Genomic DNA, 110860 nt, shown 5'->3' with positions numbered 1-110860 from the left:
TCGTAGCTGCGTCCGACCTCGATCCAGTGCTGCCAGTCGTCGGCTTCGGAAAAGAACACCGCGACCGCGGAGGAATGCCGGATGTGCTTGCTGTCCTTGTCGTTCTGGCTTCGCGCGGAAAGCGTCAGGCGCATGGCCAGCGAGCCAAGCCAGCGCGGCACGCTGGGGTTGCCCATCACCGGCCCGTACAGTCCGTCGCCCGTGCGCCGGGCCTCCGCGGCACTGAAGCGCACCCAGTCCTTGAGCTCTTCCCGCCAGGCGGGATCGCACAATTGGGTGTCGTTGCCCTGGGCCACGTATTCGGCGACGGCCTCCAGCGCGCTGCTTCCGGTCAGCCACAGCAGCGAAACACCCGTACCCTGCGCCGCGTCTTCCAACAGCCGCAGCTGGTCACCGGCCATGACGGACCCGTCATAGTCGCTGCGGCAGCACTGGCGATGGGGGATGGCCTCGAACAGCGGCGATTGCGACGGGGCTGATCTTTCGAAGTGGATATGTGCGCCTGGTTCGCCCGGGCTGCATGAGAAATAGCCCTGGAGGCCCACGGCCGCCGAAGCGTGCAGCAGGTTTTCCGCGGCGCAGCCCAGGCTGGCGAACAGGTGGTGGTCGTCGGGATCCACCACCGGCAGGCGCCGGGAAAAATCGGGAAGGATGTCCATGCCGTTGGCCAGCAGGCGGAACTTCCAGGGCTGGGTGTTGTGGCTGGAGGCGGCCAGCGTGGCCTGGCGGACCAGATCCGGGTAGGCATCGTTCATACGAACCTCGAAAGTACGTCGGCCACCCGCGCCATGTCGCCGCTGGCGACGTGCAGGTGCGGGGCGATGCGCAAACGGCCGTGGCGGCAGGTGCAGGTGATATTGGATTCGCGCAGGGCGGCGTCCGCTGCGGCAATGACCGCGGTGGGCGGCGTCAGCGCCATCAGGTGCGGCGCGTGGCCCGGGCTGGCCCAGGCCGACAGTCCGGCGGCATCGAGCGCGGTGTGGAGCGCGGCGGTGCGTTCGCCAAGGGCCGCGGCGATCTTCGCCGGTCCCCAGGCAAGCACCTGCTCCAGCCCTGCGATAGCAACGGCCAGCCGCACCGGGTCGTCCAGGCCGCCGGCATCGAAGCGGCGCGCACCGTCGGCGAAGGGCGCGGCGGCTTCAACGGCGAAGCGCCATTCCGGCCCGCCGTCGTGCGCGATCCAGTGCTGTTCGATCGGCCGGCCGCCTTCGCGCCAGCGCGGCGAAGCCCACAGGCAGGCCAGGCCGCGCGCGCCCAGCAGCCACTTGTAGCCCACCGACACGATGAAGTCGGGTCGCCAGCGCTCGACATCTGGCGCCACGATGCCCAGGCTCTGGCTGAGGTCGAGAACCAGCGCGGCCCCGCGTTCCTGAAGCGCGGCGCTGATGCGGTCGAGTTCGAGCAAGGCGCCGTCGTCCCAGCGCACTTGGGGCAGGGCGGCGATGCGCAGGTTCGGTTCTTCGGCCATCGCGGCCAGCACGGCTCCGGTCCAGTCCTGGCCGGGTTCGCGCGAGACGCCGCGCAAGGTCGCGCCGGTGTCGGCGCAGCGCTGCTGCCAGCACAGCAGGTTCGAGGGGAACTGGCCCTCGAGCACCAGCACCGTGTCGCCGGCGTGCAGCGGCAGGCTGTTGGCGGCGGTGGCCAGGCCGAAGGCGGCGGAGGGCACCAGCGCGACGCCATCGGCGTCGCCGTCGAACAGGTGCGACAGCAGCCTGCGCAATGTCTCGCGCTGTTCCGGCGGCGTGGGCGACACGTGTTGCCAGGGCCGCGCCACCGCTTCGAAGGCGGCCAGCCCGGCGGCATGGGCGGAACGCAGGCGCGGGCCTTGCGCCGCGCAGTCCAGGTACAGCGCGTCACCCTGCATCACGAAGGCATCGGCCGCGCGCGCCAGCGGCACGGTGGCCGTGTGGGGCAGCGGCGCGGCGGGTGTTGCGGCGTGGGCCATGCCGGCACTTTACGACAGGGCGGCGCGTCGGTCCCGCGCCGGCCAGATGGCGTGAATCATGCATCGTTCACACGGTGGCGCTATTCTTCGTGCCAATGCGAGTTATTTCGTCCCAGGCCGCAGGAAACCGGGAACCCCCACCCGCGGAACAGGCGCTGGCCACGCGCTACCGGGACGTCCGCGCCTGCAGCCTGGCTCTGGCCGCGCCGCTGTCGGCCGAAGACGCGATGCTGCAGTCCATGCCCGACGCCAGTCCGGCGAAGTGGCACCTGGCCCACACCACCTGGTTCTTCGAGACGTTCGTGCTGGGCGCCGATGACGCCTATGTGCCGGTCGAACCGCGCTGGGATCTGCTGTTCAACAGCTACTACAACAGCGTCGGCCCCTTCCACGTGCGTGCGCAGCGGGGCCTGCTGTCGCGGCCGACGCTGGCCGAGGTGCTGGACTACCGCAGCGAAGTGGACGCCCGCCTGCTTGAAAAACTCCACGCGGGCGACATACGCGACACCACGCTGCAGGTGCTCGAGCTGGGCACGCACCACGAACAGCAGCACCAGGAGCTGCTGCTCACCGACATCAAACACGCCTTGTGGTGCAACCCGCTGGGCCCGGCCTACCGCAAGGACCTGGCCGCCACGCCCGGCGAACCCCGCCTGGTGCACTGGAACGGCGCCGAAGAACAGGAGCTGGGCATGGGCGCGGCGCCCTGGCCCGATGCCGGGCGATTCGCCTACGACAACGAATCGCCGCGCCACCGCGTGCTGCTGCCGGCGCATGCGCTGGCAAGCCGCCCGGTAAGCAACGCCGAGTTCCTTGAATTCGTCGCCGAAGGCGGTTACGAAGACCCCAGCCTGTGGCTGAGCGACGGCTGGGACCGCGTGCAGGCGGAACATTGGCAGCGCCCGCTTTATTGGCACGAAGACGGCGCCCGCGAATTCACCCTGGCCGGCTGGCGCGAACGCGATCCGAACGCGCCGGTCTGCCACATCAGCCTTTACGAAGCCGACGCCTTCGCGCGCTGGGCCGGCGCCCGTCTGCCGACCGAAGCCGAGTGGGAACACACGGCCGGCGGGCAGGCGGTGTCCGGCAACCTGCTCGATGCCGACCACCTGCATCCGCAGGCAGGCACCGGCGAAGGCCCGGGCCCGCACCAGCTGTTCGGCGATGTCTGGGAGTGGACGAGTTCGGCTTACGTTGCCTACCCGGGTTTCAGGCCCTTGCCCGGTTCACTGGGTGAATACAACGGCAAATTCATGAGCGGCCAGAACATCCTGCGCGGCGGCAGCTGCGCCACGCCGGCCAGCCACATCCGCGCCACCTACCGAAATTTCTTCCCGCCCCACGCCCGCTGGCAGTTTTCCGGACTGCGCCTGGCCAAGGACCTGCCATGAACTCCGTAAGTGCCGATCCCGTTGAACTGACCGACCTGCACCCCAGCCGCGACGACCTGCTGGGCGACGTGCTGGCCGGCCTGTCGGGCACGCCCAAGCGCCTGCCTTCCAAATATTTCTACGACCGGCGCGGCTCCGAGCTGTTCGAGGAAATCACCCGCCAGCCCGAGTACTACCTGACGCGCGTCGAGCTGGCGCTGCTGGAAGCCGAGTGCACCCACATCGCCGCCGTCGTCGGCCCGCGCGCGCATGTCGTGGAATACGGCAGCGGCAGCGGCCGCAAGACCCGCCTGCTGCTGGACGCGCTGCAGGACCCGGTGGCCTACACGCCGGTCGAGATTTCGCGCAGCGCGCTGGTGGGCAGCGTCGAGCGACTGGACCGCGAGTTCGGCCCGGTGCAGATGCTGCCGGTGCTGGGCGATTTCACCCAGCCCGTGCCCTTGCCCGAACCCGAGCGCGAGGCCCGCCGGGTGCTGGTGTTTTTCCCCGGCTCGACCCTGGGCAACCTGACCCACACCGAATCGGTGCGCCTGCTCACCGCCATGCGCGAAACCATGGGCCCCAGGGGCGCCGCCCTTATCGGCATCGACCTGCAGAAGTCGCCGGTGCTGATCGAAGCTGCCTACAACGACGCCGCCGGCGTCACCGCCGCCTTTACCTTGAACCTCCTGGTTCGCCTGAATCGCGAGCTGGGCGCCAACTTCGACCTTGACGCCTTCCGCCACCGTGCGGTCTACCTGCCGGAAACCGGCCGCATCGAAACCTTCATCGATAGCCAGCGTGCGCAAACCGTCACCGTGCAGGGCAAGGCGTTCGAATTCGCCGCCGGCGAGGCCATGCAGGTCGAGTACAGCCACAAGTACACCGACGAAGGTTTCTCCGCGCTGGCCGCCCGCGCCGGACTTGCCGTGGTGCAGGGCTGGAACGATCCGAAGGACTGGTTCGGGCTGCGCTTGCTGCAGCCGGCCTGAGCTACCCCACCGACAGGAGGCCGCCATGGCCAGCAAGGAGCCAACGCCGCCCGCGCGCTACGACGACCTGCGCGCCCTGTTCCTCAACTGCACGCTCAAGCCCACGGGCCAGGATTCGCACACCGAACGCCTGGTCCACGTGGCCGCCGGCGTGATGCGCGCCAACCAGGTGGACGTCGAGGTGCTGCGCCCCGTCGACCTGGTGCTGGCGCCCGGCGTGCAGCCGGACATGACCGAACACGGCGCCGACCGCGACGACTGGCCGGCGCTGTCGAAGAAGGTAATGGCCGCCGACATCCTGGTGCTGTGCACGCCCATCTGGCTGGGCGATCCCAGCTCCGTATGCCGGCGGGTGGTCGAGCGCCTGTACGCGGAGTCCGGAAAGCTCAACGAACAGGGCCAGTACGCGTATTACGGCCGCGTTGGCGGCTGCCTGGTGACCGGCAACGAGGACGGCATCAAACACTGTGCGATGAACCTGCTTTATTCGCTGCAGCACCTGGGCTACGTGATACCGCCGCAGGCCGACTCCGGCTGGATCGGCGAGGCCGGGCCCGGCGATTCCTACGGCGACAACGGCGCCGGCTACGACAACGACTTCACCCAGCGCAACACCACCTTCATGGCCTGGAACCTGATGCACCTGGCCCGCCTGCTGAAAGACGCCGGCGGCATCCCCGCGCACGGCAACCAGCGCAAGGCTTGGGACGCGGGCTGCCGCTTCGACCACCCAAATCCCGAATACCGCTAGTCCAGCGCCTCGCTGCCCATCGCCGGGCAGTTGGCCAGGTCGCTGCGGTCCGGGCTGTCGTCCACCTGCTTGCCGGCATCGCGCAAGGCGGTGCGCAGGCCTTCTTCCAGCACCGGGTGGTAGAAGGGCATGCGCAGCAGGTCGAAGACGGTGAGCTTCTGGTCCACGGCCAGGGCCAGCAGGTGGGCCAGGTGGTCGCCCGCGGGCGTGCACAGTTCGGCGCCAAGGATGCAGCCGGTGTCGTGGGCGGCGTAGACGCGCAGCAGGCCGTCGTTCTTCTGCGCGGCGCGGGCACGGCCCTGGCGGCTGAAGTCCACTTCGCCGACCACGGTGTCGTCGGGCAGATCGGACCGGCGCTGGCCCACGTGCGCGGTCACCGGGTCGGAGAACACCACGCCCAGGGGCGTGCGCCGCTGGTAGCAGATGGGTTCGTCGGCCATGGCATTGCGGCCGGCGATGAAACCCTCGTCCGCCGCTTCATGCAGGATCGGTGCGTGCGTGTTGACGTCGCCGGCGATGAACACCGGCGTGTCGCCGATGCGCAGCAGGCCGGGTTCAAAGGGCGGCAGGCCCTTTTCATTCAGATCCACGCCCAGGGTTTCCAGGCCGACGTCGTCGAGGTTGGGGCGGCGGCCGATGGCGGCCAGCACGGCGTCCACCTCGACGCTGGCCTTGCCGGCGCGCACGCGCACGCCGTCGCCGGCGGCTTCGAGCTCGACCTCGTGGCCGGTGTGCACGGCGAACTCCTGGTCGAGCAATGCGCGCAGCGTCGCGTTCACCTTCTTGTCGTGCAGCCCGGCCAGGCGGTCGCTGCTGCTGAAGGCGCTGACCTCGATGCCCAGCCGTGCCATGGCCTGCGCCATTTCCACGCCGATGGCGCCCAGGCCGATGATGGCGATGCGGCGAGGCAGGTCGGGGCGTTCGAACAGCGAATCGGTGGTGAACACGCGCTCGCCGAGTTCCGCCCAGGGCCCCGGCAGCACGGGCCGCGAGCCGGTGGCCAGGATGATGCGGCGGGCGGAAAACTCCCGGTCGCCCACGGCCACCCGGTCGGGCCCCAGCAGACGGCCGCGGCCGGCGAGGTTGCGTTCGCCCAGGCCTTCGGTGGCCTTGAGCACCCCAGACACGTAGTAATCCCGCAGCTTGCGCACCCGCGCCAGCACCGCCGGGATGTCCACGGCCAGCTGGTCGGCCCCGCTGACGCCGAACTCGCCCAGCTTGCCGCGGGCGTGGAAGGCATTGGCCGCCTCGATGAACACCTTCGAGGGCATGCAGCCCACGCGTGCGCAGGTGGTGCCGTAGGGGCCGTCGTTGACCAGCAGGAAGTCGTCGGTGCGCTTGCGCACCTCGCGCAGGGCGGCCAGGCCGGCGGTGCCGGCGCCCAGGATGATGGTGTCGTAATCGGTGGCCATCGGCGGTCCTGGTGAAGGCGGACCCCCATCCTCGCGCACGCCGGCCACCGGACGCAAAGGCAAAGCGCCGCCGAATCAGGGAAAATGCCCGGCATCCCCTCCGGCAGCCCGCAAGCCATGGCCACGAACCAGATCAACCTCATCCGCCCCGACGACTGGCACCTGCACCTGCGCGACGGCGACATGCTGGCGCGCGTGCTGCCCGACACCGCCCGCCAGTTCGCGCGCGCCATCGTCATGCCCAACCTGGCGCCGCCGGTGACCACCGTGGCCCTGGCCGGCGCCTACCGCGACCGCATCCTGGCCGCGTTGCCGGCAGGCATGGTGTTCGAGCCACTGATGACGCTGTACCTGACCGAGCGCACTTCGCCGCAGGACATCGCCGAGGCCAAGGCCAGCGGCTTCGTGCACGCGGTGAAGTGGTACCCGGCGGGCGCCACCACCAATTCCGATGCCGGCGTGTCGAACATCGAACGCTGCGCCGACACCCTGCAGGCCATGCAGGACCACGACCTGCCGCTGCTGGTGCACGGCGAAGTCACCGACCCCGGCGTCGACGTCTTCGACCGCGAGGCCGTGTTCATCGAGAACCTGCTCAAGCCCCTGCTGCAGCGGTTCCCGAAGCTGCGCGTGGTGCTGGAACACATCACCACCCGCCAGGCCGCGGAGTTCATCGCCACCGCGCCGGCCAACGTGGCCGCCACCATCACGCCGCACCACCTGCTGATGAACCGCAATGCGCTGTTCACCGGTGGCCTGCGCCCGCACCACTACTGCCTGCCCGTGCTAAAGCGCGAAGAACACCGCTTGGCGCTGGTGGCCGCGGCCACCGGCGGCAGCCCGAAGTTCTTCCTGGGCACCGACAGCGCCCCGCACACCCGCGGCGCCAAGGAATCGGCCTGCGGCTGCGCCGGCATGTACAGCGCGCACGCGGCGCTGGAGCTGTACGCGGAAGTCTTCGAGGTCGAAGGCGCGCTGGACAAACTCGAAGCCTTCGCCAGCTTCCACGGCCCCGACTTCTACCGCCTGCCGCGCAACACCGGCCGCATCACCCTGGTGCGTGAGGCTTGGATGCTGCCGGCGGAACTGGGCGAGGGCACCATGGCGTTGGTGCCGCTGCGCGCGGGCACCGAGCTGGCCTGGCGGCTGCAGGCCTGAGCGCAGGCCGACGCCCATGGCCACCTTGTCGGCAATCCACGTCTACCCGGTGAAATCCTGCGCCGGGCTGGCGTTTGAAAGCGCCCGGGTGCTGCCACGCGGCCTGGAACACGACCGCCGCTGGATGCTGGTGGACCCGGACGGCAAGTTCCTGACCGCGCGCCAGCTGCCGCCGCTGCTGCAGGTGCGAGCGGTGCCCGCGGGCGACGGCCTGCACCTGCAGGCGCCCGGCATGCCGCCGCTGGAGCTGGGTGCCGGCGACCTGGCCGAAGCCCTGCCCGTGCAGGTCTGGAAAAGCCACGTGGTGGCCCGTGCCGCCGGGCCCGGCGCGGACGCCTGGTTTTCCCGCTACCTGGGCCGGCCGGTGCGCCTGGTGCACATGGGCCCGGGCGAGGTGCGCCAGGTGACGTCGTCGCGCGGGCAGGCCGGCGACGAAGTCAGCTTCGCCGACGCGATGCCGCTGCTGCTGGTGTCGCGCGCCGCGCTCGACGCCCTGAACCAGCGCCTGGACCAGCCCGTGCCGATGAACCGCTTCCGGCCCAACCTGGTCGTCGACGGCGTGGACGCGCACGCCGAAGACGGCTGGAAGCAGGTGAGCATCGGCGACGTGGTCTTCGACGTTGCCAAACCCTGCACCCGCTGCGTGCTGGTGACCATCGACGCCGACACCGGCCAGCGCCACGAGGGCGGCGAACCCCTGCGCACGCTAACCCGCTATCGCCGCGGCGAGGACGGCGTGACCTTCGGGCAGCTGCTGATTCCGCGCTCGCGCGGGGTCGTGCGCCGCGGCGATGCGGTGGTCGTGCGCGCGCAGGCCTGAGCCAAAAAAGAACCCCGGCCGTGGCCGGGGTCCTGGTTTGCAGCGTACTACCCGTGGATCAGAACGTGACCGACCAGCTGTTGATGTAGCCCGTGTCGCCGCCGGCGTTGTCGTTCACCCGCAGCTTCCAGGTGCCGTTGAGCGCTTCCGAGGACAGGTTCACCGTGTAGGTGCCGACGATGTTGTCGGCACTGCCGCCGCTGCGGTTGTGCAGGTTGTAGGTTGAACCATCGGGCGCCACCAGGTCGACCTTCAGGTCACCCTTGTAGGTGTGCACGATGTTCACCGCCACCGACGCGTTCGACGGGGCGTTGCCGCTGCGTCCGGACACCGAAATCGGGCTTTCGACCGTGGCGTTGTCGCGGATCTGGTAGTCGGCGGTGTTGCTGTAGGTCTGCGGCGAGCTGCCGCCACCGGCGGTGTAGTTGCCCACCAGGCTGACGCCCGAGAAGCCCGAGTAGGCCTTCACGCGCACGTGGTAGGTACCGGCCGACGGGGCCGCGATGGTGCAGGTTTCGGTGTTGCCGCTCAGGTACGGGCGGCAGACGTACGCGGTGTCGGTCGGCTGGCTGCCGAACTGCACGTACAGGTCGGCGTCGCCGGTGCCGCCGGACATGTTGAAGACCAGGTTGCTGGAACCGGCCGGCACCGACAGCGTGTAATACAGCGAGTTGCCCGTGGTGGCCGCCAGGCCGGTGACGGCAACACCCTTGGTCAGCGAACCCCCGGTCGGCGGCGGCGGGGGCGGCGTGCCGCCACCACCGGCCAGGTCCACCAGGGCCCGGGCGTCGATGATGCCCGCACCGCAGCCACCCGAACACGCACCCGACAGCGGGTACGCGGTCGACTTGAGGTTGGCTTCCACCTGCGCCGGCGTCCACAGCGCCAGGCCCAGGGCCAGGCGGCGGCTCTGCGCCAGCGCCACGGCGCCGGCCACGTGCGGGGCCGCCATCGAGGTGCCGTTGTAGGACACGTAGTTTTCGGTGCCCGGACCCTGGGTGCCGCTGTTGAGCGTGGACAGGATGTTCGAGCCCGGCGCCGACACGTCGATGGACGTACCGTAGTTCGAGAAGCTCGAACGCGCGCTGGCGCTGGTGACCGAGGCCACGTTCACCACGTTGTTGCAGCTGGCCGGGGTGAAGCCCGAGGCGTTGGCATTGCTGTTGCCCGCTGCCACCACCACGACGGTGCCGCGGCCAACGGCGCTGTTGATGGCGTTCTGGGTGGTGGTGTCGCAGGACCCGCTGCCGCCGAGCGACAGGTTGATGACGTCGGCCGCGTTGGCCGCTGACAGGGTCGGCACGCCGCTGACGCTGCCGCCCGAGGCCCAGATGATGGCGTCGGCGATGTCCGACGTGGAACCGCCGCCGCGGCCGAGCACGCGCACCGGCATCACCTTCGCGCCCCAGGCGGTACCAGCCACGCCCTTGGCGTTGTTGGTGACCGCGGCCACCGTGCCGGCCACGTGCGTGCCGTGCCAGCTGGACGGGTCGCCGCCGTAGTAGTCGCCCGGGTCGGAGGCGTCGGAATCACGGCCGTTGCCGTCACCGGCGGTGGTGGTGTTGGAGATAAAGTCGTAGCCGGCGACGATGTTGGCCGCCAGGTCGGAATGCGCCACGTAGCCGGTGTCGAGCACCGCCACGATGATGCCCGAGCCGTTGGCCAGGTCCCACGCGGTGTTGGCGCGGATGCCGGCGTCGGCGTCGGTGTAGCCCCACTGCTGGCTGTAGTTGGTGTCGTTGGGCGTCAGGGTGTGCTTCATCACGCGGTCGATCTGAACGTACTCGACGTTCGGATTGGCCGCGATCTGGCGCATCAGGGTTTCGGCTTCGGCCGCGTTGAGCTTCTGCGAGCTGGCCACGACGTCGGCGCCCAGGGACATGCGGCGCACGTGGCTGGCGGCCAGCGGCTTGCCCGGCGCGGCGCGGCCGGCCTTCTGCAGGCGGGCGGCCTGGACCAGCTGGTTGGCGTTCACCGAAGCGACCTGCAGCGCGCGGCTGAGTTCGGCCGGGTTGGACGCTTCCGGCGTACCCGCCTTGTACTTGACGATGAAGCGGTCGAACTGCGTGTCCGATGCGATCGCGCTCAGGTCAACCCGCGGTGCGGGCTGCGCGCCCGCGGCGAAGGCCGCCTGGGCTGCAAGGGCGAAGGAAGTAGCCACGACGATACCGCGCAAACGAAGCTTGCGAGTGTTGTTGCTCACGTTGGTGGATCCCCGAAAAAGGAAAACAGCGATTGCCGCAAAGCGGCCGTGTTTTGCATCCCTGCCCCGGGTCCCCTGGGTGCATATCCCCCTTACGCGAGCCTTTAGGCTTCTCGTGTCAGCAGAAGGTTGCACGCCACCCGGACGTGTGACGCAGAGCACATCTGCATGACACTTCGCCGACGCTAGCCTTACGGTTTTTTGCCGTCAAGCGGCAACGCCACATAACCGGGCGGGATGGCCCCGGCCGGGGGGTGGTCAAAAATTGACCGCATAAAACAAGCCGTTTTTTGTAGGCGGCCGGCGCGGCGGCAAGGTGGCCCGAAGGCGCCCCGGGGTGGCGCCGGGGCAAACTGCGCAAACCCGGGCCGACGAACGGTCGTGCCGGGCGCCGCGGGGGACGGACATCGGTGGTCGGCTTCCTGCCGCGGCGGGATTCGGAGATAGTTCGGACATCATTTGCAACGAGCCATGGAGAACCCGTTGGACGAGAAGTCTTTCCCCGCGCCATGGCGACACGCCTGGCTGCTGAGCCTGGTCGCCGTGGTGTCCTGTAGTTCGGATGACCTTCCGTTCGTTTCCGGGCCCTTGCCCGAGCCCTCGCTGGCCACGCCTTATAAAGGATGCACGATCGTCAGCGTCTCGCCCGCCGAAGCCCTGCCGCCCCATTCGGACGGCGCGGGTGGCCAGGGCGGCCGCCGCGCCATGCTGCGGCACGAAGCCGACTGCCTGCCGGACGCAGGCCCGCCCTCGGACTGGTACCAGCCCTACCGCATCGCCTTCGAGCAGGAGTTCACCGAAGTGCGGCAGTACCCGGGCGGCGTGGATACCTGGGTGGGCGGCGAAACCCGCTTCCTCGACGACTCGGCCGGACCGAACCGACAGGTGCAGGCTGCTGCCGAAGGCATGGGAAAGAATTGCGCCGTGTTGCTGGAGAAGCTGCAGGCCGAAGCGGCACCGTGCATCTCTTCGATCGACCCGGACACTGGCCGCCAGTTCCAGGCGGCGATTGACGACTTCCGTGGAAAACTGAACTTCCACATCAGCGCAAATGGCGAAACGCAACTTGCGGCGATTCGCATGGGGCGCGACCAGTTCTGCCTGGAACATTGGCGAATGGTGCAGCGTCAGTTGGAGGGGCGGTTTGACGGGTGTGTCGTCAAGTGAGCGGCCATCCGACTGCTACGCAACGGCAGTCAGCAAGCCACAAAAAAACCCGCAAAAATGCGGGTTTAGTGATGGTGGCTATGGGTGGACTCGAACCACCGACCCCGTCATTATGAGTGACGTGCTCTAACCGGCTGAGCTACATAGCCATCGGCCGCTATCCGTTGCGGATAGGGCCGCGTATTGTCCGGGCAGCACCTCCCTGTGTCAATCCGGCCCCGCCAGGGGCTGCGCGCCGCGCTTGTGGCGGCTTCCGGGGCTGTGGCAGTCTGGCCCCAGTAGATTTTTTGGAGTCCGTCCCGTGGTCGATCCGGACGGTTTTCGCCCGAACGTGGGCATCGTGCTTATGCACGGCGACGGCCGGCTGTTCTGGGCCCGGCGGGTCAACCGTGACGGTTGGCAATTCCCGCAGGGCGGCATGAACACCGACGAGACGCCGCTCGAGGCCATGTACCGCGAGCTGCGCGAAGAGGTGGGCCTGGCCCCCGAACACGTGGAAGTCCTGGGCGCCACGCCCGGCTGGCTGCGCTACCGGCTGCCCAGGCGCTGCATCCGCCGGGGCAACCGGCCGGTGTGCATTGGCCAGAAGCAGGTGTGGTTCCTGCTGAAGCTGGTGGGCCAGGAAGCCGACCTGCGGCTGGACCTTACCGAGAAGCCGGAATTCGACTCCTGGCGCTGGGTGGACTTCTGGTACCCGGCCGAGCATGTGGTCAGCTTCAAGCGCGAGGTTTACGTGCGGGCGCTGGAGCACCTGGCGCCGCATGCCCGGGAAGTGGCGGGGGAGGGCGCTGTCCCACCGGCGGGTGAGACGGTGCGGGCCCTGGTGGCGGCGGCCGGGGGCAGGTGCCGCTAAGGCAAACCGGGGCTGAAGCCCCACGAAGGCGTCCGGGGAAAGCGGTTGACAATGATTCGCATTCGGGGTTGAATGCGAACAGTTCCCATTCATGGACCGTACGCCATGTATGTCTGCCTCTGCCATGGAGTCACCGACCACGACATCCGCCGGGCTGCCGAAGCCGGGTGTTCGTCCGTGTCCGAGCTGACCATGCGCACCGGCCTGGGCAGTGGCTGCGGCAGCTGCGGCGAACTCGCCGCCGAAATCCTGGGTGAAGCCCGCCCGGCGCAGGTGTTCCCGCTGCCGGTGTTCGCGGCCGCCGCCTAAGCGGCACTGAAAACGCTAAGCATTCCCGTTCCGGCATGGCCCGGCGCGAAGCGTTAGGCTGCCTGTTGCACCCACGGAACAGGAGGCCAGCCATGAAAGGCGACGCCAAGGTCATTGAGCACCTGAACAAGGCGCTTTACAACGAACTGATCGCGATCAACCAGTATTTCCTGCATGCCCGCATGTTCAACAACTGGGGCCTGAAGGAGCTGGGCGAACACGAGTACAAGGAATCGATCGACGAGATGAAGCATGCCGACATGCTCATCGAACGCATCCTGTTCCTTGAAGGCCTGCCCAACCTGCAGAACCTGGGCAAGCTGCGCATCGGCCAGACCCCGAAGGAAGCCCTGGAATGCGACCTCAAGCTCGAGCACGACGCCGTGCCCGACCTCAAGGCCGGCATCGCCCACTGCGAACAGGTGGCCGACTACATCTCGCGCAAGGTCCTGGCCGACATCCTCGAGTCCGAGGAAGAACACATCGACTGGCTGGAAACCCAGCTTGAACTGATGGGCCGCGTCGGCGAGCAGAACTACCTGCAGTCGAAGATGGGCAGCTGAGTCTGACGAAAAGAACCGGGGTCAGGGTCAGCTTTTCGGTAACTGCGAAAAGCTGACCCTGGCCCCGGTTTTCTATTTCAGCAGGGCGTTCAGGGCCAGCGCCGCGCGCCGGAACTCGCTCTCCAGCACCGCCACGGCCACCGCCGGCCGCGGCAGCACGCCCTGGCGGGCGCCGAGTTCGATGCGCTTGGCGGCGGCCGAAAGCGCCATGGCGCCCAGGTTGGCGCTGGCCGACTTGAGCGTGTGCGACGGCGCCACCATGGCCTGCATGTCGCCGGCGGAGGCGGCCGCTTCCAGGGTGCTGACGTGCTTGGGCGCGTCTTCAAGGAACAGCCGCACCAGGCTCAGGTATTCGCTGCCCATCACCGCGCGCAGCTCGTCCACCACTTCATTGGCCAGCACCGGCGGCGGCGTCACCGGCGTGTCGCCGCGCAGCTGGGCCGACATCGGCTCGGGCCGCGGCGCTGGTGCGGCAGGCGCCGGGGCCCGCGAAGGCGGGGGCGCCACCGGCTGCGGGGCGCGTGGCGCTACCGGACCCGCGGCCGGTACGCGCGCCGGCGAGGCGGGCGGCGGGACCGGGGCCGTGGGCCGCGGCGGGAAGGGCGAAGACGGCCGCGGGATCGCCGGTGCCGGCGGGCGTGCGGCCATCGCGGGCGGGGGCATCGAAGGCGTCGGCGCCGGCAGTTCGTCGCTGGAAACGGGCCGCGCCGCCAGCCAGCGCGCCAGCGTGGCTTCCAGCAGGCGGCGGTCCACCGGCTTGGACAGGTAATCGTCCATGCCGGCGTCCAGGCACTTCTGGCGGTCGCCGGCCATGGCGTTGGCGGTCATGGCGATCACCGGCAGGCGCGGCAGGTTGTTGGAGGTTTCGAACTGGCGCCATTCGCGGGTGGCGGTGTAGCCGTCCTTCACCGGCATCTGGCAGTCCATCAGCACGATGTCCAGGTTGCCCTGCATCATCCGGTCCAGCGCCTTTTCGCCGTTGTCGGCGGTTTCGCAATGCAGGCCCAGCAGGCCCACCAGGCGCTGGGCCACCATCAGGTTCACCGGATTGTCCTCGACCAGCAGCAGGCGGCCGCGCAGGCGGCCCTTGGGCGGGTCGGGGTCGGGCACGGCGCCGGGCACCACCAGTTCGCGTTCCGACAGCGCCTGGGCTTCGTCGCTGAGGCTGGGCTGCACCGGCCCGGCCGACAGGAAACCCATCAGCGCGTTGCGCAGTTCGCCGCCGCCGATGGCGCGCGGCAGCACCAGCGCATGCGGGCCCTGCACCAGTTCCGCGGCCACCGCTTCTTCGCCGTGCAGGTAGGCCACGCGCAGGTCTTCGAGCTCGGGCGAGCGGCGCAGGTTGCGGTGCAGGGCGATCGCCGTGCTGCGCACGCTGTGCAGGTCCACCAGCATCAGGTCGAAGCTCCAGTTGGCCCCGCGCTGCAGCGCGCTGCGCAGCTTGGTAAGCGCGTCCTGGGTGGTTTCGGCCTGGGTGAGGTTGGCGCCCCAGTCGGGCGCGGCCTGGCCGATGCGCTGGCGCAGCGCCGCGTCGGTGGACAGCAGCAGCACGCGGGCGCCGTTGAGGTCGGTGCGCTGGCCCTGGACGTCGCCGGCGGCCTTGAGCAGCGGCACTTCGAACCAGAACGTGCTGCCGCGGCCGGGCTCGGATTCCACGCCGATGGTGCCGCCCATCAGGTCGACGATGCGCTTGCAGATGACCAGGCCCAGGCCGGTGCCGCCGTAAAGCCGCGTGGTGCTGGCGTCGGCCTGGCTGAAGGCGCGGAACAGGCGTGCGTCCTTGGCGATGCCGATGCCGGTGTCGACGATCTCGAAGCGGAGTTCGTGCTGGCTGCGGGTTTCGCCGCGGCGGCTCACCGACAGGCTGACCGAGCCGCGTTCGGTGAATTTCACTGCGTTCGACAGCAGGTTGGTCAGCACCTGGCGCAGGCGCACCGGGTCGCCGCGCACGGCCAGGCGCACCGACGCGTCGATCTGCAGGTTCAGGCGCAGGCCCTTGGATTCGGCGGGTTTTTCCATCAGCCGGATCACCGAATCCAGCAGCTCGCGCAGGTTGAAGCTGGTGGTTTCCAGCGTCACCTTGTTCGCCTCGAGCTTCGAATAATCCAGGATGTCGTCGACGATACGCTGCATCTGCCGCGCCGACGTGTAGGCGGTGCGCACGATGTCCTGCTGGTCGGGCTGCAGGCGGCTGCTCATCAGCAGGTCCAGCATCGGGATGATGCCGTTGAGCGGCGTGCGGATCTCGTGGCTCATCGTCGCCAGGAATTCGCCCTTGGCCATCATTGCCGACTCGGCGGCCTGCTTGGCTTCGGTCAGTTCGCGTTCCAGGCGGCGGTGCAGGGCCAGTTCTTCCTGCAGCGCGTTGACTTCGCGCGTTTGTTCGCCGGTGGCCTGGGCCGCCTGGTGCAGGGCGCGGCTGCGCAGGGTGTAGGCGCGCCAGACGCCGGCGGCGCCGGCGAAGGCCAGCAGCGCGGCGATCAGCGCCGCCGACTGCCACAGCCAGTTTTCACTGAAATGCCCCATCGCGGCGGCGATCGCCGCTCCCAGTGCGCCCGCGATCGCCAGCCAGCGGACGATCAGTGCGTCGTTCGGGTTGGGCGTCATCTAGAGCACTGCCTGTTGGAAGTCGAAGTCCATGTCGCGGTCGGCCTGCTGGACCAGGTTGCCCTGGATGAAATCAATGCCGCTCATCCACAGCGTGGCGGCGGCCTGCGCGTCCTCGACGCCGTGGCCGATCACTTCCAGCCCACGGCGGTGGGCGCGGTCGATCAGCATCTTCAGCTCGTCGCGCATGTTCGGCGACAGCGCGGTGGAGGTGTACTTGCGCGCCAGCTTGACGAAGCCCAGGGGCAGTTCGTCGAACAGGCGGTCGGTGTCGTTGCTGGTTTCGAACTGGCTAAGGCAGAACTGCAGGCCGTCGGCCACCATGGCGTCGCAGAAGGTGCGGATGGTGCCGGCGTGGATGGCGGCGTCCTCCATGCGCAGTTCGACCACCAGCGACGTGCCCGGCACGTCGTGGGCGGCCAGTTCGGCCTTGAGCCACGTGGCCTGGCCCGGGTCGGCCAGCGTAAGCGGTGACTGGGTGACGAACAGGCGCAGCGACTTGCCCTGGGCGCGGCGGTCGCCCACCAGCTTCATCGCGGCCTGCATCACCCAGCGGTCGATGTCGGTGATGAAGTCGCCGCGTTCGGCCAGCGGCACCACTTCGGCGGCCGGCAGCAGCTTGCCGTTGCCGTCGCGCAGGCGCAGCAGCACCTGGTACTGGCTGTCGTCGCTGCCGGCCACGGCCACCACCGGCTGGTAGAGCAGTTCCAGGCTGTTGCGGGCGATGGCTTCGCGGATTTCGTTCACCAGCGCGACTTCGCGCGCGGCTTCGGTCGGCTGGGCCGGCTGGTAGCGGCGCACGCCCTTGTCCTGCGTGCGCGACTCGCGGGCCATGCGTTCGGCGGTGTCCAGCAATTCGGACACGTCGGTGAAACGGTGCCTGAAAGCACACACGCCCACCGATACGCGCAGGCGCAGCGGCCGGCCCTGCACGGTGAACGGGTGCTGCACCATGACGGTGCGCAGCTGGGTGGCGAAGGCTTCCAGGCCGGCTTCGTCGCGTTCGGTGTCGAGCACCACGAAACTGCCGTCGCCGAAGCGCGTGGCCGGGCACCGGCCGGCCTGTTCGCCGACCAGCTTGCCAACGGCCGACAGCAGCTGTTCGAGCACGGTCAGGCCCAGGCGGTCGCGCAGCAGGTTCACGCTTTCGACTTCCAGGAAAAGCACGCCGCCGGTGCTGTCTTCGTGCGCGGCGGCCAGGGCGTCGGCCACCTGTTCGCGCACTTCGGTGCGGTGCATCAGGCCGGTTTCCGGGTGCCGGCCGGTGCGCCGGGTCTGCCGGGCCAACGAGGCGCGGTGGCGCGCGACGCGGTTGCTTACCGCGGCGATGAGGTGTTTCGGCCGCACCGGCTTGGAAATGAAGTCGTCGCCGCCGGCTTCCAGGGTCTCGAACTGGCGGTCGGTGTCTGCTTCGCCCGACAGGAACACGATGGGCGTGTGCAGGAAGGCGTCCTGGTCGCGGATGAGCACCGTCAGCTCGATGCCGTTGGCGTGCGGCATGTGCAGGTCCATCAGGATCAGGTCCGGGTTGAACCGGATCAGGGCTTCCAGCACGTCCAGCGGGTCGAGCACCACGTCGGTCTGCATGCCGGCGTTGCGCAGGATGCCTTCGGCGAACAGGGCCTGGTTGCGGTCGTCTTCGACGATGAGCACGCGGAAGGGTTCGCCGCCGCCGGGGCTGACCAGCTGGCCCAGGCGCTTGAGCACTTCGGCGGCATTGGGTTCGACCAGCAGCAGGTCGACGCCGGCGCGCTTGGCGTTCAGGCGCAGGTTGATGTCGTCGGCTTCGCTCAGGGCGACCAGCTGGATGGGCTGGCTGCTCAGCTCGCGGGCGGCGCGCACGGTGGCGCCGATCTCGTCGAGCTGGCTGCTGAAGCCGGCGTCCACCAGGGCCAGGCGCGCGGGCAGGGCGCCCAGCAGTTCGCTCAGCTCCTCGGGGCTTTCCAGCAGTTCCACTTCGTAGCCGGCGGCCTCCATGCGCTGGTCGAGCTCGAGCGACAGCGGGCCATGTTCGGTGAGGTGGTAGACGCGGATGCCGGTGACGTCCACGGGGGCCTCGGCCGGTTCGGGTGCCGGCGGCGGCGCGGGTGCCGGCTTCGCGGCCGGGCGCGGCGTGGCGGTGATTGGCGGGGCCTGCTTCGGGGCGGGTTTGGGGGCCGGTTTCGGCGGGGGTGCGGGCGCGGGTACCGGTGGCGGCGGCGGTTCTTCGGCCATGGCGGTGGCGGTGGCGTCGGGTGCGTCCTCGCCCCAGCGACGCCAGTAGTTGGCGGGCGGGGTTTCGGCGCGGCCGCTTTGCTGCACCACGCGCTGGGGCACGTTGGGGTCGGCGCCGGCTTCGGCGCCCATCGGCACCGCCTGGCCGATTTCCTCGACCAGGGTCCACAGGCGTTCGCCGGTTTCCGGGTCGGGCAGGGCCTGCTGCTGCAGCGTCTCGTGCAGCAGTTCGTGCAGGTGCAGGAAATGCTGGCCGGCCTGGTCCAGGCCATGCTGGCGGCAGGCGTGGCCCAGGCTCAGCGCGTCTTCGTTGAGAAGGGCCAGGCCGTTGATGTCCCAGCCGTCCTGCAGGAAGTGGTGCAGGCGGCGGCCGATCTTCTCCACGCGCCGCGGAAGGTGGCGCAGGAAGGCGGGTCGGTGTGCGGCGAGTCGTGACTCGTCGTGCGGATTCATCGCGTGGCCCCTGTTTGGCCTTGGATTATGCCCTGAAGGTTAACGGCCGGCAGCCGCCCTGCCGGACAGGCGCCAGACCCACCTCGCCAGCCAGGCCACGAACAGCGCGCCGGCCAACAGTACGCCAAGCAGCAGGGCCAATGCCGCCCAGGGATAGACGAAGACCAGCGAAATCGCCGCCAGCGCCGCGGTGTCCTCGCTGGCCGAGGCCGTCCAATTCGATACCGGCTCGGGTGAAGCATTGATGAGGGCGCGGGTGCCGGACTTGAGCAGGTGCGTTCCCAGCGCCGCGCCACCGCCCACGGCCAGCGCGCCGCCCGACAGCTGGCCGTCGTCGGACAGCGTGGCCGCCGCCAGGAAAGCGCCGGCCGGAATGCGCGCCAGCGTCTGCAGCAGGTCCCAGCCCGAGTCCACGCCCGGGATCTTGTCGGCGGCGAACTCCACCACCGCCAGCGCGCCGGCGGTGCCCATCACCCAGGGCGACGTGGTGACTTCCAGGGCGCTGGGCAGGTCCACCCAGCCCATCAGCCCGGCCAGGCCGACGCCGAAAACGGTGAAATAGGCGCGCACGCCGGCCAGGCAGGCCAGGGCCAGGCCCAGTGCGAAGATATGCGCTTCGGTCATGCCGGCCTCCGGAACGTGACGTGGTTCACAGTATAGTGGCCCTGCGCCTTGACGCTGGCAGGGTGCGCCCGCTTAAGTTGGCCGGCTCCGCGTCCCGACGCGACCCCCTAAGGTCATGAATACCCCCGCCCCCGACAAGCACCGCTTCGTCATCGTCCCCCATCGCCCCTATGTGCGGGTGCTGCTGGCGATCGGCCTGGCGCTGTGGGTGGCAAGCCTGGTGGCCGTGTGGATGCTGGCTTCCGAACGCGCCGCCCCGGGCCGCGACCAGCTGCGCCAGGAACTGAAACTGACCAGCGAGCGCGCCGCGCGGTCGGAAGACGTCGCCCGGCAACTGCGCCAGAACGTCGCCACCCTGCGCCGCAGCGACCAGATCAGTCGCGCCGCCAACACCGAACTGCAGGCCACGCTGGCCGAGCGCGAGGAAGAAGTCTCGGCCCTGCGCGCCGACGTCGCCTTCTACGAACGCCTGGTCGGCGCCACCGGCCAGCGCCGTGGCCTGAGCGTGCACGACGCCGTTTTCGCCCGTGAATCGGGCGGCACCTGGCGGTACACCGTCACCCTTACCCAGAACCTCAACCGTGGCGCCATCAGCAAGGGCGAAGCGCGGATGTCGGTCGAGGGTGTCAGCGAAGGCCGCCTGGTCAACCTGGGCTGGGCCGAGCTGCTCCAGAAGCCGGATGCAACCGGACAACCGTTCTCGTTCCGCTATTTCCAGCAGCTCGAAGGCAGCGTCATGCTGCCCGAGGGCTTTACCCCCCAACGCGTCCGCGTGCAGTTGCGCTCGGGCGGCAGTACCGTGGAACAGGCCTTCCCCTGGGAAGCCCGTGCGCCGCGAGGAGACTAGACATGTTCGGCAGTGACAAAAAATCCCCCCGCCACGGCAACGCCGTGGAAACCCTGGTCGGTCCGCGCGCGGTCATCCGCGGCGACATCAATTTCTCCGGCGGCCTGTACGTCGAAGGCACCATCTACGGCAAGGTGGTCGCCGACGACGGCTCGGCCGCCGTGCTCACCCTGTCCGAGGACGGTCGCATCGAAGGCGAAGTGCGCGCGCCGGTGGTGGTGATCAGCGGCACCATGACCGGCGACGTCTACGCCAGCGAACGCGTCGAACTGGCCGCCAACGCCCGCGTGCAGGGCAATATCCACTACAAGGTGGTGGAAATGGCCGCGGGCGCCATGATCACCGGCCGCCTGATCCACGCCGAGGCGCCGCTGGCCCAGCTGACCGGCCCGGCGGCTGAATCGGCGCCGGCGGCGGTGCCCCTGCGCGGCAAGGCCAGCAAGGCCGAGGCCCAGGAAGCTTGAAAGCGGGGCCTGCAGGCCCCATCTTGCCGCCATGGAAATGCATCCCAGCTACCAGCAGCTCGACGCCCCGCTCGAGTTCACGCCCGCCGCGGCCGCCAAGGTCGCGTCCCTGATCGCCGAAGAGGGCAATCCGGGCCTGAAGCTGCGGGTGTACATCACCGGCGGCGGCTGTTCGGGCTTCCAGTACGGCTTCGAGTTTGATGAACAGCAGGCCGAGGACGACCTGGCCCTGCAACGCGACGGCGTCACCCTGCTGGTGGATCCGCTGAGCCTGCAGTACCTGATGGGCGCGGAGGTCGATTACCGCGAAAGCCTTCAGGGCGCGCAGTTCGTCATCCGCAACCCCAACGCCAAGACCACCTGCGGCTGCGGCAGCAGCTTCTCGGCCTGATCGGCCGGTGAGCGCCGTGCCCCCCGGTTTCGCCTTCCGCGGCCCGGGCCTGGACCGCGCCGAGCTGCTGCGGGAAAACCCCGAAGAACTCAACGCCCGCTGGCCCAACGCCCGCGTGCTGGTGGTCGATGCCGAGGGCCAGGCCCGCTTCCACCGCCCGTCCAAGGAAACCGCGCCGGCCACCGGCGCCGAAGCCTCGCCCGAGGACGTCATCTGCACCGGCGCCCGCCTGGCCGCCGTACGGCCGGCCACGGCCAGCCTGCTGGGCCTGGACGGCGACACCGCTTGGTTCGTGCTGCCGCACGAAGCCCTCGACGAGCCCCTGCCGGGCCGCCTGGGCGTGCGCGAGGCGGCTGCCACCTGGCCGGCGCTGCCGGCCTCGGCCCTGGCCCAGGCCCGCGCGCTGGTGCACTGGCAGCAGCGCAACCGCCACTGCGGCGCCTGCGGCGAAGCCGTGGTCTTCGGCAAGGCCGGCTACGGCGCCCGCTGCCCGGGCTGCGGGCTGGAACACTACCCGCGCACCGACCCGGCGATCATCGTCGCGGTCAGCGACGGCCCGCGCCTGCTGCTGGGCCGCCAGGCCAGCTGGCCGCCGGGGCGCTGGTCGGTGCTGGCGGGATTCGTCGAACCGGGCGAATCGCTGGAACAGGCCATCGCCCGCGAAGTCATGGAAGAAGCCTCGGTGCCGGTGCATTCGAGCTGCTATTCCGGCTCGCAGCCCTGGCCCTTCCCGGGCTCGCTGATGGTGGGTTTCCACGCGGTGGGCGAGGCGGTCGAACCCCAGGTCAGCGACGAACTCGAGCAGGTGCGCTGGTTCTCAAAGGCCGACATCCAGGCCGCGGTCGCCCGCGGCGAACTCAAGCTTTCGCCCCGGCTTTCGATCGCGCGCACGCTGATCGAGGAATGGCTGGCCCAACAGGGCTAGAATCCCCCCATGTCCGCCGCCCTCATCGCCGTCGTCGTCGCACTTCTGCTGGGGCATGTCTTCCCCTCGCTGCCGCTGCTGCGCCGCTACGACTGGTTCATCGGCTGGCTGCACTGGCTGGGCCGGCAGGCCGGCGGCGACTGGCCCAACAAGATGGGCCTGCTGCTGGCCGTGGGTTTGCCGCTGCTGGCGATCGGCGCCGTGCAGTTCGCCATCGACGACCTGTTCTACGGGCTGCCGGCCTTCGTGTTCGCGCTGCTGGCGCTGCTTTACACCTGGGGCCCGCGCGACCTCGACCTGGACGTCGAGGCCATCATCGAAGCGCGCACACCCGATGCCCGCTGCGAAGCCGCGCGGTCGCTGTTCCACACCGGCGGCGAGCCGGTCTGCGAAGGCCCGGCCCTGGTCGAGGCGGTGTTCCGGTGCGCGCTGTGGCGCTGGTTCGGGGTGCTGTTCTGGTTCCTGGTCGGCGGCGCGGTGGGGGCCATCGGCTACCGCCTGGTGTCGCTGTGCGCCCAGGGCGAGGCCCGACGCAGCCTGCCGGCCGGACAGCGCGGCGTCGCCCGCACGGCGCTGGCGGTGCTGGACTGGCCGGTGGCGCAGCTGATGACCTTCGCCATGGCGCTGGCGGCCGACTTTGATCGCGTGGTGGGCGCCTGGCGCGATTGGCACGCGGCCGGTGGCCTGCGCCTGGACGTGGGTTTCCTGGGCGCCGCCGCACGCGCCTCGGTGGCCAGCGAACTGGCCGAAGAAGAAGCTTATGCCGTCGATGGCCCCGCACAGGCGTCCGACCTGCTTGAGCTACGCGACGCGATGAGCCTGGTCTGGCGCATCCTGTTGCTGTGGCTGGGCGTGCTGGCCCTGCTGGTGCTGGCCGGCTGGGCGACCTAGCCCTTCAGTAGCCGCCCGTCAGGGCGCCCAGGCCCAGGCCCATGGCCAGCAGCAGCAGGTAGGCCACGATGCCGATGACCGGGGTGAACAGGGACAGCAGGCTCCAGAAGCGCGCCTTGTCCGAAGCCTCGCGCGCCGCGTCGTACAGCCCGGCGGCCACCAGCGAATCCACGCGCGACGCATAGACGATGGCGACGATGCCGCCCGGCAGGCAGCAGAACAGCGTGGCCAGGATGGCCCACACCAGGTGGTTGGGAATCGGGGCCATCGAGGCCATGGTGTTTCTCCGGAAGTCTTGGGGCCGGCAGGCTTCAGCCCGGCGCGAGCCAGGTGAAGGGTTCCCAGGGCAGGTTGCGCAATACGGCGTAGCTGATCAGCACGACGGCCCAGGGCCGGGCGTCGCCGATGCGGCGGGCCAGGCTGCGCCCGCCGGCCGGCAGCGCGAACAGCTGGTTGGCCAGCAGCAGCGCGACCAAGGGTAGCGAAAGCACCAGCAGCGGGTTCATCGCCAGCGCGCCGGCGATGTCCAGGTGCAGCAGGGCGTGCAGGGCGCGGGTGGTGCCGCAGCCGGGGCAAAACAGCCCGGTCAGCCATTCCGACGGACACGGCGGCAGCGGGCTGCCGGCCTGGCGCGGGTCCACGTGCCACAGCACGACGGCGCCGGCCGCGGCGGCCAGGCCCAACAGGGCCAGGCCAACCGGGTGGCGCCGATATCCCGGCAGGGGATCAGTAGTTGCCGGCATCCGCGAGGGCGCCCAGCATCACCAGGCCGAACCAGGCGACGATGGCGAACAGGCCGACGCCCAGCGAAATCCAGCACCACAGCTTGGCGTTGTCGGCCGACTGCTGCGCGCCGGCGTAGTCGCCCGCGGCGGCCTTGCCGTCGACCTGGGCGGCGTAGACGATGGCGACGATGCCACCCGGCAGGCAGCAGAACAGCGTCACCAGGATCGCCCACACCAGGTTGTTGGCAATCGGAGCGCGCGGGGCGTTCATGGCCGGCGCGGTGGCCTGGGGCGGCGGGGTGCTCGGGCCGGCCGACATCGGCGGGACCGGCGGGGTGGTGGGCAGCGCGGCCCCGCATTGTTCGCAGGCGCTGGCGCCGGCCGTGTTCTGGTGGCCGCAGTTGGTGCAGATCATGGTGTTCCCCTGGAAAGTGGTGGCGGTGCATGCAAGGGCACCACGAAGGGGAAACTAGCGGTTGCGCGCGCGTCCCGTCAAACCTTTCAGGGGCGGTCACCGCGCAGCTGGCGCACGCGCGCCTCCAGCGACGCCGCGCTGGCGCTCTCGCCGGGCACCGGCGCGTCGGCCACCAGGCCCACGGCGGCGCGCAGGCGCCGGGGCACGCGCAGGCGGCCCAGGCGGCTGTCGCGGCGCGACCACATGCTGTCCCACAGGCCGGTCAGGGCCATCGGTACCACCGGTACCGGCGTCTGTTCGAGGATGCGTTCGACGCCACCCTTGAACTTGGCGATCTCGCCGTCCTTGGTCAGCGCGCCCTCGGGGAAGATGCAGACCAGCTCGCCCGCTTCCAGCGCCGCCTTCACTTCGGCGAAGGCGGCGTCCATCACGGCCGGGTCTTCGCGGGCGCCGGCGATGGGGATGGCGCGGTGGGCGCGGAACACCCAGTTCATGCCCGGGATGCGGAAGATCTTGTAGTACATGACGAAGCGGATCGGCCGCGGCACCGCGGCGCTGATCACCAGCGGGTCCATGTAGCTGACGTGGTTGCACACCAGCAGGGCCGGGCCTTCGTCGGGCACGTGTTCTTCCACGCCGGTGATGGTGACGCGGTAGAACACCGATACGTAGATCCAGGCCAGGAAGCGCAGGAAGAATTCCGGCACCAGGGTGAAGATCAGGATCGACACGCCGGCGTTGGCGATGGCCAGCGCCAGGAACAGTTCCGGGATGGTGAGGCCCGGCAGCGGCAGCACGATGCCGCCGATGGCCAGCGATTCGCGCTGCAGCAGCACGCCCAGCATCGCCGCCAGCACGATGAAGCCGGCATTCTGGATGTTGAGCCCGGCGATGACGCGCGACAGTTCTTCGCGCGGCGTGCGGCTTTGCACCAGCGCGAACAGCGGCACGATGAACAGGCCGGCGAACAGGCCGATCAGGGTGAGGTCGGCGATGATGCGCCAATTGCCGGCGGCCACGAACTCCCGCACCGTCAGGCCGCTGGCGGTCGCCAGGTCGGGCCGGGCGAAAAACAGGTCGGCGCAGAAGACCGTCATGCCGATCGCGCCCAGCGGCACCAGGCCGATTTCGATGGTGCGCCGGCTGAGCTTTTCGCACAGCAGCGAACCCACGCCGGTGCCCACCGAAAACAGCACGAAACAAAAAAGGTACAGCGTGCTGCCGCCGCCCAGGTAGGTTTCGGCATAGGTCGGCAGCTGCGCGGTAAGCACCGTGCCGACGAACCAGAACCAGGAAATGCCCAGGATGGCGTTGCGCACCGCCAGCTGCTTGCGCGCCAGGCGCAGGGCCTTGAGGGCTTCGGGGAAGGGGTTCCAGTTGATCTTCAGGTCCGGCGCCGAAGCCTCGACGCGTGGCACCAGGCGGCTGATCAGGTTGCCGATGATCGCCAGGGCCACGATCGACGCCGCCGCCGCCTCCGGCCCGTACTGGCCGGCGACCACGAAGATCAAGCCGCCGAAGATCATGCCCAGCAGGATGGACATCGAAGTGCCCATCTCGACCAGGCCATTGCCGCCGGTCAGTTCTTCGGGCTTGAGCACGCTGGGCAGGATCGAATACTTCACCGGCCCGAACAGCGTGGATTGCAGCCCGGTGCCGAACAAGGCCACCAGCAGCAGCGGCATGTTGCTGGTCAGGAAGCCGATGGCGGCGACCGACATGATGCCGATCTCCATCGCGGTGGTGATGCGGATGAGCCGCTGCTTCTCCAGCTTTTCGGCGATCTGCCCGGCCAGCCCGGAAAACAGGAAGTACGGCAGGATGAACAGCGCAGGTGCCAGGTTGGTGTAGAGCGTGCGCTCCTGCGCCGAGACGCCAAGGAAGAACAGCAGCGCGATGATCGACTGCCGGTAGACGTTGTCGTTGAAGGCGCCCAGCGACTGGACGAGGAAAAACGGCAGGAAGCGCCGCTGGCCGAGCAGTTCGAACTGGTTATGCCCCATCACCCCTCCCGGGTCCCCATTTGTTCAGCGCTGCAGGGCGCGCCAGCCGATGTCACTGCGGTAGAAGACGCCATCCCAGTGGATGTTGTCGGCCGCGGCGTAGGCGCGGCGCTGGGCGTCGGCGATGTCGTTGCCCAGGGCGCAGGCGCAGAGCACGCGGCCGCCGGCGGTGACCACCTGGCCGTTCCTGATCGCGGTGCCGGCGTGGAAGACCTTGGCGTCCGCGCCGGGGTCGGTGCCCAGGCCGGCGATGGCGTCGCCGGTGCGCGGCGTGCCGGGGTAGTTTTCCGCGGCCATCACCACGCCCAGGCTCGGGCGCGGGTCCCAGTCGGCCTGCACCTGGTCGAGCCGGCCTTCGACGGCGGCTTCGACCAGGTCCAGCAGGTCGCTGCGCAGGCGCAGCATCACCGGCTGGGTTTCCGGGTCGCCGAAGCGCACGTTGAATTCGATCACCTTCGGCGCACCGTCGGGTGAAATCATCAGCCCGGCGTACAGGAAGCCCGTGAAGGGCACGCCGTCGGCGGCCATGCCGCGCACGGTGGGTTCGACCACTTCGCGCATGATCCGCGCATGCACCTGCGGCGTGACCACCGGCGCCGGCGAATACGCGCCCATGCCGCCTGTGTTAGGGCCGGTGTCGCCGTCGCCCACGCGCTTGTGGTCCTGGCTGGTGGCCATGGGCAGCGCGGTCGCGCCGTCCACCAGCGAGATGAAGCTGGCTTCTTCGCCGTCCAGGAATTCTTCGATCACCACGCGCGCGCCGGCCTCGCCGAAGGCGTCGCCCTCGAGCATGTCGGTGATGGCGGCTTCGGCCTCTTCGACCGTCATCGCCACCACCACGCCCTTGCCGGCAGCCAGGCCGTCGGCCTTGATGACGATGGGCGCGCCGTGGTCGCGCACGTGCTGCAGGGCCAGCGAGGCATCCTCGAACACGGCGTAATACGCCGTCGGGATGCCGTGGCGGGCCAGGAAATCCTTGGCGTAGGCCTTGCTGCCCTCGAGCTGCGCGGCCGCGGCGGTGGGACCGAAGACGGGCTGGCCGGCGTCGCGGAACCGGTCGACGACGCCCAGCACCAGCGGCGCCTCGGGGCCCACGACCGTCAGGCCGACGCCTTCGGTTTCGGCCAGGTTGAGCAGGCCGTCGAGGTCGGTGGCGCGCACGTCCACGTTGCGGCACTTGGCTTCGGTGGCGGTGCCTGCATTGCCGGGTGCGACCAGCACTTCCTGCACGCGCGGCGACTGCGCCAGCTTCCAGGCCAGGGCATGTTCGCGACCGCCGGAACCGATCACCAGGACTTTCATGTGTTTTCCCCGAAGCTGAAGTGTGGGCCCGGACTCAGCGCGCGCAGTCGGCCGAGGTGAGCGTGATCTCGAAAAAACGCCGGTTTTCGGCGTCGATGAAACGCCGCGTGATGACCACGCCGCGCGCCAGCAGGTACAGCACGTCGGGCTGGTCGCACAGCGGCAGCATCAGGGCCTTTTCCGCCTGCGCCACCTGCGCGATCAGCGGGTCGTCCGGGTTGGCGCGGCGCTTGAGGCTGCGGATGGTCATGACCAGGTTCTGGCCCTCGAAGCCGACCTCCTCGAGCATCAGGCCGGGCGCGTATTCCTGCGGCAGGCCGCGGCGGAACTGTTCCAGCACCGCCTGCACCTCGCGCACGCCTTCGCTGTCGCGGCGCTCGGCCCGGATGCGCTGGTCGACCCGCCACCAGCTGGCGGCGAGGAGGGCCAGGCCCGCCACGACGGCAAGCGCCACCATCCAGCGCTGGCTGGCCTTGCCCGGCATCAGTGGCGGAAGTGCCGGCGGCCGGTGAAGACCATGGCCATGCCATGTTCGTCGGCGGCGGCGATGACTTCGGCGTCGCGCATCGAGCCGCCCGGCTGGATGACCGCGGCGATGCCGGCCTGGGCGGCGGCATCGATGCCGTCGCGGAAGGGGAAGAAGGCATCGGAAGCCATCACCGAACCCGGGACCACCAGGCCGGCTTCTTCGGCCTTGATGCCGGCGATCTTCGCGCTGACCACGCGGCTCATCTGGCCGGCGCCGATGCCGACGGTCTGCAGGTCCTTCGCGTACACGATGGCGTTGGACTTGACGTACATCGCCACCTTCCAGGCGAACAGCAGGTCGCGCAGCTGGCCTTGCGAGGGCGCGACTTTCGACACGATCTTCAGGTCGGCGGCGCCCAGTGCGTCGGTGTCGGCGTCCTGCACCAGCAGGCCGCCGGCGATGCGCTTGTATTCCAGGCCGCCGGCCGTGCGCAGCTCGCCGCAGGCAAGCACGCGCACATTGGGTTTCTTCGCAAAAGCCGGCAGCGCGTCGGCGGCGATGGACGGCGCGATCACCACTTCGACGAACTGGCGCTTGAGGATTTCCGCGGCGGTGGCGGCGTCGAGCTCGCGGTTGAAGGCGATGATGCCGCCGAAGGCCGAGGTCGGGTCGACGGCGAAGGCGCGGTCGTAAGCGTCCATCAGGTTTTCCGCGACGGCGACGCCGCAGGGATTGGCGTGCTTGACGATCACGCAGGCCGGCGCGTCGAAGGCCTTGACGCATTCGAGCGCGGCATCGGCGTCGGCCAGGTTGTTGTAGCTCAGCTCCTTGCCCTGCAGGAAACGCGCGGTGGCGACGATGCCTTCGCCGGCGCCGGCTTCGAGGTAAAGCGCGCCGCGCTGGTGCGGGTTTTCGCCGTAGCGCAGGGCCGAGGCCAGCTGCAGCGAGGCGTGGAAGGTCCTGGGCCAGGCTTCGGGTTCATCGGGGTTTTCGGCGCGCGGCGACAGCCATTGGGCGATCTGGCCGTCGTAGGCGGCCGTGTGCGCATAGGCCTTGGCCGCCCAGGCGCGGCGCATGGCGGGCGTGGTGCCGCCGGCCTGCAGCGCTTCGAGCAGGGCGCCGTATTCGGACGGGTCGACCACGACGCTGGTGCGGGCGTGGTTCTTGGCGGTGGCGCGCAGCATGGCCGGGCCGCCGATGTCGATGTTCTCGATGGCGTCGTCATACGTGCAGCCCGGCTTCGACACCGTCTGCACGAAGGGGTAGAGGTTGACCACCAGCAGGTCGATCGGGGCGATGCCGTGTTCGGCCATCACCGCGTCGTCCACGCCTTCGCGGCCCAGCAGGCCGCCGTGGATCTTCGGGTGCAGGGTCTTGACCCGGCCGTCCATGATTTCCGGGAAGCCGGTGACCTCGCTGACGTCCCTTACGGGCAGGCCGGCGTCGCGCAGCGCCTTGGCGGTGCCGCCGGTGGACAGCAGGTCGACGCCCAGCGCATGCAGGCCGCGGGCCAGTTCGACCACGCCGGTCTTGTCGGAAACGGAAAGCAGCGCGCGGCGGACGGGTTGGCGGTCGGCAGTCATCGGGCACCTCATGGGGAGGGCCGCGATTATACCGGCCTCAGGCCAGGCCGTAGGCCTTGAGCTTCTTGCGCAGGGTGGCGCGGTTGATGCCCAGGCAGGCGGCGGCGCGGCTCTGGTTGCCTTCGCAGTGGCGCATCACTTCGGCGAACAGCGGCAGTTCGATCTCGCGCAGAACGACTTCGTAGAGGTCGTCGGGGTCGCAGCCATTGAAGTCGTGCAGGTAGCGGCGCACCGAGCGGGAAACGTGCTCGCGCAGGGGCGTATGGCCGCTGGGCGTCGTCTGGTTGGTTTCCGCTCTGGCGGCGGTCGGGACATTCACTTCGGGTGCGCTCCACTGTTCTTGTCCGCTTCCGTGCGGAACCCGCCGGCCGGGCGACGGGGGAGAGGAGTCTACGTCAAACCTGCTGACGTCGCGACTGCCTTTTAGTACGACGTCAGTGGAAGTCGAACGTAAAGGCCACGGCCCGCTGGCCGGGGTCGAGTATTTCCAACGTGGCGCTGGCCGACTGGCCCGGCGCGATCAGTCCGGTCGCCGGTGGGCTGCCCAGGTATTCGTGCGGCTGGAAGCGGCGCAGGCCCAGTGCATTGCCATCGATGTCGTGCAGTGCGACTTCCATCACCGGCCAGGGCTGGGCCCAGCGGGCGTCGTTGCGGAAGCTGGTGCTGATGAGCAGGGCGCGGTTGTCCTGCGGATGCCGGCGGACTTCGCGGCTGGTCACGCGGAAGGCGCCGGGCTCGTGCCAGGCCGGCAGGTCGCAGCCAAGCAGGCCGCACAAACTTTCCAGCCGGGGCCGCCAGCCCGGGTCGGTGGCCAGGCGGGCGCGGTCGGCCAGCATCAGCTGCAGGGTCAGTCCGGCCGCCAGCGCGACGGCCAGCGCCCACCATCCCCACGGGCGCGGCGTACGGGGTGCGGGGGCCTCGGGGACGGCGAAACGCGGGGGGCGGGGCGGCATGGTGCGAAGGATACCGGCTCAGCCGGCGCGGCGGCGGCCGGTGATGCGCATCCAGTCGCCTTCCTGCACGGCTTGCAGGTCGTCGAACCAGGTGGCGTAGCGTTCCAGCAGCGCCGTCTCCTGCCCCTGCAGGATGCCGGACAGCGCGATCACGCCGTCGGGCTGCACGCGGGCAGCCAGCGTGTCGGCCAGGGCGTCGAGCGCCACCGCCAGGATATTGGCGACGACCACCGGATACGTCGCCGGTGGTTCGTCTTCGGGCGCGTACACGGCCAGCCGATCGCCGACGCCGTTGCGTTCGGCGTTGTCGGCGGTGGCGGAAAGGGCCTGCGGGTCGTTGTCCACGCCGACGGCGCGGTCGGCGCCCAGCTTCAGCGCAGCCAGGGCCAGGATGCCGCTGCCGCAGCCGAAATCGAGCACCGTCTTGCCGGCCAGGTCGAGCGAATCGAGCCAGGCCAGGCACAGGGCGGTGGTCGGGTGCGTGCCCGAACCGAAGGCCAGGCCGGGGTCGAGGCGCACGATGGCGCCGCCTTCCGATTCCGCCGGCGCATCCATGTTCCAGGGCACGATCCAGGTGCGGCGGCCGAAGGCCAGCGGTTCGTACTGGTCCATCCAGGCGCGTTCCCAGTCCTGGTCGGCGACCTCGCGAAACTGTGCGCCGGCCAGGTCGAGCCCGCTGTCGAAGGCGTCCAGTGCGTGCAGCACCAGTTCCGGCACGGTGTCGCCGGGAAACAGCGCCAGCAGGGTGATCTGCGGCCACAGGGGCTGTTCGCCGACGCCGGGTTCGAGCACCGCGCGTTCGTTGGGCGTGCTGGCATCGGCGTCGAGCAGGGTGACCGACAGCGCGCCGATGTCCGACAGCGCGTTCTCGGCGCGGGCTTCGTCCTCGGCGCGGACGGTCAGGGCGAGTTCGAGGAAGGGCATGGCGGCCGGGATCAGCCCAGGCCGATCGCTTTTTCCTTGCGCTCGGCCAGCCGCTTTTCCAGGTAGTGGATGTTGGTGCCGCCCTGCTGGAAACCGATGTCAGCCATGATGCGCTGCTGCAGCGGCACGTTGGTCTTGATGCCGTCGACGACCATTTCGCTAAGCGCCACCTTCATGCGCGCAATCGCGGTGGCGCGGTCGGGGCCGTGCACGATCAGCTTGCCGATCATCGAATCGTAGTTCGGCGGCACCTTGTAGCCTTCGTAGATGTGGCTGTCCACGCGAACGCCGGGGCCGCCCGGGGCGTGGAAGTGCCGGATCAGGCCGGGGCTGGGCAGGAACGATTCCGGGTCCTCGGCGTTGATGCGGCACTCGATGGCGTGGCCATTGATGCGGATGTCTTCCTGGCGGATCGAAAGTTTTTCGCCGCTGGCGATCAGCAGTTGCTCCTTCACCAGGTCAATGCCGGTGATCATCTCCGTCACCGGGTGTTCGACCTGGATGCGGGTGTTCATTTCGATGAAGTAGAAGCGGCCGTTTTCGTACAGGAACTCGAAGGTGCCGGCGCCGCGGTAGCCGATGCGCACGCAGGCTTCGGTGCAGATGCGGCCGATTTCGGCGCGCTGCTCGTCGGTGATGCCCGGCGCGGGCGCTTCTTCGACGACCTTCTGGTGCCGGCGCTGCATCGAGCAGTCGCGTTCGCCCAGGTGCACGGCATTGCCCTGGCCGTCGGAAAGCACCTGGATTTCCACGTGGCGCGGGTTTTCCAGGAATTTTTCCATGTAGACCATGTCGTTGGAGAACGCGGCCTTGGCTTCCTGGCGCGTGGCGGCGATGGCCGTCAGCAGCGCACCTTCGGTGTGCACCACGCGCATGCCGCGGCCGCCGCCGCCGCCGGCGGCCTTGATGATCACCGGGTAGCCGATTTCGCGGCCGTGCGACAGGCACTCGGCGTCGTCTTCGGGCAGCGGGCCGTTGGAGCCGGGCACGCAGGGCACGCCCGCGTCCTTCATGGCGCGGATGGCCTCGACCTTGTCGCCCATCATGCGGATCACGTTGGCGGTCGGGCCTATGAACACGAAGCCCGATTTTTCAACGCGTTCGGCGAAGTCGGCGTTTTCGCTCAGGAAGCCGTAACCCGGGTGGATGCCCTGGGCGTCGGTGACCTCGGCCGCGGCGATGATCGCCGGGATGTTGAGGTAACTCTCGGACGAAGGCGCCGGGCCGATGCAGACCGACTCGTCGGCCATGGCCACGTGCTTGAGGTTGCGGTCCACCGTGGAGTGCACCGCCACCGTCTTGATGCCCAGGGCATGGCAGGCGCGCAGGATGCGCAGCGCGATCTCGCCGCGGTTGGCGATGACGATTTTTTCCAGCATGGGCCGGGTCCTCAGCTGATGACGAACATGGGCTCGTCGAATTCGATCGGCTGGCCGTTTTCGACCAGGATCGCGCGCACCGTGCCCGAGACGTCGGCCTCGATCGGGTTGAACATCTTCATGGCTTCGATGATGCCCAGCGTCTCGCCGGCCTTGACCTGCTGGCCGACCTTCACGAAGGCCGGCTTGTCGGGCGCGGGCGATTCGTAATAGGTGCCGACCATGGGCGAGCGCACCGTATGGCCGTCGGGGATGTCCTTGGTGGACTTGCCTACGGCTTCGGCCGACAGCGTGGCCGGGGCGGCCGGGCGCGGGGCCTCGGCGTGGTGGGCTGCCGGCGCGGGCGCCGACATCACGGTGTAGCCGCCCGCAGGTGCACGTGCCAGGCGCACCGATTCCTCGCCCTCCTTGATTTCGATCTCGGAGAGGTTGGATTCCTCGAGCAGGTCGATCAGCTTCTTGATCTTGCGAAGGTCCATGACGGCCTCGTCTTGTTGGTGATGTGGATGGGAGTGGGCTCAGAGCCGCGCGATGGCGGCTTCAAGCGCGTAGGCGTAGCTGTCGGCGCCGAATCCGCTGACCAGCCCGACCGCCAGGTCGGTGAAATAGCTGGTGTGGCGGAACGGTTCGCGCGCATGCGGGTTCGACAGGTGCACCTCGATGAAGGGCAGGGCGGCCGCCGCCAGGGCGTCGCGCAGGGCCACCGAGGTGTGGGTGAAGGCGGCCGGGTTGACCAGCACGAAGGCGGTGCCGTCGTTGCGGGCGGCCTGCACCCGGTCCACCAGCGCGTGTTCGGCGTTGGACTGGAAGGCCTCGAGCCGGTGGCCGGCTTCGCCGGCGCGGGCGGCCAGGCGGGCATTGATGTCGTCCAGGCGCGCATGGCCATAGATGCCCGGCTCGCGTTCGCCGAGCAGGTTCAGGTTGGGACCATGCAGTACCAGGATGTTCGCCACGTCTCGCCTTCCCCCGGGGGACGCACAGTCTGGGGGCAGGGCGGGGCGGTTGTCCAGACGATCGCCGCGACTTCGCGGATGTTAACGGGCGTTTGAATTCCGTTGGCCCAGGCGGCGGCGCCTGGCCGGCCCGCCTAGTCCCGCGCCCATTCGCGCACCGATTCGGCGTCGGGGAAGGCGCCGTAGTGGGTCTTGAGCAGCCGGCCCTCGGCGTCCAGAAGCACCGTGTAGGGCAGGATGCCGCGCCGGTTGCCCAGCTGCACCGAGCTGTCGCCGGGTCCAGGGTTTTCCACCAGCAGCTGGAACGCCACGGGCACGTCCTCGATGAAGGCCAGGGCTTCGTCGCGGCTTTCCAGGGCGATGCCCATCACCTTGATGCCGTTGCCGCCCTGTTGCCGGGAGAAGGCGTCCAGCACCGGCATTTCCTTGCGGCAGGGGCCGCACCAGCTGGCCCAGTAGTTGATCAGGCGGGTCCGGCCCGGGCCGGTGACGGCCACCGGGCCGCCGCTGCGCAGGTCCGGCAGGGTCAGCGGCGGCGCCACCTGGCCGACCTCGGTGATGACCATGCCCGGCGGCGCGGGCTTTTCCTCCGGCCACAGCGCCCGCTGGCCCAGCCACCAGCCCAGCCAGGCCGAAAGCCCGCCCAGCACCATGATCGCGCCCCAGGTGAAGACGGCCTCGCGCTTCATCGCGCCGCCTCCGCCAGGGCCTCGTCCACGATGCCCTGGGTCAGGATGGTCGGCAGCACGCGCGGTTCGCCCTGGCGCGGATAGACCACGTACAGCGGCACGCCGACGGCCTTGTGGGTTTCCAGGAAGGCGGTGATTTCCGGGTCCACGTCGGTCCAGTCGCCCTTCATGTACACCGCGCCGGCGCGTTCAAGCGAGGCCTTGAAGGCGTCCCGCCCCAGCACGGTGCGTTCGTTGGCCTTGCAGCTCACGCACCAGTCGGCGGTCATGTTCACGAACACCACGCGGCCGTCGCGGCGCAGCTGTTCCAGGCGCTGCGCGGAATATTCGACGGCGCCGTCGGTGGACGCCTCGGCCCGAACGGGTACCGGCATGCGCTGCACCGCCACCACCGGCCACAGCGACAGGGCGATGACCAGCGCGGCCAGGGTCTTGGCGGCCACGCCCTTCCAGCGCGCCTTTTCCCACAGCCACAGGCCCAGGCCCAGGCCGACCACGCCGACCAGGGCCAGGCCGATGGCGTCGGCGCCGCGCTGCTTGGCCAGCACCCACAGCAGCCACACGGCGGTGAGGTACATCGGGAAGGCCAGCAGGTGCTTGAAGGTTTCCATCCAGGCGCCGGGCTTGGGCAGCCGCGCCGCCAGCGCCGGCACGAAGCCGATAAGCAGGAAGGGCAGGGCCAGGCCCAGGCCCAGCGCCAGGAACACGCCGATGGCGACGGCCGGCGAGGCCGCGAAGGCAAACGCCAGCGCCGAGCCCATGAAGGGCGCCGTGCACGGGCTGGCGACCACCACCGCCAGCACGCCGGTGAAGAAGTCGCCGGCCGGGCCGGACTTTTGCGCCAGCGACTGGCCGGTGCCGGCCAGGGTGGCGCCGAAGGCCACCACGCCCGACAGCGACAGGCCGATGGCCACCATCACCAGCGCCAGCGCCGTGATCACGCCCGGCTGCTGCAGCTGGAAACCCCAGCCCAGGGCCAGGCCGGCCTGGCGCAGCGCCAGCGCCGCGGCGCCGACCGCGGCGAAGCTGGCCAGCACGCCCGCCGTGTACCACAGCGCCTGCGAACGGGCCTTGCGGCGGTCGCCGCCGCCCTGGGCCAGCGACAGCGCCTTGAGCGACAGCACCGGCAGCACGCAGGGCATCAGATTGAGGATGACGCCGCCGCCCAGGGCCAGCAGCAGGGCCAGCCACAGGGCCGGCGTGGTGCCGGGGGCCGTTCCGGCCGGCGCCGGCGCCAGCGCGACGCGGCCGCCGGCGGGCAGGTCCAGGGTGACTTCGCGGGTCATCGGCGGGTAGCAGATGCCGTCGGTCTGGCAGCCCTGGAAGGTGGCGACCACGGTGACCACCACCGCGTCGGCGTGTTCGCGACGCAGTGGCAGCGGCGCGTCCACGGTGTCGAAATAAACCTGGACGTCGCCGAAGTGTTCGTCGAAATGCGAGGTGGCCGGTGGCCAGCCGATCGGGCCGGCCGACACGCCGTCGCCGCGCACTTCGACGCCGCTGCGGTCGCGGTAGAGGTAATAGCCCGGCGCCGGCGTGAAGCGCAGCAGCAGCTGGTCGGCGCTGTCGACGATGGCTTCGAAGCGGAAGGCTTCTCCCTCGGGCAGCGGCAGGGCGTCGGTGCCGCCGGTGCTGGCGCCGAAGACGGCGTTGCCGCGCGGGCCCAGCAGGTCCAGGCCGTCGGCCGGTGCCGCCCGGGCCGCGGCGGCGGGCAGCGACACGCGCAGGGTCTTGGCATGCGGCGGGTAGCACACGCCCAGGTCGGCGCAGCCCTGGTACTTCACCTTGAGCTCGACGACGGTGGTGCCGTCGGCCGCGGCGCCGGTCAGGACGCCGGTGACGGCGTCGCGGTAGGTTTCGACGTCGCCGAAGAACTCGTCGGTGTAGGCAATGCCGTCGGGCAGTTCAAGCGGATTGACCTTGAAGCCCGCGGACAACACCTCGGCGCCCATGCGGTGCTTGTAGAGGTAATAGCCGTCGGCGATCTCCCAGTGCAGCTGAATGCGGCCGCGTTCGGTGGCGGTCGCGGTCAGCGCGAAGGCCTCGTCGATCGGCAGCAGGTCGGCCTCGTCCACGGCCTGGGCCATGGGGGCGAAACTCAGGGCGGCCAGCAAGGCCAGAAGCCAACGGGTCATGCGGGATCTCGTTCGGGCGGTGGGGCGGACGCCTGGGCGCCGCCCCTGTCGGACCGCCAGTATCCCCGGAAGTTCGCGGCCCTGGCGAGGCCGCGCATGCAACGCTCAGGCCCGGGCGGTCATGGCCTCGACAAAATCGACCAACGGCTGCTGTTCCGGGTTGCGCAAGGAACGGAAAGCCACCAGCAGGCGTTCTTCCAGCCCGCACTGGGCATAAAAGTTGAGCAGCATCGCCGGCGTTTCCTGCGAATCGTCCTCGCTGCCGCCGCCAACCCAGCGGCTGCCACGGCCGGTGGCCAGCCATTCGAAGCTGACCACGGTAGCCATGGCGATCTTGGCCATGTTGTCGGTGGTGGGCCGGGCGCCGTCCTTGCGTTCCCACTGCGCCACCGCGCTGCGGGCCACGCCGACCGCGAACGCCAGCTCCGACTGCGACAAGGACGCGCCCCGGCGCGCCTGCCTGATTCGATTGAATAGATGTGTCATGGATGTTTCCCCGAAAAATGCCCTGCAAGGATCCGTGATGCCCGGTTTTTCTAACCAGGTCAGCACAACTATCCGGAACCGGTGCATCTGCCCTAACCACCCCCTCGGCAAGTGGGCAGGCACCGGAGTTTCCGGGTGGCCGGTAAGCCCTGCTTAGCAGGACGCCGCCGATGTGGGTGCTTTTGGCACCGTCCCGGGCGTTGACCCCGGACCCCTTCGCCATGCTCTAGTCACGCCGAAGCCCTTGTTGTGCGGGGCTTTTGGCGTGTCCGGCCGGGTCGTCGGGCACCGTCCGATTGTAGGTCCAAGCACGGCCTGGAAAGCAACACTTCCCGGGGGGGATGGATGAAGAAGTGGTGCGCGGTTCTGGCGGCGACCTGGGGGCTGGACCTTGCCCTGCGATGGCAGGGGCACCTGGCGGCGCCGCCGGTTCCGGGCGTGCCGCTTTGGGCGGGCCTGCAGCTGGTTTCCGAGCCGGGTGCCGGGCTGCGCCTGACCGGCCTGGGCGCCCTGTCATCGACCGCGGTGCTGTTTTCGCTGGCGCTGCTGGCGGCAGGGGCCTTCGTGCTGGCCCAGGCCGTGTTCGACCTGCCCCGCGACAGGCTCTGCCACGCCGGCCTGCTGTCCGCCCTGGGGGCGGTGGCCTGGACCGGCCTGGACCTGGCCGAAAGCCTGGTCTTCGGGGGGCGGATCGACACCCTGGCCTGGCAGGGTGGAAGCGCTTTGGTCCGCTTCGGCCTGGGCGACCTGGTCCTGCCCCTGCTGCTGGTCGCGCTGGCGGCCTGCTTGGCGGTCCAGCTGTGGCGGGGGCTGCGCCGGGGGGCTTGAAAGGCCGGGCCAGGGCCCCATCTAACCGGGGCCGCGGCGCTTCCGGTGCAACCGGTGCGCGCGTATCATTGGCACTCACTGGGGCCGAGTGCTAACAGCACAGGCCCATGTTGTTGAAACTAAAGGACTAACGAGGACACTCATGAACATCAAGCCGCTCTACGACCGCGTGGTCATCAAGCGTATGGAAGAGGAAAAGATGTCCGCTGGCGGCATCGTCATCCCCGACTCGGCCACCGAAAAGCCGATCAAGGGTGAAGTGGTCGCCGTCGGCGCCGGCAAGGCGCTGGACAACGGCTCGACCCGCACCCCGTCGGTGAAGGTCGGCGACAAGGTGCTGTTCGGCAAGTACGCCGGCACCGAAGTCAAGCTCGACGGCACCGAGTTCCTGGTGGTCAAGGAAGACGACATCCTCGCCATCCTCGGCTGATAACGCGCCTTCCGCGCGACCAGTCATCCCCCTCAATTCAAAGCATTCCGGAGTAATACAGAAATGGCAGCCAAGGAAATTCGTTTCGGTGAAGACGCCCGCGCGCGCATGGTGAAGGGCGTCAACACCCTCGCCAATGCCGTCAAGGCCACCCTGGGCCCGAAGGGCCGCAACGTCGTGCTCGACAAGAGCTTCGGCGCCCCCACGATCACCAAGGACGGCGTCAGCGTCGCCAAGGAAATCGAGCTGGCCGACAAGTTCGAGAACATGGGCGCCCAGATGGTCAAGGAAGTCGCTTCCAAGACCTCCGACATCGCCGGTGACGGCACCACCACCGCCACCGTGCTGGCGCAGGCCCTGATCCGCGAGGGCATGAAGGCGGTCGCCGCCGGCATGAACCCGATGGACCTCAAGCGCGGCATCGACAAGGCCGTCATCGCCGCCGTCGCCGAGCTCAAGACCCTGTCCAAGCCCTGCTCGACCAGCAAGGAAATCGCCCAGGTCGGTTCGATCTCGGCCAACTCCGATGGCGACATCGGCGAGCTGATCGCCAAGGCCATGGACAAGGTCGGCAAGGAAGGCGTGATCACCGTTGAAGAAGGCTCGGGCCTGGAGAACGAACTCGACGTCGTCGAGGGCATGCAGTTCGACCGCGGCTACCTGTCGCCGTACTTCATCAACAACCAGCAGTCGATGTCGGCCGAGCTCGAAGACCCGTTCATCCTGCTCTACGACAAGAAGATCTCGAACGTGCGCGAACTGCTGCCCGTGCTCGAGGGCGTGGCCAAGGCCGGCAAGCCGCTGCTGATCGTCGCCGAGGAAGTCGAGGGCGAAGCCCTGGCGACCCTGGTGGTGAACACCATCCGCGGCATCGTCAAGGTCTGCGCCGTGAAGGCCCCGGGCTTCGGCGACCGTCGCAAGGCGATGCTCGAGGACATGGCCATCCTGACCGGCGGCACCGTGATTTCCGAAGAAGTCGGCCTGCAGCTCGAGAAGGCCACCATCAAGGACCTCGGCCGCGCCAAGAAGATCCAGGTCACCAAGGAAAACACCACCATCATTGATGGCGCCGGTGTTGCCGACGGCATCCAGGCCCGCATCAAGCAGATCAAGGCGCAGATCGAAGACACCTCTTCGGATTACGACCGCGAGAAGCTGCAGGAGCGCGTTGCCAAGCTCGCCGGCGGCGTGGCCGTCATCAAGGTCGGTGCTTCGACCGAGATCGAGATGAAGGAAAAGAAGGCCCGCGTCGAAGACGCCCTGCACGCCACCCGCGCTGCCGTTGAAGAAGGCATCGTCCCGGGCGGCGGCGTCGCGCTGCTGCGCGCCAAGGCCGCGATCAAGGGCCTGGAAGGCGCCAACGTCGACCAGAGCCACGGCATCAACATCGCCCTGCGCGCGATGGAAGCGCCGCTGCGCGAAATCGTCACCAATGCCGGCGACGAGCCGTCCGTCATCCTCAACAAGGTCGTCGAGGGCAAGGGCGCGTTCGGTTACAACGCCGCCAACGGCGAGTACGGCGACATGATCGAGTTCGGCATCCTGGACCCGACCAAGGTCACCCGCACCGCGCTGCAGAACGCCGCGTCGATCGCCGGCCTGATGATCACGACCGAAGCCATGGTCGCCGAAGCCCCGAAGAAGGACGAAGGCGGCGCCGCCGGTGGCATGGGCGGCGGCATGGGCGGTATGGGCGGCATGGGTGGCATGGACTTCTAAGTCCCCGCGCCAACGCGTCAGGTATGACCACGGAGCCCGGCCTTGTGCCGGGCTTCGTGCTTTGTTGCGCGCAGGTTCCTAGTCCCCGCCGCCGGTCGTGTGCAGGTCATGCGTGCCGTCCAGACCCTTGAGCGGCACGGCGGCGACCACCCGTGTCGGCACGCCGGATGCCCTGGCGAAGTCCTCACTCATCAGCAGCGCCTGCTGCTGGACGCTGCATTGGGCCTCGATGCGCGCTGCTACGTTGACCGCATCGCCAATCACGGTGAAGTCCACCCGCCGATGGTTGCCAATGTTGCCAAACTGGAAGCGCCCGAGATGCAGGCCGACGCCGTGCTGCAGGCCGAGGTCGGCTTCAGCCAGCCCGCTGCTGGCCGTTTCCACCGCCGCGAGCGCGCGCCGGCAGGCATCGCCGCCGGGTTCGCCGGCTGCGACCGGGAAAATCGCCAGGATGGCGTCGCCGATGAACTTCAGGATGTCTCCGCCGTGGACATGGATCGCCTCCACCAGCACTGCGTAGTAGCGGTTGAGCAGCGACACCAGCTGGTCCGGCGGCAGCTGCCGGGACAAGTTCGAATAGCGACGGATGTCCGAAAACCAGATGGCGCCGTCCATCGTCAGCATGCTGCCGGGGCTGAGGTTGCCGCGGCGGATTTCGGTCGCCGGCCCGGCGCCCACGTAGCAGCGCAGGACGCTGTCCAGCACCACGTCCTTGATGGCGCTGTCCAGCAGCGACTCCAGCACGACCAGCGTGTCCGCGATACGGGCCAGCGCGACACGATCGAAACCTCCGGAATGCCGGGTGACCAGGCTGATCATGCCGTCGGTCCGCCGCAGCTGGAACGCGGCGTAGTGGGTGGCACCCTGCGCGGCCAGGTCGTCGAGCACCGGGAAGCGTCGCGACCGCTTGCCGGCGGTCGGGGCGATGCGCAGGCTCAGCCGGTCACCGCCGGATTCGCGCAGGGCGTAAAACGGGCTGCGCACGAACTGCGGGGTCTCGCGGGCGCCGTAATGCAGGAACGCCTCCTCAACCGTGCAGCCGTCGAGGTGCTGGCAGCTGCGATGGACCAGTGCCGCCGAGGGGAATGGCCCAGGCTCGACATGGTCGGCCTGCCAGACATAGCGAAGACCCTTGATCTGCGGATGCAGGGTGGTCAACGACAGGTTGGCGCGGAACACCGGCAGTCCCTCAGCGTGCAGGAAGCGGCAGTAACGATGAACCAGCCCGGCAACGTCCCCGGGCGGATCAGACAACCGTTCGCGCTGCCACTCGAGCAGTCGGCGGTAACGCGATCGCGTACCGGTTCTCATGGCGCCAGCATACGCCGGTATCGACGCCGACAATCCCAACCGGACCCGCCGAGACTCCCCTCAGGGCCGGACCGCGGTGACCTCGATTTCCACCAGGAAGCCGGGGTTGGCCAACGCCGCCACCTGCATGGTCGAACGCGCCGGCAGGTTCGGCTGTTCCTCGGTGCCGAAGAACTGCACGTAGCCCTTCATGAAGCCGCTGAAGTCCATCCGGCCCGCCTTGTCGGGGTCGCCGACCAGGAAGACCTGCATCTTCACCACGTCGCCCATGGTCAGGCCCAGGCCTTCGAGCTGGGCCTGGATGCGGCCGAGCACCGCCACCGTCTGAGCTTCGGTGTTGCCGTAGGCCGCGATGCTGTCGGCGGGTTCGTCCGCGTTCGCCACGGGCGGCACCGCGCCGCTGAGGTAAACCGTGGTGCGACCGGCCGGCACTTCCACCGCCGCGGCGATGGGGAAGTTGCTGTTGGGAATCTTGTGCCGCACGACATCGGCGCCGGCGGCAAAGGACGGGGCCAGGACAAGCAGGGCAAGCAGCGGGATGCGGGAATTCATCGACGGTCTCCGGTGGGGTCGCGCAGGGCCGCGACGTCGGCGGCGCTGATCGGGTCGGTGTAGCGGTTGCCAAGATTGGTGCGCAGGTAGTTGACCACCGCGGCCACCTGCTCGTCATCCATCCACGACTGCCCCACGAACAGTTCCTGGCTGCGGTCGCTGCCGAAGGCCGGCATGTTGCGCCGCCCCTTGAGGATGGTCACGGCCAGGTAGGGTGCCGAGGCCGCCTTGGGATTGCCGGCCAGCGCAGGATAGTTGCCCGCGCCGACGGCGCCGCGGCCTTCGGACATGTGGCAGCCCTGGCAGACTTGTTCGTAAATGGCCTTGCCGTCGCGGGCCTGGATCCTGCCGTCCATGGACGCGCGCTGCGACAGCGCCTCTGGATCCGGTGCGTCCTGGCCCATGGCCGGCAGCGCCGCCAAGCCAAGCGCCAGCAGGCAACTCCGGAAGATTCGTGTCTTCATGCCTTTGCTCCTGAATCCACGGCGCGTTCGTGCAGCCGGGTGATCGCGCTCAGCGCCGAGTTGACCGCGCCTTCCTGCCACGCCGGCTGGTAGGAGGCGTGTTCGCCCGCCAGCACGATGCGGCCATCGAAGGCACACAGGTTGGCGTAGTGCTGTTCGCGCAGGCTTTCGGTCCACAGCGCGAAGCAGCCCATCGCGCTGGGCACGCGATGCCAGGACACCGCCATGCCGTTGTCGAACTCCTGCGGATACTGCGGATGCAGGCGGCTGCCCTGCTGCACCGCCTGGTCGATGCGTTGCGCCGGGGTCATGGCGTTGAAGCGGTCGGCGTCGTGTCCCCACACGTAGGCGCCCAGCAGCACCGCCTTGCCCGGTGATTGGTAACCGTGGCTGGGGTAGCCGATGGTGCCGATGGGCTGGGACGTGTAGCTGATGCCGCCGTAGATGTGCTCGTCTTCTTCCCAGAAGCGCCGCTTGAACTGCAGGCCGACCTTGGTGGAGCCGGCATACGGAATCGCGCCGATCGCATCGGCCATGGGCTGGCCGACGTTCATCGGAATCTGGCCCAGCACCGAAAGCGGGATCGTGCACACGCACCAGTCGGCGCGCGCAGTCTGCGGGCTCCCCGGCGCCGCGGCGTCTTCGTAGGTGGCGGTGACGCCCCGCTCGTCCTGGCGGATGTCGACCACCTTGGCGCGGTAGCGGATGGCGTCCCCGAGCTCGCGTCCGAACGCCTTGGCGATGGCGTCCATGCCGCCGACGGGCTGCATCAGCGTGCTTTGCATGTCGTAGAGCTCGCCCAGCGGCAGGAAACCCCAGAGTCCGGACTGCAGGACGTCCGCGGGCTTGAGTGGCTGGGAATAGACCGGCGCGCCCGACGGCCCGCCGCCCGGGTCCCTGGCGTAGCCGCGGCGGTCGTTGCTTTCGTGGCCGCCGGCATAGGCGTAGTTCCGGTCCAGTGCGCCCCACCACTGCAGCGAGGCGAGCAGCATCTCCTGGTCCTCGGCGGTCACCGGCGCATCCAGGGCGCCGCCGCGGGTCGCCTTGGCCAGCAGTTCGGCAATCTGGCCCTGGTAGTCGGCCTTGATGGTGCGCAGGCGCTGCGGCTTGCCGCCGAAGGCCACGGGGTCGTGGAGCAGGGCGTTGTAGTTCACCTGAACGAAGTTCTCCAGCGCCACGCCAAGCCGCCGGCAATAGGACAGGATGCCGTGGTGGTGGTGCGGCAGGCGCCAGGGGCCGGGATTGATGTACTGGCCGGGCGCGAAGCCGCAGTCCTGGGTGTCGCCGCCGAGTTCGGTGTAGCGGTCGCCGCCGCGCAGGGTCCACACGCGGCCGCCGGGGCGGTCGTTGAACTCCAGCACCTGCACTTGGTAACCGGCGTTGCGCAGCTCGAGCGCGGCCACCATGCCGGCGATGCCGGCACCGAGCACCAGCACCGACGCGCCGCGCGGGGCGGCGCCGAGTTTCGGGAAACCGGTGAAGCCGCTTTCGGCGGCGAAGCCCAGGCTGGTCATGGCCTGGTACATCACCGCGCTGCCGCCGGCCAAACCGATCAGGCGAAGCAGCTGGCGGCGGGACATCGTGCCGGTCTTGGCCGGGAGCTGACGGGGGTCCGAAGTCATCGCGCAGCTCCAGGGGTATTCGAAAGAGCTAACGAGTTGAGGCGAACGGGTCGGCCAAACCCCAGCCCAAGCCGCAAAACTGCTTCCCCGCCGTCAGTTTTCCCGGCCAATGGCCTGCCACCGGGCGTAGCGTCCGCTGCGGGACAGTCCCGTCCCGCCAACCATCCAGGGGAACACCATGAAGACGATCTGCAAGCTGCTGGCCCTGTCGCTGCTGCTGTCCGCGGCGTCCGCGTGGGCCCAGCTCAAGCCCTACACCGACTACGAGCCGAGCCAGGAAGTGACGCACATCACGACGATCAAGGTGCACGCCAACATGATCGACGATTACCTGGAAGGCATCCGGGAAACCTGGGTGGCCTCGAACAAGCTGGCCAAGGAATTGGGGCACATCAAGGGCTACAGCGTCTGGGTCACCGAGCTGCCCAATTCCGGCGATTTCAACATCGTGCTGGCGGTCGACTATGCCAGTGGCGCGGACATGCAGCCCTCGAAGGAGCGCTACGACGCCTTCATGAAGGCCTGGGGCAAGGCCAACGAAGCCAAGACCCGCGAGCTGGTGAAGAACTACCCGGCGATGCGCGACATCACCGGCGAGTACACGATGCGCCAGATCACGTTCAAGTAAACCGTGACCGACACGCCGGACGCTCCTGGAGCCACGGGGGCGCCCGGCGTCCAGGGATTGGCCGATTCCGGCCCTGCATTACGGTCATTGCTCAAGCGCACCGCAGGAAGCCACGACCGATGCCCACGCCGTCCTCCCGCTTCCGCCCCTGGGGCCTTGCCTTGCTGCTGGCCCTGGTTGGCCTCGCCGTCCTGCGCTCCCACGTCGGGACACAGCAAGACGGCTTCACCATCGACGAGCCCTGGCATGTGGTCGCAGGTGTTTCCTATCTCCGTACCGGGGACTTCCGGCTCAACCCCGAACATCCGCCGCTGGTGAAGCTGGTGGCGGGTGCGGCCCAGGACCGCGACTTCGTGCTGCCGCCGCTGCCGCCGCTGGCCGAGAAGTCGCAGGAGCGCGAATGGGTCGAGGACGTGACCTTCCAGCACAACGACGCCGCTGCCGCACAACAGAGGTCGCGCCTGGCCATGTGGACCTTCCATGGCGGGCTGCTCCTGGCTCTGGGCCTGCTGCTGTGGCGTGCGCTCGGCCTGGCCTGGGCAGGCGGAACGCTGGCTTTTCTTGCCATCGAACCCAGCGTGGCCGCGCACCTGCCCGTGGTGATGACCGACCTGCCGCTGGCCCTGGGCCTTGCCGTGGCGGCCGTGGCCGTCGGCTTGATGCTAGAGGGCTGGCGATGGCGCTGGGTGCTGGCGACCGGGCTGGCCCTGGGCCTGGTGCTGGCCAGCAAACACTCCGCGCTGGCCGGCCTGGCGGGCCTGGCCCTGGTCGCGGCCGCCGGGGCGGTCGCGGGCTGGCGGCAGGGTCGCTGGCCGGAAGTGCTGCGTCGTCTGGGCAAGGCCGCGGCGGCGGGCGCGCTGGCGCTGGCGGTGCTGTGGGCCACGTACGGCTTCCAGTTCCACGCCGGTCCGGACGGGCAGGACCGGTTCAACCGGGCAATGGCGGACAAGGTCGCCGACCTGCATATCCCGCATTGGCGGGCAGGCATCGGTTTCGCGGACGAATGGCGACTCTTGCCACGCGCCTATCTCTGGGGCCTCGCGGACACCGTGCGCGCGGGTGTCGAGGGCCGGGGCCAGGCCACGCATTTCGTCTGGGGCGTCAACCACAAGGGCGCGCCTCCCTGGTTCACCTGGCCAAGCATCTTGCTGGCCAAGGTGCCGCTGGCCTTGATGGCCATGGCGCTGGCGGGGCTCGCCCTGCTTCCCTGGGCCGGGCAGGGCCGCGCCGGACGCTGGACGCTGCTGGCGGCGTTGGGCGCAGGCGCCCTGCACCTGGCGGCCCTGATGTCCGGCCAGGGCACCTATGGCGGCGTGCGCCATGCGCTGCCGATCGTCGTATTGCTCGCCCTGCCGGCGGGCGCCGTGGTTTCCGCCGCCTGGTCCCGACGGACGGCGCTGCGAATGGCGGCGGTCGTGCCCCTGCTGCTGGCCGGGGCAATGACGGCCAGGGAGCCAAGGCTGTGGGAATACCACAACGAACTTGCCGGCGGCACGGCCAACGCCTACCGGAACTTTGGCAACGAGGGCCTGGACCTGGGCCAGCGCTGGCCGGAGATCCATCGCTTCTACCAGGAGACCATCGCCCCGGAGGGCGCGGTGTTCTATTCCTCTTATGGATTCATGGAAGCGCAGGCCCGCGCGGCGAAGGCCAACTACCGCCGAAAGGTCGAAGACATCCGGGACGAGAACCTGGCCGGCATCTACGAGGGCTACTTCATCTACGACATGCCCGACACCCTCCCGTGGCCGGAGTACGGCTGGAATCCGGAACAGGCGCTGCGCGGGCTGGTGCCGGTCAAGCGGCTCGGCAACGCCATCATCTACCGCGGTCGCCAGGAAAGTCCCCTGGCACGCGCCGGGAACATGTACTTCCTGGTGATGCAGCACCTGTATGTCGAGGGCGGCGGCGAAGACGAGATCGTCGCACGACGCCTGCAGGAGGTCCTGGACGTCATGCCCTACCACGTCGGCGCTGCCATCGAGCTGGGCAACGCACGACTCCGACTGGGCGACCGCGCCGGCGCGCTGGCAGCCTATTCGACGCCGCTTGGGCAATCCGCGCTCCCGCCCGAGCCCCTGATACAGGCGCAGCTGGAAGCGCGCGTGGTCGAGCTCACCGACCCGGCGGTGTCATGGCGTGACTTGCCGCCCCTGCGCAATCCTTCGATGGAGTGATCAGGCCGTATTCGCCTTGCGCGTGAACCGCCGGGTGAAGGTCTCCATGGCCGCGAAGGCCGCCGGGATAACCACCAGGCTGAGCAGGGTCGAGGTGGCCAGGCCGCCGATGACGGCGATCGCCATCGGCTGGCGGAAGGCGGCGTCGGCGCCCAGGCCCAGCGCGATCGGCGTCATGCCGGCGGTCATGGCGATGGTGGTCATGATCACCGGGCGCGCGCGCTTGCGGCAGGCGTCCACCAGGGCGTCGTGCATGTTCATGCCCTTTTCGTCCTCGGCGATGACGGCGTAGTCCACCAGCAGGATCGAGTTCTTGGTGGCGATGCCGATCAGCATCAGCAGGCCGATCAGGGCCGGCAGCGACAGCAGCGTTCCCGTTACCAGCATCGCGCCGAAGGCACCGCCGGCCGACAGCGGCACCGCCATCAGGATGATCAGCGGGTGGCTGGCGTGGTTGAACAGCAGCAACAGCACCGCGTACACGCAGAACAGGCCGGCGCCCATGGCCAGGGCGAATCCGACGAACAGTTCGACGAAGACTTCCGAGTCGCCGGTGTTCTGGATCTGCACGCCGGGCGGCAGGCGCTGCAGTGAAGGCAATTGTTCGACTTCCGCCATCACCTCGCCCAGCGGGCGGCCGTTGAGTTCGGCGGTGAAGGTGATGTTGCGCTGGCGGCCGTAGCGATTGACCTGCGAAGGACCGCTGCCACGGCGGATGTCGGCCACGGCCGACAGCGGCACCGTGCCGCCCTTGGCGCTGGGCACGCGCAGCAGGGTCAGCAGGTCCTGGTCGGACAGGTTTTCTTCGGCCAGGCGGACGCGGATCGGCACCTGGCGATCGGGCAGGTTCAACTTGGCCAGGCGCTGGCGGAAGTCGCCGCTGGTGGCGATGCGCGCGGCTTCGGCGATGTCCGCGGTGGACACGCCCAGGTCGGCGGCGCGGCGGGCGTCGGGAACGATCACCAGCTCGGGCCGCAGCAGCGAGGCGGTGGAGCTGATGGTGCCCAGGCCGGGCAGCGACCGCAGGTCGCGCTCGAAGTCCCCCGCGGCGCGATACAGGCGCTCGGGGTCGTCGCCGCTGAGCACCAGCATCAGCTGTTCGCCGGGTTCGCTGCTGAGGAATCGCTGGCGCACGCCGGGTAGCGCGGTCAGGCGCTCGCGCACGTCGCGCTCGAGCTCCTTCTGCGACCGGTCGCGGTCGCCTTCGGGGCCCCAGTCCAGCACCATCGTGACCTTGCGCACTTCGCCGAAGCCGCTCACCGCCGGGTCGCCGAGGTCGAGCACGCCGCCGACGGTGGCGTAGGCCAGGCGCAGTTCCGGGATGTCGCTGATCAGGGCGCGGGCGCGCTCGCTCATTTCGGCGGTCTGCTCCAGGCGGGCGCCGGGCGGAAGTTCCAGGCTCAGGTTGCTGCGGCCCAGGTCCGAGCCCGGGATGAAGGTGGCCGGGATGAAATAGGCGATCCCCAACGAACCGATGAACATCACCAGCGCCAGGAACAGCGTCTTGAAGCGGTTGGCCAGCGCCCATTCCACCAGGCGCAGGTAACGCGCCATCAGCTTCGATTCCTTTTCGACGTGCGGCTTGGCCTTGAGCTGGTAGGCCGCCATCATCGGCGTCAACAGGCGCGCGACCATCAGCGAGAAGATCACCGCCGTCGCCGCGGTCCAGCCGAATTCAAGGAAGAACTTGCCGGCGATGCCGGGCATGAAGGCCACCGGGATGAACACCGCGGCCAGCGTCGCCGAGGTGGCGATGACGGCCAGGCCGATTTCGTCGGCGGCCTCGGTGGCGGCCTGCTTGGGCGGTTTGCCCATGGCCAGGTGGCGGTCGATGTTCTCGACTTCGACGATGGCGTCGTCCACCAGGATGCCCACCACCACCGCCAGCGCCAGCAGCGTGATCATGTTCAGGCTGAAACCCAGCAGCCAGATGACGCCGAAGGTGGGGATGATCGACAGCGGCAGCGCCAGCGCCGAGATCCAGGTCGCGCGCCAGTCGCGCAGGAAGAACCACACCACCAGCACCGCCAGCGCCGCGCCTTCCCAGAGCATGTGCATGGATGACTTGAACGAGGCGCGAACTTCGTCGATGGCCGTGCTGACGAGCTTGAACTGCACGCGCGGGTGTTCGGCTTCCAGTTCCCGGATGGCCTTCTCGACGCCTTCGCCGACATCGACCTCGCTCGAGCCCACCGTGCGGCTGATGCCGAAGCTCACCACTGGCTGGCCGTCGATCAGGGCCAGCTGCCGGCGCTCGGCGTGGCCGTCGGTGACCGTGGCCAGCGCCACCAGCGGCAGCTGGCTGCCGTCGGGCAGCACGATCGGGAACTGTTCCAGCATTTGCGCGCTGTCCACCGTGCCCACGGCGCGAATGGCCTGTTCGCTGCTGCCCTGGGTGGCGCGGCCGCCCGAACGTTCCAGCTGCGAACGCGCCAGCTGGGCCGAGACGTCGCCGGCGGTGATGCCGTAGGCGGCCAGCACGCCCGGGCGCAGGTCCACCTGCACCTCGCGGTCGATGCCGCCGCTGCGCACCACGGTACCGACGCCGCGCACCGAGAACAGCTTCTTGGTGACTTCGTTGTCGACGAACCAGCTCAGCTCGTCCTCGCCCAGGCTGTCCGAGGCGACGGCATAGGTGACCAGGGTGCCGCCGACGATCTCGATCCTGGCGACCACCGGGTCTTCGATGTCGCCGGGCAGGTCGGCGCGGATGCGCGCCACCGCGTCGCGTACTTCATCGAGGGCATTGGAGATGTCCTTGCCGATGCGGAACTCGACGAAAGTCGTCGACGAGCCCTCGGTGACCGTGCTCACCAGCTTGTTGATGTCGGCCAGGCTGGCCACCGAGTCCTCGACCTTGCGGGTGACCTCGGTTTCCAGCTGGCTGGGCGTGGCGCCCGGCAGCACCACGGTGACGGTCACGCCCGGAAAGGAAACGTCCGGGAAGCGCGACACCGCCAGCTGCTGGAAGCCGAACAGGCCGACCAGGGTGAGCAGGATGAACAACAGGATCGCCGGCAGCGGCCGGTTGATGGACCAGGCGGAGAAGTTCATGCCGCTCAGCCCCCGCTGGCCGCGACCACGCGCACCAGGTCACCATCGGCGAGGAAACCGGCGCCTTCGACCACCACGCGTTCGTCGCCCTGCAGGCCTTCGGTGACTTCGACCACGTCGCCGCTGCGCGCGCCCAGTTCGACGCGGCGCTGGGCGACGACATCCCCTTCGCCGACCACGAACAGGTAGCGGTAGCCGTCACGTTCGACGATGGCGGCGGCGGGCACGGTGCGCACCTCGCGTTCGGCCAGCAGGATTTCGCCCGGCGCGTACATGCCGGCGCGCAGGCCGCCCGGGTCGGGCAGGTCGGCGTACACGGTGCCGGTGCGGCTGCGGCTGTCCAGGCCCGGTGAAATCGTGCGCACGCTGCCTTCGACCGGCTGGCCGTCGGGCGCCTGCAGGCGCACGGGCATGCCTTCGGCGACCTGCACCAGCGCGGCTTCGGGCAGTTCGGCGCGCCATTCCAGGCGCTGGTCGCGGATCAGCCGCAGCAGCTCGGCGCCGGCCGTGATCACCTGGCCGGGCTGCACGTTGCGCGCCGAAATGACGCCGTCGTGCGGCGCGCGCAGCGTGGCGAAACCCAGGCGCAGGCGGGCGTTTTCGACCTGGGAAAGGGCGGTGTCGCGCTGGGCCCTGGCGGTGAGTTCGCCGGCGATCAGCTGGTCGGCTTCGCTGGCGGCGACCAGTTGTTCGCGCTTGAGCATTTCGCCGCGGCGGGCGTTGGCGCTGGCGACGCTGAGGTTGGCCTCGGCCTGGGCCAGCGCGGCCTGGGCCTGGCGCAGTTCCATGCCCAGGGTGCGGGTGTCGAGCTGCAGCAGCGGCTGGCCCTCGCGCACTTCGTCGCCGACTTCCACGTCCACCGAGGCCACCCGCTGGCCGGAGAGTTCGACGCCCAGCACCACCTCTTCCCAGGCGGCGACCGAGCCCGAGGCGGCGATGCGCCGGGGCAGGGTCTGCATGGCCGGCTCGGCGACGCTGACGCTCAAAGAAGGCGTGGAAGGCGGAGCGGCCTGGTCGGCACCGCAGGCGGCAAGCAGCAGGCCGCACGAAATCGCGAGCAGGGCTCGCAGGTCAGACGCCGTCATTGGTTTTTCGCCGTGGGGGTGCGAGACCGCGATTGTCCCAGAACAACAGCGGGCGCGCATGGCCGCCGGGCTGTCCGTTCGGCTAGGCTTAAGCCGTTTTCGAAGGTTTCCACCCGGGAGAAGTGCGTGAGCCCAAACACTGCGGCACCGGACCAGGCGCTGGCCAAGCGCATCGCCGCGCTCGACACCGAATCGGCGATCAAGCGGCTGCAGGGCATCGCGGCGGCGGACGTGGCGCAGCTGCTGGCCAGCCTGCCGCCGGCGCGGGCCAACGACCTGCTGGCCGCGATGCCGGTCGGCGAGCGCACGGCGGTGATGGCCGCGGCCCCCGCGGGCACCGACTGGGCCGACAGCCAGCGCTACCCGGAAGGCTCCGTGGGCCGGCTCATCGAAGACCCGCCGGCGGTGTTCCCGGCCGGCACGCGGGTCAGCCAGGCCGTGGACGCCCTGCGCGACGTGGTCAGGAAGCGCCTGGTCACCTACCTGTGGGTGGTCGATGCCGACCAGCGCCTGGTCGGGGTGGTGGCCTTCCGCGACCTGCTTTATGCCGATCGCGACCGCCCGCTGGACGAGATCATGATCCGCTCGCCGTTCTGCCTGCGGCCGGGCCAGGACCTGGTGGACGCCATGCGCGAAGTGGTGACGCGCCACTACCCGGTTTACCCGGTCTGCGAAGGCGACGGCCACCTGGTGGGCCAGGTGCGCGGGCAGGTGTTGTTCGAACAGCAGGCCTTCGAAATCTCGGCCCAGGCCGGTTCCATGGTCGGCGTCGAAAAGGAAGAACGCCTGGCGACGCCGCTGTGGCGCGCCTTCAAATTCCGGAATCCCTGGCTGCTGGTGAACCTGCTGACGGTGTTCGTGGCGGCGGCGGTGGTGGGCTTTTTCGAGGACACGATCAACAAGGTGGTGGTGCTGGCGGTGTTCCTGCCGGTGCTCGGTGGCCAGAGCGGAAACCTGGGCGCGCAGTCGATGGCGGTGATGCTGCGCGGCATGACCCTGGGCGAACTCAAGGCCACGCGCATCGCCGGCATCGTCACCAAGGAAGGCGTGCTGGGCCTGATCAACGGCGCGGTGACCGGCGCGATCGCCGGCGCGGCCATGTATTGGGTCGTGGCCCGCGACGGCGGCGAGAACGCGCTGGCCCTGGGCTTGATCACGCTGGCGGCGATGTCCCTGAGCTGCATGGTCGCGGGCCTGGCCGGGTCGACGATCCCGCTGGCGCTCAAGCGCATGGGCGCGGACCCGGCCACCGCCTCGAGCATCTTCCTCACGACCCTGACCGACGTGGTCAGCATGGGCTCTTTCCTGGCCCTGGTGACCTGGCTGGTGATCTGATCCCGGCGCCGATGTTGCACTGCAACGTGCAACATTTCCGCCCCCACGCCACGATGCAGGCGCTTCCGACGTGGGGGAGGGAGCTGAAAGCCCGCAGCTGCTCAAGCGCTGCGGGCTTTCTTTTTTGCCCGCCTCGCCCCGCTTCCCTTTCCAGGCAAGCCGAGGAGTCGCCATGAATCGCCCATTGACCGCCGCGCTGGCTGCATTCGTCCTGGCTGGCTGCGCCACGGTGCCCGACCGGCAAAGCGCCGCGGACACGACCGCGGAGGCGCCCAAGCGGGCTTTCATCGAACGTAGCCTCGTCGTCGCCCCGGAGTCGCTGGGCGAATTCCGCCTGGCCGGGATGGACGACTTTCCCGACCAGCCCCAGGCGGGTGTCGCGCTGCAGTTCAACCACCCTGACTTTCCGGACGTGGTCATCAGCCTGTTCGTCTATCCGGTCGGTCGCGTGGACCGGGAGACGGCGCTCGAACAGGGCATGGAGCAGTTCCGCCGGGAGCTGGCGATGCTGTCGGCCCAGGGCCACTATGCCGACGTGGCCTACGGCGACGAAACCGCCTTCGACCTCGACGCCGTGGCGCAGGACGGACAAGCCGTCGTTCCGGACCTCCCCCCGGAAGTGCCGGAAACGGACAAGCCGGCAAGCAGCGAAGAACGGTTCCTGGCCTTGGTCGCCGAAATCGAACCTGGCATGGACACCACGCTCGGCAGGCGGCTGCCGCTGCGCTTCACGCGCGACGGGCGCCCCACCGATTCGGCTACCTTCATGTTCTATCGCGGCCTGCACCTTTACAAAGGCCGGGTCAGCGCTGCGGCGGGCGCCCTGCCCGCCGACAGTTTCGAGCGCTTCGCCAACCATGCGATGACCCGGATCGTGCCGGCCGTCCAGGTGCGCAATACCGGGGGCTGCGACCAGACATCGATCACCATCGATTCCCAGGCCGGTGAAGAGCAGCAACAGGAGCAGCTGATGCGCGGCATCATCGAAAGCGCGAGGCGCAATGAGGACGAGAAATGCAAGCCCGTCCTGGACAAGTCCGTGCCGGCCGGACATCGCGCCATCGAGCTGGTCTACCCCGCGTCGATGTGGAATTGAGGTTGATGGCCGGCTGGATCCCGTCCCAGCCGTGACAGAATCGGCGCATGCCGGACAACGAATCGCTGGACCACGCTGTCGACACGCTGGTGGAGCGCGCCCTGGCCCGCCTGGCCGAGCGCGCGCCGGCCGCGGCCAGTCCGTCGCGCCGCCCGGCGCTGGCAAAGCTGGCGATCGCCAGCGACTTCGCGATCGATACGCTGGTGCGGCAGCCGGCCCTGCTTGAAACGCTGGACGACCCGCTGGTCACCGTGCCCGACCTGGGCGCCGACGCGGCGGCCGACTGGCCGTCGCTGCTGCGGCGCTGGCGCGCCCGGCAGTCCACGCGCCTGGTCTGGCGCGACGTCATGGGCATCGACGACGTCGACGCCACGCTTGCCGGCGCCAGCCGCATCGCCGACCAGGCCCTGCAGGCCGGCGTGCAGGCGCTGATCGGACCGCTCGAACAGGCCCATGGCCTGGTGCGCAATCAGGACGGGCAGGTGCAGTCGCTGGTGGTGTTCGGCCTGGGCAAGCTGGGCGGCCACGAACTGAATTTCAGCTCCGACGTCGACCTGGTCTTCGCCTTTCCCGAACACGGCGTGTCCGACGGCCCGCGCCCGCTGGAGGCCGAAGCCTGGTTCACCCGCCTCGGGCAGCGCCTGGCGCAGTTGCTGGGCGACGTCACCGGCGACGGCTTCTGCCACCGCGTCGACCTGCGCCTGCGTCCGTTCGGCGCCAGCGGGCGCCTGGCCCTGAGCTTCGGCGCGATGGAACAGTACTACCAGCGCGAAGGTCGCGACTGGGAGCGCTACGCCTGGATCAAGGCCCGCCCGGTGGCCGGCGACCTCGCCGCCGGCCAGCGCCTGCTCGACACCCTGCGGCCCTTCGTCTACCGGCGCTACCTCGACTACAGCGCGCTCGACGGCCTGCGCGAGATGAAGGCACTGATCAGCGCCGAAGTGCAGCGCCGCGAACTGGCCGAGGACCTCAAGCTCGGTCCCGGCGGCATCCGCGAAGTCGAGTTCCTGGTGCAGGCGCTGCAGCTTATCCGCGCCGGCCGCGAACCGGGACTGCGCGGCCGGTCCCTGCTGCCGGTGCTGGCCGCGCTGGCCGATGCCGGCCACGTCAAGGCCGCCACCGCACAGCGCCTGGCCACCGCCTACCGCTACCTGCGCCGGCTGGAGAACCGCGTGCAGATGCTGGCCGACCAGCAGGTGCACGCCCTGCCCGACGACCCGCTGCTGCGCCATCGCATCGCCCGCGGCCTGGGCCATCCGGGCGAAGGCGAACTGCTGGCCGAACTCGATGGCCATCGCGCCGTCGTGGCCGAGGAATTCTCCGGCCTGCTGGAGGCGCGCCGCCGGCGCAAGGCGCCGGTCAGTTCGCTGGTGCAGTACTGGCGCGCGCTGCCCGATGGCGGCGACCCCGCGGTGCTGGCCGACGCCGGCTTCGAAAACGCGGAAATCCAGGACGCCCACCTGCGCGACTTCGCGCGCACGCCGGCGGTGCGCTCCCTGTCCTCGCGCGGTCGCCAGCGCTTGGACAACGTGCTGCCGGAACTGCTGGCCGCCGCCGCCCGTTCGCAGGCGCCCGACGCCGCCCTGCCGCGCGGCCTGGCCCTGCTGCAGGCCGTGACCCGCCGTACCAGCTACCTGGCGCTGCTCGACGAACAGCCGGCCGCGCTGGCGCGCCTGGTGGACGTCACCGCGCGCAGCGCGCTGCTGTCCGAACGCCTGGCCGCGCATCCGCTGCTGCTCGACGAACTGCTCGATACCCGCGCCGCCGGCCCGGTCCCCGACGACGGCGAGATCACCGAGCTCGTGGCCGAGGCGGCTTCGCGCCTGCCGCCGGGGGACATCGAGGCGGGGCTCAATGCGCTAAACGAAATGCGCCAGGCCATCGGTTTCCGCGTGGCGCTGGCGACCATGGGCCTGCGCCTGCCGCCGGTGCAGTCGGCGTCGCGCCTGGCGACGCTGGCCGAGTCGCTGCTGGCGGTGCTGCTGCGCCTGGCCGAAGACGACCTGGCGCGCCAGCACGGCCGCGTGCCCGGCGCCGGCCTGGCGGTGCTGGGCTACGGCAGCCTGGGCGGGCGCGAACTGGGCTTCGGGTCCGACCTCGACCTGGTGTTCCTGCACGACGCACCGCCCGACGCCAGCTCGGACGGCGACCGTCCGCTCGACGCCAATCGCTATTTCGGCCGGCTGGCACAGCGCCTGGTCAGCCTGCTGGGCACGGTCACCGGCGCCGGCAAGCTCTACGAAGTGGACGTGCGCCTGCGGCCCGATGGCGCCCAGGGCATGCTGGTTTCAAGCCTGGACAGCTTCGCCGACTACCAGCGCCAGCGCGCCTGGACCTGGGAGCGGCAGGCATTGGTTCGCGCCCGGCCGATCGCAGGTGCGCCGGCCGTGCTCGACGCCTTCGACCGCATCCGCCGCGACACCCTGCGCACACCGCGCGAGCCCGATGCGCTGCGCGACGACGTGCTGAAGATGCGCCGGCGCATGCGCGCCGAACTCGACCGCAGCAACGCCGCCCGCTTCGACCTCAAGCAGGGCGAGGGCGGCCTGGTGGATCTGGAATTCCTGCTGCAGGCCCTGGTGCTGCTGCACGCCGGCGAACACCCGGCGCTGTGCGAACCGCGCGACACGCCGGGACTGCTTCGCGCCGTCGATGCCGCCGGGTTGCTGCCCCCCGGCAGCCTGCAGCCCCTGCTCGACGCCCACGCGCTGATGGTGGACATGGGCCTGGACTGCACCCTCGACCAGCGCCCGCGCCTGGTCCCCCCGGACGACGCGCTCGATGCCGCCCGCGCGCAGGTGCGAATCGCCTGCCAAGCCAGCCAGCTACCCTTCTGAAATGGGGTCAGGGGCCGCGGTAGTTGGGCCAGTCGGGAAGGCGGTGCTTTTTCGCGTAGTAGCGGTAGTAGCTGGCCATGGCCAGGCCGAAGAACAGGCCGGCCAGCAGGGCGACGCCCGCCGAGGCAGCCACTGTCATGCCTTCCCGCCACCACATGAACACCCACATCAGCAGGCCCCAGCCGATCGCGAAGAACAGGCCGGTGCCGAAGGCCAGCGGCAGGAAGCCCATGAAGATCGGCGGCGGCGTCTGCAGCCCGGCCTGCCACATCATTCGCCAGGCGGGCGGCGCCAGCGTGTAGGGCGAAAAACCCAGCGGCACCAGGTGGCGCTGCATCGCCTCGACTTTTTCGGAATGGTTCACGCGCGGGCTCCAGAGAAAGCCGAGTTTCTACAGCGAAAACCGGTCATGCACCAGCGCGGCGATGCGCGGGGTTTCGCGCAGCGCCTGCGCAGGGCTGTCTTCGGGTAGCTTGCCCAGCACCCGGATGCGGCCACGCGCCAGCATCGCGTCGAGGTAGCGACGGACGCGGCCGCTGGCGCGCTGGGGTTCGGGCACGTAGACCGGGCATTCGGTGGCGCAGGCTTCGGACACCATGTTCACCGAGTCGGGGCTGACCACGATGCGGTCGGCCCAGCCCAGGGCGCCGGCGTAGGGGTTTTCGCCGTCGCCGGCGTCGAACCAGCGTTGTCCCGGCACGTCGGCCCAGTAGGTGCGCGCCAGCGCCGCCAGTTTGGCCGGTGTTCGCCGCGAACCGATCACCAGCAGGCTGCCGCCGTCCATGGCCAGCCAGTGTTCAAGCTTGGCGGCCATCACTTCGAAGGCGCCGCGGTCGAAGCGCACCGCCGGCGTGGGCCCGCCCAGCAGCACCACCGTGCGCGGGCCGGGCAACTGGCCCAGCGCGGGAAAATCGCGGCGGCCCTGCGCCAGCCAGGCATCGTCCACGGGGTTGAGGCTGCCGCACAGGGTGATGACGTTGGCGCCGGTGCGGCCGTCGTGTTCGGGCGCAACCACCAGGTCCCAGTGCGTCGTCGGCAAACGCGGATGCAGCACCTGCACGACGCGCGCGCCGCGTTCGCGCAGCAGCCGGGTGGCCAGGGCGGCGCGTCGCCCGGCGCCGATGGCCAGGGCCGGGGGTGATTCCAGGGCGGCCAGGAAGGCGGGGCCGAACGCCCTTTCCGCGCCGGGCAATCGCCGCGGTGCCAGCCAGCTCCAGGGGGCGGCGGTCTGAAGGCAAAGCTCGCGCCCTTCCGGCGCCAGCGCCTGCGCCAGCGCCAGCGCCTGCCGGCGATGGCCGGCGGCGCCGTCGTGCAGGGTCCAGCAGGTGAGGGGAAGGCCAAGCATCGGCCAAGCCTAGCCGGAACGGTGGCGGCACCGCGAGGCCGCGGTGCCGCCGGACGCTTCAGTCGCCGGTGAGGCGGGTGCCGAAGTTGATGTTGGCCGAATCGACCAGGGTGGCCTGGCCCTGCAGCGACATGCGGATGGTGATGGGCTCGCGGAAGAAGCGACGCGCCTGGGCTTCGGTCAGGCCGTAGCCGTTGACGAGCGAACGCTTGCTGACGATGCCGCCGATGCAGGTGCGGGTCTGGGTGAACTGCTCGAGCACGAAGTCCCCGGGCTCGAGGTAGCCCGAGACGTTGATCGCGCCGACGCCCACTTCGATGGCGCCGTTGTAGGGCGTGCCGGTATTGGGGTCGCTCAGTCCGTCCAGCACCTCGCTTTCGATCCGGTAGGTGGGGAAGACCCGGAACTGGTAGGGCGCGCGGGTCGCCCCGTAGTTGGCGAATGCCACGCCGGCGATCGGCGTCTGCCAGTGGCAGATCAGCGAGTGGCTGCTGCGGCCGGGCAGGGTGACGACGGCGACGTCCTCCGCGGCGAACGGGGTAGGCGCGCCGGCCGGGTTCAGGGTGATGCAGCGCGGGTCGGCCGGTTCGCCGGGCACGCTGCAGTCGGGCAGCAGGTAGATGTAGCCCGACAGCAGGCCCAGCCACTTCACGTTGCGGCCGAAGCTGTCGGCGTCGCCGACTTCTTCGGGGGTGGGCGCGGCCTTCCGGGCCAGGCCGGCGCGTTCGGCCAGGATGGCGGCGCGGCCTGCGGCCAGCGCCTTCTTCACGTCGGGGGACCGGAAGCTGTCGTCGGCCAGGGCAGGGGCCGTCGCCAGCGCGGTGGCCAGGGCCAGGAACAGGGGGCAGGCTTTCATGCGGATTCTCCTTGGGTGTCCGGCGCCCGGCGGGGCGTCGGGGAGGCCGGCGCAGGGGCGCCCATGCCTCTGCTTGCCTTTACGCAGTAAGTTGGGCGCGGGGTGCCAGAATCGGCGTTGAATGAAACGATACGTTCACTGGGCAGGGCTGCGTTGCGATGGCATGGCCAATAAGCTGGGCCTCCTCGCCAAACCCCGGAGACCCCGCATGAAGTTCAAGCAATTCGCCCTGGCCGGCCTGTTCGCCCTGGCCACCCTGCCGGCCCTGGCCGCCGACACCTACACCATTGACCCCACCCATACCCAGGTCGAGTTCACCTACAGCCACTTCGGTTTCTCCAACATCACCGGCCGTTTCGACAAGGTCGAATCGCAGTTCGCCTTCGACGCCGCCGACCCGACCCGGTCCAGCGTCACCGTCACCATCCCGGTGGACAGCATCAGCACCGGCGTGGAAAAGCTCGACGGGCACCTGCTGAGCGCCGATTTTTTCGACGCTGAAACCTACCCGACCGCGACCTTCACCAGCACCGGCGTCACCGTCGCCGGCGAAGGCAAGCTAGCCGTGGCCGGCGACCTGACCATCCACGGCGTCACCCGACCGGTGGTCATGGACGTCACCATCAACAAGGTCGGCGAGCACCCGATGAGCAAGAAGCCCGCGGCCGGCTTCGACGCCAGCATCGACATCAAGCGCAGCGAATTCGGCGTCGGCGGCTACGCCCCGGCCGTCAGCGACGAAGTGCGCATCGAGATCACCGTCGAGGCCCAGAAGGCCGGATAAGCCGCCCCCGGGGTCCGGGCATGTAAAATGCCGCCCGGACCCCGAAGGACCTTCATCATGTCGCGTACCGACACCGCCACTGCCCGCGGACAGGCCAACGCCGAACGCCGTTACGAGGTTCAGCTGGCCGACCTGCCGCTGTCCTGCCCGACGCCGGCCATGGCGCTGTGGAACTCGCACCCGCGGGTCTACCTGCCGGTCGAGGCCACGGGCGAGGCCATCTGCCCGTACTGCGGCGCCCACTTCGTCCTCAAGGGCTGAGGCCCGGGCGGGTTTCCCGGCCGTGCGCCGCCTCACCGTCGTCCAGCTGCTGCCGGCCCTGCACAGCGGCGGCGTTGAACGTTCCACCCTCGAAATAGCCGCCGCCCTGGTCGCGGCCGGGCACCGCTGCGTCGCCATTTCCGCCGGCGGTCGCTTGCTCGAACGCCTGCTGGCGACCGGCAGCGAACACATTCAACTGCCCGTCGGCCGCAAATCCCTGCTGGCCGCGCCCGGCACGATGCGCCGCCTGCGCGCCGAACTGGCCCGCATCCAGCCCGACATCGTGCACGCCCGTTCGCGCCTGCCGGCCTGGTTGGCCTGGTGGGCCCTGCGCGGCCTGCCAGCGCCGCGTCCGCGTTTTGTCACCACCGTGCACGGCCTGAACTCGCCGGGCCGCTACAGCGGCATCATGCGCCGCGGCGAACGGGTGATCTGCGTTTCCGACACCGTGCGTGGGCACGTGCTCACGCACTGGCCCGACACCGACCCCACCCGCCTGCGGGTGATCCCGCGCGGCATCGACCCGGCGCAGTTCCCGCGTGGCCACCAGGCACCGGAAGACTGGCGCACCGCGTTCGCCGCAGAACACCCGGCACTGCAGGACGGCCGCCTGCTGCTGATGCCCGGCCGCGGCACGCGCCTGAAGGGCCACGCCGACGCCATCGAATTGCTGGCCCGCCTGCGCGGCGCCGGCGAAGACGCCCGGCTGTGGCTGCTGGGCACCCGCGAACCCGGCCGCGAGGCTTATGTAGCCGAACTCGAGGCCCTGGCCCGCGAACGCGGCGTGCTGGCGCAGCTGGTCATCAGCCCGCCCCGCCACGACGTCGTGCACGCCTACGCCGCGGCCGACCTGGTGCTGCAGCTGTCGAACAAACCCGAGGCCTTCGGCCGCACCGTCATCGAAGCGCTGTCGGTGGGCCGCCCGGTGCTGGGCTGGGACCACGGCGGGGTTGGCGAACTGCTGCGTGCACTGTACCCGCTGGGCGCGGTGCGCCGGGGCGAGCACGCCGCGCTGGCCGACGCCGCGCGCGCCATGTTGTCCGGGCCGCCGCCGATGCCGGTTACCATGCCCTACACCCTGGCCGCGATGCAGGCGGCCACGCTGGAGACATATGCAGGCCTCGTCAACGACTGAAAGCCAACTGCGCTGGGCGCCCTGGTGGGTGCTGGCGTCGGTGGCGCTGTGGCCGCTGCCCGGGCCGGCGGAAGCCGTGCTGTCGCTGGGTGCGCTGGCGGCGCTGGCGGTGCTGGCGATACAGCGTTTCCGCGGCGGCATGGCCCTGCTCAGCCACGAGGCCTGGGCGCTGACGACGGTGCTGTTCCTCAGCTACTGGCTGCCCGAGCTGCTGTCCTCGCCCGACGCGCTCAACGCCCGCCGCGCCGTGCGCGAATCCTTGCTGGACCTGCGCTACCTGCCCTTCCTTTGGCTGGTCGCCATCGCCGTTGCCAACGATCGCGGGCGCCGGCTCACCTTCGTCGGCATCGCGGTCATTTGCGGCTTCTGGCTGGTCGACGCCCTGGTGCAGGCGGCCACCGGCTGGAGCCTGGGCGGTCCGGCCACCGCCGACCGGCTGAGCGGCGTCTTCGGTGCCGGCAACCTGAAGCTGGGACTGGTGCTGGCCAGCCTGGCCCCGTTTCCGCTGATCGCCGCCGCCGAACGCTTCGGCCTGGGCGGCTGGCTGCTGGTCGCCATGGGCCTGGTGGCGGTGGTGCTGCTGGCGGGTGCGCGTGCGTCCTGGCTGACCCTGGCCCTGGTGCTGCTGGCCAGCGCCTGGCTGCAGTTCCGCAACCGCCGCGCCATCCTCGTCCTGGTGGCCGGTACGGCGGTGACGCTGGTGTTGGCGACGGCGTTTTCGGACAAGCTGCAGGAGCGCGTGCAGCGCACCGGCGCCATGCTCGACGGCAGCTCCGAAGGCGTGGACCACGCGCTGTCGGGGCGCCTGCCTATCTGGCGCACCGCTGCCAACATGGCCATCGCGCATCCGGTGAACGGCGTCGGCGTGCGCGGTTTCCGCGACGCCTACCCCTTGTATGCCGACGAAGCCGACCCCTGGCTCGACGACCCCGACCATGGCGCCGGCTACCACGCGCACCAGATCGTGCTCGAGGTGCTCAGCGAAACCGGCCTGGTCGGTGCCTTCTTCTGGCTGGGCGGCGCCGCGCTGGCCTGGCGCGCCTGGCAGTTCGCGGGGCCGCAGGCGCGGCGACGCGCCCGGGCGCCCGGCCTGGCCCTGGCGGTGACGGTGTTCCCGCTCAATACCCACCTGGCGTTTTATTCGACCTTCTGGGGCGGACTGACGCTGCTGCTGGCGGCGCTGTATGCCGGCAGCCTGCTGGCGGACAAACCGCGCGGCAACGCCGCCGACGGGGGCTGAGGGCCCATGCCCTGCTTCTTCCAGCCGCTGCTGCAGGCCGTGGCGTGGCTGGCGGGGCGCTTGCCGCAGCGTGGGGTGCTGGCGCTGGGCCGGGCCCTGGCCTGGGGGCTATGGCCGGCGCTGGGTTCGCGCCGGCGCATCGCGCGCATCAACGTGGACCTGTGCTTCCCGGGGCTGGGTGCCGCGGCGCGCCGCCGCCTGGCCGATGCCAGCGTGGTGAACACCGTCGTGGGCGCGCTGGAACTTCTGCGCGCCTGGCATGCGCCGCCTGCCGTCCTGCGTGGCCTGGCCGACATCGAAGGCCTGGACCACCTGCGCGCCGCGCTCGGGCGTGGCCAGGGCGTACTGCTGATGTGCGGCCATTTCACCCATACCGAACTGGCCGTGCGCTTGCTCGGCGAGGCCCTTGGCCGGCCGGTGCGGGTGGTCGTGCGCCGGCACAACGACGCCTGCCTGGAGCGCTGGTTCGAGCGTTCTCGGGCGGCCGTGTACGGGCCGAGCATCGGCAAGAAGGACGTGCGCGGCCTGATCCGCGCGCTGCAGGCGGGCGAGCCGGTGGTGTATTCGGCCGACCAGAACTTCACCTACCAGAACGCCTTCGTGCCCTTCTTCGGCGTGCCCGCCGCCACGCTGACGGCGACGCCGGAGCTGGTGCGGCGCGGCCGCGCGGTGCTGCTGCCGTTCTGGTACCGGCGCGGCGACGACGGCCGCTACCGCATCCGCATTGAAGCCGGCTGGCCGGGCTGGCCGTCCGACGATCCGGTCGAAGACGCCGCGCGCTACATGCGCGAGCTTGAAACCGTGGTGCGCGAATGCCCGGAGCAATACCTGTGGGCGCATCGCCGCTTCAAGACGCGGCCGCCGGGCGAAGCGCCGGTGTACTGATCAATACCGGCGCCGGCTGCCGTCGGGTTGGCGCTTGAAGCGCTGGTGCAACCACAAATACTGCTCGGGCCGCCGGCGGATCAGGCCCTCGAGCGTGGCCATGATGCGGGCGGTGTCGGCGGTGGCGTCGCGGGTGGGAAAGTCTTCCAGCGCCGGCAGGATTTCAATGCGGTAGCGACCATCGTCCAGTCGCTCGTGGAAAAGCGGCAGCACCACCGCGCCGCCCAGGCGCGCCAGCTGGTGGGTGGAGGTGAGGCTCCAGGCCGGCTGCCCGAAGAAGGGCACGAACACGCTGTCGCCGCGCCGGGTCTCCTGGTCGGGCGCGAACCACAGCACGCCCCCTTGTTTGAGATGCCGGATCGCCGGCCGCAGCTCGTCGCGGGCGAACATCGCCTTCGCGTGGCGCAGGCGGCCGCGTTTGACGGCCCACTCCATCGCGGCCTGTTCATGCGGGCGGTACATGGCGCCCAGCTCGACCTGCTGGCATAGCAGCCGCAGGCACACTTCCAGCGTGGTGAAATGCGCCGAGACCAGGATCACGCCGCGGCCACCGGCCTGGGCCGCCTGCAGGTGCTCGATCCCGGTCAGCTCGTAGCCGCGGTCCACCGGCGCCAGCCGGCCCCACCAGGCGCGCAGGAATTCGAACAGGCCCAGGCCCAGGGAAGAAAAATTCTCGCGCAGCAGCTTCTCGCGCGCGGTCGGCGCCATGTCCGGGAAACACAGGGCCAGGTTGGTCGCGGCCACGCGCCGCCGCGAAGGCAGCAGGTGCAGCATCGCCCTTCCCAGCAGCGGCCCGACCCGCCGCTGCAGCCACCAGGGCCAGCGCGCCACCGTCCAGCCCAGGGCCACGCCCAGCCAGGTGGGCCAGGTGCGGGGCGACAGCGGCGGCGGCGGGAAGTCGGGCGGGGCCATGCGGCGGACATTCTAGCCGGGGTATCCTGCGCGCCATGCAACCCACCTTCGGACAGCGCGTCCTGCTGGGCCTCTACGCGCTGGTCCTGCACCTTGCGTTCCCCATCACGCTCTACCACCTGGTCTGGCGCGGCATGCGCCAGCGTGACTACCTGCGCCGGTGGACAGAGCGTTACGGCTGGCTCGAGGGCAAGCTCGACCTGCACGACGCGATCTGGGTGCACGCAGTGTCGGTGGGCGAGGTGATCGCGGCGCGGCCGCTGGTGGACGGCCTGCTGGCGCGCCACCCGGACCGCCCGGTGCTGGTCACCACCATCACGCCGACCGGGTCCGAGCGCGTGCGCGCGCTCTGGGGCGACCGCGTGCACCACGTCTACCTGCCCTACGACCTGCGCGCGATGGTGCGGCGTTTCCTCGACCACGCGCGGCCGGCGCTGGCGGTGATCGTGGAAACCGAGATCTGGCTGAACCTCTACGTGGAGTGCGAACGTCGCGGCATCCCGCTGATGATGGTCAACGCCCGGCTGTCGGAGCGTTCGCTGCGCGGCTACCTGCCGGTGCGCGCCATGGCGAGGCTGGCCATGCAGTCGGTGGACCTGGTGGCGGCGCAGTCGCGCCAGGACGCCGAGCGCCTGGCCCAGATCGGCGCCCGGCGCGAGCGCATCGTCGTCACCGGCAACCTCAAGTACGACCTGCTGCCGCCCGAAGGCGTGCACGAACAGGCCTTGCTGTGGCGCCGCGGCTGGGGCGAAGGCCGGCCGGTGTGGATGGCCGCCAGCACCCACGGTCCCGAAGAGGCCGACGTGCTGGCCGCGCACCAGGCCGTGCTTGAACGGCACCCCGATGCCCTGCTGCTGTGGGCGCCGCGCCATCCCGAACGGTTCGGCCCGGTCGCGGCCCTGGCCCGGGAAGCCGGGCTGGCCGTGCGCACGCGTCGCGGCCAGCGCCTGCCGGTGGCGACGACCCAGGTGTTCATCATCGACACGATCGGCGAGCTGCTGTGGTTCTTCGCCTCGGCCGACCTGGCCTTCGTGGGCGGCAGCCTGTGCCCGGTGGGCGGCCACAACGCGCTTGAACCCGCGGCGCTGGGCGTGCCCAGCGTGGTCGGGCCGCACACCTTCAACTTCGCCGAAGTCACCCGGCGCCTGGGCCAGGCCGGGGGGCTGCTGCAGGTGGGCGACGCATCGGCGCTGGCCGGCACCCTGGGCGAGATGCTCGGGGATCCGGCGCGGTGCCGGGAGATGGGTGCAAAGGCGCGCGCGGAAGTGCGCGCGCTGGGCGGGGCAGTGGGTCGGACGCTGGACCTGGCCGACCAGGTCCTGGCGGGCCGGCGCCAATTCGGCGCCGGCACCGCGGGGGACTAGCGGAGCTTATTCCCCGTCTTCGCTGGCCGGCATGACCAGCGGGGCTTCGGCGTCGGCGGTCAGCACGCTGTTCACGGCCTGCAGGTCTTCGACGGTGATCGTGCCGGCGGCCTGGCGCAGGCGCAGGGTATTGACCAGGAAGGCGTGGCGGGCGCGGGCGTATTCGCGCTGGGCCTGGAACAGCGCCTGCTGGCCGATCAGCACGTCGACGATGGTGCGGGTGCCGACCTCGAGGCCGGCTTCGCTGGCCTCGTAGGCGGCCTGGGCCGACACCACCGACAGGCGGCGGGCTTCGACTTCGGCTTCGCCGGCCACCAGCGACCGCTGGGCGTTGCGGGTGAAGCGCACGACGGCACGGCGTTCCTGTTCCAGCTGATCGGCGGCGATGTCGCGGCCATGCACGGCCTGGCGCACGCCCGACTGCACGGCGCCGCCCGCGTACAGCGGCACGCTGAGCGTGACGCCGACCGTGCTGCCGCCGCCGGAGGTGTTCGGGCCGCCCGGGTACTGGTTCTGCCAGCCGGCGTTGTCGCCGATCGAGGCGCTGGCCGACAGGGTGGGCAGGTGGCCGGAGCGGGCCGTGCGGATGTCACGCTCGGCGGCCGCCAGGGCCAGCTCGGCGGCCAGCAGGTTGGGGTTGGATTCGGTGGCGATGGAAACCCATTCGGCCGCGTCGCCCTCGATGGTGTTCTTGGGCACGAAGCCGGGCTCCAGGCCCTGCATGTTGTCCAGGCGCACGCCGGTGATTTCGGCCAGGGCCTCGTGGGCGTCCTCGAGCGCGGTGGCGGCGGCGATGGCGTTGGCGCGGGCGCTGTCGTAGCGGGCGCGGGCCTCGTGCACGTCGGTGATCGGCGCCAGGCCCACTTCCAGGCGCTTGTCGGCCTGGTCGAGCTGGCGCTTGACCGAACGTTCCTCGGCGCGCGAGGACACCAGGGTTTCGATGGCGGTGAGCACGTTGAAGTAGGCGTCGGCGACGCGGACGATCAGGTTGTCGGCCTGGGCGCGCAGCTGGAAGGCGGCCTGTTCGTCGCGCAGCTTGCTGGCGTTGAGCGAGGTGTAGTTGCCGTAGTCGTACAGCGACTGGCTGAGGCTGGCGCCGTAGCTGCGGTCGCGGCTGTACATGTCCTGGCCGCGCACGCGGGAGTCGGTGAGGCTGGCGCTGGCGCTGATCTGCGGCAGCAGGCGGGCGCGGGCCTGCACGACGTTTTCGCCGGTGGCCAGGCGCTGGGATTCGGCGGCGGCGAGCACGGGGTCGGACTCGCGGGCCATCTGGAAGGCATCCATGAGATCCGCGGCCGAAACACTGCCGGCGGCGCCGGCAAGCAGGATGGCGGAAGCGAGGGGACGAAGGCTCAGGCGCATGGGGAGGGTCCTGGTATCAAAGGGTGAACTGCGCGGCCGGTTCGGCGCCGTGCAGGTAGGGCACGTCGGTTTCGAACAGGCTTTCGCGGTGGAAACTGTCGCCGTGGCGGGTGATCAGCAGGGCTTCCTGCACCGGTGACCGGCCATGGATGACGAAGAGCCGGCCGCCGGGCTTGAGCCAGGCGCCGAACCGGTCGGGGTCGGTGGCCACGGCGCCGGTGATGCAGATGGCATCGAACTGGCGGCCAGGGGTCCACGCGAACACGTCCGCCACTTCTACCCGTACGTTGGTGACGCTTTCGGCAAGGAGCCGGGCGCGGGTGCGTTCGACGAAGTCGGCGTGGCGATCGATGCTGGTGACGTCGCGCGACAGCGCGGCCAGGCAGGCGGTGACGAAACCCGAGCCGGTGCCCACTTCCAGCACGTCGTCGCCCGGGGTGATGGCCATGGCCTGCAGCATGCGGCCTTCGACCACCGGCTTCATCATGACCTCGCCGTGTTCGAGCGGCAGCGGCAGGTCGGCAAAGGCCAGCTTGCGGTGGCGGGGCGGCACGAAGTCCTCGCGACGCACGCTCATCAGGGTTTCGAGCACGCGCGGGTCGAGCACCTCCCAGGGCCGAACCTGCTGTTCGACCATGGCGAATCGGGCCTGCTGGAAGTCAATCGTCATTACGGCTAAATCCTTGAATCACAAGGGTGCTGATTCTACGCCCCGGCCGGGGGCCGCGGAAGGCGGAACACGGTCGGGAAACTGGGAAAGTGAATACCGGATGGCGCACCGGCAGCGGGAACGCAGCCCCATGGCAGCAAGGATGCTGGCCGCGGCGTGGCCCCCTGTAGTGCCATTGGTCACCGGGACTTCACGCTGGCCGGGGCGCCGTTCACGCTTCAGCGGCGGCCGGGGCCGTAGGCGCGCAGGAACATGTCCACCGTGGCTTCCAGGTGGCTTTCAAGCTGCGGACCGGCCAGCGGCGCGGGGCAACTGCAGACCAGGCGGGCGTGGTGTTCGCCCTTGAGCAGGGCGAAAAACTGCGATGCGGCCCGGGTGCAGTCGGGGACCTGCAGTTCGCCGGCTTCGACCTCGGCGCGCAGGAAATCGGCGAAGGCTTCCTGGATGCGCTCGGGGCCGGCTTCCCAGAACAGGTGCGGCAGCGGCGAGTTGTCCGGCAGTTGCTGGGACATGATCCGGTGCACGGCGATCGCCTCGTCCGAGGTGATCAGCCGGAACAGCGCCCGCGCGATGCGCAGCAGCTGGGCCCGCATCGGCCCTTCGAAGCGGGCCACGAACAGGTCGGCCGGCAGCAGGTCTTCGCAGCTGGCCTTCACGGCCTCGACGAACAGGCTTTCCTTGTCCTGGAAGTGGCTGTAGACGGTCAGCTTGGACACGCCGGCGACCTGGGCGACCGCGTCCATGGCCGTGCCCTCGTAGCCGCGCGCCAGGAACAGGCCCTTGGCGGCTTCGAGGATGGCGGCGCGCTTGCCCGGGTCCTTGGGACGGCCGGGCGAGGCGGGGCGGGGGGCAGCGACCATTCGGGGGGCGTCCGGGGATTATTGAACTGGCGAGTATGGTAAAGCTACTATGCCCCCAGTTCAATCAATCTGCTGAAGCCGCCATGACTGCTGCGACCCTGCGACGTCTCCCCCGGAAGGCCGGCCTGCGCCTCGGTTTGACCGCCGGCCTGCTGGTCCTGCTTGGCGGCTGCGGCGACGATTCCGCGCCCCCGGAATCCGCCCGCCCGGCCTGGGTGGTGCAGGCCACGAGCCAGGGCGCCGCGCCCACGGCGTACGCCGGCGAAGTGCGGGCGCGCCACGAACCGGCGCTGGCTTTCCGCATCGGCGGCAAGATCAGCAAGCGTTTCGTCGATGTCGGCGCGCGGGTGAAGAAGAGCCAGCCGCTGGCCGAGCTCGACGCCTCCGACGTCGGCCTGCAGCGCGACGCGGCGCAGGCGCTGCTGTCGTCGGCGGAAGCCGACCTCGCCCTGGCCACCTCGGAACTTGAACGCTACCGCGACCTCGTGGACCAGCAGCTGGTCAGCCGTTCGCTATACGACGCCCGCGTCTCCCAGCACGAAGCGGCGCAGGCGCGGGTTCGCCAGGCCCGCGCCCAGGCGGACGTGTCGGTGAACCAGGCCGGCTACGCCGTGCTGCGGGCGCCGGCGTCGGGCGTCATCGCCCAGCGCCTGGCCGAGGCTGGCCAGGTGGTGGCGGCCGGGCAGACCGTGTTCGTGCTGGCCGAGGATGGCGAACGCGAAGTCGCCATCAGCGTGCCCGAACGCGACGCTCGCGATTTCAGCGTCGGCCGGCCGTTGGCGGTGGAGCTGTGGTCGCGCCCCGGCGAACGTTTCCCCGGTTCGCTGCGCGAAATCTCGCCCTCGGCCGACCCGCAGGCGCGCACCTTCGCGGCGCGGGTCAGCTTCGACCCCGGCGACACGCCGGTGGACCTGGGCCAGAGCGCCCGCGTGTACGCCAACGGCGGCGACCAGCCGGTGGTGACGGTGCCGCTGTCTGCGGTGCACGAAAAGGACGGCGGCGCGGCCCTGTGGGTGGTCGACCCGGCCGATTCGAGCGTGCACCTGCGACCGGTGGTGCTGGGCGCCTACGGCGAGGACCGCGTGCCGGTGCTCGAGGGCCTGGCGGCCGGTGACTGGGTGGTGGCCGCCGGCGTGCACCTGCTGCTGGACGGCCAGCGCATCACGCCGATCGACGACCAGAACCGGCCCGTGGACGTGGCGCCCCCGGCCCCCGACGCCGACGCGCGCTGAGGCCGGGGCATGGACAGCCGCTTCAATCTTTCCCAGTGGGCCCTGAACAACCGGGCCCTAGTGCTGTATTCGATGCTGGTGCTGGCCTTCCTGGGCGTGGCCAGCTACCAGGGCCTGGGCCAGTCCGAAGACCCGCCCTTCACCTTCAAGATCATGGTGGTGCGCACCTTCTGGCCGGGCGCCACCGCGGATGAGGTGGCCCAGCAGGTTACCGACAAGATCGAAAAGGAAGTGATGGAGACCGGTCGCTACGAATTCGTGCGCTCGTATTCGCGCGCCGGTGAGTCGCTGGTGATGCTGATGTCCAAGGATTCGCTGCGCTCGAGCGAGCTGCCGGCGCTGTGGTACGACGTGCGCAAGAAGGTGGGCGACGTGCGCCACACGCTGCCACAGGGCGTGATCGGCCCGTATTTCAACGACGAGTTCGGCGACACCTTCGGCAACATCTACGCGCTGTCGGGCGACGGCTTCGACTACGCCACCATGAAGGACTACGCCGAGCGCATCGAGCTGGTGCTGCACCGGCTGCCGGACGTGGGCAAGATCGAGCTGGTCGGCCTGCAGGACGAAAAGATCTGGATCGAGCTGTCCAACACCAAGCTCGCCACCCTGGGCCTGCCGCTGGACCAGGTGCAGCGCGCCATCGACGAACAGAACGCCGTCGCGCCGGCGAGCTTCTTTGAAACGCCCACCGACCGCGTGCAACTGCGGGTATCGGGCCGCTTCGACAGCGTGCACGAGATCCGCGACTTCCCGATCCGCATCGGCGACCGCAGTTTCCGCCTGGGCGACGTGGCCGAGGTGCGCCGCGGTTTCGCCGACCCGGCGGCGCCGCGCATGCGCTTCATGGGCGAAAACGCCATCGGCATCGCCGTGTCCATGCGCAGCGGCGGCGACATCCTGAAGCTGGGCGATGTGCTGGACGCCGAATTCGCGCGCCTGCAGGAAACCCTGCCGGTGGGCATGACCCTGCGCAAGGTGTCCGACCAGCCGGCGGCGGTGCGCAGCGGCGTGTCCGAGTTCGTGCGCGTGCTGACCGAAGCCGTTGTGATCGTGCTTCTGGTGAGCTTCTTCTCGCTGGGCTTCCGCACCGGCCTGGTGGTGGCGCTGTCGATCCCGCTGGTGCTGGCGATGACCTTCGCGGCGATGAATTATTTCGACATCGGCCTGCACAAGATTTCGCTCGGCGCCCTGGTGCTGGCGCTGGGCCTGCTGGTTGACGACGCCATCATCGCGGTCGAGATGATGGCGGTGAAGATGGAACAAGGTTACGACCGCGTGCGCGCGGCGGCCTTCATGTGGAAATCAACGGCCTTCCCGATGCTCACCGGCACCCTGGTGACGGCGGCGGGTTTCCTGCCCATCGCCACGGCGGCCTCGAGCACCGGCGAATACACGCGCTCGATCTTCCAGGTGGTGACGATCGCGCTGCTGCTGTCGTGGATCGCGGCGGTGGTGTTCATCCCCTACCTGGGCGACAAGCTGCTGCCGACGCCCAAGCCGGTCGCGGCCGGCGACGCCAGCCATGGCCACGACCCCTACGACACGCGCTTCTACCGGCGCTTCCGCAGCTGGGTCATCTGGTGCGTGCACCACCGCTGGCTGGTGATCACGGTGACGGTGGCGGCCTTCGTGGTGTCGCTGGCGATGTTCCGGTTCGTGCCGCAGCAGTTTTTCCCGGATTCAACGCGGCTGGAGCTGATGGTGGACCTGGAGCTGGCCGAGGGCAGCTCCCTGCGCCACACCGAAGCGGTGGCCCGGCGGCTGGAAAAGGCCCTGGCCACGCGCGAGGACATCGAAAGCTACGTCGCCTACGTCGGCAGCGGCACGCCGCGTTTCTACCTGCCGCTGGACCAGAAGCTGCCGCAGGCCAACTTCGCCCAGTTCGTCATCCTGGTGCCCGACATCGGGGCGCGCGAGGACGTCCGGGCCTGGCTTATCGGCCTGTTCGAGCGGGACTTCACCGACGTGCAGGCGCGCGTGTCGCGGCTGGAGAACGGGCCGCCGGTGGGCTTCCCGATCCAGTTCCGCGTCTCCGGCGAACACGTGGACGTGGTGCGCGAACTGGCGCGCGAGGTCGCGACCCGCGTGCGGGCCAACCCCCACGTCACCAACGTCAACCTGGACTGGGACGAGCCCAGCAAGGTCGTGCGCCTGGTCATCGACCAGGAGCGGGCGCGGGTGCTGGGCGTGAGTTCGGCGCAGGTGGCGGCCTTCCTGCGCGGCTCGCTGTCGGGCACCACGGTCAGCACCTACCGCGAAGGCAATGAACAGATCGAGATCCTGCTGCGCGGCCCGGCCGAAGAACGCGAACGCCTGTCGCTGCTGGGCAGCCTGTCGGTGCCGTCGCACGGCGGCCAGCCGGTGCCGCTGTCGCAGATCGCCACGCTCGAACACGGCTTCGAGGACGGCATCATCTGGCATCGCAACCGCCTGCCGACGGTGACCGTGCGCGCCGACGTGTACGGCGAGGTGACGCCGCCGTCGATCACCGCCGAAATCCTGCCGCGGCTCGATGACATCCGCGCCGCGCTGCCGCCGGGCTACCTGCTCGAAACCGGCGGCACGGTCGAGGACTCCGGCCGCGGTTCGCGTTCGGTCGCGGCCGGCGTGCCGTTGTTCATCGGCGTCGTGGTGACCCTGCTGATGATCCAGCTGCGCAGCTTCCCGCGCACGCTGATGGTGGTGCTGACGGCGCCGCTGGGGCTGATCGGCGTGGTGCTGTTCCTGCTGGTGTTCCGCGTGCCCTTCGGCTTCGTGGCGATGCTGGGCACGATCGCGCTCAGCGGCATGATCATGCGCAACTCGATCATCCTGGTGGACCAGATCGAACAGGACATCGCCGCCGGCAGCCCGCCGGCCCGCGCCGTCGTGGACGCCACCGTGCGCCGCTTCCGCCCGATCGTGCTGACCGCCCTGGCGGCGGTGCTGGCGATGATCCCGCTTTCGCGCAGCGTCTTCTTCGGGCCGATGGCCGTGGCCATCATGGGCGGCCTGATCGTCGCGACCGCCCTTACCCTGCTGTTCCTGCCGGCGCTGTATGCGGCCTGGTTCCGCGTCCCGAATCCCGCCCGGGTGTAGTTGCGTTTTTGTACGCGGATCAAAGCGGATTAACGCCCCTCCCACGAAGCCCGCGAAAGTGGTTCAATGGCCCCCGGAAGCGGGGGTGCCCGGCGGGATGCGGGCTGAGACATACCCTTCGAACCTGATCCGGTTGATACCGGCGTAGGGAAGCTTCGTGGTGCCGGCCCCGTGCCCGCGCCCGGCGCCGCCGCTTCGTTCCAGCCCCCGGCCTCCTTGCCGCGGAGCGCGACCAAAGGACGAACGCATGAATGCCCTGCCCACCGAACTGCTGCGCCAGGCCCAGCAGCTTTCCGAAGAAGTGACCCGGCCGATTCCCGGCTCGCGCAAGATCCATGTCGAAGGCTCGCGCCCCGACCTGCAGGTGCCGATGCGCGAGATCGCGCTGTCGCCGACGCCGCGGATGTATGGCATCCAGGAGCCGAACGCCCCGTTCTGCACCTACGACACCTCGGGTCCCTACACCGACCCGGACGCGACCATCGACCTGGCCGCGGGCCTGTCGGCCCTGCGCGCGCAGTGGATCGCCGACCGCGGCGACTGTGCGCCGCTGGAAGGCCTGAGCAGCGAATTCGGCCGTTCCCGCGCCGACGACGCCAAGCTCGACGCCGTGCGTTTCCCGGCCCTGCGCCCGCCGCGCCGTGCCCTGGCGGGCCGCAACGTCAGCCAGATGCACTACGCCCGCCGCGGCATCGTCACGCCGGAGATGGAATACATCGCCATCCGCGAAAACCAGCGCATCGAGGCCATCACCGAAGCCCACCTGCTGCAGCGCCACCCGGGCGAATCCTTCGGCGCCAGCCTGCCCGGCCTGATCACCCCGGAATTCGTGCGCGACGAAGTCGCCCGCGGCCGCGCCATCATCCCGGCCAACATCAACCACCCGGAAATCGAGCCGATGATCATCGGCCGCAACTTCCTGACCAAGGTGAACGCCAACATCGGCAACAGCGCCGTTTCGTCGGGCATCGCCGAGGAAGTGGAGAAGCTGGTCTACGCCATCCGCTGGGGCGCCGACACGGTGATGGACCTGTCCACCGGCAAGCACATCCACGAAACCCGCGAGTGGATCATCCGCAATTCGCCGGTGCCCATCGGCACCGTGCCGATCTACCAGGCGCTGGAAAAGGTCGACGGCAAGGCCGAGGACCTGACCTGGGACATCTTCCGCGACACGCTGATCGAACAGGCCGAGCAGGGCGTGGACTACTTCACCATCCACGCCGGCGTGCTGCTGCGCTACGTGCCGCTCACCGCCAAGCGCGTCACCGGCATCGTCAGCCGCGGCGGCTCCATCCTGGCCAAGTGGTGCCTGGCCCACCACAAGGAAAATTTCCTCTACACGCACTTCGAGGAAATCTGCGAAATCATGAAGGCCTACGACGTCAGCTTCTCGCTGGGCGACGGCCTGCGCCCGGGCTGCATCGCCGACGCCAACGACGCCGCTCAGTTCGGCGAGCTCGAAACCCTGGGCGAACTGACCAAGATCGCCTGGAAACACGACGTGCAGACCATGATCGAAGGCCCCGGCCACGTGCCGATGCAGCTGATCAAGGAAAACATGGACAAGCAGCTGCGCGAGTGCGGCGAGGCGCCGTTCTACACCCTGGGCCCGCTGACCACCGACATCGCCCCGGGTTACGACCACATCACCAGCGCCATCGGCGCCGCGATGATCGGCTGGTTCGGCACCGCCATGCTTTGTTACGTCACGCCCAAGGAACACCTGGGCCTGCCCAACAAGGCCGACGTGCGCGAGGGCCTGATGGCCTACCGCATCGCCGCCCACGCCGCCGATCTGGCCAAGGGCCATCCGGCCGCCCAGGCCCGGGACAACGCCCTGTCCAAGGCCCGCTTCGAATTCCGCTGGGAAGACCAGTTCAACCTGGGCCTGGACCCCGAGCGGGCGCGGGAATACCACGACGAAACCCTGCCCAAGGACGCCCACAAGGTCGCCCACTTCTGTTCGATGTGTGGCCCGCACTTTTGTTCGATGAAGATCACCCAGGACGTGCGCGAGTATGCTGCGGGCAAGGGCGTGGCCGACGAAGCCCGGGCGCTGGAGGAAGGCATGGCCGAAAAGGCTGCCGAATTCCGGGCCCAGGGCGCGCAGGTGTATCGCCGGGACTAGGGAACCCGACGTGTTCAAACCCAATAGGCATGTCCAGACGATGACGCTGCCGGGCGGCGGCCTGTGCCTGGTGGTGGACGACGCCATCGCCGAACCGGAGCGCTGGCGCGCGCTGGCGGCCAAACATGCGTCGCAGTTCGCAGGTGACCCGCTGGCGGGTTACCCGGTGCGCCGGCTGCCGCTGCCCGGGCCGGTACTGACCGCCATTCACGTGTTCTTTTCCGAAACCTTCCGCGAACCGCTGGGCTTCCGGCGCGTGGTCGAAGGGCAGGGCTGGCTGTCGCTGGCCACAGCACCGCCGGTCGCGCCGGCGCGGGCGTCGTACAGCGGTCCGGGGCAGGGTACGGCCGTCATCAGCCTGTGCCTGTTCGAGGACCCGGCGCTGGGCGGGATGGTGTTCCCGCCCTCATTGTTCCCGGGTGACGAGCCACCGCCCCGGGTGGAAGCGCGCTACAACCGGCTGGTGGTCTTCGACGGGGCCAGCTGGCACGCGCCGGACATTCCGGCTTCGGTCCGGCTTTCCGATGATCCGGCGCAGGGGCGCCTGACCCTGGACGCCCGTTTCACCTGCCGGCGCCGGCTTCAGTAGTTGAGCTTGACCGGGCTGGCTTCGAAACGCTGCACGGAGTCCAGCACTTCCTGGCGCGCGGCCTCGGCGCCTTCCCAGCCGTCGAGCTTGACCCACTTGCCCTTTTCCAGGTCCTTGTAGTGCTCGAAGAAGTGGCCGATGCGGTCGAGCCAGTGCTGGCTGACCTGGCCGATGTCCTGGATGTGGGTGTAACCCGAAAAGACCTTGTCCACCGGCACCGCCACCAGCTTGGTGTCTTCGCCGGCCTCGTCCTTCATCTTGAGCATGCCGACCGGGCGGCAGCGGATGACCGAGCCCGGGATCAGGGTCAGCGGCAGGATGACCATCACGTCCACCGGGTCGCCGTCGCCGCACAGGGTGTGCGGCACGTAGCCGTAGTTGCAGGGGTAGCGCATCGGCGTGGACAGGATGCGGTCCACGAAAATGGCGCCGGTTTCCTTGTCGACCTCATACTTGACCGGCTCGGCGTCCTTGGGGATTTCGATGACGACGTTGATTTCATTCGGCACGTCGCGGCCGGTGGGCACCAGGTCTAGGGCCATGGGGGAACACTCCTGAATCCGCCCCGGAAAGGGCATGCGTGGGGGGCGCAAGGATACGGGAAAGGGCTGGAGCCCGCACCCGGCGCCCTGCGGCGCGCCACGCCGGCCGGACTAGGCAGCGGCGCGCCCAGCCGCCAGAATAGGGCGGTCGCCCCCGCCGGAGCCCGTTCGATGGCCCATCAGTCCCTGCTCGACCCCAAGGCGCTGGAACTGCTGCGCATGCTCGACCGCGACCGGCCGGGCGCGTTCAGCGAATTCGTGCGCATGTTCGTGCACGAGGCCCCGGACCTGGTGCGCAAGATGGAACACGCCCAGGTGGCCGGCGACGCCGACGGCCTGGGCAAGGCGGCCCACTACCTGCGCTCGGCGGCCCTGGCCATGGGTGCCAGCGACCTGGTGGCCGTCTGCCAGGAGCTCGAACACCTGGCCAACGACGAACTGATGGACGAAGCCACCAACGCCCGCTTCGTCGAACTGCGCCGGCGCACCCGCGACGCGCTGATCCTGCTTTTGCAGGAAGTCCCGCAGATTTGAGCTATTCGCCCAGGCTTCCCATGATTCAAAAGAAAAACCCCGGCCGAAGCCGGGGTTTTCCGTTTGCCGCCGCCGCCCTTACAACATCGGGATCAGCAGCAGCGCCACGATGTTGATGATCTTGATCAGCGGGTTGATGGCCGGGCCGGCGGTGTCCTTGTAGGGGTCGCCGACGGTGTCGCCGGTGACCGCGGCCTTGTGGGCTTCGCTGCCCTTGCCGCCGTGGTGGCCTTCTTCGATGTACTTCTTGGCGTTGTCCCAGGCGCCGCCGCCGGTGCACATCGAGATGGCGAGGAACAGGCCGGTGACGATGGTGCCGATCAGCAGGCCGCCGAGCGCGGCCGGACCCAGGATCAGGCCGACCAGGATCGGGATGACCAGGGGCAGCATCGACGGGATGATCATTTCCCGGATCGCCGACTTGGTCAGCAGGTCCACCGCCTTGTCGTACTGCGGCTTGCCGGTGCCTTCCATGATGCCGGGGATCTCGCGGAACTGGCGCCGCACTTCCTCGACCACGGCGCTGGCCGCGCGGCCCACGGCCTGCATGGCCAGGGCGCCGAAGAGGTAGGGGATCATGCCGCCGATCAGCAGGCCCATCACCACGTAGGGATTGTCGATCGAGAAGTTCACCTGTTGCCCGCTTTCCTGCAGCTTGTGGGCGTAGTCGGCGAACAGCACCAGCGCGGCCAGGCCGGCCGAACCAATGGCATAACCCTTGGTCACGGCCTTGGTGGTGTTGCCCACCGCGTCCAGGGCGTCCGTGGTCTTGCGGATTTCCTTGTCCATGCCCGACATCTCGGCGATGCCGCCTGCGTTGTCGGTGATCGGACCGTAGGCGTCCAGGGCCACCACCATGCCGGCCATCGAAAGCATGGCCGTCGCCGCGATGGCGATGCCGAACAGGCCGCCGAGCGTGTAGCAGCCCCAGATGGCGGCCACCACGGCCAGCACCGGCGCGGCGGTGGACTTCATCGAGACCGCCAGGCCGGCGATCACGTTGGTGCCGTGGCCGGTTTCCGAGGCCTTGGCAACGTCCTGCACCGGCGCGTATTCGGTGGCGGTGTAGTACTCGGTGATCACCACCATCGCCGCGGTCAGGCCCAGGCCGACCAGGGCGCAATAGAACAGCGGCATGCCGATGGCGGGGACGAACATGCTGTCGGTGATGAAGTAGAAAGCGATCGCCGCGAGCACGCCCGAGACCGCCAGGCCGCGGTAAAGCGCGTTCATGATCTTGCCGCCGTCTTTCACCTTCACGAAGAAGGTGCCGATGATCGAGGCGACGATCGAAGCCGCGCCCAGCACCATCGGGTACAGCACGCCGGCCCAGCCGTAGGTGGTGAAGAAGATGCCGGCGATCAGCATCGCCGCGATCACGGTGACCGCGTAGGTCTCGAACAGGTCGGCGGCCATGCCGGCGCAGTCGCCGACGTTGTCGCCGACGTTGTCGGCGATCACGGCCGGGTTGCGCGGGTCATCCTCGGGGATGCCGGCTTCGACCTTGCCCACCAGGTCGGCGCCGACGTCGGCGCCCTTGGTGAAGATGCCGCCGCCCAGTCGCGCGAAGATCGAGATCAGCGAGGACCCGAACGCCAGGCCGATCATCGGCTGCATCGCCGCGTTCACGGTGGTGGCGTCCTGCGCGCCGGTGCCACCGAGCAGGTACCAGAAGTAGCCCGCCACGCCCAGCAGGCCCAGGCCGACCACCAGCATGCCGGTGATGGCGCCACCCTTGAAGCTGACGTTGAGCGCGGTGTTGAGGCTGACCGTGGCCGCCTGCGCCGTGCGGACGTTGGCGCGGACCGACACGAACATGCCGATGAAGCCGGCCGCGCCGGACAGGATGGCGCCGATGGCGAAACCGATCGCCGTGGACCAGCCGAGCACCGGCACGAAGCCGATCACCAGGAACAACACCACGCCGACGATGGCGATGGTGCGGTACTGGCGGCTCAGGTAGGCGCCGGCGCCTTCCTGGATGGCCGCGGCGATCGACTGCATTTTTTCGTTGCCGGCCGGCTGGGCGACGATCCATCGCGCCACGAAGATGCCGTAGAGAATGGCAATCGCCGCACAGGCGATCGCGAGGTGTAGTCCGTACTGCTCAAACATGCCAACCCTCCCCAGAGTCAAACAGCGAACAAACGTAAGCGGCCGACTGGCCGCCCCGTCCGAGTATGGCCGAAGGCAGGGGGTGAAGCCACAAGGCCCGCCGGGCGGGCCGGCGGGCCCGGGAGAGGGGCTAGCCGGCGTCGCCGGGCGCGGCCGGCGGCGTGTATTCGCAGGCGCCGATGCGTTCGCCCTGGAAGCGCATGTTCATTTCCATGGACTGGCCCTGGCTGGTGCCGACCATGTTCATCTTGCCGCGATAGCCGCCGGAGTCGAGCTGCTCGAACTCGCCCTTCGCGGTGAGGTCGGCCTCGCCGGTGCACACGAGCGTGTAGCGCGCCGTCTTGCCCTCGACCTCGAAATCGGTGATCGAGCAGTTGTCGTCGTGCGGCACCATCTTTTCGCTGGTGTGGTCCTTGGGGCCGCAGACCTCGGTGGTCTGGTCCGGCATCTTGAACGGCAGGCCGACCATCTCGACCTGGGTGGTCACCCGGTAAAGGCTGCCTTCCTGGGCTTGGGCCAGCACGCTGCCGCCGGACGACAGGCCCAGCGCAAGCGCAGTGAGGGTGGCCAGGTTGCGGATTTTCATGGGGTTCTCCTGTGGGATGACTCAGTCGAACGCCGGCAGCGTCTTGGCCACGGCGTGCAACTTGAGGCGAACGTATTTCGGCAGCCCGTCCGGACCATAGGGCGGCGGCGCCTCGCCCTTCACCAGCGGCGTGAGGTAGCGCCGGCAGGCGGCGGTGATGCCATAGCCCGAGGCGTCGATGAAGGCCTTGGGCATGGTTTTTTCGTGGTTGGCGATGTCGGCAAGGGGCGCCGGCTCGATCTTCCATCGGTAGGGCTTGTCCGACGTGCGCACGATCACCGGCATCACCCCGTTCATGCCCTTCAGGGCGTATTCCACGGCTTTCTTCCCGACCGCCTGGGCATGGGCCAGGTCGGTTTTCGAGGCCAGGTGCCGGGCCGAACGCTGCAGGTAGTCGGGCACGGTCCAGTGCACCTTCAGGCCCAGCTTGTCCTTGACCGTGGCGGCCAGCAGGGGACCGACGCCACCGAGCTGGCTGTGGCCGAAGGCGTCCTTGCCGGCGCCGGCGTCGGCGACGAAACCGCCGTCGGCGTGGCGCAGGCCTTCGGACACCACCACCACGCAGTAGCCCACGCGCTTGACCACGGCCTGCACGCGGGCCAGGAACTTCGCCTCGTCGTAAGCCACTTCCGGGAACAGGATGATGTGCGGCGCCTCGTCCTTGCCCTGGCCGGCCAGGCCGGCGGCGGCGGCCAGCCAGCCGGCGTGCCGGCCCATCACCTCGTAAACGAAGACCTTGGTGGAGGTGTCGGCCATGGCGGCGACGTCCAGCGCGGCTTCGGCCACGGACACCGCGGTGTACTTGGCGGCGGAACCGAACCCCGGGCAGCAGTCGGTCACCACCAGGTCGTTGTCGACGGTCTTGGGCACGCCGATGCAGGTGAGCGGATAGCCCGAGGATTCGGCCAGCTTCGAGAGCTTGAGCGCGGTGTCGGCCGAATCGTTGCCGCCGTTGTAGAGGAACCAGCGCACGTCGTGGGCCTTGATGACGGCCAGCAGGCGTTCGTACTTGGCTGCGTCTTGTTCGAGCGACTTGAGCTTGTAGCGACAGCTGCCGAAAGCGCCGCCCGGGGTATGGGCCAGCGCCCGGATGCTCGCGGCCGTTTCCTTCGAGGTGTCCACCAGGTCTTCGCGCAGCGCGCCGAGGATGCCGTTGCGGGCGGCGAGGACCTTGATCTTCCTGGCCCGGGCGGCCTCGATGACCGCGCCGGCGGTGGCGTTGATGACGGCGGTGACGCCGCCGGATTGTGCGTAGAGCAGCTTGCCTTTGTTCATGCCGCGATTGTAGCCCAGGGGCGGCTGTCATCCGGGCGTCGCGGGGGCGTCATGGCAATGAAACCCGGCTGCCGCAGTTTGTCGCCTTTCGCCCACAGGACGACTCCGCATGCCCATGCCCCGCCGCAACGGCCCCCGCCCCCGGTTCACCCTGCTCGCCAGCGCCATGGGCCTGGCCCTGCTGCCCTCGCTGGCCATGGCGCAGACGGCTGCCCCGGCCCAGCCGGGAGAGGAAAAAGCTGCAGACACCGCGACCCTGGCCACGGTGGAGGTTCGTTCCCAGCTCGAATCGCAGCTGCGTGCGCTGGACCTGCAGCGCGACGCGGACGCGATCATCGGCGTGGTCTCGTCCGACTCGCTGGGTGTCTACCCGGACAAGAACGTCGCCGAGTCGCTGCAGCGCCTGCCCGGCATCAGCATCACCCGCGACCAAGGCGAAGGCCGCTTCGTGGTGGTGCGCGGCCTGGACGCCTCGCTCAACAGCGTGTCGGTGAACGGGATGCCGATCGGCACGCCCGAGGATTCGAGCCGCCAGGCCACGCTGGACGTGATTCCCTCCGACTCCACCGAGCGCCTGACCGTGGTCAAGGCCCCGACGCCCGACATGAGCGGCGACGCCATCGGCGGCAGCATCGAGATCGAATCGGCCTCGGCCTTCGACCGCGACGGCCGCAGCCTGCGCGGACGCGTCGAGGCGAGCTACCCGCAGCTCAGCGGCGACGTCAACTCCAAGCTGGCCTTCAATTACAGCGACGTGTCCGGCAACGGCGAGTTCGGCGTGGCCTTCGGCGTCAATCGCTCCGAGCGCGACTTCGAATCGGACAACGTCGAGGTCGAATACGACTTCAACGACAATCTCGGCGACGACCTGCTGATCCCGGTCGAGCTGCAGTACCGCAAGTACTTCGTCAACCGCGAACGCACCGGCCTGAACCTCAATCTCGACTGGCGCCCCGAGGGTGGCGGCCGCTACTACCTGCGCACGCTCTACAGCGACTTCACCGACGCCGAAACCCGCCAGCGCAGCATCTATGTGTTCGACGACGGCGAACTGACCGGCGCCAGCGGGGAGACCCGCGAATTCACCGACATCCCGCCCGACGCGCTGCGCCGTCGCCTGCGCTTCCGCACCAAGGACCAGAGCACGCTGGCGATCAGCGCCGGCGGCGAGAACCGCTTCGATGCGGCCAGGATCGATTACCAGGTCGGCTACACCGACACCCGCGAGCGCGTGCCCGACGAAGTGGAGTCGCGCTTTGAATACGACGGCGTCGGCGACCTGTCGGCGATCGTGGACATGTCCAGCCCGGTGCCGACCTTCGCGCTGACCGACCCGGGCGGCGACGGCGCCTGGCTGGACAACGACAACTACGTGCTCGACCGCCTGGTGCTGGCCCCCAAGTTCGTCGATGACGAAGAGACCCAGGCCAAGTTCAACGTCGAGTTCGGCTCCGGCACCGTGACCTGGAAGGCCGGTGTCTCGGGTCGCTGGCGCAGCCGGTCGGCCGACGTCGATGAAGCCGAGCTGCGCATCACCCCCGACCTGAGCCTGGGCGCCTGGACCACCGGTTCGCCCGAACACCGCTTCGGCGACCTGGGCGACGGCATCAGCACGCGCGAGATGCTGGACTACCTGCGTGCCAACGCCGGCGCGTTCGGCGAGCGTCCCCAGGACGTGGCCGAAAACCTGATCCTGTCCCTGGCCGAGGACTACCGCGCCGACGAAGACATCCTGGCCGCCTACGCCATGGGCACCTTCGACTTCGACGCCCTTCGGGTGATCGCCGGCGCGCGCTTCGAGCGCACCGACTTCGACGCGGTCGGCAACGTGGTGGAACTCGACGACAACGGCGACCTGGTGCTGCCGGTGACCGAGCGCGCGGTCTCGGCCAGCTACAGCAACCTCCTGCCGGGCCTGCACCTGCGCTACGACGGCAGCAACGACTGGGTCTTCCGCGGCGCCTGGACCAACACCATCGCCCGCCCGTCCTTCGGCGACCTGTCGCCGCGCCAGACGATCAACCGCGAGGACAGCGAAATCGACGCCGGCAATCCCGAGCTCGATCCCTACGAGTCGTCCAACCTGGATTTCTCGGCCGAACACTACCTGGGCAGCACCGGCGTGTTCTCGGTGGGCGTGTTCCACAAGGACATCGACGGCTACATCGCCGAAGTCACCACCAATGCCGACCCGGACTTCCCCGGCTTCGAGGTCACCCGGCCGGTCAATGGCGACGAAGCCACCGTGTTCGGCGTCGAGCTGAACTGGCAGCAGTCGCTCGACCAGCTGCCGGGGGCCTGGAGCGGCCTGCTGTTCGGCGTCGGCGCCACCTGGCTCGACACCGAGTTCAGCCTGCCGCAGCGGCCGGGCGAAACCTTCACCCTGCCGCGCGCCTCCGAAAACATCTACAGCGCCTACCTGGGCTACGAATGGGCGGGCCTGAGTGCGCGCCTGAGCCTGGCCAAGCGCAGCGACTACCTCGACGAGATCGGCGACAGCCCGGACTACGACATCTACGTGGCGCAGAACACCCAGCTCGACCTGAGCCTTGGCTACGACGTCAGCCGGAACTGGAGCGTCTACTTCGAAGCCTCCAACCTGCTCGACGAGCCGCTGGAGCTCTACCAGGGCAACGCCTCGCGCACCCTGCAGCGGGAGGAGTACGGCCGCAGCTACGCGCTCGGCCTGCGGGTGAATCTGTAAGCAGGGCAAGGACTTGGCGGCGGCCGCGGGCACCGCGGCCGCCCGCGCGGCAGGGCGTTTTCATTGACTTGGGACCGCCCGGCCAGTAGCGTTTCCAAGTCCGCACGGCCTGTCGGCGGCCCCATTAAAGAGAAAAGGGGTTAAGACGGCGTCGTGCGTCCTTGTTTATAGGGGTTTGAAACGATGCGACTGGTACTTCTCGGCGCGCCCGGCTCGGGCAAGGGCACGCAGGCTTCGCGTCTGCGTGAACACCTGCAGGTGCCGCACGTCTCCACCGGCGACCTGCTGCGCGCCGCGGTCAAGGCGGGCACCCCGCTGGGCCTGCAGGCCAAGGCGGTGATGGAGTCCGGTGCGCTGGTCTCGGACGAAATCGTGCTGGGCATGCTTGAAGAGCGCCTGACCGCCGGCGACACCGGCAACGGTTTCATCCTCGACGGTTATCCGCGCAACCTGGTGCAGGCCAACGCCCTGGACGCGCTGCTGCGCAAGCTCGGGCAGCCGGTGGACATCGCCGTGCAGCTGGACGTGGACGCCGAGCTGCTGGTCGAGCGCATCGCCGGCCGCGCGCAGGTCGAAGGCCGCGCCGACGACACCCCGGAAGCCGTGCGCAACCGGCTGAAGATCTACAACGAAGCCACCGCGCCGGTCGTCGATTTCTACCGCACCACCGGCCGGCTGGCCTGCGTCAACGGCGTCGGCAGCGTGGACGAGGTGTTCCAGCGCATCCTGGAGACCCTGGCGCCCACGCCCGAAGTCGGCTGATCGCGTCGCCGCGGTGATGCCGTGAAACTGCACATCCTTGGCATCTGCGGCACCTTCATGGGTGGCGTGGCGGCCCTGGCGCGCGAGCTCGGCCACGCCGTCGACGGCAGCGACCAGAACGTCTACCCGCCCATGTCCACCCAGCTCGAACAGCTGGGCATCCGCCTGTCGAAGGGTTACGACCCCGCCAACATCGCCGCCGACACCGACGAAGTGGTGGTGGGCAATGCGCTGTCGCGCGGCAACGAGTCGGTCGAACACGTGCTCGACGCCGGCCAGCGCTACATTTCGGGCGCGCAGTGGCTGAGCGAACGCGTGCTGCCGGGCCGCGAAACCCTGGCCGTTGCCGGCACCCACGGCAAGACCACCACGACTTCCATCCTGGCCTGGCTGCTTGAAGCCGCCGGCCGCGACCCGGGTTTCCTGGTCGGCGGCGTGCCGGAGAACTTCGGCGTCTCCGCGCGCCTGGGCAGCGGCCGCGAGTTCGTGGTCGAGGCCGACGAATACGACACGGCGTTCTTCGACAAGCGCAGCAAGTTCGTGCACTACCGGCCGGTGGTGGCGGTGCTGAACAACCTCGAATTCGACCACGCCGACATCTTCCCGGACCTGGCCGCGATCCAGCGCCAGTTCCACCACCTGGTGCGCATCGTGCCGCGCCGCGGCCGGCTGGTCGTCAACGGCGAGGAAGCCGCGCTGGCCGACGTGCTGGCCATGGGCTGCTGGACGCCGGTGGAGACCTTCGGCCTGGACGGCGACTTCGACTGGACCGCGCGCCTGCACGCCGCCGACGGCACCCGCTTCGACGTGCTGCGCCGTGGCGTCGTCGTGGGCACCGTCGAGTGGTCGCTGGTCGGCCGGCACAACGTGATGAACGGCCTGGCGGCGATAGCGGCCGCGCACGCCGTCGGCGCCGACCTGGGCAAGGCCATCCCCGCGCTGCGCGACTTCGTGTCGGTCAAGCGCCGGCTGGAGGTGTTGGGCGAACGCGGCGGCGTCACCGTCTACGATGACTTCGCCCACCATCCCACCGCCATCCGCACCACGCTCGAAGGCCTGCGCGCGCGCGTGGGCAGCGCGCGCATCGTGGTGGCGATGGAACCGCGCAGCAATTCGATGCGCCTGGGGGCGCACGCCGACCAGATCGCGCCATCGCTCGACGGCGCCGACGCCGTGGTGTTCCTGCACCGGCCCGAGCTGGCCTGGGACGGCGGCAAGGTGGTGTCCGCGCTGCGCGGCGAGGGGGAGACCGTCGCCGACGTCGAAGCACTGCTCGCGGCGCTGGGACGTCGCTGCCGCGCCGGCGACCACGTGGTGTTCATGTCCAACGGCGGCTTCGACGGCGCGCCGCGCCGCTTCCTGGCGCAATTGGGCGGCTGAACGTGGCGGTGTCCGAACTGCCGCTGTTCCCGCTTTCAACCGTGCTGCTGCCGGGCGGGCGGGTGTCGCTGCGCATCTTCGAGCCGCGTTACCTCGACCTGGTCAAACGCTGCGGCCGCAGCGGCGAAGGCTTCGGCATCTGCCTGATCCTGGCCGGGCGCGAGGTCGGCGAAGCCGCCACGCCGGCCGCGCATGGCACCGAGGCGGTGATCGTGGACTTTTCGATGACCGACGACGGCCTGCTCGGGCTGACCGTCGAAGGCCGGCGCCGTTTCCACGTCGAACGAACCCGCGTGCGCGACGACGGCCTGGTGCTGGGCGACGTGCAGTGGCTGGAAGACCCGCCGCCGCAAACCCTGCGCGACGAACATGCGCTGCTGTCGGTGCTGCTGGCGCGCATCATGGACAAGGCCGGCCTCGACCACGAGGGCCCGGGCAAGGGCGACCTGGCCGACGCCGCCTGGGTGGGCTGGCGCCTGGCCGAATGGCTGCCGCTGGAGGCTACCGAGCGCCTGGCGCTGCTGCAGCTGGCCGACCCGCACGAACGCCTGCAGCAGCTGGTGGAACGGCTGCCCGACTTCCAGGCCGAATAGGTCAGTCCCTGGCGGGTGGCCGCAGCCGCAGCACCGGCAATCCGTCGTCGCGGCGCACGTCCAGGGCCGACTGCATGTCGCCGGCGTCCTTGCGCAGCGGACCAAGCAGGCTTTCTTCGCCCGGCAGCGCCCGCCAGTAGCTGAAGAAATCCAGTCGGCGGGTGAATTCCAGCGTGTGCACGGTGCCGATCCACAGCGGCTGGTCGCCGGGCTGCAGCACCACCGGGCTGGTCCACAGGCGCAGCACCTGCATGCGGCCGCCGGCGTGCTCGCGGCGCACCATCACCAGCACTTCCGCACGGCCGTTGTGGGTGGCCGGCAGCACCGGCAGGTCCAGCGGCGTGGCGTCCTTGTCCAGGGTCTGCAGCAGGCCGTACCAGCCGCCGACGCTGTAGTCCTGCCAGCCGGCCAGCAGCAGCCGGGTGCGCAGCACGTCCAGCGGGCCGGCCACCTGCACGTTCAGCGGCCAGGCGTCGCGGCCGTGCAGTTCGTTGCGGCGGGTGGGCAGGGCCGCCTGCCAGTCGCCGCGCCACCAGGTGTCGGCGGCCAGCGAAGCCGGCGCGTGCGGCGGGTCGAATTTCACCAGGATGTCGTCGGCCTGGCGGCTGCCGTGCCAGGCCGCCACGCCCAGCACCGCGACGAAGAAGACGGTGGCGATCGGCCGCACCCAGAACGAGCGCACCACGCGGCGCCGGTAGGCGATGCCCAGCGCGGCGATCCACAGCAGTCCCAGCAGGATGCCGGCCAGCACGTCGCTGAGCCAGTGCGCGCCCAGGTACAGGCGCGAGAAGCCCAGCAGGCCCACCGCCAGCGCCGCCACCACGTAGGGCCAGGCGCGGTTGCGGCCGGGCAGTTCGCGCGCGATCAGCACGGCGAAGAAACCGTAGACCACGGTCGCCATCGTCACCGTCGCCGACGGGAAGCTGAAGCCCGGCACCGCGGTCGAGGCCGGGGGCTTGGGCATGTGCAGTAGGTAGCCCAGGAACCAGGTCAGCACCAGGGCGAAACCCGGCGCCGCCAGCCAGTGCCAGGCGGCGATGTGCCGGCGCCGCCACAGCAGCCAGGCGAACACCCCGACCACCGCCGGCGCCAGCACCACCGCGTCGCCCAGGGTGGCCAGGAAGGCCATCGGCACGTCGGCCAGCGGATTGCGCAGGCCGAACATCAGGTGGTGCACGGTCAGGTCCAGGTCGGACGGCGCACTGCCGCCGCCGACCGAAATCAGGATCGAGAAAAAGCCCCAGCCGGCGGCGCCCAGCACCGCCGCCAACAGCAGCAGGGACGCCGATTCGGGCCGGTTCGGGTCGATCAGGGCTTCGGAATAGCGGCCCAGCACCGGGTGTCGGTGCGACCAGGCCAGGGCCCGTTCGAGCATGCCGGTGGTGTGTGCGCCCAGCCAGCGCCACAGGTAGAAGACCAGGGCCCAGATGCCGGCCACCAGCACCAGCACCACCCCCAGCACGATCGCCAGCCGTCCGGCCACCGCGGCCACCAGGTCGAGCGAGGTGCCGAACAGCCAGCCCGGCGCCAGGAAAGTGGCCGACCAGAGCAGCGCGGCGATGGCGCTGGCCGGCACGTATTGCCGCAGCTTCATCTTCAGCATGCCGGCGATGGCCGGCACGAAGGGGCGGATGGCGCCGACGTAGCGGGCCATGACGATCGACTTCATGCCGTGCCGGCGGAAGGTGGTCTCGCCGCGCTCGAGCCACTGCGGATGCTTGTGGAAGGGCCAGCGCTGGCGCAGCTGCGGGCCGTAGCGGTGGCCCACCCAGTAGCTGATGGCGTCGCCGGCGAAGGCGCCCAGGGTGGCGCAGGCCAGGGCATAGGCGCCGTCCACGTGGCCCAGGCCCACCAGGGTGCCGACCGCGAACAGCAGGGGCACGGCCGGGATGGCCACGCCGACGATGACCAGGGCGTCGCCGAAGGCGATGAGGAAGATGACGACGCCGGCCAGGGTCGGGTTTTCACCGATCCACGTGACGAGGGCCTCCAGGCGGGCTGAATCCATGGGGCGCGATTATAGGCTGCCTCCGGGGACCACCGGTTTACACTGCGACCAAAGTTCAGGAGTGATGCATGTCGAACCTTCGCGGCAAGACCCTCTTCATCACCGGCGCCTCCCGGGGCATCGGCCTGGCCATCGCCCTGCGCGCGGCCCGCGACGGCGCGAACGTGGCCATCGCCGCCAAATCGGCGGTGCCCAATCCCAAGCTGCCGGGCACCATCCACAGCGCCGCCGCCGCAGTGGACGCCGCGGGCGGCCAGGGCCTGGCGCTGCAGTGCGACATCCGCGAAGAGGAGCAGGTGAAGGCGGCCGTGGCGGCCACGGTTGAACGTTTCGGCGGCATCGACATCCTGGTCAACAACGCCAGCGCGATCTGGCTGCAGGGCGCGCTGCAGACGCCGATGAAGCGCTTCGACCTGATGCAGCAGGTCAACGCCCGCGGCACCTTCCTGTGCAGCCAGGCCTGCCTGCCGCACCTGCTCGACTCCGCCAACCCGCACCTCCTGACCCTGGCGCCGCCGCCGAACCTGGATCCGAAATGGTGGGGCCCACACACGGGCTACACCCTGGCCAAGATGGGCATGAGCTTCGTCACCCTGGGCCTGGCCGCCGAGTTCGGCCCGCGCGGCGTCGCGGTCAACGCGCTGTGGCCGCGCACGGTCATCGCCACCGACGCGCTGAAGATGATCCCGGGCACCGAACCCGCGAAGTGCCGCACCCCCGAAATCATGGCCGATGCCGTACACGCGGTGCTGTCGCGGGACTCCTGGCGCTTCAGCGGCCAGTTCCTGATCGACGAAACCGTGCTGCGCGAAAGCGGCGTCACCGATTTCAGCCCCTACGCGGTCGATCCGTCGCAGCCGCTGCTGCCGGACCTGTTCCTGGATGACCCCGAACTCGAGGAGGCCCTGCGCCAATGAAATACCTGCACGCCATGGTGCGCGTCCGCGACCTGGACGCTTCGCTTGCCTTCTACCGCGATGCCCTGGGCCTGGTGGAAACCCGCCGCCGCGACTATCCCGAGGGCCGCTTCACCCTGGTCTACCTGGCTGCGCCGGCCAACCCGGAGTCCGAGGTCGAACTGACCTGGAACTACGATGCCGAGGATTATGGCGGGGCCCGCAACTTCGGCCACCTGGCCTTCGAGGTGGACGACATCTACGCCGCCTGCGAACGCCTGCAGGCCCACGGCGTGGTGATCAACCGCCCGCCGCGCGACGGCCGCATGGCCTTCGTGCGTTCGCCCGACCAGATATCGATCGAACTGCTGCAAAAGGGCGGCGCGCTGGAGAAGGCCGAGCCCTGGCTGTCGATGCCGAACATCGGGTCCTGGTAAGCGCCTATAGCCGCGGCGCGGGCGACAGCGACGCGCGGTAGCACTCGCAGGACATCGCCTCCAGGCCGGTGCGGTCCAGGACCTGGATTTCGCCGCGCGAATAGCTAATGACGCCGGCCTTCTGCATCACGCCGGCGGCGATGGTCACCGCGCTTCGCTGCACGCCCAGCATGTCGGCCAGCAGTTCGTGGGTGAGGTGGAAGTGGTCGGCATGGGCCCGGTCGTGGGTCATCAGCAGCCAGCGCGCCAGCCGCGCCTGGACTTCGTGGAAACTGGTGCAGGCCGCAGTGCGCGCCAGTTGGGTCAGCAGGTCGAACAGCTGGCGATGCATCGCGCGCAAGAGTCCGGGGTGGTTCGGAAGTTCCTGCCGCAGCCAGGCGGCGGGCAAGCGCAGGGCGCTGCCCGGACACTTCACGATGCCCAGCATCGGCACGTCATGGCCGTTGCCCAGCGCCAGGCTCAGTCCCAGCATGCCTTCGCTGCCCACCAGCACCATGTCCAGCGGCGGGTGTCCGCCGACCGAGGCGGCCAGGGAGACGCAGGCCGTGAGCGGGAAGAACGCATCACGCAGGGCTTCGCCGGGCCGGAAAAGGGTCACGCCGAAGGCCAGTTCCGCCGGTTCGCAGGCGGCCAGCAACCTGCGCTGCTCGCCGCGCGGCAGCGCCGCGACAAGCGAGTTCGCAAGGGGATCGGGCGTGGACCCAGACAAGGCGTGCTCCTGGTGGACCGGGGGGCGTGGCGCGGGAATCACGCGCGGCCAGGCAGTGCGCGCAGTTTGTTGCAGGCGTCGCAGGCGCTCTGTTCGCTGTGCCACACACAGGCGCCTTGCAGGTTCACCGCAATTGCCACTCGAAGCGGCCGTCGCTTCGTTCCACGGCAAGCAAACGCAGGAACGGGGCAAGCTCTGCGCGCCGCGCCGCTGGCACCACGGCGGTTGCTTCAAACCGTGGATGGGCGCCGGGCTGCCAGGCGCCCTGGCCGCTGATCTGCAGCGGGCCGGCGGTGGTGCGCAGGCTGCCCCGCCAGCCCCCGTCCAGGCCCTGCACGTCCAGCGCGTAGTCGCCCAGCGGTGACACCGGCGACAGTGACGAGCCCGCCGCCTGCCAGTGCACGGTCGCGCTGCCGGCTGCCAGCCCAGGTCCGAACGCCAGACTGTCCGCGACCAGCCGGATCTCGCCGGCGACGCCCCAGGCGGCCATGTCCGGGATGCCGGCGGCCAGCGTGGCGGCCGGCAAACGGATGTCCACGCCGGAAAGCGCGATGCGCGAGCGCGAAAGCGACATCGCCGACAGCGAGGCCGGCGGATCGGTGGCCAGCTCGAAGTCCATTCGCCCGGCCAGCAGCGCTGACGGGCGCAATCGCCAGGCCAGCGGTGCCGCCCAGCGGCGATTGCCGGCCTGGTCGCGCAGTTCGGCCCGGCCCCGTCCCGACCACAGCGTGCCTTCGGGCGAGACCAGGCGCAGGTGGCCCTTGCTGGCTTGGTCGAGCTTCGCATCGAGTAGTTGCGCCGGCGCGAAAACAATCAGCGAAACCACATACAGGAAGGTGCCCGCCGCCAGCCAGGCCCAGGGCTTCATGGCGGCCCCGATGGCACCAGGGTGGCGGTGACGCTGACCTGGCCGGGCGCCGGCAGGGCGTCGATGCGGCACGACTCCAGGCGCACCTGTCGGATCGCCAGGTCTTCGGTCCAGCGAAGCCAGGCTGCGAAGGCCACGGTTTCGAACACCACCACGACCTGGCCCGGGTCGGGCGATTCCAGGCGGGTAGCTGCTGCCGGCGGCAGGTTCGCGTCCAGCGCGGCCTGCACGCGTGCGCGCAGGGGTTCGTCGGAAGGCGGCGCAGCGGGCAGGCGACGCAGGCGCTCGAGTTCGCGGGCCTGCTGGTCCATCGTGGCTGCGCTGGCACGCAGGGCCTGGACATCGCGCTGCAGTGGCTCGCGCGCCTGCAGCGCCGCCACCACCAGGGCCAGGCAGGCGGCGGCTCCCAGCAGGCCCAGCCCGACAAGCACGGCCCGCCGTTCGCGCGTCGGGCGCGACTGCCAGCGCTGGCGCAGCTGGCTGGTCATGGCGCCTGCACCGTGAAGCGCGCCGCCCCCCCCGGCGTTGCCGGCGGCTGCGTTTCAACCTGCAGGCCCGCCTGCACCAGCCGCGTCGCGACCTGCTGCAGGCCGGCGGCATCCACGCCCACCACCTCCGCGACCAGGCCGGAAGATTGGTAGGAAAGCGCGCGCAGGCTGCCCGCGGGGAGGTCGCGGCTGGCGTCGCCGAAATGGGCGAGCAGCGCCGGGAAATCTCCCGGGTCGACCTGGCCGGCGGCGTGGCGGGCCTGCGCCAGCTGCCGGCGCATTTGCAGCGGCGCATTGGCGACGGCCACGGCCTCGGGGAACGCGCTGCGAAAGCGCTGCTCCATCTGCGCCTGCAGGCTGTGCCGCTGGCTTGCCAGCGATGCCCATTCACCGACCAGCAACGTGGCGTGCAAGGCCAGGGCGACGGCGAGCACCCAGGCCGCGGTGCGCAGCCGCGGCGCCAGGTCCGACAGCCCGCGCCAGCCACGTTCCTGGACCACCAGGGGCACGCCGGCAAGCAGCGGCGCCAGGGTCCAGTCGCCGCCGTCGCCGGTGGCTTCGATCTCGACGGCCAGGCCAAGCAACTGCGACCAGGCGGCGGCGTCCGGCGCCGCCTCGATGGCCGTCGGGTGCAGCACGATCCGCGCCGGCGCGGTTCCGGCCGCGCGTGCCTGCGCCAGCAGCAGGCGCAGTGAAACCGGCGGCGTCGTGGCGTCGCCGCAGTCGGTTGCCACGCCTTCGAATTCGCCCGTGCGCACGTAACCTTCGGTGCCGTTCCAGCGCATCTGCCAGCTGCCCGGCAGCCAGGGCAGCAGCAGCGTTTCCGCCTGCCACTCGACGCCGCGAACGCCGGCCGCCGCGAGCGCGCGGCTCCAGGCATCGAAGCCGTCCTGGTCGAACACCGCCAGGATGTCGTCACCCCCGGCCTGGCCCAGCCAGCGCACCTGGTTCAGGGCAGGATCGCCGGCCGTCTGCTCCTCGGCCGCGAAAGCCAGGGCCTGGCCAGACGGCCGGCGTCTTGAAGGCGGCAGCTTCACGCGCAGGAAGACCACCTGCGAGGCCGGCAGCACGACCTGCACGCGCCGGGCGTGGCGCGGCAGCGTGCCCAGGTCGCCTTCGCCGACCACCGTCTCGCGGCCCTCGTTCACCAGCGCCCAGCGGCAGGCCGGTGGCGGGTCGGGCAGCGAGCAGTACAGGCGAAGCAGGCTCACGGGAACTTCCTCCATGCCACGCCGGGCCAGCCGGCGCTGTCGCGCACCAGCAGGGCACTGCCCCGTGCCTGCGCGCCGTGCAGTTCGACCGAAAGGCTGACGAGGAAATAGTCGCTGTTCACCGATATCCGTTCAGGGGCCAGGCGCACGCCCTCCGGCAGCCGGGCGAGGAAGCCGGTGCGGTCAAGGAAGATCGTCCGTTCGCGGGAAACAACCAGGGCCCGGGCGGCCTCCAGGTCGAGGCCGGGCAGCAGCGCCGCCAGCACTTCCGGGCTGGCCGTGTTGACGTTGACCGGCGTGCTGCGGGGCAGGGCGGTGACGAAGGGGCGCAGCCGCGCGCGGACCGCGGGGTCGAAGCCGCGCACGCGGGCCAGTTCGTCCAGGTCGGCAAGCGGCCGGTTGGCGGCGAGATAGGGCGATTCCAGGCCCAGGTAGTAGGCATCTTCCGCGCCGCCCTGGGCGATGCCGTCGGCGTCCAGCCAGTCGCCCAGGCTGGTGGCCAGTGAACCGGGCAGGTCCAGCGAAACCAGCAATCGCTGCACGACGGCCAGCTGTTCGGCGTCCACCTTGCCGTTGCTGACGAGGTTGTTGAGGTTCAAGCGTGCCTGCTGGTCTTCGATGGCGCCGGCCAGCTGGCCGCCTTCCACCGGGATCGGCGGCATCTGCATCGCCCAGGGTTCGCCGGCATGGTCGACCTGGCTGGCGCGCAGGTCGTCGTGCAGCAGCGCGCGCGACCAGTCCAGGCCAGCCTCAAGGACATGCTGGGCCTGGCCGTGGCGGGTGTTTAGCTCGACCCCCCGCGTCCAGATGCTTTGCGAAAGCAGCAGTGCGGTCGCCGCCAGCGCCGCCAGGGCCACCACGGCCATGGCCATCACGATCGCGGCGCCCTTGGGCCGGGAATTCATGCGTCCACCGCGAACAGGCGGAGGATGCGTTCGCCGGAGCCAAGCACCAGCTGCAGGCGCACCGCGCGCGGCATCGCCGGCGACTCCGGCGAAGCCGGCCATGTCGATACCCAGGTCAGGTTCTGGTCCAGGTAGTCCAGTTCCAGCGTCTCGACGTCGTCGAGCACCGGGTAGCGCGCGGGTCGTTCTCCCGGCGTCGCGTCCAGGCCCGACCAGAGCCAGAGTTCGATTTGCCGGCTGTCGTTCAACTGGTAGGCGATGCGTCGCGGCGAATCCATGCCTTCCGGCGACGCGAAGCGACTCAGTTCCAGCCGTGGCGCGGCCTGGCCGGGTGCACGGCCGACCCAGGCCGGTGATTCGCCGCCGGCCGACCGCACCGGTCGCGGCGACGCCATGGCCAGGTCACGCTCGAAGCGGCTGCAGAACGCGGACACGGCCTGCCACTTGCGCGTTTCCGCCAGCACGTGTTCGCGGGTATCAAGCACGGCGCCCAGGCCGCGCCAGGACATCAGCGCCAACAGTGAAAGGATGAGCAGCGCGACCAGCAGCTCGACCAGCGTGAAGCCGCGGTGCCGGTTCATGGCGAGGGCCCCGGTGCGTTGACGACGAAGCCGGTGACGTGGGCCAGGCGGTGTTCGGGTGACTGGCTGGCATGCACGAAGATTTCGACGCGGCGGAAGGCCGGATTGGGCGTGCTGGCGACTTCCTCGCGCCAGGCGAAACCGATGCCCCCCTGTTCTTCCTGGCCTTGCGTGGTGCCAAGCGGCAGCCAGGCGCCGCGCGCGCGGTGTTCGGCCAGGCGGTTGTCCGCCACCCAGACGGCAAGCTGGCGGCCGCGCAGTTCCTGCAGGCTGGTCGTGGCGATGCCCGCGGCGCGCAGCGCTGCAAGCAGTGCGATGGAGATGATCGCCACGGCCACCAGGACTTCAAGCAGGGTGAAGCCCGTGGGCTCGTGTCGTCGCTCAGTGCGCGGCCGGGATGGCACCTTGCCCTCCCTCGTCGCCAATGACGGCGATCTGGCCCACCGGCGAGCCGGTGATGGTGGCGCGGGCCTTGCCCAGGCCAAGTTCAAGCGTGAATGCCGACGCCGCGCCGTCGCTGCTGAACTCCAGGCGCAGCGGGCCGGTGACCGGACTGTTTTCGACGCGCAGGCCAAGCAGGTCCATGTCCCTGGGCAGGGTTCGCGGCAGCAGCAGGTCGCGCCCGCGGATTTCACTCCATCCGTCTTCCCGGTCGTGCTGCCAGAAGCGGTAGCCGGGAGGTTCGGCGGTCCAGGCCACGGCGCGGCCGCTGAAGCGTGCCTCCTCCCGGGCCAGGGCCAGCAGGCGGGCCAGGCGTTCACTTTCGAGGCCGAGCCGTGCACGGTCGTCGGGCAGCGCCACCGCGCTTACCAGGCCCACCAGCAGGCCCATGATCATCAGCACGACCAGCACCTCGAGCAAGGTGAAGCCGCGGCATGCCGGCGTGTTGTTCGGCCGTGGCATCGGGCAGCCCTGCTACAGCTGCCAGGAGCCGATGTCGGCATCGTGGCCTTCGCCGCCCGGCTGGCCGTCGGCACCGAGGCTGAAGACGTCGACTTCGGCGTTCTGGCCCGGGCTGAGGTAAAGCAGCGGCTTGCCCCAAGGGTCCCTGGGCAGCCGGTCCAGGTAGCCGGGGCTGTTCCAGTTCGGCGGCAGCGGTGCGGTGGTCGGGGCGGAAACCAGCGCTTGCAGGCCCTGTTCGGTGGTCGGGTAACGATGGTTGTCCAGGCGGTAGAGCTTGAGCGCCTGCATCACCGCGGCGACGTCCTGGCGCGCCGCGGCCACGCGCGCTTCGTCCGGGCGGCTGATGATGCGCGGCACGACCGCCATGGCCAGGATGCCCAGGATCACCACCACCACCATCACCTCAAGCAGCGTGAAACCGCGCGAGCGGGAAGACTTGTTCATGGCTTTGCCCTTGCAGTGATTCGGCCGGGATCGCCCCGTGCACGCGCACGGAGCGCGGCGAAGAACATTGTCGACAGGGCGGCGCGCGGTCTCTGTTCGCCAGCGCACATACGCACGGTGCGATAGACCCTAGTTTGTGCGGAAGAACACGGACGGCGTAGCGATGGCCAGCCATGCGAGCGGTTTCATTCGATAGTCCGGCCCTGCTGCAGACGACGATCGTGTCGCTGCTCAACACCCTTGCCCTGGCCTGCCTGGCCGCGGTGCTGGCGTACTGGACCTGGCGCTGGGTGCTGCCGGCGCCGGAACCTTCCGTCGGCAGCAGCCAGGCAGCCAGCGGCGCCGGCGCCGGCGAGCTGTTCGGCAGCGCCCCGGCCGGGGTCGTCGTCAGCGCCGCGGGCATCCGGCTGCTGGGCGTGGTCGCGGCGGCCGACGGCTACCCCGGTTATGCGCTGCTGCAGGTTGATGGCCAGCCGATCGTGGCCGCACAGGCGGGCACTACGCTGGCGCCGGGCCTGCGCCTGGCCGAGGTGCATGCCCGCCAGGTGGTGCTTGAGCGCGCCGGCGTCAGCGAAGTACTGCTGCTGCCCAGGCCGCCGACGCCCCTTCCCACACCCGTTCGCTGAGGCCCCGATGTCCCGCCCGAATTCCCGCCGCCACCTCGATGGCCGCCTGCCATGATCGCGTCGCGCAGGCGTCGCCCGACCTTGCCGTACCTCGCAGGATGGCTGCTGGCGTTCGCCCTGGCCGGCGGCGCGGTGGCGCAGTCCGGTCCCGACGACGTCACCCTGAACTTCGTCAACACCGAGATCGAGGGCATGGTGATGGTGATCAGCGAGATCACCGGCAAGAACTTCGTGCTCGACCCGCGGGTGAAGGGCACCATCAGCATCGTTTCCGCCAAGCCGCTGCCGCGGGAGGTCGTTTACGACGTCTTCCTTTCGGCCCTGCGCCTGCAGGGTTATGCGGCAATCGAAACCGGCGGCGTGGTCCGGATCGTTCCCGAGGCCGACGCCAAGCTCTATCCCGGCGCCTCGAGCGGGCTGCGGGTGCGCGCGTCGGGCGGCGGCGACCAGGTCCAGACCCAGGCCTTCCACCTCAAGCACCAGCCGGCCGAGCAGATGCTGCCGATCCTGCGGCCGCTGATCGCGCCCAACAACACCATCACCGCCCACGCCGGCAACAACAGCCTGGTCATCACCGACTACGCCAACAACATGCCGCGACTGGCGCGCATCATCGCGGCGATGGACATGCCCGACAGCAGCGAGCCGGTGGTCATTCCGCTGCACCACGCATCGGCGCTGGACGTGGCGGTGACGGTCAACCGCCTGTTCGCCGAAAGTGCCCCGGCGGCCGCCGTGGCCGGCGCGCCGCCCCGGTTCACCGTCGTGGCCGACATGCGTTCCAACAGCCTGCTGGCGCGCACCAGCGACCCGTCGCGCCTGAGCCAGCTGCGCCGCTTCGTGGCCATGCTCGATTCGCCGGGCAACGCCGGCGGCAACATCCACGTGGTCTACCTGCGCAACGCCGACGCGGTGAAGCTGGCCGAAACCCTGCGTGCGATCCACGGCGCCGACGCCGGCGCCAACATGGACAGCCCCACGGGAGCGATGCTGGGCGCGGCCGTTCCGGCCGAGGTCGAAACGGCCCACGGCCGGACGTCCGGCATCATCCAGGCCGACGCGGCGACCAATTCCATCATCATCACGGCGCCGGACGCGACCTACAACAACCTGCGCGCGGTCATCGAAAAACTCGACGTGCGCCGCGCCCAGGTGTACGTCGAAGCCCTGATCGCCGAAGTCACCTCCGATCGCGCGGCCGAGTTCGGCGTGCAGTGGCAGAACCTTGGCGGCCTGGACGAAAGCGGCCGCCAGGTCTTCGGGGGCACCAACTTCGGCGGCACCGGGGAGAACATCATCGGCCTGTCGCAGAACCCGGGTTCCGCCGGCCCCGGGCTGAACCTGGGCATCATCAACGGTCGCGTGAACCTGCCGGGCATCGGCGAAATCCTCAACCTGGGCGTGCTGGTGCGTGCACTCGAGACCGACGCCAACGCCAACATCCTCTCGACGCCCACCCTGCTGACCCTGGACAACGAAGAAGCCTCGATCATCATCGGCCAGAACGTGCCCTTCATCACCGGCCAGTACGCCACCACCGGCGGTGGCGCCACCACGCCGACGCCGTTCCAGACCATCGAGCGCCAGGACGTCGGCCTGACGCTGCAGGTCAAGCCGCAGATATCCGAAGGCGGCACCGTTCGCCTGCAGTTCTACCAGGAGGTGTCGAGCATCAACGACATTTCCAATCCCGCCGGCGTCATCACCAACAAGCGCGCGGTGTCCTCGACGGTGCTGGTCGAGGACGGGCAGATCGTGGTCATCGGCGGCCTGATCCAGGACGCCACCAGCGAAGGCGTGCGCAAGGTGCCGGTGCTGGGCTCGATCCCGGGCATCGGCGGCCTGTTCCGCAGCAAGAAGCGCGGCCGCAGCAAGACCAACCTGATGATCTTCCTGCGCATCACCCTGGTCCGCGACAGCGCCGGCGCCGACGCCTACACGGGCGAACGCTACGACTACATCCTGGGCCAACAGCAGGCGACGCGGCCCCGGCCCAGCGTCATCTTCGGCGACCCCGAGCCACCTTCCCTGCCCGTGCGACCGCCGCCGCGGATGGCGGTGCCGCTGCCCGAGCCGGTGCCGATGAAGATCGCGCGCCCCGGCCGATGAGCCGGCGCGCCGCCACGCTGCCCTATGCCTTCGCCACCGGGCAGGGCGTGGTGCTTGAATCGGTGTCCGGCGGCACGGCGGAGCTGAGCATCCGCGAAGGCACGCGCGCCAGCACGCTGGCCGAGGTGCGCCGGGTGCTGGGCATGCCGTTGCGGGTCCGACGGGTGGATGCCGCACGCTTCGACGAGCTTGTCGCGGCGTCCTACCACGGTGCCGGCGCCGCCGCGCTGGCGGTGGACCTGGCGCAGGACATGGACCTCTCGCGCCTGCTGCAGGAAATCCCGCGGGTCGAGGACCTGCTTGAAAGCCAGGACAGCGCGCCGGTGATCCGGCTGATCAATGCGCTGTTCACCCAGGCCCTTCGCGAAGGCGCCTCGGACATCCACATCGAACCTTTCGAATCACGCCTGCTGGTGCGCCTGCGCATAGACGGCACGCTGCGCGACATGGTCGAGCCCCCGCGCAAGCTGCACGGCGCGCTGGTGTCGCGGGTGAAGATCATGGCCCAGCTCGACATCGCCGAAAAACGCCTGCCGCAGGACGGGCGCATCACCCTGCGCCTGGCCGGCAAGCCGGTGGACGTGCGTGTTTCGACCATTCCCACCGGCCACGGCGAACGCGTGGTGCTCAGGCTGCTCGACAAACAGGCCGGGCGGCTGGACCTGGGCCGCCTGGGCATGGACGAACAGACGCTGGCGACGATGGACCGGCTGATCCGCCAGCCCCACGGCATCGTGCTGGTCACCGGCCCCACCGGTTCGGGCAAGACCACCACGCTTTACGCCGCGCTGTCGCGCCTGGACGCCGGCGCGCTGAACATCATGACGGTGGAGGATCCGATCGAATACGACCTCGACGGCATCAGCCAGACCCAGGTCAGCGCCCGCATCGAGATGGGTTTCGCGCGGGCGCTGCGCACCATCCTGCGCCAGGACCCGGACGTGGTGATGATCGGCGAAATCCGCGACCTGGAAACCGCGCAGATCGCCGTCCAGGCCAGCCTGACCGGCCACCTGGTCTTCGCCACGCTGCACACCAACGATGCGGTCAGCGCGGTGACGCGCCTGGTGGACATGGGCATCGAACCCTTCCTGCTGGCGTCGAGCCTGATCGGCATCGGCGCCCAGCGGCTGGTGCGCCGGCTGTGCCTGGAATGCCGCGTGCCCTTCCCGGCGGATGCCGCGCAGCTGCGGGCGCTGGGTTTCACGCCGACCGGCGGCAGCCTTTATTCCGCCCGCGGCTGCGACGCCTGCGCGAGTTCGGGCTACCGGGGCCGCACCGGCATCTACGAATTGCTGGCCGTGGACGACAGCTTCCGCCGCCTCATCCACGACCGCGCCTCCGAACAGGTGCTGCGCGAACACGCGCTCGCCGGTGGCATGCGCACCCTGCGCGACGACGGCATGCGCTGGGCCGGCCAGGGCCTGGTGAGCCTGGAGGAAGTCGTGCGCGTGACCCGCGACTAATCCATGGATGCCTTCAGCTACCAGGCCATTGATGCCGAAGGCCACGCCGTTTCGGGCGTGCTGCAGGCCGATTCCGCGCGCCAGGCGCGCGCCCAGCTTCGCGCCCAGGGCTTGCTGCCCTCGCGCCTGGAACCCGTGGGTGCCCGCGCCCGCGCGGGCCGCGGCTGGACCCGCGGGCTGGCGTTCTCCGAGCTGAGCCTGGTGACCCGGCAGCTGGCGACCTTGCTCGAATCGGGCCTGACCATGGAACAGTCGCTCGACGCACTGATCGAGCAGGCCGAGCGGCCCGCCACGCGCGAAGTGGTGACCGGACTGAAGATCGAGGTCACCGCCGGCCATTCCCTGTCGGCGGCGATGGCGGTTTATGCGAACAGCTTTCCGGACTTCTACCGGGCGCTCGTGCACGGCGGCGAACAGTCCGGCGCCCTGGCGACGGTTCTACAGCACCTGGCCGACTACCTCGATGCCCGCCAGGCCCTGCGCCAGAAGACCGGCCTGGCCCTGCTGTATCCGGTGCTGGTGACCGGGGTCGCCTTCACGGTGGTGCTGGGGCTGCTGGTTTACGTCGTGCCGCAGGTCGTGCAGGTGTTCGAGCAGTCGCGGCAGGACCTGCCTTTGATGACGCGTGCGCTGATCCTGTCCAGCGATTTCCTGCGTGCGACCTGGCCCGGCCTGTTGGTGCTTGGGCTGGGCGGCGCGTTCGCCGCCCGCGCCATCCTGCGGCGCCCGGGCCCCCGTCGGCGCTGGAGTGCCTGGCTGCTGCGCCTGCCCTGGCTGGGCCCCCTGGCCCGCGGCGTGAACACCGCGCGTTTCGCCGGCACCCTGGCGATCCTGGTGCGCGGCGGCGTGCCGCTGCTGGCGGCCATGGAGTCGGGCGCGCGGGTCATGGACAACGTGGTGATGCGCGAAGCGGTCACGCGCGCGATGGACCGCGTGCGCGAAGGCGCCAGCCTGGCCAGGGCGCTGGACGAGACCCGCCTGTTCCCGGCCTTGCTGGTGCACCTGGTGGCCAGCGGCGAAACCAGCGGGCGCCTTGAACAGATGCTCGAGCGCGCCGCCCAGCTCGAAACCCGTGCGCTGGAACGGCGGCTGGCGGTGTTCCTGACCCTGCTCGAGCCGCTGATGATCCTGCTCATGGGCGGCGTGGTGCTGATGATCGTGCTGGCCATCCTGCTGCCGATCATGGAAATCAACCAGCTCGTGCAATAAAAAGCCCGGCCTTGCGGCCGGGCTGGAGGGCGGGGGCGCCAAACTTGGTTCAGTTCTGCACGTTGAGCTCGGTGCGACGATTGGTTTCGCTCTTGCAAGCCGGGAAGCCGTCGCCCAGCGATTCCAGCGGGCGGCTTTCGCCGTAGCCATTGGGGCCGGTCATGCGCGAGCTGTTGATGCCGGCGTTGGCCAGGTAGTCGTACACCACGCGGGCGCGGCGCTGTGACAGGTCCTGGTTGTAGCCGTCGCTGCCGCACTCGTCGGTATGCCCGGCCAGTTCGAAGCGAAGGTCCGGGTAGCGGCCCAGGATGGCCACGGCCTCGTCCAGGATCACGATCGCATCCGGACGCAGGGTGTCGCGGTCGAAGTCGAAGTTGACGCCGCGCAGGTCGATCGTCAGCGGCACCGGGCAACCGTCCGGGCCAATGGCCTGTCCGGCGACGGAATCCGGGCAACGGTCGCGGCAGTTGTCGATGCCGTCGCCGTCGTCGTCGAGGTCCGCGCAGGTTTCACGCGCCACCGGTGCTTCCCGGGGGATGACCGCTGCGATGGGCGGCAGGAAACGATAGACCAGGCCGGCCGACAGCATGTCGATGTCGCCGGTGTTTCCGATGGCGTCGTCGACCCGGTAGCGCTCGGCCTCGATGCGCATGGACAGGGCGCGGGTGAAGGCGTACTCCATGCCGGCGCCGAACTTGTAGTTCACCTCCTCGGCGGTCGGGTTCGGGTCGAGCACGTTGACCGCCCCGGTGCCGAAGAAGCGCGTGTCGGCTTCGGCGTAGATGGCGCCGATGCGGGCGAACAGGGAGAAGCGCTCGCTGATCGGCATCCGCCCGACCAGGTCGAGGTAGATGCCGCGCAGGTCGATGTCGCCCGAAAGGGTGCCGGGGGGCGTGGTGTCGAGGAAGTAGCCGTAGCTGCCCAGGTCCACGTAGCCGCCTTCGAGGGCGAAGTTGGGACTGAACTGCCAGCCGGCGAAGACCTTGTAGCCGTTGTCGGTGTCGAACTCTTCGAGCGCGTTCACCGTGAAGCCACGCTCGGCGAGGCTGCTGATGATGCGTTCGTCGTCGATGGTGGCCGCGGTCCAGCCGTAGTTGCCGCCCACGTACCAGCCGGTGTCGTCGTAGGCCGTGGCCTTGCTGCTGGCAAGGGCCGCGAGGATGGCCAGGGCCAGGAGCCCCGAGGGGTTTGCGAGTTTCATGTCATTCTCCAGGAAGGTTGGCACATCGCTTGGGCCTTACGGGCCAGGCACGTTGATGATGGTGTTGACCAGCGTCACCGACGCGCCCAGCGAGAGCAGCCGGCCGTCGACGGTCACGAGGGTGACGTTGCCGGGCGTGGAAACCGCGATGCCGGACTGGCTGATCACCGTGCCGACCATGGTTCCGCCGCCGCCGGCGTTGATGGTCGCGGCGCTGCCGACCTGCCAGTAGACGTTGTTGGCCTGCGCGCCATTGACCAGCAGCACGCTCTGCGGGAACGCAACGCCCGGGCCGCCCACCGTCAGCGAGGTGGCCATCTGGAACACCCAGACCGCGTTCGGGTCACCGCCCGCGTCCAGCGTCAGGTCGCCGCCCTGGATCATGAAGCTGCCCGCGGCCGCGGTGTAGGTGCCCGGGGCCAGTACGAGGTTGGCGAGGTTGCCTGCGCCCGGATCCAGGCCAGGGGGAAGCGCGACCAGTTCGTTGTAGAGCAGCAGGGCATCGGCGCGGGCCTGCTGGGCAACCGCCAGGGTGGCGGCGGTGCCTTCGGTCGGGCACAGCGGGGTCGGCGACGGCGGCGCGGTGTAGATCAGGCCGTTGACGGTGCCGATGTTGAGCGGGGTTTCGGTGTAGGTGCAGCCCGGACCAGCGTCATGGAAGCCGGTCACCGCGGTCGAGACCGCGGTGGTGCCGATGTCGCCGTTGACGATGGTCAGCAGGCCCTGGTTGGTCATGCCCGCGGAACCGCCGAACACGCCGAACGGAGCGGCTGCTCCCAGCGGCGGCGGCGGAACCTGGCAGCCGTCCGCATCGACCGTGAAGCTCCAGGTGTAGTCCACCAGCATCGTGTTCGCAGGCACCGAAAGGTCCATGACGCCGCTGGCGCCGCCGACGATCGTCGCGGTGTACTCGGCGCCCGCGTCCAGGGGCTGGGAGGGCACGAAGGTGGCGATCTGGCCGGTTCCCGCGTCGAGCGTGATCGACGAGGCGCCGATCGACGTGGCGCCCGGGCCGGTCACGATGAAGGTGTCGTTGCTGAGGCTGGCCGGATCCATCCGGGCACCCGACGGCACGTTGAAGGTCGCGTTGATCGAATCGTCCGGGCAGACGTTGGTCGCAACGGCGGCCGGGGTGGTGGACAGCACCGTGACGTTCGCCGGCGGCAGCGGGGCGGCCGCCGTGGTGAAGGTCCAGACGTAGTCACTCGCGCCCGGCAGCGGGGCCTGGTTGCCGGCCAGCGCATTGCCGGCGATATCGGTGGCGGCCTGGGTGATGCGGGCGGTATAGGTGGTGCTGTTGTCCAGGGCTTCATCGGGCAGGAAGATCGCCGTCCGCGAACCGCTGGAGTAGCTGACCGTGCCCGCCGGCGAAACGCAGGGGGCGGCGCAGGTCACGGTGAAGCTGGCGGCATTGAGGGTGTCCGGTGCCATGTCCTCGCTGAAGGTCGCCGAGATCGCGGTGTTGGTCGGCGCACCGGGCGTCGGGCCGGGGATCGTGGTGACCGGTTCGGTCGAAATCACCCGCGGGCGGGTCAGGTCGGGGGCGACGCCGGTGGTGAAGCGCCAGACGTAGGGGCTGGCCATCACCAGGCCGGTGGCCACGCTCCTGGCGCCGGTCACCGTGGCCGTGTACTGGGTGGAGGGGGTGAGCCCGGTGCCATCGGCGAGGTTGTAGGACGCCACGCGACCGGCGGAATCCAGGGTGATCGTGCCGTTCGGGCTGACGCAGGGGGCCGCGCAGGTGACGGTGAAGGTGGCGCCGCTGCCGAACGATTGCACCGGCTCGCTGAAGGTGGCGGTGATCATGGGGCTGTTGATCGGCACCGCCGTGGCACCGTCGAGGGGGGTTACCGCGATGACGGTGGGCGCCAGCGCCACGTTGCCGCCGGGCCCGCCAAGGATGGGGTCGCGGCCGTCGCTGCCGCCGCCGCCGCAGCCTGCCAGCAGCGTGCCCAGCACGGCCATCGCCAGCCAGGACCTGAATCCGGGGGAACCATCGAATCGAGTCATCGCGTTCATGGGTGCTTTCCTTGTTGGGTCTGGTCCCGGAGGCCAGCGGCGCCCGCCGCTGGTGCGCGGCTATGCAGGGCTGATCCGGCAACGGCCGGCCCGGCTTCCAGGTCAGGGAGGATTACGCCCGGGCAGCGGGAGGGTCTGTGCGGCAGGCAACTTATGGGGCGGCAAACGTGCGCTGGCGCACGAACCGCGGCGCGAGGGGTCAGACGGCGGCGACTACCGCCGACTCTTCCGGCGTGCCGAGGTAGGGCAGCAGCCGATCGGTTTCGCGCTTGACCACCGCATAGCACTCGCAGCTCAGCGTCTCGAGCCGCGGTCGGTCGAGCACCGTGATATGGCCGCGCACGTAGTTGATGACGCCCAGCTTCTGCAGCTTGCTGGCCGCCTCGGTGACACCTTCGCGGCGGACCCCCAGCATGTTGGCGATCAGCTCCTGGGTCATCACCAGCAGGTTGCCGTCGAGCCGGTCGAGCGAGAGCAGCAGCCAGCGGCACAGCTGCTGGTCGATCGAGTGGTGGCGGTTGCAGACCGCGGTCTGAGCCATCTGGGTGATCAGGGCCTGGGTGTAGCGAAGCAACAGCTGCTGGGTCTGGCTGTCGCGGTGGAACTCGGCCTTAGTGCGCTGGCCCGGTAGCCGGTAGGCATGGCCGGCACTCTGCACGATGGCGCGGCTGGGCGTGCTTTCGCCGCCCATGAACAGCGCGACGCCGACCACGCCCTCGTTGCCCACGACCGAAATTTCGGCCGAATCGCCGTCTTCAAGCACGTACAGCAGGGAAACGATGGCATCGGTCGGGAAATAGACGTGGCGCATCGTATCGCCGGACTCGTACAGCACCTTGCCCAGCGGCAGTTCGACAAGCTGCAGCTCGGCGGAGATGCGATCCTTGACGTCCTGCGGGAAGGCAGCGAGAAGGTGGTTCCGCGTCGGTCGGAAACTTGCGGCCATTGCGGGGATCCCTGGGCACCAGCAAGTCGCCGGCCGGGGTCACTATAGGATCCGCGCTTTTGCCTATATGTACGTTGGCGTACATAGCGATCCCGCTGACTGGCCTGCCCGACTGGTTGCCCTCAGGCGTCGGGCAGCTTGCCCCCGCAGCGGCGGCAGTAGTTGGCATCGACATCGTGCTCTGCCAGCTTGCAGTCCGGGCAGGCGTCCTTGCGGCGTTCGCGCAGCCCCAGGGCCAGTTCGGCCGTGTAGATGCCGGTAGGCACGGCGATGATGCCGTAACCGATGAGCATCAGGATGGTGGTGACAAACCGACCGAAGGGTGTCACCGGCGTGATGTCGCCATAGCCGACTGTCGCCATGGTGGTGATGGCCCAGTACATGCCGATGGGGATGCTGGTGTAGCCGCTCTCGGGGCCTTCGATCACATACAACGCGGCGCCGAAAACCACGGCGATGGTCAGCACCGCCACCAGGAACACCAGGATCTTGCGCCGCGAGCGATATAGCGCGCCAACCAGAACGCCGCCGGCTTCGGTGTATTCCATCAGCTTCAGAACGCGGAAGATGCGCAGGATTCGCAGAATGCGCACGACCAGGAGCGCCTGGCTGCCCGGCAGCAGTAGCGACAGGTAGGTGGGCAGGATCGACAACAGGTCGATGACGCCATAAAAACTCCGGGCGTAGCGCCACGGATAACGCACCACCGCCAGGCGGGCCAGGTATTCGGCGGTGAACAGCAGGGTGAAGCCCCACTCGGCCAGGTAGAACCAATAGCCCCAGCGCTCGCGCAGCCCGGCTTCGCTGTCGAGGATGACCACGATGACGCTGATCACGATCGCCGCGATCAACAGCAGGTCGAAGCGGCGCGGCGCCCCCGGGTCGTGCCGGAAGATTATCTCGAACCAGCGGGCGCGCCAGCCTTGCGTGCTTGCGGCTTCGAACTTGCCGGCGATGATGCGCGGCTGGCTCATGCGGTTGCCGCCCCGAGCGCGCGGCCGAAGTCGGCCAGCAGGTCATCGGGATGTTCCAGGCCCACGGACACGCGCAGCAGGTTGTCCGGGCTGATCGCATTCGCGCCTTCGATCGAGGCGCGGTGTTCGACCAGGGTCTCGGGGCCGCCCAGGGAAGTGGCGTTGATCGCCAGTTCCAGCGCCCCGGCCACGCGCAGGGCGGCGTCGCGGCCACCCTTGATGCGCACGCTGAGCATGCCGCCGAAATCACTCATCTGCCTGGCGGCGATGTCGTGGCCGGGGTGCGTGGGCAGGCCCGGGTAGTGCACGGCCTCCACCGCGTCATGCCCGGCCAGGAACCGCGCCAGCGCCATCGCGTTGCGACAGTGCCAGGCCATGCGCGCCGGCAGCGACCGGCAGCCGCGCAGGATCAGCCAGGCGCTGAAGGGCGCGAGGATGCCGCCGGTGAGGTGGCGGCGATGGAACACCGCGTCGTGGAACGCATCGCGGCGGGCGAACACCAGCGCACCGCCCATCACGTCGCTGTGGCCGCCGATGTACTTGGTGGTCGAATGCATCACCAGGTCGGCGCCCAGCGCCAGCGGCCGCTGCAGCACCGGCGTGGCGAAGGTGTTGTCGCAGGCCAGCAGCGCGTCGTTGCCGTGCGCCAGGTCGGCCAGCGCGGCGATGTCGGCCACGCACAGGCGCGGGTTGGAAGGTGTTTCCGCCCAGATCATCCGGGTCTCGGGCCGCAGCGCGGCGCGCACGGCATCCAGGTCGGACATGTCAGCGGCCGTGGTGGTGATGCCGCGCGGGGGCAGGAACTCGGCGCCCAGGACCCGCAGGCCGGTGTAACAGTCGGTCGGGATCAGCACGTGGGCGCCCGTGGGCAGGGATTCCAGCGCGGCCGCCATGGCCGCCATGCCCGAGCCAAAACACAGGGCGGCCTGGCCGCCTTCCATCGCCGACAGCGCGGTTTCCAGGCGGTCCTGCGTGGGATTGCTTTCGCGCTGGTACTCGAAGCCGGCCTGGCGTTCGCCGGCCGGGCCATGCCGGAAGGTCGTGGCCATGTGGATCGGCGGCGAGACGGCGCCGGTGCCTTCATCCGGTTCGCCGCCGGCGTGCACGGCCAGGGTTTCGATGCGGGTCATGCGGGAGACTCCAGCAGGTGGTGTTCGGCCAGGTGCGCGCGCAGGCCGGCCGGGCTGCGGTAAGTGTGCGCCATCAGGCCGGCGCGCCGCGCGCCCTTGGCGTTGTCGGGCTTGTCGTCGAAGAACAGCGCGTCGGCCGGCGCCACGCCCAACTCCGCCAGGCAGCGCCGGTAGATGTCCGGGTCGGGCTTGGCCAACCTGAATTGCGCGGAGCAGAACACGCGGCCCTGGAAGAACGGCGCCAGGGCCGGGCAGATGGCGGCGAAATGATCGCGCAGCATCAGGCCGTTGTTGGTCAGTACGGCCAGCTGCGCCGAAGCAGACAAGTGATTGAGCAGATCCGGTATCCCGGGCATCGGCTGCATGGCTGCGGCGCGGGCGGCGAGGCAGTCTTCCAGGCCCACCGGAACGCCCAGGGCCGCGGACAGCGTGGCCAGCAGGCCCTCGGTGTCGGTTCGGCCCAGGTCGGCTTCGCGTTCGAGGCCGGAATCAAACAGCGCCGCCGTCACCGCCTCCGGGCGGGCGCCGCAGCGTTCGGCCAGCACCTGCACCCGCGGGGCGTGCTCGTAGTGAACGAGCACGCCGTCGAGGTCGAACAGCACCAGCGCGGGGCGCCTCACCCGGCGGCGACCTCTTTGAACGCTTCGCGCGCGGCCTGGAGGGTGAACGCCAGCTCTTCCTCGCCGTGGGCGCTGGACAGGAAGCCCGCCTCGAAGGCCGAGGGCGCGAAATAGACGCCGCGGCGCAGCATGGCGTGGAAGAAGCGGTTGAAGGCGGCGGTGTCGCAGGCCACCGCATCGGCGAAGGTTTCCACCTGCCTGTCGGTGAAGAACAGGCCGAACATGGCGCAGCTGCGGGTGGTGGTGACCGGGACGCCGGCGTCATGGGCCGCGGCTTCCAGGCCGTCGCACAGCACGTGCGTGGCCGATTCCAGGCGCTCATAAAAACCCGGGCCCTGGATGATGCCCAGCGTGGCCAGGCCGGCGGCCATCGCCACCGGGTTGCCGCTCAGGGTGCCGGCCTGGTAGACCGGGCCGGCCGGCGCAATCTGCTGCATCAGGTCGGCGCGACCGCCGTAGGCGCCGACCGGCATGCCGCCGCCGATGATCTTGCCGAAGGTGCTCAGGTCGGGCGTGACGCCATAACGCGCCTGGGCGCCGCCGAGCGCGACGCGGAAGCCGGTCATCACTTCGTCGAAGATCAGGATCGCGCCCGACTGCGTGCACAGATCGCGCAGGTGCTGCAGGTAGCCCTCGCGCGGCAGGATGCAGTTGGCGTTGCCGACGATGGGCTCGACGATGACGCCGGCGATTTGATCGCCCATTTCCGCGAACAGCGTCGTCGCCGCTTCGAAATCGTTGTAGGGCAGGGTCAGCGTCAGGTCGGCCAGGGCCTTGGGAACGCCCGGCGAATTGGGCAGGCCGAAGGTCAGCGCGCCGGAACCGGCCTTGACCAGGAAACTGTCGCCGTGGCCGTGGTAGCAGCCCTCGAACTTGACGATGCGCGTGCGGCCGGTGGCGCCGCGCGCCAGGCGGATCGCCGACAGCGTGGCTTCGGTGCCGGAATTGACCATGCGCATCATCTGCATGGACGGCACCAGCTTGCGCACGGTTTCGGCCATGGTCACCTCCAGCGCATTGGGCACGCCGAAGCTCAGGCCCTTGCGCATGGTCGAGGCGACCGCATCGAGCACCTTGGGGTGGGCATGGCCGGCGATCATCGGGCCCCAGCTGCCGATGTAGTCGACGTAGCGGTTGCCGTCGACGTCCACCAGATAGGCGCCTTCGGCGCTGGCCGCGAAAAACGGCTCGCCACCGACCGACTTGAAGGCGCGCACCGGCGAATTGACGCCGCCCGGCATCAGGTCCAGGGCGCGGGTGAAGAGTTCGTGGCTGGTGGCGGTGTTCATGGGTGGGTGGTCTCGGTGGTGTTTGGTTCGAAGGCGAGGCGGAAGGACTGCAGGGCCGCGACCGGGTCGGGGGCGTCGAAAACGCCGCCGATCACGGCCAGCAGGTCGGCGCCGGCGGCGACCAGCCCGGCGGCATTGTCCGGGGTGATGCCGCCGATGGCCACCCGGGTGCAGCCCAGCGTCGCGCTTTCGGCCAGCAACCGGGGGTCGGCGCGCCGCGCGCCGGGTTTGGTGCCCGAAGGGAAAAATGCGCCGAAAGCGACGTAGTCGGCGCCGGCGGCTACCGCCTGGCGGGCACGTTCAAGCTCGTCGTAACACGACGCGCCCAGCCACAGGCCGGGGGCTTCGCGCCGCGCCTGGCGCAGGTCGCCGTCGTGTTCACCCAGGTGCGCACCCAGGGCGCCCACGTCCAGGGCCAGGCGCCAGTCGTCGTTCACCACCAGCGGCACGCCGGCCCGGGCACAGGCTTCGGCCATGGCCAGGGCCTGCTGGCGGCGCAGGGCCGGCCCGGCGGCCTTGTTGCGGTACTGCAGCAGCGCCGGCGTTTGTGCCAGCAGGGGCTGCAGCCGGGACAGCAGCCGGCCGGTGTCGGCTTCATCGGGCGTGATCAGGTAGACGCCGCGGCGACTGGGGGATGGGCTGGGGTTCATTTCGGCGTGACCGGCAAGATGCGAGAATGTTAGCTGTTAACGCATTGACGGAACCGCAATGAACACCTCCACCGCCGCCGCCACCACCTACCGCACCTGGATGTGCGTCGTCTGTGGCTTCATCTACAGCGAGGCCGACGGCCTGCCGGAAGAGGGCATCGCCCCCGGTACGCGCTGGGAAGACGTGCCCGATACCTGGGTCTGCCCGGACTGCGGCGTCACCAAGGACGACTTCGAGATGGTGCCGGCCTGAGGCCGGCGCTTCAGTTCAGTCGCGCCGGCACGCCGCTCAGGTCGACCAGCGCGGCGCGCACGCTGTCGACGTCGTCGGCTTCCGGAAGCATCTGCAGGTAGCGCGCCAGGTCTTCGCGCGCGCCCTTGGCGTAGCCCAGTTCCCGGTAGGCCAGGCCGCGGTCGCGCACGGCTTCGGCGGTGCCGGGCGACAGCTTGAGCAGGCGGTCGGCGGTGCGCGCCACGCGTTCCCAGTCACGCTGCTCGAGATAAAGGCCCTTGAGGTTGCGAAGCATGCGCATCAGGATGCCGCGGTGCGTGGCCGGCGCCAGGATCTGCATCAGCTGCTGGTCGTCCGGCGGGTGCCCGCCCATGTGCGGCGATGCCCGCTCGCGCAGTTCGTCGGCGCTTACCGGCCGGCCCTTGTTGAAAGGGTCGAGCACCAGGATGCCGTCGTCCACCGGCAGCCGCACCAGGAAATGGCCGGGGAAGGAGATGCCGTCGAGCGGCATGCCCAGGCGCCGGGTGACTTCGATCTGGATCACCGCGAGCGAAATCGGGATGCCCAGTTTTCTGTCGACGACGTCGTTGAGGTAGCTGTTGCGCGGGTCGTCGTACTCGAGGTTGTTTCCGGCGAAGCCCACTTCCTCGAACAGGTAGCGGTTGATCGCGGTCAGGCGCGCGGGCAGGTCGATGTCGCCGTCGAGCTGCGGTCGCAGCGCATCAGCATAGGTGTCCACCTGCGCGGTGTAGCCGCGGGGATCGAGGTCGGGGTATTCGTCGCGGGCGATCAGCAGCGCCGTGTCGAGCAGCGGCAGTTCGTCATCGCCAAGCGCGGCCAGCGCATTCCAGTCCGGCAGGGTGTTCGGGGCGTCCATGCAGGCAATGTGGCCCCGGCGGAGCCATGAATCAAGGCTCGCCGCGCGCGGGGATGCCCGGGCCGAAGGTGATGGTGTCGCCGGTCCTGGTGCCAAGCACGTTGGCCTGGCCGGCGTTGAGTTCAAGCACGTACAGCGCCGGGCCCGCGCTGGGATAGGGCGGGCAGCGGTCGCCGAGCGAACACGGGGGAACGCCGCGCGACACCGATACGAGCCTGCGAGAGGCATCGAAGTAGAAGATGTCGAGCGGGATCTTCGTGTTCTTCATCCAGTAGGCCAGCGGCCGCTCCGCGTCGTGCACGAACAGCATGCCGGTGCCCTCGGCCAGGGATTCGCGGAACATCAGCCCGCGATTGCGCTCGGCATCGTCGTCGGCCACTTCCACCTTGAAGCGCTGGCCATTGAGCTCCACCCAGGCCTGGCCGTCGGTGGCGCAGCCGGCCAGAGGCAGCAGGGCGGCAAGGAAAAGGGCGAGGCTGGCAAGGCGCATGGGTGGCTCCGGCGGGGTGGAAAGGGACGTTCGGGGATGGCCGTGGGGGTGTCAAGCCGGCCGCCGGCCAGACAGGACGGGCTTCGTCTCCACCCCCTCTTCCCAATCCTGATCCATGCCGCTATAGTTCGCGGCCCTCGACGGCCGGTCCGGCGACGGGGGGCAAAAAAGGGCGTCGAAAAGATGTTGACGTCCTTCGAAACTCTCGTATAATGTGCGGCTCCCTTGAGCGAAATGCCCTGGGATGGCGGGCCGGAAGGC

At 69.6% G+C, this 110860-nt stretch carries 103 protein-coding genes, 1 tRNA gene, 3 pseudogenes and 1 riboswitch (1 of these 108 cut by a window edge); of the genes and pseudogenes, 44 read left to right on the top strand and 63 right to left on the bottom strand.

Annotation, left to right across the window (positions count from 1 at the left end; genetic code table 11):
• A protein-coding gene (locus tag IEX13_RS13750) for an Acg family FMN-binding oxidoreductase (RefSeq protein ID WP_188665655.1) crosses the window boundary here: on the bottom strand, window positions 1-755 show its 5' portion. It extends 211 nt beyond the left edge of the window; only the first 755 of its 966 coding nucleotides appear in the window; the start codon lies at window positions 753-755; its stop codon lies off the left edge, out of view.
• A complete protein-coding gene (locus IEX13_RS13745; RefSeq protein ID WP_188665652.1) occupies window positions 752-1945 on the bottom strand; it encodes an aminotransferase class V-fold PLP-dependent enzyme in 1194 nt (397 codons plus the stop codon). Before IEX13_RS13745 ends, IEX13_RS13750 begins: the two co-directional genes overlap by 4 nt.
• A 95-nt stretch (window positions 1946-2040) precedes the next feature.
• Here IEX13_RS13745 and egtB point away from each other — a divergent pair, with 95 nt between their 5' ends.
• Genes egtB through IEX13_RS13730 form a run of 3 tightly spaced genes read left to right on the top strand, consistent with a single transcriptional unit; the run spans window position 2041 to window position 5058 of the window.
• The gene (gene egtB / locus IEX13_RS13740) at window positions 2041-3336 is read left to right on the top strand and encodes an ergothioneine biosynthesis protein EgtB (RefSeq protein WP_188665649.1); all 1296 of its coding nucleotides are present in this window, start codon (window positions 2041-2043) and stop codon (window positions 3334-3336) included.
• Window positions 3333-4307 (top strand): L-histidine N(alpha)-methyltransferase, encoded by a 975-nt coding sequence (gene egtD, locus IEX13_RS13735; protein WP_188665646.1) that lies wholly within the window; start codon window positions 3333-3335, stop codon window positions 4305-4307. The genes egtB and egtD overlap by 4 nt, the downstream gene beginning before the upstream one ends.
• A gap of 25 nt (window positions 4308-4332) precedes the next feature.
• Window positions 4333-5058 (top strand): flavodoxin family protein, encoded by a 726-nt coding sequence (locus IEX13_RS13730; RefSeq protein ID WP_188665643.1) that lies wholly within the window; start codon window positions 4333-4335, stop codon window positions 5056-5058.
• Here IEX13_RS13730 and IEX13_RS13725 read toward each other — a convergent pair.
• Window positions 5055-6470, bottom strand: a complete 1416-nt coding sequence (locus tag IEX13_RS13725; protein WP_188665640.1) for a dihydrolipoyl dehydrogenase — start codon at window positions 6468-6470, stop codon at window positions 5055-5057. The two genes, IEX13_RS13730 and IEX13_RS13725, sit on opposite strands and share 4 nt — an antisense overlap.
• Window positions 6471-6587: 117 nt before the next feature.
• Here IEX13_RS13725 and pyrC point away from each other — a divergent pair, with 117 nt between their 5' ends.
• On the top strand, window positions 6588-7628 hold the full coding sequence (gene pyrC, locus IEX13_RS13720; protein ID WP_188665791.1) for a dihydroorotase: 1041 nt from the start codon (window positions 6588-6590) through the stop codon (window positions 7626-7628).
• A gap of 16 nt (window positions 7629-7644) precedes the next feature.
• Window positions 7645-8448: an MOSC domain-containing protein gene (locus IEX13_RS13715; protein ID WP_188665637.1), complete on the top strand. Its 804-nt coding sequence runs from the start codon at window positions 7645-7647 to the stop codon at window positions 8446-8448.
• A 58-nt stretch (window positions 8449-8506) separates the two neighbouring features.
• On the opposite strand, the pseudogene IEX13_RS14305 reads toward IEX13_RS13715, so the two are convergent.
• Together IEX13_RS14305 and IEX13_RS13710 are read right to left on the bottom strand one after the other, a co-directional pair.
• A pseudogene (locus IEX13_RS14305) lies at window positions 8507-8737 on the bottom strand (proprotein convertase P-domain-containing protein); the annotation flags it as partial.
• A gap of 132 nt (window positions 8738-8869) precedes the next feature.
• Window positions 8870-10684 (bottom strand): annotated as a pseudogene (locus IEX13_RS13710) (S8 family peptidase); the annotation flags it as partial.
• 450 nt (window positions 10685-11134) lie between these two features.
• On the opposite strand from IEX13_RS13710, the gene IEX13_RS13705 reads away from it, so the two are divergent.
• Window positions 11135-11818, top strand: coding sequence for a hypothetical protein (locus tag IEX13_RS13705; protein ID WP_188665636.1), 684 nt, complete (start codon window positions 11135-11137; stop codon window positions 11816-11818).
• A gap of 72 nt (window positions 11819-11890) precedes the next feature.
• Here the strand turns inward: IEX13_RS13705 and IEX13_RS13700 are convergent.
• Window positions 11891-11967 (bottom strand) — tRNA-Met (locus tag IEX13_RS13700).
• A gap of 152 nt (window positions 11968-12119) precedes the next feature.
• On the opposite strand from IEX13_RS13700, the gene IEX13_RS13695 reads away from it, so the two are divergent.
• From IEX13_RS13695 to bfr, 3 genes are all read left to right on the top strand, one after another.
• The gene (locus IEX13_RS13695) at window positions 12120-12671 is read left to right on the top strand and encodes an RNA pyrophosphohydrolase (RefSeq protein WP_188665633.1); all 552 of its coding nucleotides are present in this window, start codon (window positions 12120-12122) and stop codon (window positions 12669-12671) included.
• Window positions 12672-12776: 105 nt separating this feature from the next.
• The gene (locus IEX13_RS13690) at window positions 12777-12980 is read left to right on the top strand and encodes a (2Fe-2S)-binding protein (RefSeq protein ID WP_188665630.1); all 204 of its coding nucleotides are present in this window, start codon (window positions 12777-12779) and stop codon (window positions 12978-12980) included.
• A gap of 92 nt (window positions 12981-13072) precedes the next feature.
• Window positions 13073-13543 carry a bacterioferritin gene (gene bfr, locus IEX13_RS13685; RefSeq protein ID WP_188665627.1) on the top strand — a complete coding sequence of 157 codons (471 nt, stop codon included), beginning with the start codon at window positions 13073-13075 and terminating at the stop codon, window positions 13541-13543.
• Window positions 13544-13615: 72 nt separating this feature from the next.
• Here bfr and IEX13_RS13680 read toward each other — a convergent pair whose 3' ends face one another.
• From IEX13_RS13680 to IEX13_RS13670, 3 genes are read right to left on the bottom strand one after another with little or no spacing between them, the layout of a single operon-like run.
• Window positions 13616-16150: a hybrid sensor histidine kinase/response regulator gene (locus IEX13_RS13680; protein ID WP_188665624.1), complete on the bottom strand. Its 2535-nt coding sequence runs from the start codon at window positions 16148-16150 to the stop codon at window positions 13616-13618.
• Window positions 16151-18817: an EAL domain-containing protein gene (locus IEX13_RS13675; protein ID WP_188665621.1), complete on the bottom strand. Its 2667-nt coding sequence runs from the start codon at window positions 18815-18817 to the stop codon at window positions 16151-16153.
• A gap of 39 nt (window positions 18818-18856) precedes the next feature.
• Complete coding sequence (locus tag IEX13_RS13670; RefSeq protein ID WP_188665618.1) at window positions 18857-19441, bottom strand: DUF4126 domain-containing protein; 585 nt, start codon at window positions 19439-19441, stop codon at window positions 18857-18859.
• A 115-nt stretch (window positions 19442-19556) separates the two neighbouring features.
• Between IEX13_RS13670 and IEX13_RS13665 the strand changes: the two genes are divergently transcribed.
• The 5 genes from IEX13_RS13665 to IEX13_RS13645 are packed head-to-tail and all read left to right on the top strand — an operon-like array spanning window position 19557 to window position 22959.
• Window positions 19557-20288, top strand: a complete 732-nt coding sequence (locus IEX13_RS13665; protein ID WP_188665616.1) for a DUF6776 family protein — start codon at window positions 19557-19559, stop codon at window positions 20286-20288.
• Between the two features lie 2 nt (window positions 20289-20290).
• Window positions 20291-20752 carry a bactofilin family protein gene (locus IEX13_RS13660; protein WP_188665613.1) on the top strand — a complete coding sequence of 154 codons (462 nt, stop codon included), beginning with the start codon at window positions 20291-20293 and terminating at the stop codon, window positions 20750-20752.
• A 31-nt stretch (window positions 20753-20783) separates the two neighbouring features.
• Window positions 20784-21143: an iron-sulfur cluster insertion protein ErpA gene (gene erpA / locus IEX13_RS13655; protein ID WP_188665610.1), complete on the top strand. Its 360-nt coding sequence runs from the start codon at window positions 20784-20786 to the stop codon at window positions 21141-21143.
• 7 nt (window positions 21144-21150) lie between these two features.
• A complete protein-coding gene (gene nudC, locus IEX13_RS13650) occupies window positions 21151-22068 on the top strand; it encodes an NAD(+) diphosphatase (RefSeq protein WP_188665607.1) in 918 nt (305 codons plus the stop codon).
• 9 nt (window positions 22069-22077) lie between these two features.
• Entirely contained in the window at window positions 22078-22959 is an 882-nt protein-coding gene (locus IEX13_RS13645; protein WP_188665604.1) for a hypothetical protein, read from the top strand.
• 4 nt (window positions 22960-22963) lie between these two features.
• On the opposite strand, the gene IEX13_RS13640 is transcribed toward IEX13_RS13645, so the two are convergent.
• From IEX13_RS13640 to IEX13_RS13565, 17 genes and pseudogenes are all read right to left on the bottom strand, one after another.
• The gene (locus tag IEX13_RS13640; protein WP_188665601.1) at window positions 22964-23236 is read right to left on the bottom strand and encodes a CD225/dispanin family protein; all 273 of its coding nucleotides are present in this window, start codon (window positions 23234-23236) and stop codon (window positions 22964-22966) included.
• A gap of 34 nt (window positions 23237-23270) precedes the next feature.
• Window positions 23271-23702, bottom strand: coding sequence for a DUF2752 domain-containing protein (locus IEX13_RS13635; RefSeq protein ID WP_188665598.1), 432 nt, complete (start codon window positions 23700-23702; stop codon window positions 23271-23273).
• The gene (locus IEX13_RS13630; RefSeq protein WP_229668565.1) at window positions 23686-23955 is read right to left on the bottom strand and encodes a CD225/dispanin family protein; all 270 of its coding nucleotides are present in this window, start codon (window positions 23953-23955) and stop codon (window positions 23686-23688) included. The genes IEX13_RS13635 and IEX13_RS13630 overlap by 17 nt, the downstream gene beginning before the upstream one ends.
• A gap of 78 nt (window positions 23956-24033) precedes the next feature.
• Window positions 24034-24099: pseudogene (locus tag IEX13_RS14350) on the bottom strand (zinc-ribbon domain-containing protein); the annotation flags it as partial.
• An 86-nt stretch (window positions 24100-24185) separates the two neighbouring features.
• The gene (locus tag IEX13_RS13625; RefSeq protein WP_188665593.1) at window positions 24186-26105 is read right to left on the bottom strand and encodes an MFS transporter; all 1920 of its coding nucleotides are present in this window, start codon (window positions 26103-26105) and stop codon (window positions 24186-24188) included.
• A gap of 21 nt (window positions 26106-26126) precedes the next feature.
• Complete coding sequence (purD, locus tag IEX13_RS13620) at window positions 26127-27404, bottom strand: phosphoribosylamine--glycine ligase (RefSeq protein ID WP_188665591.1); 1278 nt, start codon at window positions 27402-27404, stop codon at window positions 26127-26129.
• 34 nt (window positions 27405-27438) lie between these two features.
• The gene (locus tag IEX13_RS13615) at window positions 27439-27888 is read right to left on the bottom strand and encodes a hypothetical protein (RefSeq protein WP_188665589.1); all 450 of its coding nucleotides are present in this window, start codon (window positions 27886-27888) and stop codon (window positions 27439-27441) included.
• Window positions 27888-29456 carry a bifunctional phosphoribosylaminoimidazolecarboxamide formyltransferase/IMP cyclohydrolase gene (gene purH, locus IEX13_RS13610; RefSeq protein ID WP_188665586.1) on the bottom strand — a complete coding sequence of 523 codons (1569 nt, stop codon included), beginning with the start codon at window positions 29454-29456 and terminating at the stop codon, window positions 27888-27890. The genes IEX13_RS13615 and purH overlap by 1 nt, the downstream gene beginning before the upstream one ends.
• A 37-nt stretch (window positions 29457-29493) precedes the next feature.
• Entirely contained in the window at window positions 29494-29775 is a 282-nt protein-coding gene (gene fis / locus IEX13_RS13605) for a DNA-binding transcriptional regulator Fis (RefSeq protein ID WP_188665584.1), read from the bottom strand.
• A 115-nt stretch (window positions 29776-29890) separates the two neighbouring features.
• A complete protein-coding gene (locus IEX13_RS13600) occupies window positions 29891-30409 on the bottom strand; it encodes a DUF3426 domain-containing protein (protein WP_188665581.1) in 519 nt (172 codons plus the stop codon).
• Window positions 30410-30427: 18 nt separating this feature from the next.
• Window positions 30428-31333 carry a 50S ribosomal protein L11 methyltransferase gene (gene prmA, locus IEX13_RS13595; protein WP_188665578.1) on the bottom strand — a complete coding sequence of 302 codons (906 nt, stop codon included), beginning with the start codon at window positions 31331-31333 and terminating at the stop codon, window positions 30428-30430.
• Window positions 31334-31344: 11 nt separating this feature from the next.
• Window positions 31345-32712: an acetyl-CoA carboxylase biotin carboxylase subunit gene (gene accC / locus IEX13_RS13590; protein ID WP_188665575.1), complete on the bottom strand. Its 1368-nt coding sequence runs from the start codon at window positions 32710-32712 to the stop codon at window positions 31345-31347.
• A gap of 11 nt (window positions 32713-32723) precedes the next feature.
• Window positions 32724-33191, bottom strand: a complete 468-nt coding sequence (gene accB, locus IEX13_RS13585) for an acetyl-CoA carboxylase biotin carboxyl carrier protein (RefSeq protein WP_188665573.1) — start codon at window positions 33189-33191, stop codon at window positions 32724-32726.
• Between the two features lie 39 nt (window positions 33192-33230).
• The gene (aroQ, locus tag IEX13_RS13580) at window positions 33231-33665 is read right to left on the bottom strand and encodes a type II 3-dehydroquinate dehydratase (protein WP_188665571.1); all 435 of its coding nucleotides are present in this window, start codon (window positions 33663-33665) and stop codon (window positions 33231-33233) included.
• 134 nt (window positions 33666-33799) lie between these two features.
• Window positions 33800-34354 carry a TlpA family protein disulfide reductase gene (locus IEX13_RS13575; RefSeq protein ID WP_229668562.1) on the bottom strand — a complete coding sequence of 185 codons (555 nt, stop codon included), beginning with the start codon at window positions 34352-34354 and terminating at the stop codon, window positions 33800-33802.
• The gene (locus IEX13_RS13570; protein ID WP_188665569.1) at window positions 34351-36489 is read right to left on the bottom strand and encodes a protein-disulfide reductase DsbD family protein; all 2139 of its coding nucleotides are present in this window, start codon (window positions 36487-36489) and stop codon (window positions 34351-34353) included. The genes IEX13_RS13575 and IEX13_RS13570 overlap by 4 nt, the downstream gene beginning before the upstream one ends.
• A 105-nt stretch (window positions 36490-36594) precedes the next feature.
• The gene (locus IEX13_RS13565) at window positions 36595-36975 is read right to left on the bottom strand and encodes a helix-turn-helix domain-containing protein (RefSeq protein ID WP_188665567.1); all 381 of its coding nucleotides are present in this window, start codon (window positions 36973-36975) and stop codon (window positions 36595-36597) included.
• 345 nt (window positions 36976-37320) lie between these two features.
• Between IEX13_RS13565 and IEX13_RS13560 the strand changes: the two genes are divergently transcribed.
• From IEX13_RS13560 to groL, 3 genes are all read left to right on the top strand, one after another.
• Window positions 37321-37803, top strand: coding sequence for a hypothetical protein (locus IEX13_RS13560; protein WP_188665565.1), 483 nt, complete (start codon window positions 37321-37323; stop codon window positions 37801-37803).
• 142 nt (window positions 37804-37945) lie between these two features.
• Entirely contained in the window at window positions 37946-38233 is a 288-nt protein-coding gene (gene groES / locus IEX13_RS13555) for a co-chaperone GroES (protein WP_188665563.1), read from the top strand.
• Between the two features lie 63 nt (window positions 38234-38296).
• Window positions 38297-39952, top strand: a complete 1656-nt coding sequence (gene groL / locus IEX13_RS13550; protein ID WP_188665559.1) for a chaperonin GroEL — start codon at window positions 38297-38299, stop codon at window positions 39950-39952.
• A 78-nt stretch (window positions 39953-40030) separates the two neighbouring features.
• Here groL and IEX13_RS13545 read toward each other — a convergent pair whose 3' ends face one another.
• The 4 genes from IEX13_RS13545 to IEX13_RS13530 are packed head-to-tail and all read right to left on the bottom strand — an operon-like array spanning window position 40031 to window position 43859.
• The gene (locus IEX13_RS13545; RefSeq protein ID WP_188665557.1) at window positions 40031-41263 is read right to left on the bottom strand and encodes an adenylate/guanylate cyclase domain-containing protein; all 1233 of its coding nucleotides are present in this window, start codon (window positions 41261-41263) and stop codon (window positions 40031-40033) included.
• A 60-nt stretch (window positions 41264-41323) separates the two neighbouring features.
• A complete protein-coding gene (locus IEX13_RS13540; RefSeq protein ID WP_188665554.1) occupies window positions 41324-41815 on the bottom strand; it encodes a RidA family protein in 492 nt (163 codons plus the stop codon).
• Entirely contained in the window at window positions 41812-42279 is a 468-nt protein-coding gene (locus tag IEX13_RS13535) for a c-type cytochrome (RefSeq protein ID WP_188665550.1), read from the bottom strand. Before IEX13_RS13535 ends, IEX13_RS13540 begins: the two co-directional genes overlap by 4 nt.
• The gene (locus IEX13_RS13530) at window positions 42276-43859 is read right to left on the bottom strand and encodes a flavin monoamine oxidase family protein (protein WP_188665547.1); all 1584 of its coding nucleotides are present in this window, start codon (window positions 43857-43859) and stop codon (window positions 42276-42278) included. Before IEX13_RS13530 ends, IEX13_RS13535 begins: the two co-directional genes overlap by 4 nt.
• 220 nt (window positions 43860-44079) lie before the next feature.
• On the opposite strand from IEX13_RS13530, the gene IEX13_RS13525 reads away from it, so the two are divergent.
• Both IEX13_RS13525 and IEX13_RS13520 read left to right on the top strand, forming a co-directional pair.
• Window positions 44080-44529 carry a hypothetical protein gene (locus tag IEX13_RS13525; RefSeq protein WP_188665544.1) on the top strand — a complete coding sequence of 150 codons (450 nt, stop codon included), beginning with the start codon at window positions 44080-44082 and terminating at the stop codon, window positions 44527-44529.
• Window positions 44530-44648: 119 nt separating this feature from the next.
• Window positions 44649-46706, top strand: coding sequence for a phospholipid carrier-dependent glycosyltransferase (locus IEX13_RS13520; RefSeq protein ID WP_188665541.1), 2058 nt, complete (start codon window positions 44649-44651; stop codon window positions 46704-46706).
• On the opposite strand, the gene IEX13_RS13515 is transcribed toward IEX13_RS13520, so the two are convergent.
• Window positions 46707-49760 (bottom strand): efflux RND transporter permease subunit, encoded by a 3054-nt coding sequence (locus IEX13_RS13515; RefSeq protein ID WP_188665532.1) that lies wholly within the window; start codon window positions 49758-49760, stop codon window positions 46707-46709. It abuts the gene before it with no gap.
• Between the two features lie 5 nt (window positions 49761-49765).
• Window positions 49766-50845 carry an efflux RND transporter periplasmic adaptor subunit gene (locus IEX13_RS13510; RefSeq protein WP_188665530.1) on the bottom strand — a complete coding sequence of 360 codons (1080 nt, stop codon included), beginning with the start codon at window positions 50843-50845 and terminating at the stop codon, window positions 49766-49768.
• A 126-nt stretch (window positions 50846-50971) separates the two neighbouring features.
• On the opposite strand from IEX13_RS13510, the gene IEX13_RS13505 reads away from it, so the two are divergent.
• The 3 genes from IEX13_RS13505 (at window position 50972) to glnE (ending at window position 56113) form a co-directional block, all read left to right on the top strand.
• Window positions 50972-52180: a magnesium transporter gene (locus IEX13_RS13505; protein ID WP_188665528.1), complete on the top strand. Its 1209-nt coding sequence runs from the start codon at window positions 50972-50974 to the stop codon at window positions 52178-52180.
• Window positions 52181-52352: 172 nt separating this feature from the next.
• On the top strand, window positions 52353-53276 hold the full coding sequence (locus tag IEX13_RS13500) for a hypothetical protein (RefSeq protein ID WP_188665525.1): 924 nt from the start codon (window positions 52353-52355) through the stop codon (window positions 53274-53276).
• Between the two features lie 47 nt (window positions 53277-53323).
• The gene (gene glnE / locus IEX13_RS13495) at window positions 53324-56113 is read left to right on the top strand and encodes a bifunctional [glutamate--ammonia ligase]-adenylyl-L-tyrosine phosphorylase/[glutamate--ammonia-ligase] adenylyltransferase (RefSeq protein WP_188665522.1); all 2790 of its coding nucleotides are present in this window, start codon (window positions 53324-53326) and stop codon (window positions 56111-56113) included.
• Between the two features lie 7 nt (window positions 56114-56120).
• Here the strand turns inward: glnE and IEX13_RS13490 are convergent, their stop codons facing one another.
• The 3 genes from IEX13_RS13490 to IEX13_RS13480 are packed head-to-tail and all read right to left on the bottom strand — an operon-like array spanning window position 56121 to window position 58314.
• A complete protein-coding gene (locus tag IEX13_RS13490) occupies window positions 56121-56477 on the bottom strand; it encodes a DUF6404 family protein (RefSeq protein ID WP_188665519.1) in 357 nt (118 codons plus the stop codon).
• A gap of 27 nt (window positions 56478-56504) precedes the next feature.
• Window positions 56505-57458 (bottom strand): mitochondrial fission ELM1 family protein, encoded by a 954-nt coding sequence (locus tag IEX13_RS13485; protein WP_188665517.1) that lies wholly within the window; start codon window positions 57456-57458, stop codon window positions 56505-56507.
• Between the two features lie 58 nt (window positions 57459-57516).
• Window positions 57517-58314 carry a hypothetical protein gene (locus IEX13_RS13480; RefSeq protein WP_188665516.1) on the bottom strand — a complete coding sequence of 266 codons (798 nt, stop codon included), beginning with the start codon at window positions 58312-58314 and terminating at the stop codon, window positions 57517-57519.
• Window positions 58315-58522: 208 nt separating this feature from the next.
• Here IEX13_RS13480 and IEX13_RS13475 point away from each other — a divergent pair, with 208 nt between their 5' ends.
• The 5 genes from IEX13_RS13475 to IEX13_RS13455 are packed head-to-tail and all read left to right on the top strand — an operon-like array spanning window position 58523 to window position 62619.
• Window positions 58523-59098 (top strand): YceI family protein, encoded by a 576-nt coding sequence (locus IEX13_RS13475; protein WP_188665514.1) that lies wholly within the window; start codon window positions 58523-58525, stop codon window positions 59096-59098.
• A gap of 57 nt (window positions 59099-59155) precedes the next feature.
• Complete coding sequence (locus tag IEX13_RS13470; RefSeq protein ID WP_188665513.1) at window positions 59156-59359, top strand: zinc-finger domain-containing protein; 204 nt, start codon at window positions 59156-59158, stop codon at window positions 59357-59359.
• Window positions 59360-59381: 22 nt separating this feature from the next.
• Window positions 59382-60494: a glycosyltransferase gene (locus IEX13_RS13465; protein WP_188665511.1), complete on the top strand. Its 1113-nt coding sequence runs from the start codon at window positions 59382-59384 to the stop codon at window positions 60492-60494.
• Window positions 60472-61734, top strand: a complete 1263-nt coding sequence (locus tag IEX13_RS13460; protein ID WP_188665509.1) for an O-antigen ligase family protein — start codon at window positions 60472-60474, stop codon at window positions 61732-61734. Before IEX13_RS13465 ends, IEX13_RS13460 begins: the two co-directional genes overlap by 23 nt.
• A 6-nt stretch (window positions 61735-61740) precedes the next feature.
• Window positions 61741-62619: a lysophospholipid acyltransferase family protein gene (locus tag IEX13_RS13455; protein ID WP_188665506.1), complete on the top strand. Its 879-nt coding sequence runs from the start codon at window positions 61741-61743 to the stop codon at window positions 62617-62619.
• On the opposite strand, the gene lpxL is transcribed toward IEX13_RS13455, so the two are convergent.
• Window positions 62620-63531, bottom strand: a complete 912-nt coding sequence (lpxL, locus tag IEX13_RS13450; protein ID WP_188665503.1) for an LpxL/LpxP family Kdo(2)-lipid IV(A) lauroyl/palmitoleoyl acyltransferase — start codon at window positions 63529-63531, stop codon at window positions 62620-62622.
• Between the two features lie 35 nt (window positions 63532-63566).
• Here lpxL and waaA point away from each other — a divergent pair, with 35 nt between their 5' ends.
• Window positions 63567-64895, top strand: coding sequence for a lipid IV(A) 3-deoxy-D-manno-octulosonic acid transferase (gene waaA / locus IEX13_RS13445; protein WP_188665501.1), 1329 nt, complete (start codon window positions 63567-63569; stop codon window positions 64893-64895).
• A gap of 6 nt (window positions 64896-64901) precedes the next feature.
• Here waaA and IEX13_RS13440 read toward each other — a convergent pair whose 3' ends face one another.
• From IEX13_RS13440 to IEX13_RS13430, 3 genes are all read right to left on the bottom strand, one after another.
• Window positions 64902-66257, bottom strand: a complete 1356-nt coding sequence (locus IEX13_RS13440; protein ID WP_188665498.1) for a TolC family outer membrane protein — start codon at window positions 66255-66257, stop codon at window positions 64902-64904.
• A 16-nt stretch (window positions 66258-66273) separates the two neighbouring features.
• Complete coding sequence (locus IEX13_RS13435) at window positions 66274-66927, bottom strand: protein-L-isoaspartate O-methyltransferase family protein (protein WP_188665495.1); 654 nt, start codon at window positions 66925-66927, stop codon at window positions 66274-66276.
• A gap of 218 nt (window positions 66928-67145) precedes the next feature.
• A complete protein-coding gene (locus IEX13_RS13430; protein ID WP_188665492.1) occupies window positions 67146-67787 on the bottom strand; it encodes a TetR/AcrR family transcriptional regulator in 642 nt (213 codons plus the stop codon).
• Window positions 67788-67870: 83 nt separating this feature from the next.
• Here IEX13_RS13430 and IEX13_RS13425 point away from each other — a divergent pair, with 83 nt between their 5' ends.
• From IEX13_RS13425 to IEX13_RS13410, 4 genes are all read left to right on the top strand, one after another.
• The gene (locus IEX13_RS13425) at window positions 67871-69019 is read left to right on the top strand and encodes an efflux RND transporter periplasmic adaptor subunit (RefSeq protein ID WP_188665490.1); all 1149 of its coding nucleotides are present in this window, start codon (window positions 67871-67873) and stop codon (window positions 69017-69019) included.
• Window positions 69020-69028: 9 nt separating this feature from the next.
• Window positions 69029-72100 (top strand): efflux RND transporter permease subunit, encoded by a 3072-nt coding sequence (locus IEX13_RS13420; RefSeq protein ID WP_188665487.1) that lies wholly within the window; start codon window positions 69029-69031, stop codon window positions 72098-72100.
• Between the two features lie 71 nt (window positions 72101-72171).
• Window positions 72172-72269: riboswitch (TPP riboswitch) on the top strand.
• A 78-nt stretch (window positions 72270-72347) separates the two neighbouring features.
• On the top strand, window positions 72348-74231 hold the full coding sequence (gene thiC, locus IEX13_RS13415; RefSeq protein ID WP_188665484.1) for a phosphomethylpyrimidine synthase ThiC: 1884 nt from the start codon (window positions 72348-72350) through the stop codon (window positions 74229-74231).
• A 10-nt stretch (window positions 74232-74241) separates the two neighbouring features.
• Window positions 74242-74820: a DUF6445 family protein gene (locus IEX13_RS13410; RefSeq protein ID WP_188665481.1), complete on the top strand. Its 579-nt coding sequence runs from the start codon at window positions 74242-74244 to the stop codon at window positions 74818-74820.
• On the opposite strand, the gene ppa is transcribed toward IEX13_RS13410, so the two are convergent.
• Window positions 74814-75362: an inorganic diphosphatase gene (gene ppa / locus IEX13_RS13405; RefSeq protein ID WP_188665478.1), complete on the bottom strand. Its 549-nt coding sequence runs from the start codon at window positions 75360-75362 to the stop codon at window positions 74814-74816. The genes IEX13_RS13410 and ppa overlap by 7 nt on opposite strands.
• 171 nt (window positions 75363-75533) lie before the next feature.
• Between ppa and IEX13_RS13400 the strand changes: the two genes are divergently transcribed.
• Complete coding sequence (locus IEX13_RS13400; RefSeq protein WP_188665475.1) at window positions 75534-75896, top strand: Hpt domain-containing protein; 363 nt, start codon at window positions 75534-75536, stop codon at window positions 75894-75896.
• A 78-nt stretch (window positions 75897-75974) separates the two neighbouring features.
• Here the strand turns inward: IEX13_RS13400 and IEX13_RS13395 are convergent, their stop codons facing one another.
• From IEX13_RS13395 to IEX13_RS13385, 3 genes are all read right to left on the bottom strand, one after another.
• On the bottom strand, window positions 75975-78011 hold the full coding sequence (locus IEX13_RS13395) for a sodium-translocating pyrophosphatase (RefSeq protein ID WP_188665472.1): 2037 nt from the start codon (window positions 78009-78011) through the stop codon (window positions 75975-75977).
• Window positions 78012-78141: 130 nt separating this feature from the next.
• On the bottom strand, window positions 78142-78597 hold the full coding sequence (locus IEX13_RS13390) for a DUF3617 domain-containing protein (protein ID WP_188665470.1): 456 nt from the start codon (window positions 78595-78597) through the stop codon (window positions 78142-78144).
• A 21-nt stretch (window positions 78598-78618) separates the two neighbouring features.
• Window positions 78619-79872 carry a 6-phosphofructokinase gene (locus tag IEX13_RS13385; RefSeq protein ID WP_188665467.1) on the bottom strand — a complete coding sequence of 418 codons (1254 nt, stop codon included), beginning with the start codon at window positions 79870-79872 and terminating at the stop codon, window positions 78619-78621.
• A gap of 115 nt (window positions 79873-79987) precedes the next feature.
• On the opposite strand from IEX13_RS13385, the gene IEX13_RS13380 reads away from it, so the two are divergent.
• The 4 genes from IEX13_RS13380 (at window position 79988) to IEX13_RS13365 (ending at window position 85311) form a co-directional block, all read left to right on the top strand.
• A complete protein-coding gene (locus IEX13_RS13380) occupies window positions 79988-82576 on the top strand; it encodes a TonB-dependent receptor (RefSeq protein ID WP_188665784.1) in 2589 nt (862 codons plus the stop codon).
• Between the two features lie 183 nt (window positions 82577-82759).
• On the top strand, window positions 82760-83338 hold the full coding sequence (locus tag IEX13_RS13375; protein WP_188665464.1) for an adenylate kinase: 579 nt from the start codon (window positions 82760-82762) through the stop codon (window positions 83336-83338).
• 21 nt (window positions 83339-83359) lie between these two features.
• Window positions 83360-84718, top strand: coding sequence for a UDP-N-acetylmuramate:L-alanyl-gamma-D-glutamyl-meso-diaminopimelate ligase (gene mpl, locus IEX13_RS13370; RefSeq protein WP_268235912.1), 1359 nt, complete (start codon window positions 83360-83362; stop codon window positions 84716-84718).
• A 2-nt stretch (window positions 84719-84720) separates the two neighbouring features.
• Complete coding sequence (locus IEX13_RS13365; RefSeq protein WP_188665460.1) at window positions 84721-85311, top strand: LON peptidase substrate-binding domain-containing protein; 591 nt, start codon at window positions 84721-84723, stop codon at window positions 85309-85311.
• A 1-nt stretch (window position 85312) separates the two neighbouring features.
• Here IEX13_RS13365 and IEX13_RS13360 read toward each other — a convergent pair whose 3' ends face one another.
• The gene (locus IEX13_RS13360; protein ID WP_188665458.1) at window positions 85313-87319 is read right to left on the bottom strand and encodes a bifunctional DedA family/phosphatase PAP2 family protein; all 2007 of its coding nucleotides are present in this window, start codon (window positions 87317-87319) and stop codon (window positions 85313-85315) included.
• 68 nt (window positions 87320-87387) lie between these two features.
• On the opposite strand from IEX13_RS13360, the gene IEX13_RS13355 reads away from it, so the two are divergent.
• Window positions 87388-88236, top strand: a complete 849-nt coding sequence (locus IEX13_RS13355; RefSeq protein WP_188665456.1) for an SDR family oxidoreductase — start codon at window positions 87388-87390, stop codon at window positions 88234-88236.
• Window positions 88233-88652 (top strand): VOC family protein, encoded by a 420-nt coding sequence (locus IEX13_RS13350; RefSeq protein ID WP_188665454.1) that lies wholly within the window; start codon window positions 88233-88235, stop codon window positions 88650-88652. Before IEX13_RS13355 ends, IEX13_RS13350 begins: the two co-directional genes overlap by 4 nt.
• Window positions 88653-88656: 4 nt before the next feature.
• Here the strand turns inward: IEX13_RS13350 and IEX13_RS13345 are convergent, their stop codons facing one another.
• The 9 genes from IEX13_RS13345 to gspG all read right to left on the bottom strand — a co-directional run bounded on the left by IEX13_RS13345 (window position 88657) and on the right by gspG (window position 94761).
• Window positions 88657-89361 (bottom strand): Crp/Fnr family transcriptional regulator, encoded by a 705-nt coding sequence (locus tag IEX13_RS13345; protein ID WP_188665452.1) that lies wholly within the window; start codon window positions 89359-89361, stop codon window positions 88657-88659.
• Window positions 89362-89485: 124 nt separating this feature from the next.
• Window positions 89486-90229 carry a type II secretion system protein N gene (locus IEX13_RS13340; RefSeq protein ID WP_188665450.1) on the bottom strand — a complete coding sequence of 248 codons (744 nt, stop codon included), beginning with the start codon at window positions 90227-90229 and terminating at the stop codon, window positions 89486-89488.
• On the bottom strand, window positions 90226-90717 hold the full coding sequence (gene gspM, locus IEX13_RS13335) for a type II secretion system protein GspM (RefSeq protein ID WP_188665447.1): 492 nt from the start codon (window positions 90715-90717) through the stop codon (window positions 90226-90228). Before gspM ends, IEX13_RS13340 begins: the two co-directional genes overlap by 4 nt.
• Window positions 90714-91928: a type II secretion system protein GspL gene (gene gspL / locus IEX13_RS13330; protein ID WP_188665444.1), complete on the bottom strand. Its 1215-nt coding sequence runs from the start codon at window positions 91926-91928 to the stop codon at window positions 90714-90716. Before gspL ends, gspM begins: the two co-directional genes overlap by 4 nt.
• Window positions 91925-92833, bottom strand: coding sequence for a type II secretion system minor pseudopilin GspK (gene gspK, locus IEX13_RS13325; protein ID WP_188665442.1), 909 nt, complete (start codon window positions 92831-92833; stop codon window positions 91925-91927). Before gspK ends, gspL begins: the two co-directional genes overlap by 4 nt.
• Window positions 92830-93414 (bottom strand): type II secretion system minor pseudopilin GspJ, encoded by a 585-nt coding sequence (gene gspJ, locus IEX13_RS13320; RefSeq protein ID WP_188665439.1) that lies wholly within the window; start codon window positions 93412-93414, stop codon window positions 92830-92832. The genes gspK and gspJ overlap by 4 nt, the downstream gene beginning before the upstream one ends.
• A complete protein-coding gene (gspI, locus tag IEX13_RS13315; protein WP_188665436.1) occupies window positions 93411-93818 on the bottom strand; it encodes a type II secretion system minor pseudopilin GspI in 408 nt (135 codons plus the stop codon). The genes gspJ and gspI overlap by 4 nt, the downstream gene beginning before the upstream one ends.
• A complete protein-coding gene (locus tag IEX13_RS13310) occupies window positions 93796-94317 on the bottom strand; it encodes a GspH/FimT family pseudopilin (protein WP_188665433.1) in 522 nt (173 codons plus the stop codon). Before IEX13_RS13310 ends, gspI begins: the two co-directional genes overlap by 23 nt.
• A gap of 12 nt (window positions 94318-94329) precedes the next feature.
• The gene (gene gspG / locus IEX13_RS13305) at window positions 94330-94761 is read right to left on the bottom strand and encodes a type II secretion system major pseudopilin GspG (protein ID WP_188665429.1); all 432 of its coding nucleotides are present in this window, start codon (window positions 94759-94761) and stop codon (window positions 94330-94332) included.
• A 173-nt stretch (window positions 94762-94934) separates the two neighbouring features.
• Between gspG and IEX13_RS13300 the strand changes: the two genes are divergently transcribed.
• The 4 genes from IEX13_RS13300 to gspF are packed head-to-tail and all read left to right on the top strand — an operon-like array spanning window position 94935 to window position 100171.
• Window positions 94935-95387, top strand: coding sequence for a type II secretion system protein N (locus IEX13_RS13300; protein ID WP_188665426.1), 453 nt, complete (start codon window positions 94935-94937; stop codon window positions 95385-95387).
• Between the two features lie 51 nt (window positions 95388-95438).
• Window positions 95439-97496 (top strand): type II secretion system secretin GspD, encoded by a 2058-nt coding sequence (gspD, locus tag IEX13_RS13295; protein ID WP_188665423.1) that lies wholly within the window; start codon window positions 95439-95441, stop codon window positions 97494-97496.
• The gene (gene gspE / locus IEX13_RS13290; protein ID WP_188665420.1) at window positions 97493-98962 is read left to right on the top strand and encodes a type II secretion system ATPase GspE; all 1470 of its coding nucleotides are present in this window, start codon (window positions 97493-97495) and stop codon (window positions 98960-98962) included. The genes gspD and gspE overlap by 4 nt, the downstream gene beginning before the upstream one ends.
• 3 nt (window positions 98963-98965) lie before the next feature.
• Window positions 98966-100171 (top strand): type II secretion system inner membrane protein GspF, encoded by a 1206-nt coding sequence (gene gspF / locus IEX13_RS13285; protein WP_188665417.1) that lies wholly within the window; start codon window positions 98966-98968, stop codon window positions 100169-100171.
• A gap of 49 nt (window positions 100172-100220) precedes the next feature.
• On the opposite strand, the gene IEX13_RS14375 is transcribed toward gspF, so the two are convergent.
• The 8 genes from IEX13_RS14375 to thiE form a co-directional block, all read right to left on the bottom strand.
• Window positions 100221-101372, bottom strand: a complete 1152-nt coding sequence (locus IEX13_RS14375; protein WP_188665414.1) for an OmpA family protein — start codon at window positions 101370-101372, stop codon at window positions 100221-100223.
• A gap of 36 nt (window positions 101373-101408) precedes the next feature.
• Complete coding sequence (locus IEX13_RS13275) at window positions 101409-103391, bottom strand: ice-binding family protein (RefSeq protein ID WP_229668560.1); 1983 nt, start codon at window positions 103389-103391, stop codon at window positions 101409-101411.
• A 199-nt stretch (window positions 103392-103590) separates the two neighbouring features.
• The gene (locus IEX13_RS13270; RefSeq protein WP_188665411.1) at window positions 103591-104337 is read right to left on the bottom strand and encodes a Crp/Fnr family transcriptional regulator; all 747 of its coding nucleotides are present in this window, start codon (window positions 104335-104337) and stop codon (window positions 103591-103593) included.
• Window positions 104338-104459: 122 nt separating this feature from the next.
• A complete protein-coding gene (locus IEX13_RS13265; RefSeq protein WP_188665408.1) occupies window positions 104460-105311 on the bottom strand; it encodes an ion transporter in 852 nt (283 codons plus the stop codon).
• Window positions 105308-106441 carry a trans-sulfuration enzyme family protein gene (locus IEX13_RS13260; protein WP_188665405.1) on the bottom strand — a complete coding sequence of 378 codons (1134 nt, stop codon included), beginning with the start codon at window positions 106439-106441 and terminating at the stop codon, window positions 105308-105310. Before IEX13_RS13260 ends, IEX13_RS13265 begins: the two co-directional genes overlap by 4 nt.
• On the bottom strand, window positions 106438-107061 hold the full coding sequence (locus IEX13_RS13255) for an HAD family hydrolase (protein WP_188665402.1): 624 nt from the start codon (window positions 107059-107061) through the stop codon (window positions 106438-106440). The genes IEX13_RS13260 and IEX13_RS13255 overlap by 4 nt, the downstream gene beginning before the upstream one ends.
• A complete protein-coding gene (hemL, locus tag IEX13_RS13250; protein ID WP_188665399.1) occupies window positions 107058-108350 on the bottom strand; it encodes a glutamate-1-semialdehyde 2,1-aminomutase in 1293 nt (430 codons plus the stop codon). Before hemL ends, IEX13_RS13255 begins: the two co-directional genes overlap by 4 nt.
• Window positions 108347-109000 carry a thiamine phosphate synthase gene (gene thiE / locus IEX13_RS13245; protein ID WP_188665396.1) on the bottom strand — a complete coding sequence of 218 codons (654 nt, stop codon included), beginning with the start codon at window positions 108998-109000 and terminating at the stop codon, window positions 108347-108349. Before thiE ends, hemL begins: the two co-directional genes overlap by 4 nt.
• Window positions 109001-109058: 58 nt before the next feature.
• Between thiE and IEX13_RS13240 the strand changes: the two genes are divergently transcribed.
• On the top strand, window positions 109059-109253 hold the full coding sequence (locus IEX13_RS13240; protein WP_188665393.1) for a rubredoxin: 195 nt from the start codon (window positions 109059-109061) through the stop codon (window positions 109251-109253).
• A 10-nt stretch (window positions 109254-109263) separates the two neighbouring features.
• On the opposite strand, the gene IEX13_RS13235 is transcribed toward IEX13_RS13240, so the two are convergent.
• Both IEX13_RS13235 and IEX13_RS13230 read right to left on the bottom strand, forming a co-directional pair.
• A complete protein-coding gene (locus IEX13_RS13235; protein ID WP_188665390.1) occupies window positions 109264-110109 on the bottom strand; it encodes a SirB1 family protein in 846 nt (281 codons plus the stop codon).
• Window positions 110110-110140: 31 nt separating this feature from the next.
• Window positions 110141-110599 carry a DUF192 domain-containing protein gene (locus IEX13_RS13230; protein ID WP_188665388.1) on the bottom strand — a complete coding sequence of 153 codons (459 nt, stop codon included), beginning with the start codon at window positions 110597-110599 and terminating at the stop codon, window positions 110141-110143.
• Between the last annotated feature and the right edge of the window lie 261 nt (window positions 110600-110860).

The organism is Arenimonas soli, assembly GCF_014643775.1.
Classification (GTDB): Bacteria; Pseudomonadota; Gammaproteobacteria; order Xanthomonadales; family Xanthomonadaceae; genus Arenimonas; species Arenimonas soli.
The sequence above is the reverse complement of the archived record's forward strand: the minus strand, read 5'-3'. Positions and strand labels throughout refer to the sequence as shown.

What these genes read in the sequence shown, in the direction of transcription:
- IEX13_RS13745 (WP_188665652.1), bottom strand. Translation starts at nt 1,945, where the DNA reads ATGGCCCACGCCGCAACACCCGCCGCGCCGCTGCCCCACACGGCCACC.
- egtB (WP_188665649.1), top strand. Translation starts at nt 2,041, where the DNA reads ATGCGAGTTATTTCGTCCCAGGCCGCAGGAAACCGGGAACCCCCACCC.
- egtD (WP_188665646.1), top strand. Translation starts at nt 3,333, where the DNA reads ATGAACTCCGTAAGTGCCGATCCCGTTGAACTGACCGACCTGCACCCC.
- IEX13_RS13730 (WP_188665643.1), top strand. Translation starts at nt 4,333, where the DNA reads ATGGCCAGCAAGGAGCCAACGCCGCCCGCGCGCTACGACGACCTGCGC.
- IEX13_RS13725 (WP_188665640.1), bottom strand. Translation starts at nt 6,470, where the DNA reads ATGGCCACCGATTACGACACCATCATCCTGGGCGCCGGCACCGCCGGC.
- pyrC (WP_188665791.1), top strand. Translation starts at nt 6,588, where the DNA reads ATGGCCACGAACCAGATCAACCTCATCCGCCCCGACGACTGGCACCTG.
- IEX13_RS13715 (WP_188665637.1), top strand. Translation starts at nt 7,645, where the DNA reads ATGGCCACCTTGTCGGCAATCCACGTCTACCCGGTGAAATCCTGCGCC.
- IEX13_RS13690 (WP_188665630.1), top strand. Translation starts at nt 12,777, where the DNA reads ATGTATGTCTGCCTCTGCCATGGAGTCACCGACCACGACATCCGCCGG.
- bfr (WP_188665627.1), top strand. Translation starts at nt 13,073, where the DNA reads ATGAAAGGCGACGCCAAGGTCATTGAGCACCTGAACAAGGCGCTTTAC.
- IEX13_RS13680 (WP_188665624.1), bottom strand. Translation starts at nt 16,150, where the DNA reads ATGACGCCCAACCCGAACGACGCACTGATCGTCCGCTGGCTGGCGATC.
- IEX13_RS13675 (WP_188665621.1), bottom strand. Translation starts at nt 18,817, where the DNA reads ATGAATCCGCACGACGAGTCACGACTCGCCGCACACCGACCCGCCTTC.
- IEX13_RS13670 (WP_188665618.1), bottom strand. Translation starts at nt 19,441, where the DNA reads ATGACCGAAGCGCATATCTTCGCACTGGGCCTGGCCCTGGCCTGCCTG.
- IEX13_RS13665 (WP_188665616.1), top strand. Translation starts at nt 19,557, where the DNA reads ATGAATACCCCCGCCCCCGACAAGCACCGCTTCGTCATCGTCCCCCAT.
- IEX13_RS13660 (WP_188665613.1), top strand. Translation starts at nt 20,291, where the DNA reads ATGTTCGGCAGTGACAAAAAATCCCCCCGCCACGGCAACGCCGTGGAA.
- erpA (WP_188665610.1), top strand. Translation starts at nt 20,784, where the DNA reads ATGGAAATGCATCCCAGCTACCAGCAGCTCGACGCCCCGCTCGAGTTC.
- IEX13_RS13645 (WP_188665604.1), top strand. Translation starts at nt 22,078, where the DNA reads ATGTCCGCCGCCCTCATCGCCGTCGTCGTCGCACTTCTGCTGGGGCAT.
- IEX13_RS13640 (WP_188665601.1), bottom strand. Translation starts at nt 23,236, where the DNA reads ATGGCCTCGATGGCCCCGATTCCCAACCACCTGGTGTGGGCCATCCTG.
- IEX13_RS13635 (WP_188665598.1), bottom strand. Translation starts at nt 23,702, where the DNA reads ATGCCGGCAACTACTGATCCCCTGCCGGGATATCGGCGCCACCCGGTT.
- IEX13_RS13630 (WP_229668565.1), bottom strand. Translation starts at nt 23,955, where the DNA reads ATGAACGCCCCGCGCGCTCCGATTGCCAACAACCTGGTGTGGGCGATC.
- purD (WP_188665591.1), bottom strand. Translation starts at nt 27,404, where the DNA reads ATGAAAGTCCTGGTGATCGGTTCCGGCGGTCGCGAACATGCCCTGGCC.
- IEX13_RS13615 (WP_188665589.1), bottom strand. Translation starts at nt 27,888, where the DNA reads ATGCCGGGCAAGGCCAGCCAGCGCTGGATGGTGGCGCTTGCCGTCGTG.
- purH (WP_188665586.1), bottom strand. Translation starts at nt 29,456, where the DNA reads ATGACTGCCGACCGCCAACCCGTCCGCCGCGCGCTGCTTTCCGTTTCC.
- IEX13_RS13600 (WP_188665581.1), bottom strand. Translation starts at nt 30,409, where the DNA reads ATGCCGCCCCGCCCCCCGCGTTTCGCCGTCCCCGAGGCCCCCGCACCC.
- prmA (WP_188665578.1), bottom strand. Translation starts at nt 31,333, where the DNA reads ATGCCCTTCCTCGAACTCGCCCTGACCGTCCGCGCCGAGGACGAAGCC.
- accC (WP_188665575.1), bottom strand. Translation starts at nt 32,712, where the DNA reads ATGCTGGAAAAAATCGTCATCGCCAACCGCGGCGAGATCGCGCTGCGC.
- accB (WP_188665573.1), bottom strand. Translation starts at nt 33,191, where the DNA reads ATGGACCTTCGCAAGATCAAGAAGCTGATCGACCTGCTCGAGGAATCC.
- IEX13_RS13575 (WP_229668562.1), bottom strand. Translation starts at nt 34,354, where the DNA reads ATGAAGCGCGAGGCCGTCTTCACCTGGGGCGCGATCATGGTGCTGGGC.
- IEX13_RS13570 (WP_188665569.1), bottom strand. Translation starts at nt 36,489, where the DNA reads ATGACCCGTTGGCTTCTGGCCTTGCTGGCCGCCCTGAGTTTCGCCCCC.
- IEX13_RS13565 (WP_188665567.1), bottom strand. Translation starts at nt 36,975, where the DNA reads ATGACACATCTATTCAATCGAATCAGGCAGGCGCGCCGGGGCGCGTCC.
- IEX13_RS13560 (WP_188665565.1), top strand. Translation starts at nt 37,321, where the DNA reads ATGAAGAAGTGGTGCGCGGTTCTGGCGGCGACCTGGGGGCTGGACCTT.
- groES (WP_188665563.1), top strand. Translation starts at nt 37,946, where the DNA reads ATGAACATCAAGCCGCTCTACGACCGCGTGGTCATCAAGCGTATGGAA.
- groL (WP_188665559.1), top strand. Translation starts at nt 38,297, where the DNA reads ATGGCAGCCAAGGAAATTCGTTTCGGTGAAGACGCCCGCGCGCGCATG.
- IEX13_RS13545 (WP_188665557.1), bottom strand. Translation starts at nt 41,263, where the DNA reads ATGAGAACCGGTACGCGATCGCGTTACCGCCGACTGCTCGAGTGGCAG.
- IEX13_RS13540 (WP_188665554.1), bottom strand. Translation starts at nt 41,815, where the DNA reads ATGAATTCCCGCATCCCGCTGCTTGCCCTGCTTGTCCTGGCCCCGTCC.
- IEX13_RS13535 (WP_188665550.1), bottom strand. Translation starts at nt 42,279, where the DNA reads ATGAAGACACGAATCTTCCGGAGTTGCCTGCTGGCGCTTGGCTTGGCG.
- IEX13_RS13530 (WP_188665547.1), bottom strand. Translation starts at nt 43,859, where the DNA reads ATGTCCCGCCGCCAGCTGCTTCGCCTGATCGGTTTGGCCGGCGGCAGC.
- IEX13_RS13525 (WP_188665544.1), top strand. Translation starts at nt 44,080, where the DNA reads ATGAAGACGATCTGCAAGCTGCTGGCCCTGTCGCTGCTGCTGTCCGCG.
- IEX13_RS13520 (WP_188665541.1), top strand. Translation starts at nt 44,649, where the DNA reads ATGCCCACGCCGTCCTCCCGCTTCCGCCCCTGGGGCCTTGCCTTGCTG.
- IEX13_RS13515 (WP_188665532.1), bottom strand. Translation starts at nt 49,760, where the DNA reads ATGAACTTCTCCGCCTGGTCCATCAACCGGCCGCTGCCGGCGATCCTG.
- IEX13_RS13510 (WP_188665530.1), bottom strand. Translation starts at nt 50,845, where the DNA reads ATGACGGCGTCTGACCTGCGAGCCCTGCTCGCGATTTCGTGCGGCCTG.
- IEX13_RS13500 (WP_188665525.1), top strand. Translation starts at nt 52,353, where the DNA reads ATGAATCGCCCATTGACCGCCGCGCTGGCTGCATTCGTCCTGGCTGGC.
- glnE (WP_188665522.1), top strand. Translation starts at nt 53,324, where the DNA reads ATGCCGGACAACGAATCGCTGGACCACGCTGTCGACACGCTGGTGGAG.
- IEX13_RS13485 (WP_188665517.1), bottom strand. Translation starts at nt 57,458, where the DNA reads ATGCTTGGCCTTCCCCTCACCTGCTGGACCCTGCACGACGGCGCCGCC.
- IEX13_RS13480 (WP_188665516.1), bottom strand. Translation starts at nt 58,314, where the DNA reads ATGAAAGCCTGCCCCCTGTTCCTGGCCCTGGCCACCGCGCTGGCGACG.
- IEX13_RS13475 (WP_188665514.1), top strand. Translation starts at nt 58,523, where the DNA reads ATGAAGTTCAAGCAATTCGCCCTGGCCGGCCTGTTCGCCCTGGCCACC.
- IEX13_RS13470 (WP_188665513.1), top strand. Translation starts at nt 59,156, where the DNA reads ATGTCGCGTACCGACACCGCCACTGCCCGCGGACAGGCCAACGCCGAA.
- IEX13_RS13460 (WP_188665509.1), top strand. Translation starts at nt 60,472, where the DNA reads ATGCAGGCCTCGTCAACGACTGAAAGCCAACTGCGCTGGGCGCCCTGG.
- IEX13_RS13455 (WP_188665506.1), top strand. Translation starts at nt 61,741, where the DNA reads ATGCCCTGCTTCTTCCAGCCGCTGCTGCAGGCCGTGGCGTGGCTGGCG.
- lpxL (WP_188665503.1), bottom strand. Translation starts at nt 63,531, where the DNA reads ATGGCCCCGCCCGACTTCCCGCCGCCGCCGCTGTCGCCCCGCACCTGG.
- waaA (WP_188665501.1), top strand. Translation starts at nt 63,567, where the DNA reads ATGCAACCCACCTTCGGACAGCGCGTCCTGCTGGGCCTCTACGCGCTG.
- IEX13_RS13440 (WP_188665498.1), bottom strand. Translation starts at nt 66,257, where the DNA reads ATGCGCCTGAGCCTTCGTCCCCTCGCTTCCGCCATCCTGCTTGCCGGC.
- IEX13_RS13435 (WP_188665495.1), bottom strand. Translation starts at nt 66,927, where the DNA reads ATGACGATTGACTTCCAGCAGGCCCGATTCGCCATGGTCGAACAGCAG.
- IEX13_RS13430 (WP_188665492.1), bottom strand. Translation starts at nt 67,787, where the DNA reads ATGGTCGCTGCCCCCCGCCCCGCCTCGCCCGGCCGTCCCAAGGACCCG.
- IEX13_RS13425 (WP_188665490.1), top strand. Translation starts at nt 67,871, where the DNA reads ATGACTGCTGCGACCCTGCGACGTCTCCCCCGGAAGGCCGGCCTGCGC.
- IEX13_RS13420 (WP_188665487.1), top strand. Translation starts at nt 69,029, where the DNA reads ATGGACAGCCGCTTCAATCTTTCCCAGTGGGCCCTGAACAACCGGGCC.
- thiC (WP_188665484.1), top strand. Translation starts at nt 72,348, where the DNA reads ATGAATGCCCTGCCCACCGAACTGCTGCGCCAGGCCCAGCAGCTTTCC.
- ppa (WP_188665478.1), bottom strand. Translation starts at nt 75,362, where the DNA reads ATGGCCCTAGACCTGGTGCCCACCGGCCGCGACGTGCCGAATGAAATC.
- IEX13_RS13400 (WP_188665475.1), top strand. Translation starts at nt 75,534, where the DNA reads ATGGCCCATCAGTCCCTGCTCGACCCCAAGGCGCTGGAACTGCTGCGC.
- IEX13_RS13395 (WP_188665472.1), bottom strand. Translation starts at nt 78,011, where the DNA reads ATGTTTGAGCAGTACGGACTACACCTCGCGATCGCCTGTGCGGCGATT.
- IEX13_RS13390 (WP_188665470.1), bottom strand. Translation starts at nt 78,597, where the DNA reads ATGAAAATCCGCAACCTGGCCACCCTCACTGCGCTTGCGCTGGGCCTG.
- IEX13_RS13385 (WP_188665467.1), bottom strand. Translation starts at nt 79,872, where the DNA reads ATGAACAAAGGCAAGCTGCTCTACGCACAATCCGGCGGCGTCACCGCC.
- IEX13_RS13380 (WP_188665784.1), top strand. Translation starts at nt 79,988, where the DNA reads ATGCCCCGCCGCAACGGCCCCCGCCCCCGGTTCACCCTGCTCGCCAGC.
- IEX13_RS13375 (WP_188665464.1), top strand. Translation starts at nt 82,760, where the DNA reads ATGCGACTGGTACTTCTCGGCGCGCCCGGCTCGGGCAAGGGCACGCAG.
- IEX13_RS13360 (WP_188665458.1), bottom strand. Translation starts at nt 87,319, where the DNA reads ATGGATTCAGCCCGCCTGGAGGCCCTCGTCACGTGGATCGGTGAAAAC.
- IEX13_RS13355 (WP_188665456.1), top strand. Translation starts at nt 87,388, where the DNA reads ATGTCGAACCTTCGCGGCAAGACCCTCTTCATCACCGGCGCCTCCCGG.
- IEX13_RS13350 (WP_188665454.1), top strand. Translation starts at nt 88,233, where the DNA reads ATGAAATACCTGCACGCCATGGTGCGCGTCCGCGACCTGGACGCTTCG.
- IEX13_RS13340 (WP_188665450.1), bottom strand. Translation starts at nt 90,229, where the DNA reads ATGAAGCCCTGGGCCTGGCTGGCGGCGGGCACCTTCCTGTATGTGGTT.
- gspM (WP_188665447.1), bottom strand. Translation starts at nt 90,717, where the DNA reads ATGACCAGCCAGCTGCGCCAGCGCTGGCAGTCGCGCCCGACGCGCGAA.
- gspK (WP_188665442.1), bottom strand. Translation starts at nt 92,833, where the DNA reads ATGAATTCCCGGCCCAAGGGCGCCGCGATCGTGATGGCCATGGCCGTG.
- gspJ (WP_188665439.1), bottom strand. Translation starts at nt 93,414, where the DNA reads ATGAACCGGCACCGCGGCTTCACGCTGGTCGAGCTGCTGGTCGCGCTG.
- IEX13_RS13310 (WP_188665433.1), bottom strand. Translation starts at nt 94,317, where the DNA reads ATGCCACGGCCGAACAACACGCCGGCATGCCGCGGCTTCACCTTGCTC.
- gspG (WP_188665429.1), bottom strand. Translation starts at nt 94,761, where the DNA reads ATGAACAAGTCTTCCCGCTCGCGCGGTTTCACGCTGCTTGAGGTGATG.
- IEX13_RS13300 (WP_188665426.1), top strand. Translation starts at nt 94,935, where the DNA reads ATGCGAGCGGTTTCATTCGATAGTCCGGCCCTGCTGCAGACGACGATC.
- gspD (WP_188665423.1), top strand. Translation starts at nt 95,439, where the DNA reads ATGATCGCGTCGCGCAGGCGTCGCCCGACCTTGCCGTACCTCGCAGGA.
- gspE (WP_188665420.1), top strand. Translation starts at nt 97,493, where the DNA reads ATGAGCCGGCGCGCCGCCACGCTGCCCTATGCCTTCGCCACCGGGCAG.
- gspF (WP_188665417.1), top strand. Translation starts at nt 98,966, where the DNA reads ATGGATGCCTTCAGCTACCAGGCCATTGATGCCGAAGGCCACGCCGTT.
- IEX13_RS14375 (WP_188665414.1), bottom strand. Translation starts at nt 101,372, where the DNA reads ATGAAACTCGCAAACCCCTCGGGGCTCCTGGCCCTGGCCATCCTCGCG.
- IEX13_RS13275 (WP_229668560.1), bottom strand. Translation starts at nt 103,391, where the DNA reads ATGAACGCGATGACTCGATTCGATGGTTCCCCCGGATTCAGGTCCTGG.
- IEX13_RS13270 (WP_188665411.1), bottom strand. Translation starts at nt 104,337, where the DNA reads ATGGCCGCAAGTTTCCGACCGACGCGGAACCACCTTCTCGCTGCCTTC.
- IEX13_RS13265 (WP_188665408.1), bottom strand. Translation starts at nt 105,311, where the DNA reads ATGAGCCAGCCGCGCATCATCGCCGGCAAGTTCGAAGCCGCAAGCACG.
- IEX13_RS13260 (WP_188665405.1), bottom strand. Translation starts at nt 106,441, where the DNA reads ATGACCCGCATCGAAACCCTGGCCGTGCACGCCGGCGGCGAACCGGAT.
- hemL (WP_188665399.1), bottom strand. Translation starts at nt 108,350, where the DNA reads ATGAACACCGCCACCAGCCACGAACTCTTCACCCGCGCCCTGGACCTG.
- thiE (WP_188665396.1), bottom strand. Translation starts at nt 109,000, where the DNA reads ATGAACCCCAGCCCATCCCCCAGTCGCCGCGGCGTCTACCTGATCACG.
- IEX13_RS13240 (WP_188665393.1), top strand. Translation starts at nt 109,059, where the DNA reads ATGAACACCTCCACCGCCGCCGCCACCACCTACCGCACCTGGATGTGC.
- IEX13_RS13235 (WP_188665390.1), bottom strand. Translation starts at nt 110,109, where the DNA reads ATGGACGCCCCGAACACCCTGCCGGACTGGAATGCGCTGGCCGCGCTT.
- IEX13_RS13230 (WP_188665388.1), bottom strand. Translation starts at nt 110,599, where the DNA reads ATGCGCCTTGCCAGCCTCGCCCTTTTCCTTGCCGCCCTGCTGCCTCTG.